The following is a 115,343-nucleotide window of genomic DNA, read 5'->3' on the forward strand; positions in this document are numbered from 1 at the left end:
ATGGTGATATTTGTTTTACCCAATATTGGCAAGACTTGTTATGCTGCATAGCTTGCCAGATGTTGGATGTAATTAGATCAAGGTTAATAAATTTCATGATGGATATGCTGTTGTTGGGAGTCGCTGCTTTTTTTGCTGGTTTTGTCGATGCGATCGTGGGAGGTGGCGGGCTGGTGCAGGTTCCGGCTTTGTTTTCGATCATGCCCGGAACTGTTCCGGCAACTCTGCTGGGAACCAACAAGCTTGCCAGTATATGGGGGACAGCCGTTGCGGCCCGCAATTATATGCAAAAGGTGTCTGTGCGATGGAGCATGTTGTTACCAGCCGCAACGATGTCTTTTGCATTTGCTTTCCTGGGGGCTTATCTGGTTACCCATATTCCGCCAACCCAGTTGCGCAAGGCTTTACCCTTTATCCTGGCGGCGGTGGCGATCTATACGTTCATGAAAAAGGATTTTGGCACGCATGACAGGCCGCTGTTTTCCGGTAATAAAGAGGTCATGCTGGCAATGCTGGTTGCTGCGGCAATCGGATTTTATGATGGTTTTTTTGGCCCTGGCACCGGCAGTTTTTTTATGTTTCTGTTTGTGCGTATTTTCGGATATGACTTTTTACGGGCATCCGTTGTCGCGAAAGTTCTGAATGTCGCCTGCAACGCTGCAGCATTATCCTGGTTTGGTTTCAGCGGACACGTGTTGTGGGTCTTGGGCGGAATCATGGCGGCGTGTCAGATTGGTGGCTCGCTGTTAGGCAGTCATCTCGCGATCAGGCATGGAACAGGGTTTGTCCGGAAGATGTTTTTGCTGGTGGTCGTGGCTTTAATTTGCAAAACAACTTACGACGGATTTTTCCGTGTGTAAATTTTCATCTACATCTACCGGGTCAAATTGTTTCACGTGAAACCTTGGGATGTCAGGTGTCGTTGTGTTAATGATATTTGTTAATGGCTTGGCGCTATGTTTCACGTGAAACATAGCGCTAAATTGTTTGTGGAGTAGCTGGCGGGTGCGGGCAGGGGCTGAAAACAAACTATAATCCTGACTGTCCTTGTTTGTCAGAAGCTAGCCATGTTTTATCCTAAAGAATTCGATGTGATTGTTGTCGGTGGTGGTCACGCCGGCACCGAAGCTGCCCTTGCCGCTGCGCGGATGGGGCAGTCCACTTTATTATTGACTCATAACATCGAGACACTCGGTCAGATGTCCTGCAATCCTTCCATAGGCGGGATTGGTAAGGGCCATCTGGTGAAGGAGGTGGATGCCATGGGCGGGGCGATGGCAATTGCAACCGATGAAGCGGGTATACAGTTCCGTATCCTGAATTCCTCCAAGGGGCCGGCGGTACGTGCTACCCGTGCGCAGGCTGACCGGATTCTATATAAGCAGGCGATACGCAGTCGTCTGGAAAATCAGCCAAATCTGTGGCTGTTTCAGCAGGCCGTCGATGACTTGCTGGTTGAGGGCAATCGTGTGGTTGGTGCGGTGACACAGGTAGGTATTCGTTTCCGCGCGCGCGCAGTGGTGCTGACTGCGGGCACTTTTTTGGATGGAAAAATCCATGTCGGTCTGAATAATTATTCGGCTGGCCGTGCCGGTGATCCGCCTGCGGTGTCACTGTCGGCGCGTCTGAAAGAGCTGGCTTTGCCGCAAGGGCGCTTGAAAACGGGGACTCCACCACGCATAGATGGCCGCAGTATCGATTTCTCTGTGATGCAGGAACAGCCCGGCGATCTGAACCCGGTGCCGGTATTCTCCTACATGGGAACGACTGCCATGCACCCTAAGCAGGTACCTTGCTGGATCACTCATACCAATGAAAAAACCCACGACATTATCCGTGCCGGCCTCGACCGCAGCCCTATGTACACCGGCGTGATCGAGGGGGTTGGGCCGCGTTACTGCCCGTCGATCGAAGACAAGATTCACCGCTTCGCCGGCAAAGAGTCGCATCAGATTTTTCTCGAGCCGGAAGGACTGACCACCAATGAGTTCTATCCTAACGGTATCTCGACCAGCCTGCCATTCGATGTGCAGCTGGATCTGGTGCGTTCTATGCGTGGCATGGAAAATGCCTACATCCTGCGCCCCGGCTATGCGATTGAATACGACTACTTTGATCCGCGTGGCTTGAAGTCTTCGCTGGAAACCCGTCAGATCGAAGGCTTGTTCTTTGCGGGTCAGATCAATGGCACCACCGGATATGAAGAGGCCGCTGCACAAGGTATGCTGGCTGGCCTGAATGCCGCTTTGCAAACGCAGGGCAGGGAAGCCTGGGTGCCGCGTCGTGACGAAGCCTATCTGGGTGTATTGGTCGACGATCTGATCACCAAGGGCGTGCAGGAACCCTATCGTATGTTCACCAGCCGTGCTGAATTCCGCCTCAGCCTGCGTGAAGACAATGCCGATATGCGCCTGACCGGGATCGGGCGTCAGCTTGGCTGTGTCAGTGATGCACAGTGGCAGGCATTTGAAAACAAGCGCGAACAGGTTGCACGTGAAATGGAAAGACTGCGTACTACCTGGGTCAATCCGCGCATACTGGCTGCCACCGAAGCGGAGCGGGTGCTGGGCAAAGCCCTCGAGCGTGAATACTCGCTGGCGGATCTGTTGCGCCGGCCGCAGGTCAATTATGAGAGTCTGATGAGCTTGCGCGGCGTCGAGCAGCAAGACCTGGCCGGCCCGGCAGTCGCCGATCCGGCGGTACGCGAGCAGGTTGAAATCCAGGTCAAATATGCGGGTTATATCGACCGCCAGGCGAAAGAAGTCGAACGTCATGCTCATTATGAAAACCTGAAAATGCCGGTCGGTTTTGACTATATGGAGGTCAGCGGTCTGTCGATCGAAGTGCGCCAGAAACTCAATAAGCACCAGCCCGAAACACTGGGCCAGTGCGGCCGAATCTCCGGTGTGACGCCGGCAGCGATTTCCCTGTTATTGGTACACCTGAAGAAAAAAGGGTTTAAGGAATTTATGGCTGCAACCGGAACAACGCCTGAAACGGAGGGCGCAGAATGACGGTGATGGATACGGCAAGCCTGAAGCAGCGCCTGATTTCAGGTGTGCAAGAATTAGGCCTGTTATTGGATGATCTCCAAATAGAAAAAATGATTGCCTATTTGTCATTATTGTCTAAATGGAATTCTGTTTACAATCTGACGGCAATCCGTGATCCTCAGGAAATGGTCAGGCAGCATCTATTGGACTCTTTATCTGCCGCACCGGCTTTTGAAGGTGCGAAAAATGTTCTGGATGTCGGCGCAGGTGGCGGTTTGCCGGGCATGATGCTGGCGATCGTTTATCCGCACATCAAAATCTCCATGATTGATACGGTCAGTAAGAAGACTGCGTTTCTGACGCAGGTAAAGACGGAGCTTGGTCTGGCCAATGTCACGGTGTACACCGGGCGGGTTGAAAAACTGACCGTCGCTGAAAAATTCGATGTGATTACCTCGCGCGCATTTTCCGAGCTGGCCAATTTCATCAACTGGTCCGGCCATCTGCTGGCCGATGGCGGCCGGTTCATTGCCATGAAAGGCGTGGCACCTGCCCAGGAAATAGAACGCTTGCCGGCAGGCTGGCAGGTCACAGGTGTGCAGGCGCTGCATGTACCGGGACTGGATGCGGAACGTCATCTGGTGTTTGTGAAACGTATCGACAACTGATTATCTACTCACGGAAATCCTCTATGGCAAAAATCTTTTGTATCGCCAATCAAAAAGGTGGCGTGGGAAAAACCACCACCACCGTCAATCTGGCAGCCGGTCTTGCCAAACTGAATCAGCGGGTTTTGCTGGTCGATCTTGATCCGCAGGGAAATGCCACGATGGGGGCGGGGATTAATAAAGCCAAACTCACGGCATCCGTGTACGAAGTTTTACTGGGTTTATCCGATGTGAGCCGCGCCCGGCTAAGGTCGGAATCCGGTCAGTTCGACGTGCTTCCTGCCAACCGTGAACTGGCGGGTGCTGAAGTAGAAATGGTCGAACTGGAAAACCGCGATAAGCGCTTGCGCGATGCGTTAGCACAAGTCGGCGCGGAATATGATTTTGTCCTGATTGATTGCCCACCGGCTTTATCCATGCTGACATTGAATGGTTTGTGCGCCGCGCATGGCGTCATCATTCCGATGCAGTGCGAATATTATGCGCTGGAGGGATTATCGGATCTGGCCAATACGATCAAGAAGGTGTCTGCCAATCTGAATCCCGACCTGAAGATAGTTGGCCTGTTGCGAGTCATGTTTGATCCGCGCATGACATTGTCTCAACAGGTATCAGATCAGCTGGAGCAGCATTTCGGTGACAAGGTGTTTAAAACCCTGATTCCGCGCAATGTCCGTCTGGCAGAGGCGCCGTCATATGGTATTCCCGGCGTGGTATTTGATCCTTCCTCCAAGGGTGCGCAGGCGTACATTGCATTTGGGGCAGAGATGGTCGAAAGAATTAAACAATTAGACAAATAATATGGTTATCAAAAAACAAAAAGGTTTGGGGCGGGGATTAGATGCCTTACTCGGCGGGGCAGGGGATTTTGCTGAGGCGGTGCCGAATGTGGCCGGTTCGCCCAGCAGTCTGTCCGTAACACAGATGCAGGCGGGTAAGTATCAGCCCCGTACCCGCATGGATGAAGGCGCACTGGCGGAGCTGGCTGCATCCATCAAAGCGCAGGGTCTGATGCAGCCGATTCTGGTGCGCCCGATCGGTCAGAGCAACGGAATCACCCGCTATGAAATTATTGCCGGTGAACGCCGCTTCCGTGCCTCCCAGATGGCAGGTCTGGAGGAAGTGCCGGTACTGGTCAAGGATGTGGATGACCAGGCCGCGGCTGCGATGGCCCTGATCGAAAACATCCAGCGCGAAGACTTAAATCCTCTGGAAGAGGCGCAAGGCATACACCGACTGATCACGGATTTTTCGTTCACTCACGAACAGGCGGCAAATGCCGTCGGCCGCTCGCGCAGCGCCGTATCCAATCTGCTGCGCTTGCTGAATCTGGCAAAGCCTGTGCAGACCATGCTGATGGCCGGCGATATCGACATGGGCCATGCCCGTTCCCTGCTGTCTGCCGATGGTGCAACCCAGATTCAGCTGGCAAATCAGATTGTCGCCAAGCGCATGTCTGTGCGTGAAGCGGAAAAACTGGTTGCAAAGACCGCTGCTGAATCTAACGCCACCGGAAAACCACGTGATAAGGTCGAAAAATCACGCGATATCACCCGTCTTGAAGAAGAATTATCCGATTTGCTGGCAACGCAGGTGGTGTTGAAAATGGGAAGCAAAGGACGCGGACAGTTGGTTATTGATTTTGCCGACCTGGATTCGCTGGACGGTGTAATTCTGAAAATTCGCGGTCAATAATATTATGGCAACCATACTGATATGCCCCGGATTGTCTGATTCCGGACCTGCACACTGGCAGAGTTTGTGGGAACAATCCATGACGCAGGCTGTTCGCGTTCAGCAGGCTGACTGGGATAATCCGACAAGAACAGCGTGGATGGCAGGGCTGGCATCGGCAGTCAGTACGGTCAGTGATGAGGTAATTCTGGTTGCGCATAGCCTGGGGTGTGCGCTGGTGGCGCACTGGATGGCTGCAGGAATGCCGGGTCTTACCGGCACACAAAAAATCCAGGGTGCTTTATTAGTGGCGCCGCCGGATGTCGGGCGCGCCGGATTTCCTGCGCCCTGCTTCTCCCCGATGCCAACAGTTCCATTTCCTTTTCCTGTCAAAGTGATTGCTTCGGACAATGACCCCTGGTGTGATATTGCAGTTTCGCGCGCCTGGGCGGAGGCCTGGCAGGCAGAATTTCACAATATTGGTGCAAAGGGACACATCAACAGTGAATCCGGTCTGGGAGACTGGAAGCAAGGAAAAGACTGGCTATCTGAGCTGTTGAGTCAAGCCGGATAAGATGAAAATTTCTGGTGATGTCTCATTCTGGGGCATTGCATCAAACGTTTGACGATGTTACGCACAACCACGTATAATTCCGTGGTTTTGATTGGCGAGGGTTCGCGCTGCCTGATAATATTTTGTGGCAAATGACGCGAAATCAATAATCATTTTGTAGATAAAGTGAGGAAGCAAGATGGCCCGTATCGTCCTGTTGCAGATGGCAACGGCATTGATTGCGGCTGTGCTGGCCGGAGTGTTCGGCAATGCTTCCGTCGCATTTTCTGCCTTGCTGGGTGGAATTTGTTGCGCACTTCCGAATGCTTTTTTTGCGTTGCGCCTGTTCATGAGCGCCCGAAAGCCCGGGGGAGCGAACCCGATGAGTTTTTTCATCGGAGAATTTTTCAAGATTACATTGACGATCGCACTGTTAGCTGCGGTCGTCTACTGGTACCGCGATGTTAACTGGCCGGCCTTTTTGATCGCCTTCATTGTGGTGCTGAAAAGCTATTTCATTTTACTCTTTAGGCACTGATCATGAGCTCAGCTGAACAAGTCACTCCGTCAGAATATATAGCCCACCACCTGGGTCATCTCACCAATTCACACACGCCACAAAGTTCTTTGTGGGATATGTCCTACGTTAATATCGATACTGTGATCTGGTCCGTTTTCTGTGGCCTGCTCGCTCTGGTGGTGATGTACATGGCTGCCCGTAAGGCCACTTCCGGTGTTCCTGGCCGTTTTCAATGCGCGGTTGAAATGCTCATCGAGATGGTGGACAACAACGCAAAAAGCATCGTTCATGGCAATACCAGTTTCATCGCTCCTATGGCGTTGTCGGTATTTGTCTGGGTTGTTCTGATGAACTCTCTCGATTTTTTGCCGGTGGATCTGTTTTCGCAATGGCTTTTCCCATTGCTGGGTCTCGATCCTGAAATGCACCACCGCGTTGTCCCGACCGCCGATCTGAATGGCACACTCGGTATTTCTATCGGTGTTTTTGTCCTGATGATGTATTACAGCTTCAAGATCAAAGGTGTTGGCGGCTTCATTAAAGAATTGCTGAGCGCACCATTTGGCCCTATGCTCTTCCCTTTCAATCTGGCGTTGAATCTGGTTGAGTTTGCCGCGAAAACTTTTTCTCTCGGTATGCGGTTGTTTGGCAATATGTTTGCCGGTGAATTGTTGTTCCTGCTGATTGCGGCATTGCTGGGTGCTTCCGATTCTATCGCAGGAGGTATTGGTCATCTGGTGCTGGGTTCTGCCTGGTCGATTTTCCATATCCTGATTGTGCCTCTGCAAGCGTTTATTTTCATGATGCTGACTCTGGTTTACATGGGACAGGCTCACGAAGCGCATTGATTTAAGTTTTACATTTTTGGTTTTGTATTTGGTTTTGGTATTTTAATTTTAACTTTCAAGGAGTTTTCTCATGACTAACGTCGCTTTGGTTGCATTGGCTTGTGGTTTGATCATCGGTTTGGGCGCTTTGGGTGCTTGTATCGGTATCGCTATGATGGGTGGTAAATATCTGGAAGCTTCTGCACGTCAACCTGAACTGATGGAAAAACTGCAAGGCAAGATGTTGTTGCTGGCTGGTCTGATCGACGCTGCGTTCATTATCGGTGTTGGTATCGCCATGTTCTTTGCAACTGCAAACCCATTCAAAGGCTAATTAGCTTTCCTTTTTCTACCGTGGGCCTCAAAGGCCTGCGGAACGATTAATTTGATAAGGAAACTAACGTGAATCTGAATCTATCTATGTGGTATCAGGCCGGGGTGTTTTTTATCCTGGCGCTGGTAACCGCGAAATTCATCTGGCCACCAGTGATTGGTGCAATTGATGAGCGCATGAAGCGCATTGCAGATGGTTTGGCTGCTGCCGATAAAGGCAAGGCAGAAATGCAGGCCGCTGAAAAGCGTGTGCAGGCGCAACTGGCTGCTGCAAGTGAAGAAGGCAAGACGCATATCAACAACGCGGAAAAACGCGCTGCCCTGATTGTGGATGAAGCCAAAAATACTGCCGCTGCTGAAGCTGCCCGCATTATTGCTGCTGCAAAAGCAGACGCCGATAACCAGGTGACCAAAGCGCGTGAAGAGTTGCGTGACCAGGTTGCCACATTGGCAGTCAAAGGCGCAGAGCAAATTCTGAAACGTGAAATCAATGCATCCGCTCACGCAGATCTGTTGAATCAACTGAAAACCGAGCTGTAATCATGGCCGAACTCGCAACGATCGCTCGTCCTTACGCTGAAGCGCTGTTCCGTGTTGCCCAAACCGGTAACCTGTCCGCCTGGTCGGATCTGGTTGCCGAAATGGCGCAGGCTGGCGCGCATCCCGATGTACAAGCTCTTGCACACAACCCAAAAATCTCGGCTTCTCAAAAAGCTGAGATTTTCCTGTCTGCGCTCAAATCTCCGGTGACTGCTGAAGCAAAAAACTTCATCAACACACTCGCTGACTATGACCGCCTGACTTTGCTGCCGGAAATCGCTTTCCAGTTTCACGCATTGAAAAACGCCCTTGAAGGCGCTGCCGATGCGGAAGTCACAAGCGCATTTGAAATGTCCGCAGCGCAGTTGAGCGAGCTGGCGAGTACATTGGAACAGAAATTTGGCCGCAAACTGCACGCTACTGTCAAAGTCGATCCGGCTCTGATCGGCGGTGTGCGCATCGTGGTTGGTGATCAGGTGCTCGATACGTCGGTACGTGCCAAGCTGCAAAAAATGCATGTCGCCCTGACCGCGTAAGAACGTAATAAATATTAGGAGTTAGTATGCAACTCAACCCATCTGAAATCAGCGAGCTGATCAAGAGCCGGATCCAAGGCCTTGGTGATACCGCTGAGATTCGTAATCAAGGTACGGTCATTTCCGTTACCGACGGTATCTGCCGCATTCACGGTCTGTCTGACGCGATGCAAGGCGAGATGCTGGAATTCCCAGGCAATACTTTCGGTCTGGCGTTGAACCTGGAACGTGATTCCGTAGGTGCCGTTATTCTCGGTGACTACGAGCACATTTCCGAAGGCGACACTGTCAAATGTACCGGCCGTATCCTGGAAGTGCCTATCGGCCCTGAACTGCGCGGCCGCGTGGTTAACGCGCTCGGTCAGCCTATCGACGGCAAAGGCCCGATCAATGCAAAACTGACTGCGCCTATCGAAAAGATTGCGCCAGGCGTTATTGCACGTCAATCCGTTTCGCAGCCTCTGCAAACTGGCCTGAAGTCGATCGACTCCATGGTTCCGGTTGGTCGTGGTCAGCGTGAATTGATCATTGGCGATCGTCAGACAGGTAAAACTGCTGTTGCGATCGACTCCATCATCAATCAAAAAGGCCAGGGCGTTACATGTATTTATGTAGCGATCGGTCAAAAAGCGTCTTCCGTTAAAAACGTGGTGCGCGCTCTCGAAGCCCACGGCGCAATGGAATACACCATCGTTGTTGCAGCAACTGCGTCTGAATCCGCAGCGATGCAATACGTATCCGCTTACTCCGGTTGCGCGATGGGTGAATATTTCCGTGACCGCGGTGAAGATGCGCTGATCGTGTATGACGATCTGTCCAAACAAGCGGTTGCTTACCGTCAGGTTTCCCTGCTGCTGCGCCGCCCGCCAGGCCGTGAAGCTTATCCAGGTGACGTGTTCTACCTGCACTCCCGTTTGCTGGAGCGTGCTGCACGTGTGAACCCTGATTACGTTGAAGCATTCACCAAAGGTGAAGTCAAAGGTAAAACAGGTTCCCTGACTGCATTGCCGATTATCGAAACTCAGGCTGGTGACGTTTCCGCTTTCGTTCCGACTAACGTGATTTCGATTACTGACGGTCAGATCTTCCTGGAAACTTCCCTGTTCAACGCCGGTATCCGCCCAGCGATTAACGCTGGTATCTCGGTTTCCCGCGTTGGTGGTGCAGCTCAGACCAAGGTGATCAAAAACCTGTCCGGCGGTATCCGTACCGACTTGGCGCAGTATCGTGAACTGGCAGCGTTTGCGCAGTTTGCTTCCGATCTGGACGAAGCAACCCGTAAGCAGCTGGACCGTGGTGCCCGTGTGACTGAATTGCTGAAACAGGCTCAGTACGCACCGCTGTCGATTTCCCTGATGGCCGTGACGCTGTTCGCTGTCAACAAGGGTTACCTGGATGACGTACCTGTGAAGAGCGTTCTGGCATTTGAAGCTGGCGTACACAACTTCATGAAAACCAGCCACGCTGCATTGTTGCAGAAGATCGAAGAAACCAAGCAACTGGACAAAGATGGCGAAGCTGCCATGGCTGCCGCAATTGCTGATTTCAAAAAATCCGGCGCCTATTAATTTACTGTAGCTAGAAGGAGTCAATACTCATGGCTGCAGGCAAAGAGATACGTGGCAAGATCAAAAGCGTAGAAAATACGAAGAAGATCACAAAGGCGATGGAAATGGTCGCCGCATCCAAAATGCGTAAAGCGCAGGACCGGATGCGTGCAGCCCGCCCATACAGTGAAAAGATTCGTCATATCGCTGCCAACTTGTCACAGGCCAACCCAGAGTACACGCATCCTTTTATGGTTCAGCAGGATCAGGCCAAGAAGATTGGTCTGATCGTTGTGACGACAGATAAAGGTTTGTGTGGTGGCTTGAATACCAACGTATTACGTCTGGTCACCAACAAATTGCGTGAACTCGAAGGTAAGGGTTCTAAAGTAGAAGCGGTTGCAATTGGTAATAAAGGTCTCGGTTTCCTGAATCGTATCAGTGCTCCGGTCGTTGCGCATGCTGTACAGCTTGGCGACGCCCCGCATCTTGATAAACTGATTGGTCCGGTAAAAGTACTGCTGGATGCTTATCAGGAAGGCAAACTTGATGCGGTTTACCTGAGCTACACAAAATTCATCAACACCATGAAGCAAGAGCCGGTGATGGAGCAGTTACTGCCTCTGACCGCCGACAAACTGGAAACAGATAAATCAGCCCATTCGTGGGACTATATCTACGAACCAGATGCCAATACCGTGATTGATGAATTGCTGATCCGTTATGTTGAAGCGCTGATTTATCAGGCCGTTGCTGAAAACATGGCGTCCGAACAGTCGGCCCGTATGGTGGCGATGAAGGCAGCAAGTGATAACGCGGGTAATGTGATTGGTGAGCTGAAGCTGGTTTATAACAAAACCCGTCAGGCCGCGATTACCAAAGAGCTCTCCGAGATCGTCGCCGGTGCGGCAGCGGTCTAAACTGAATTTAAAATTATTGAAGGAACGAACATGGCTAATGGCAAAATCGTTCAGTGTATCGGCGCTGTGGTGGACGTTGAATTCCCACGTGACGCGATGCCTAAGGTTTACGATGCCTTGAAAATGGAAGGCTCCGATCTGACTCTGGAAGTACAGCAGCAATTGGGTGACGGTATCGTCCGTACGATTGCTCTGGGTTCTTCCGATGGTCTGCGTCGTGGCATGACAATCACTAACACTGGTAAGCCCATCATGGTACCAACCGGCAAAGCAACGCTGGGTCGTATTATGGACGTATTGGGTAACCCTATCGATGAATGCGGTCCGGTCAGCCATGAGCAGACAGCCTCCATTCACCGTAAAGCGCCTGCTTACGACGAACTGTCCCCATCCCAGGAATTGCTGGAAACCGGTATCAAGGTGATTGATCTGGTTTGCCCATTCGCTAAAGGTGGTAAGGTCGGTCTGTTCGGTGGTGCGGGTGTGGGTAAGACCGTGAACATGATGGAACTGATTAACAACATCGCCAAGGCACACAGCGGTTTGTCCGTGTTTGCCGGTGTGGGTGAGCGTACTCGTGAGGGTAATGACTTCTACCACGAAATGGCTGACGCAAAAGTGGTTGATCTGGAAAATCCGGAAAACTCCAAAGTGGCGATGGTGTACGGTCAGATGAATGAACCGCCAGGTAACCGTCTGCGCGTTGCGCTGACTGGCCTGACGATCGCTGAAGGTTTCCGTGACGAAGGTAAAGACGTTCTGTTCTTTGTGGATAACATCTACCGTTATACACTGGCCGGTACCGAAGTATCCGCGTTGCTGGGTCGTATGCCTTCCGCGGTGGGTTATCAGCCTACGCTGGCGGAAGAAATGGGCCGTCTGCAAGAGCGTATTACATCGACTAAAACCGGTTCGATTACTTCGATCCAGGCCGTGTATGTTCCAGCCGATGACTTGACCGATCCATCTCCAGCGACAACTTTCGCTCACCTGGATTCGACAGTTGTTCTGTCCCGTGACATCGCTTCCCTGGGTATTTACCCAGCGGTTGATCCACTGGATTCCACATCCCGTCAGCTGGATCCACAAGTTGTGGGTCAAGAGCACTATGAAACAGCGCGCGCTGTTCAGGGTACTCTGCAACGCTACAAAGAATTGCGTGACATTATCGCGATTCTGGGTATGGACGAACTGGCGCCTGAAGACAAGCTGATCGTTGCACGTGCACGTAAGATGCAACGTTTCCTGTCTCAGCCTTTCCACGTTGCTGAAGTGTTTACCGGTTCTCCGGGTAAATACGTCTCACTGAAAGACACGATCAAGGGCTTTAAAATGATCGCGTCCGGTGAACTCGATCACCTGCCAGAACAAGCGTTCTACATGGTAGGTACTATCGACGAAGCAATCGAAAAAGCGAAAAAACTGGCTGCGTAAATTCAGCACTAGCGCTGCGGTCTGAACCACCGCAGCACAGCTTTTTCAAGCGTATACAAAGGGTCCGACATGGCACACACTATTCACGTTGACGTGGTTTCTGCAGAAGAGTCTATCTTTTCTGGTGAAGCCGAATTCGTCGCGTTGCCAGGTGAGGCTGGTGAATTGGGTATCTATCCAAAGCATACTCCGCTGATTACCCGTATCAAACCGGGTGCAGTACGTATTAAGGTTCCCGGTAAAACCGAAGACGAATTTGTTTTCGTCGCCGGCGGTTTGCTGGAAGTGCAGCCTGATACCGTCACTGTATTGGCAGATACGGCAATTCGTGGTCACGATCTGGACGAAGCCAAGGCCAGCGAAGCTAAGAAGCAAGCGGAAGAGGCACTGGCTAATCGCGATTCCAAGATTGACTATGCGCAAGCACAGGCAGAACTGGCATCGGCAATCGCCCAATTGGCAGCGATACAGAAATTACGTCAGAAGCGTTAATTCGCTTCACGCAGTTTTTGTGACGACAGAAGTACAGAAAAGGCAGCTCTGAGCTGCCTTTTTTATTTTAATTGACGATGTAAAAATGCATCTTTCATCAGAAAATCCGGAACATCTGTCGCAATTGCTGGCTGCGAGTCGCGTTATCGCGGTAGTCGGGTTGTCGCCAAAACCGCATCGGACAAGTTACACCGTGGCTGCATACCTGCAGCAGCAGGGATACCGTATTATTCCTGTGAATCCCCGCGAAGCCGGCAAACGCATTCTCGGTGAGTTGTGTTATGCCAGTCTCACCGAGGCGAGCCAGGAACACAAGATTGATATCGTTGACTGCTTCCGCAATGCAGAGGATATTCCACCTATCGCCGACGAGACGATTGCAGCCGGTATCCCGTGTTTGTGGATGCAGTCCGGCATCATCAATCAAGACGCGGCAGAAAAGGCGCGCCGTGCCGGAATTTACGTGGTCATGGATCAATGTCTGAAAATCGAACTGATGCGCCTGATCTGCCGCTGACCGCTGTTTTTGAAAAGGGGATACATGGATATTGCCGGATTGTGCAGACTCAGATCAGGTCTGGTACTGAAGGAAGCCGATGCCGCGCGAAAGCTGACAGGCGCCGTAGCAGCGGGGATGACGGATGGTAAAGCAATCGATAAATTGCAGACACTGAATCTGGCGGAAAAAATTGCTGAGATCCAGAACGTTTTTGTGGCGGCTAAACAATATAAGCTCCTGATTATTTTGCAGGGCATGGACACCTCCGGCAAAGACGGCACGGTCAAAGGCGTGTTCGGACAAATCAATCCGTTAGGTACCAGAACCGTTGCCTTCAAAGCGCCGGTGCAGGTTGAAAAAGATCACGACTACTTATGGCGGGTGCACCGCGAAGTGCCGGGCAGCGGCGAAATGGTGATTTTTAACCGCAGTCATTATGAAGACGTGCTGATCAGTAAAGTTCACGGCTGGATCAGTGAGGATGTCTGTTTGCAGCGCTATGCGCATATCCGCGACTTTGAGAGAATGCTCAGTGAAACCGGGACGATCATTCTGAAATTCTTTCTGCACCTGTCGAAAGCAGAGCAAAAACGCCGTCTGGAAGAGCGGCTGGCTGATCCGGACAAATACTGGAAATTTGATCCGCAGGATCTGGCGGAACGCACGCACTGGGATGCCTACCAGCGTGCCTATGAACATGCGTTGACGGCAACCGATAGTGACAATGCCCCCTGGTTTGTGATTCCCTCCGACTCCAAGACGCAGCGCAATCTGTTGATTGCAGGCATCGTATTGGAAAAACTGGAAAGCCTGAAATTAAAATATCCGCCGATGAATCCGGCTTACCGCCGGTTTTTGGTGGAGTGACACTGTCCCGGTGTTTTCCCAGACCTGACCGCTGAGTAACCAGACAGGTTTGTGCGGGATGTGCAGATGTTTGCTGCGCCGAAATCCGTACTGTGGAGGAAAATCGTGGGCTGATGGCGGGAGTTGGCCATCATCCTTCATAAAAAGACGTCAGGCAGTGGACAAAACCGGCTTACACCACCCGATTTCACAGGCCGCCGCCGATGGAAGCCTTAGACAGCAACGATTTTCAGAGGTAAACGACAGGGAATGATCTTACTTATTCACAACCCTGAAAAACATTGCCATTGAGAAAAACAGCTAAATAATATAGTCGTGATTAAATAATTTATTAAAATCATATAGTTACGAGATTATTCTATTAACTGTATTTAACAATTGAGCGCAACTGAGAAAAAAGAAAAAGCTATCCACAAAGTTATCCACAATAGCGGGACAGGTTTTTACGGAAACAGCAACTTGCGCAAGATCAGATGCTGATCGCAGCAGCTTAGGCGATAATGTGCGCTATTCAGAAAATTCCCACAGATTCAAACGATCATACAATCCGGAAAGTTAATACATGTCTAATCATTTTGCTCCGCTTCAGAACGATACATTTCTTAAGGCGCTCCTGCGTGAGCCGACGGATTACACCCCGTTATGGTTGATGCGCCAGGCGGGTCGTTATCTGCCGGAGTACCGCGCCACCCGTAAAAATGCGGGATCGTTCATGAGTCTGGCAAAAAATCCGCAGTTTGCCACTGAAGTGACGCTGCAACCGATCGACCGCTATGCGCTGGATGCGGCCATCCTGTTTTCCGATATTCTCACCGTCCCAGACGCAATGGGGCTGGGTTTGTATTTTGAGGAAGGTGAGGGGCCTAAATTTGAGCGGCCACTGAAAGACGAGAAAGACGTCATGGCGCTGAAAAAGCCCGAGGCGGGCAGCTTGCAGTATGTATTTGACGCTGTAACGGAAATTCGCCGTGCATTGAATGGTCGCGTGCCGCTGATCGGGTTTTCCGGCAGCCCGTGGACTCTGGCCTGCTACATGGTCGAGGGGCAGGGTTCCAGAGAGTTTCACAAGGTTAAAACCATGATGTACCAGCGCCCTGATCTGATGCATCATATCTTGCGCACGAATGCCGACGCGGTCGTCGAATACCTGAATGCGCAAATTGAGGCCGGCGCCCAGGCTGTAATGCTATTTGACAGCTGGGGTGGCGCGCTGGCTGATGCGGCCTATCAGGAGTTTTCTCTGTCCTATATGCAGGATATCGTGCAGCGGCTGCACAAAGAGCAGGATGGCCGCCGGGTGCCGTCGATTGTCTTTACCAAGGGCGGTGGCCTGTGGCTGGAACAGATCGCGCAGACCGGTGCTGAGGCGGTTGGGCTGGACTGGACTATGAATCTGGGCCAGGCACGCCGTCTGGTCGGCGACCGGGTTGCGCTGCAAGGCAATCTGGACCCCGCAATCCTGTTTGCCAAGCCGGATCAGATCCATCACCTGGTGAAGGAGACGCTGGACTCTTATGGCACTCCCAAAGCCGGTCATGGCCATGTTTTTAATCTGGGGCATGGAATCTCGCAGTTTACGCCGCCGGAATCGGTGACCGTATTGGTTGAGACTGTGCATGAGTACAGTCGTCAGCAGCGCCAAAATGCGGCATAAACAGGACTTGCATGCCCGGAATTCATGCAAAACCGGGTGTGCAATGCAATATTAAAATGAATAGCAAAGTGCATATTCTTTTTTTAAAAAATCATAATACAAAAATAAGCACGCCGGTGCTGTATGTTGCCATGCAAAAACCTGTATTGATGCGCTTCTCCGGCCATAAATCGATGGAAATGCAAGTCAGATAAGGGGCTGAATTTTATAAAACCAGACAAATCCGGTCTCAGTTATGCACAAATCCGGAGCATGCAAAAAAAGTGAGAAATTTTTTTTTGTAACTTCCGGTGATTTTTATAAGTCATTGATTTTTAATGATAAAAAATGCTGCTGTAAGATTGTGCATTTTGTTGAAACCCGCATGATTATTGGTAATAATCCATGTCAAGAGAGCCTTTTCCACAAAGTTATGCACAGAAATTGTGGATAACTGGAAAACCGCTATGAAATCAATGCTTAACGCAGGTTTTTGAGAAAAAATAACGCTGGTGAATTCTATTTTTGTCCGGGTTGCGCTCGATACCCCACTTGACAGTTTTTTTGATTACCGGTTTTTACCGGCCGATACGGAAACTGGATTACCTCCGGCAGCCGGCTCTCTGGTGCTGGTGCCATTCGGCCGTCAGGAAGTGATTGGCGTTGTTGTTGCGGTCATGGATCAGACCGGGATTGCACCAGACAAAATCCGGGATGTCATCGCTGTGCGTGCTCAGCTGCCACCATTAGGCAGCGCCTGGCTGGCGATGGCGATGTTTGCGGCAGATTACTATCAGCGACCGCCCGGTGAAGTCATGCTGCCTGCCTTGCCCAAAAATCTGCGTGCCGGCAAAACCGTGGCCCTGGACCGCGCACTCAAAAAGATTGCCAGACAGTCCGTAACAGACGAGATGCCGCCCGGTCATGTGACCGCGCTGAACCCGCCACAGCAGGCGGCGGTTACTGCGATCACGCAGCAGGCCGGTTATGCGGCGCATCTGTTATTCGGCGTGACCGGCAGCGGCAAGACCGAGGTATATCTGCAGACTGCCGCCCGTATTCTGGCCGGTTCCCCGCTTGCGCAGATTCTGATTCTGGTGCCGGAAATTAATCTGACACCGCAGCTGGAAATGCACGTCCGGCAGCGTTTTCCGGGAATGCCGGTAGCCAGCTTGCATAGCGGTCTGGCAGAGGGTGAGCGCACGCTTCACTGGCTGTCGGCGCATTTGGGGCAAGCGCGCATCGTGCTCGGAACAAGGCTGGCGATATTTGCCTCCATGCCACATTTACAACTGATTATCGTCGATGAGGAGCATGATCCGTCCTACAAACAGCAGGAAGGCTTGCGCTATTCGGCGCGTGATCTGGCCGTCTGGCGGGCGCATCAGTTGCAGATTCCGGTGGTGCTCGGCTCCGCGACACCTTCGCTGGAAAGCTGGCAGGCTGCGCAGAATGGCCGTTACCGGCAGCTGGTACTGACGGAAAGAGCGGTGCCGGATGCTGTCTTGCCGTTGATTAAAATTATTAATCTGGAGCGTGAAAAACCCAGCGATGGACTAACGCAAAGATTGATCGCCGCGATTCGCCTACGCCTTGAGAAAGGTGAGCAGTCACTGCTGTTTTTGAACAGGCGTGGTTATGCCCCTGTGCTCGCCTGCGATGCCTGCGGCTGGATCAGCCAATGCAGCCGCTGCACTGCCAACCTGGTGTTGCACAAAGGCGACCACCGCCTGCGCTGCCATCACTGCGGACTGGAGCAACGGATTCCGCGTGCTTGTCCTACCTGCGGCAATATTGACCTGCAACCATTAGGACGTGGCACCCAGCGGCTGGAAGAAACCCTGTCGGCGATTTTTCCGGATGCCAGGGTTTTCCGCATTGATGCCGATTCGACCCGTCTCAAAGGCAGCGCAGCCGCCGCGTTTGAACGGGTGCACGAAGGCGGGGTGGATATTCTGATTGGCACGCAGATGGTTGCCAAGGGACATGATTTCAAACGCCTGACGTTGGTGGCGGCGCTGAATCCCGATGCGGCTTTGTTTTCTCAGGACTACCGTGCCAGCGAGCGTTTGTTTGCCCAGCTGATGCAGGTTGCCGGTCGCGCCGGCCGCACCGCGAAAGCGGATGACGGCAATCCTGCCGAGGTGCTGATCCAGACCCGCTATCCAGATCACCCGCTTTACCATGCGCTGATGAAGCATGATTACCCGGAGTTTGCCGCAGATTTGCTGGACGAGCGTCGTCAGGCGCAGTTGCCGCCATTCATGTATCAGGCCCTGCTGCGCGCGGAAGCCCGGGAATTGCAGACCGCACTGGAATTTTTGCAGCAGGCGGCAGGCCGGATCAGCGCGGCCGGCGTGACGGTGCATGATCCGGTGCCGATGACCATGACCCGGGTGGCAAACCGCGAACGGGCGCAATTGCTGATCGAATCCGCCTCGAGACCCGTCCTGCAGGCTTGTATGAAAGCCTGGATGGGCGAGCTGCGCAGCATGAAAACACGCTTGCGCTGGTCGCTGGAAATCGATCCCGTCGATATCTGACGCCAGACCGCAGTGCTTAACGGTGCCAATCAGTATGATCTGCTGGTTGCGCAAACCCGTGGCGACGCGGTGCTGTGGTTTGCCTGTCCCGGACAGGGTTCGCAGCGTTCTCACTGCGAATTCAATCGCGATCGCGGTTGGGGTCAGTGACGCGCAGCCGGTTTCGATAGCGCGCCTCAGGCCGCGATGGATGCCGACGGCCGGCACTGCGTTTCCGGCGCATCGCATACAGCCGGAACCCGGGCAGAAAGACGGGTATCGCGCAAACATAGCGTTCCGGCAAGAAAAAAGGGACTCGGGTATAGTGTCCGCACTGTCGGTGACTACAGGACGGAACGCTTTATGCTCACAACGCCGCAATTGCACAGTTATCTGGATCGTCTTTCCTGTCAGGGAGATCTGCGCCCCGGTCTGCCTTTGTTGACCCGTTTGCATCAGGCGCATCTGCAGCAGATTCCGTTTGAGAATCTGGATATCCGGCTTGGCATTCCGATCAATCTTGCACCGGATGCCTTGTTTCAGAAGATTTTGAACGACCGCCGTGGCGGGTTTTGCTACGAACTGAATTACGCATTCAGTCTGCTGCTGACCCAGCTTGGGTTTCAGGTACGCCTCATTGCTGCGGAGGTATATAACGGACACGGTTATGGCCCCGCATTCGATCATTTACTGCTTGTGGTCGGGCTGGAAGACGGCTGCTGGATTGCCGACGTTGGCTTTGGCGACTGTTTCCGCACCCCGCTACGGATAGGTGGGGAGGGTATCGTTGAACTGAAAACCACTTATTCGTTACAGCAGGATCCGGATAGGCGCTGGGTGCTGTATCAGGCCCGGGAAAGGCAGCCGCTGCAACCACAATACCGGTTTGCGCTGCAAGGCTATGAGCTGACGGCTTTTTTACCCATGTGCCGGTACCAGCAGACCTCACCTGATTCCCACTTCACCCAGAAATCGATTTGTTCTGTTGCCACGCCGCAAGGCCGGATCAGCCTGTCGAACGATAAATGCATCGTGACTACAGACGGCCGCCGGCAGGTATCGGGTCTGCACAATGCGGCAGAGTATCGCACCGCGCTGCAAACTCATTTCAAAATGACGCTTCCTCCGGATGCGCGCATAGACCGCCTGTTATCACATGCCCGCCAGTTACCCCCACTTAACTAAATGCTATATTTTCTCCAAGAAAAAGTGTTGGTATATCAAAAAGCCCAGACAGGTTCCACGTGCAGTAAAGGCATAGCAAATTTAAAACAATTTTACAATCTTGTTTGCTGTTGAAACTTCAGGTACATTGTCATAGATGCCAGTACTTTCTGTAGTATGGCAACAAAAGCCGTGGCAATTAACGACAAGTAGAAACAATTAATTGCATTTCAAAAACATTTTTTTGAAGAAATATTTCTTAAGCAGGTTAAAATTTGTGCAAATCATTTTCACGAATTGACCTCACGGACAATTCATTGCTTTGTTTTCTCATGGGATCTTTGCAGAATTGGTACGTTTTATTCAAAAACTCTATCGAGGGTGGCTGACCCGGGGAATTTATACCCGGTTATTTACTCCCGTTCTGCTGTTGCTACTGGCCGCAGCAGGGCTGCGTTATGAATTACTGATCCGCAACGAGCTGCGCGATGTCCGGCAGCAGATTCAGGTGCAGTCCATTTATCTGGCCCGCATGCTGAGTCCGGAGCTGCTGCAAAAAACCAGAGATCACGACAGCGCAGGCATCACCACGCAACTGCAGCAGGAGCTGCAGGCTGACCAGAACCTGCAGGAATTGGTCTGGCAATATCAGCGCACCCGGCTGAGTGCAGTGCAACCGCAACCGGTCAGCCCGCAGGCGCCGGCCTGGTTCGTGTCAATACTGAAATTTCCGGCGACCCTGGAATACCGCGCCACCATGCCAAAAGATCCGGCGGCCACGCTGGAGGTGACATTTAACACGGCAGAGGCGATCAACCGGATCTGGCGCAAGATCGTGATCCAGCTCGCTATCTCAGGGGTATTGATCTGCCTGATTTATCTGCTCATGGGGTTTGTGCTGCGTGCTAATGTGCAGAGCCTGCGTCGCCTGGTGGAGGTGACAGAACAATTTAAGCATGGCGACTATACCGCCCGCCTTTCTGCCTCAGGGACCATGGAGGCGCGCGCGCTGGCACAGAGTTTCAATGATATGGCAGAAGAAGTGCAGAAACTGCTGTCCACTTTGCAGCAGCGTCAGCGCGAGCAGAGCGAACAATTGCACTTTACCTGGCAGGTGTTGACTGCCTTGCCGATACCGACATTTTTCAGTGATCAGCACGGACGCTGCCGCGGCGTGAACCCGGCCTGGTGCCAGATGTTTGACATGCCGCAAAAAGAGGCGGTTGGCCGGTCAATGCGCGAATTATTATCGTCTGCTGACATCAATGGCGACCTGACCGCGCTGACCGGGCAACCCGAAGGCGTACGCGGTACGGAAGTGCAGATCTCGCGGCAGGGGCAGACGGTCGTTGCGCTGTATTACCAGGCGACATATACCAGCGTCGACGGGGAATACGCCGGTACGATCGGTTCGCTGGTCGATATCAGCGAAAGAAAAAAAGCCCAGGCAGCGCTGGCGGAACAAAAAGACCGGGTCGAAACCACGCTCGATTCGATTGGCGATGGCGTCATCAGCTGCGATGCCAACGGCCAGATACTGACACTGAACCGGGCCGCGCGTCAGCTGACCGGCTGGCATCAGCATGAAGCCGAATCCCGCGCCTTGCATCAGATTTTTGCGCTGGCAGATGCCAAACAGGCGGCAGCCCTGCGCCAGTTCATCACCCAGGTGCCAACGCAGAGCGGATCGTACCAGGCCAGTAACCTGATTCTGCTGACCCGCTCCGGCCGTCAGCTCGATATCGACCTGACCGCTGCGCCAACCAGACAAAAAGACAACGCGGTGCGCGGCTGTGTGCTGGTTTTCCGTGACCTCAGCGAAACCCGGCATCTGCTGCGCCAGATCAGCTGGCAAGCCGGCCATGATTTGCTGACCGGCTTGCCGAACCGCGCTTCTCTCAGTGAGCATTTCCAGCAGGCGATGCAAGCCGCGCAGGAAAAGCAGCAAATGCTCGCTGTGTGCCTGATGGACCTCGATCATTTTCAGGCAGTCAACGAGCGTTATGGACAGGAGTTTGCAGACAAGCTGTTAAAGCAGGTTGCTGAAAGACTCGAACGTTACGTCGGTCAGGACAACCCGGTTGCCCGGCTGGGCGGCGATGAGTTTGTCGTCTTGTTGCAGAATCAGTCCGATACCGGCCAGATTCAGACCAGCCTGTCCGGATTGCTGACAGAACTGGGCAAGCCTTACGAGATTGACCAGCGCCAGACCACGATGACCGCCAGCATCGGCGTTGCCGTGTATCCGCAGGATGAACACAGTCCGGATGTGCTGCTGCGCTATGCCGATCAGGCGATGTACCAGGCCAAGATCAGCGGCCGCAATAAATTCCATCTGTTCGACGCGCAAAAGGATGAAGAAGTCAGAACCCGGCATAACCAGCGCGCGCGCATCCGCGAAGCGTTGCTGAAAGACGAGTTTGAACTGTATTACCAGCCGAAGCTGAACATCCGTGAGGGCAGGATTATCGGCATGGAAGCCCTGATCCGCTGGAATCATCCCGAGCGCGGCGTGGTCGGGCCGATGGAGTTTTTACCGCTGGTTGAGTACAGCAATCTGATTATCGATATCGGCAACTGGGTGATTCATCAGGCCTTGCAGCAACTGAGCGAATGGCTGGCGCGCGGTCACCGCTGGGTGCTGAGTGTCAACATCGCGGCACGGCATTTCCAGCACAGCGATTTTCTGGAAAACCTGCGGGCAGACCTGGCGCGTTTTCCCGATGTGCCGCCGCAATATCTGGAAATTGAAATCCTCGAATCTGCTGCGATTCAGGATATTCAGCATGTGCGGGAAATCATGCTGGCGTGCCAGAATCTGGGTGTGCGTTTTGCGCTGGATGATTTCGGTACCGGGTATTCTTCCTTATCGTATCTCAAACGTTTGCCGGCAGATATCCTCAAAATTGACCAGAGCTTTGTGCGCGACATGCTGGACGATCAGGATGATCTGGCGCTGATTGGCGCTATCGTCGGGCTGGCAAGTGCATTCCGGCGTGAAGTGATTGCCGAAGGCGTCGAATCTGCCGAACACGGCATCGCCCTGATGCATCTGGGCTGCGATCTGTTGCAGGGATACGGCATCGCGCGACCCATGCCGGTGAGTCAGGTGGAAAGCTGGGTGCAGCACTATGTGCCGCCCGTGCTGTGGCAGCAGAGGGCGTAAAAAAAAACGCACCGGACGATGCGCTTTTTTTTTCTGGACGGATAAAACAGCGCTGACCGTGCAGCGCTGCTACCGGTACACGTTTTACTTTGCCGGATAACGGATCTGCATCTCCTTCAGCAGATTATCCGCATGATCGACTTCCTTCATCACCCACAGCATGTAACGGATATCGACATGAATCGCGCGGGTGATGGCGCTGTCGAAATACCAGTCCTTGGTGATGGATTCATAAGTCGAATCAAAATTCAGGCCTGCCAGTTCGCCATTTTTATTCAACACGGCAGAACCCGAGTTGCCGCCGGTGGTATCCGCAGTTGACAGAAAATCTACCGGCACAGTACCCAGCGCAGCGTCTTTGAACACGCCGTAACGTTTTTCGCGGATCGCTGTCAGCAGATTATCCGGTGCGATGAACGGCGCTTTGCCGGTATGTTTTTCAGCGATGCCTTCCACCGTGGTGAACGGGCCTTTGCTGATGCCGTCACGCGGGCTGTAAGGGGCAACAGTGCCATAAGTCACGCGCAAAGTGGAATTCGCATCCGGGTACACCGGCTTGCCCTGCGATTTTTTCCAGTCGATCACGGCCTGCATGTATTGCGGAATCACGCGTTCCAGATTGCCATCGACTTCCTTGCGGCGGTCTTCCAGCGACATGCCGGTGTCATGCAGTTTCACCGCCAGCTGGATGAACGGATCGTCGGATTGCAAAAAGGCGCTTGCATCCTTGTTCAGCCATGCCAGCCGCTTGGCGGTATTTCCGAGTTCGGATTGGCGGTACAGCGCAACAACCGATTCCGGCGTCGGTAACAGCAGGTCCAGACCGCGCGGCCGCAGTCTGGCATCGGTCTGGTTGTAGCGTTGCAGGGAAGCGGTATAACGCGCCTGATCCACATTCGGCAGGAAAGATTGCTCCAGCCGGTTCAGACGGGCAGTGATGAAAGACACGTCGCGCTGCTGGAATCCGGCTTTCCGCTCCGTATCCGGCTTGCTGCTTTCCAGCGCCAGCCGGTACAGCGTGCGCGCGCTTTTCAGCAGATCGCTGTTGGTGGCCACCGACCAGGCAAATTCTTCCTCGGTCAGCGCCATATCGCTGGCGATGACTGCATCCAGCTCTTTCAGCAGCGAAGTGTCGCTCCTGTTTTGCGCATACCACTGGCGGAATTGTGCGTCCTGCGCATCCCTGATGGCGGCAATATCCTTGCGGGCAAAACCTGCCAGCAAGCCCTCGGTCTTTTTCAGCCGGTTATTGATGCTTTTGACCACGCTCGCGTAGCGGACCTCGGCACTCGCATTACCACTGGTGGCGGCCGCAATGACCGACAGATCCGACTGGTAATCAGCGACCCGCGCCGGATAACTGACATCCCGCGCGAAACGGATTTCTGCCGGCAGCTTATAACGGCTGGTCGTGCCCGGATAGCCCGCCAGCAAAATGGCGTCACCATTCTTCAGACCCTGCGCCGACACCACCAGAAAATCCCTGGACTGATAAGGCACGTTATCAGGCGAAGGGTCCGCCGGACGGCCATCCTTGCCGACATACGCGCGCAGGAAAGAAAAATCACCCGTATGGCGCGGCCATTCAAAATTATCCACCTCGCCACCGAAATTACCGATCTTGTCAGACGGCGCATACACCAGCCGCACATCGCGGATCATCATCTGGCGGATGCGGTAATACTCCAGACCGCGGTGAAAGCTGGGGACAGAGCAACGATACGCTTTATCCTGCTCGCACTCTGTAATCAGCGCCTTGATCCTGTCCTCCACATGCTCATGGCGCTGCTTGCCGGACATCGCAGGCGTGATGCCCTGCATCACCCGGGCAGTCACGTTTTCCACCTTGTCGGTGATGTACATGCGCGAATCAGGCCCGGCCGGCAATTCTTCCGCCCGGGTTTTCGCCAGAAAGCCATCGCTGATGTAATTTTTCTCCGCTGTCGAATTGCGCTGCACCGCCCCATAGGCGCAGTGATGATTCGTCACCGCCAGACCCGATGGCGACACAAACGACGCCGAGCAGCCGCCCAGCGAAACGATCGCCGTCATCGGATGCCTGGACAGATCCGCCAGTTTTTCGGCAGGAATGGCAATGCCGATACGTTTTAACTCCGCTTTCAGCTGCGGCAACTGATGCGGCTGCCACTGCCCCTCATCGGCCAGCGCCAGCGGGCTACCGGCCAGACTCAGCCCGGCCAGCGCCAGACTCCATGCATACGATTGTTTCAACATATTCTCCGTGGTTAGTCAAAAGCATCAACCCAAATGGTGGCCGATACATTGCAAATGGGGCGGGTGACAAACGCTGCAAACACAGCCCGGCACCGTGCCAGAAGCCGCATCCGTCAGCGCACAGCCGCGTCGCAACAGCGCTGCACTTGGTTCACTACTCCGCGCATTATGATCGATGGTGATGCCAGAACCAGAGTCACCGGCGCAGGAAAAGTTCCGGCCAGATGTAAAATTTGACAGATATTTTTACGACGGTAAAGAAGCCGGGAAAAATTATTTACACTGATGACGCTGCAACACGACACCGTGCATGACGCACATGTTCCACAGGGACAATACCTGTGGATATAATTGTCAATATTAAAAAATATCGATGCAGAAACAGTATATCGGTCGCTGATATTGCCGCCCTCTGGACGAACCTTTTATGTCAGGTGGAAATGACGCGTCAGACTTACCCCAATCACCACTCAACAGCGTTACTGAAATTTAATCTCACTTAAAGGAAAAATAATGAAACCGATTTATTCTTTCGCATTAGCAGGCATGACCGCCATCGTGATGACGGCGTGCGGGGGGGGGGGGGGAATAATACAGGAATAAATAACACAGGTACAGGTAATACCGGTTCCACAGGCAGCACAGGCGTGACCTGCACCGCACCACAGGTTTTGGTGAACGGTGTCTGCACCACCCCTGCCCCATCGGTCACACCTGCGAATCTGCAAACCAGTGTGCCAACGCCGACGTATGCGGCAAGCTCGGACGAACTGGCGGCTTTCAATGAAATCAATGCGATCCGCAAGCTGATTGGTCTGGGTTTGCTGGCACAGAATACCTTGCTGGATAAATCGGCCAATAATCACATGAAATATGTGGTGGCAAACAATCCAAATAATGCTCACATTGAAGATCCATTGAAGTCCGGTTTCACAGGTGTTGCTCCAATAGATCGTGCTTCTTATATGGGCTATACTGGTTCAGTAGGCGAACTAGTAGGATTTGGTAATGGCCTCGATGCGGTCAAAGGACTGATGAACACGATTTATCACCGGGATATTTTATTGGATCAAACAACAGAGCACGTTGGTATTTCTTTGCTTCCAACAACCACTGTGCCCGTTGCAGATGTTGAAATCGGTTCAATCAAAGGTCAACGCAATGCATCAGATTTTTTGACGACCTATCCGTTTGATGGTCAAAAAAATCTGCCATTGCAAATGGCTCTAGAAACGCCTTCACCGTTTGGAATAGCCTATACCGACTATGCAACGAAAACCAGTTCTCCGGTTGCGTTTTATAGCGCTTCTGGCACAGCGTTGATCGTTTCCAGTTTCACAGTCAGCCAAGGTGCAAATCTTCTGACGGGCAGAGTGCTGACCAGCTCCAATGATACGAACGGATTAACTCGTAAAAACGCAGCATCATGGCTTGGAATCGCACCTTTCCAGCCGAATACGACTTACACCGCCAGCTTTACCGGCACAGTCAATGGCGTTGCGGTCAGCAGGACGTGGACATTTACTACTGGCACATCGGCGCAATTGGGTGGCGGGTCGGCACAGTAAGGAAAACTGCAGTTGAAAAAAAAAGCCGGAAAAAATCCGGCTTTTTTAATCGGAAAAACAGATTTCTGTTAATCCGCCAGCATTTCCCGTTTCACCCGGCGTGCCATTTCCCAGTCGAGTTCCTGATCGCGCTTTTTTTCCAGTGCGTCGATGTGGCGCAGTTTTTTGCCTTCGACAAATTCGCCCGATAAGATCAGACGCGGCTTGCTGTCGGCGGAAATCATGCCTTGCTTGGCCCAGACGGAGCGGGGCAGGTTGGAGCCGGCGAAAATGCCGTAGTCTTTGCCGCAGCTGATGCCTTTTTCGCCGATCACGGATTCACCGGCCTTGATGTATTTGGCGGCATACAGGGTGGCGCCGCTCGCGATCCAGCGACCAGCGTGAATTTCGCCAAACAGGCTGCTGATTTCCCCTTTGGCGCGGATGCTGCCCCAGGCGCTGATGTCGCCTTGGCTGCCGATGCTGCCGGCGGCGAGATTGCCCTGACAGACGATTTCTCCGGCAAACAGGCTGCCGCCGGTCACGATGTCGGTTTCGCTGAAAACTTCGCCCTGACAGTTGCAGTCACCGCTGACATAGACGCTGCTGGCTGCCAGATGACCGCCGACAAACTGCACTTCTGCCGCATCCAGATCATCGTCAAGCTGCAGGTTGCCCTGACAGTCGAGATCGGCGCAGGATAAATAGCCCAGCCCCTGAATATCGCCGGAGCCGCCGGGCAGTTCGCTCTGCGCATGGCGCGCCAGAATCGCCGGGTGCACCAGCAGATCGATGAAGTTGTCTTCCGTCTTCAGTTTGCGCTGATCGAGTTCCAGCACGCGCGCCATCCATTCGGCGCTGCAGCCGGTTTTGACCAGAAACTCGACGTCGATATTGCCACCCGCATCCAGCGTCTGGCCGATGTACAGCGATTGCACCTGGATATCGCCGGTGACGGTGAGTTTGCCGAGGCAAAACACTTCTTCGGCAATCAGGTCGCCGTCAATCAGCAGATCACCCCCGACGATCAGCTGGGTCGTGATGGTGACGTCACCCAGAATGTGCACATCGCCGGTGCTGGAAAACTGCTTGCGTTTGAGCGTTTTTGCCTGAACCGGCTCAGGAGCGGCAGGCAGGCTGGCGGGAGGGGCGGCGCGTCGGGTCATGGCAGGCTTTCATGAAAGAGGGGACGAGGGAATTTGCCCGCCATTATCCCAGACTCAGGGCGGAAATATGCGCCGATCGTGATTTTTCCGCGTTCATGGTGAACGGCTGCGCTGGCACAGGCGCCGCAGTCGGCGCTGCGCCCCACATGGCAGCTTGCAAGAATGCGAAATCAGGGGCCATCAAATTGACGCAGAACAACAGATTTTGCTTTTTTGGGCTGAAAAGCATCAGTCTCAGCAGAAATTTTGACGGAATTGGATTTTTATAACATATAATGACAATCATTCTCATTTGCTTTTATTGGTTTTAATCAGATTAACCCGGTTTCTGGCTGGTTACGGTTGATATCTTGCCTGCCATTTTTTCATGATGACTATGCGCTTTCCATTTCGTTTCACACATCAATCGCAGGCAACTGCCTCTTGCTCTTATCCCCGGCCAGCCGGGCTGGTATTGCAGATCGGCCTGGTTGCCGTGCTGGCAGCCTGTGGCGGCGGCAGCAGTGCCGGGCCAGCCGCGCAGCCAGCCGGGACAGGCATCAGCCCGGCTGCGCAAGTCGGTGAGAAAATTTTTAAGGATGTGAATCTGTCGGCGTCCGGCAAGATGTCGTGCGCAAGCTGCCACGATCCGGCAAATGCCCATGCGCAGAGCAATGATCTGAGCGTTCAGCTGGGTGGTCCGCAGCTGAATGTGCCGGGCTTTCGCGCGGTGCCGTCGTTGCGTTACCTGAATCTGACGCCTGCCTTTGGCTTTGACAGCGAAGGAAAAGCCAAAGGCGGCTTCACGCGGGATGGCCGCGCCGACACGCTGGCGGCCCAGGCTGCGACGCCGTTTCTGGCCGCGCATGAAATGGCAAACAAAGATGCGGCTGACGTCGTCAGTAAAGTACAGCAAGGTAGTTATGCCAATGAATTTAAAGCCGCTTTCGGCAGCACGATTTTCAGTAATACGGACAATGCGTTCGACCGCATTCTGTATGCCTTGCAGCAGTACCAGAAAGAAGATCCGGATTTTCATCCGTATGATTCCAAATACGACCGGTTTTTAGCGGGTCAGGCGGTTCTCAGCGACGCCGAATTGCGTGGTCTGGCCTTGTTCAATAATCCGGTCAAGGGCAATTGTGCGGCCTGCCACACCAGCAAGAAGGGTGCAGACGGTTCGGCACCGCTGTTCACCGATTTTTCTTATGACAATCTTGGTGTGCCGCGCAATGAGCGCATTCCGGCGACTGCCAATCCTGATTATTACGATCTGGGCTTATGCGGTCCTGACCGTACCGACCTCGCCAGCCGCACTGAACTGTGCGGCGCTTTCAAGGTGCCGACGCTGCGCAATGTGGCGACCCGCAAGGTATTTTTCCATAACGGGAAATTCAGCAATCTGCGCGATGTGGTGAATTTTTATGTCCGCCGCGATACCAATCCTGAAGAGTGGTTTCCGCAGATGGCAGACGGTACGGTCTGGAAATTCAATGATCTGCCGGCAGCCTACGTCGCCAACGTGAACACCAAGGAAGTGCCCTATAACCGCCAGCGCGGCATGGCACCGGCTTTAAGCCCGGGCGAGGTGGAGGATGTCTTGAAATTCCTCGGCACCCTGAATGACGGCTACCGGCCCTGAGCGGCTGCCTGACACTGACGCATACCTTTACACAACATTACACAACACCGAAAACCATTACCGAAAGCCCATGATGATGACCAAAAAATACCTTGCCCGCAGCCTTTGCGCTACCTTGATAAGCACCGCTTTCCTCGCGCCTGCACAGGCGGGAGAAGCCGAGTTGCTGCAAAAAATCGAAAAACTGGCAGCAGAGCTTGCCGCGATCAAGGCTGAACTGGCGGCTACCCGGCAAAAAACAGAAGTCGTTGAGAAAAAGCAGGAAGCGATCAGCACGGAAGTCGCCCGGGTAGCGGCGGCGCCGGCAACCCCTGCCGCCGCGCCGGTCACTGAAGCGCAACTGGACGCATTGCGCAAAACCATGCAGCAGACCGTCATCAGCAGCTATGGCGAGATTGGCTACAACCGTCCGCGCAATGCCGCCAGCCAGGCGCAGACCGATGTTGCCCGCGCCGTCATCGGCGTGACGCACCGCTTCAGCGAGAAAACCAAAATGGTTGCGGAATTTGAATGGGAACATGCGATTGCCTCCAAAGGCGACAATGGCGAAGCGGCGGTCGAGCAGCTGTATGTGGAGCATGAACTGAAGCCGGGCCTGCAGGCGAAAGCCGGTCTGTTCCTGATTCCTACCGGGCTCCTGAACACCAGCCATGAACCAACCTCTTACTACGGCGTGCAGCGTAATTTCGTCGAAACCGCGATTATCCCGACCACCTGGCGCGAAGCAGGTATCGGGCTGTCCGGCACGCATGAAAACGGCTTCAGCTGGGATGCCGGCCTGACCACCGGATTTGACCTGACCAAGTGGGATGCCACTTCCGGCGATGGCCGCTCCTCACCGCTGGGTGCGATTCATCAGGAAGGGCAGCTGGCAAAATCCAAAGACCTGAGTCTGCATGGCGCGATCAACTGGCGCGGCATTCCGGGCGTGCTGCTGGGCGGCTCGGCTTTCAGCGGCAAGGCAGGCCACGGCACCAGCGGTTTTGCCGCGAACGATGCACGGGTGACGCTGTGGGAAATGCATGGCCGCTATAACCCCGGCAAGCTCGACCTGACTGCATTGTATGCACGCGGCACCATCAGCAATACCGATGCCCTGAACCTGACATTCGTCGGTCAGCCGACACCGGTGCCGTCAACGTTTGCCGGCTGGTATCTGCAGGGTGCGTATCAGGCATGGAAAAATGAAGATTACAGCCTGACGCCATTCATCCGCTACGAGCAGTTCAACACCGCAAAATCTTATGCGCCGGTACCGCAGGGATTGGGTGTCGCTGCGGCAGAAGATGAAAAAGTCACGACGATCGGCGTCAGCTTCAAGGTCGGCGAAGGTGTGGTATTCAAAACCGACTATCAGAAATTCCGGCTCGACAGCAGCCGTGACCGCTACAATCTCGGCGTTGGCTACTCCTTTTAACATTCTTTGATGCATCCTCTGACTCCTATCACGCTGACGCTGCTGGCTGCTGCCAGCAGCAGCGCATTTGCGACCCAATATCTGACGGCAGAGCAGGCGCAGCAGACGATTTTTCCGGAAGCGAATCGCTTCAAGCCCTTGCCGCTGCAGCTCAGCACTGAGCAGATGAAGCAGGTGGAAACGCTGGCAGGCTTGCCTGCGCGCTCGGTCTCGTGGCGCGTCACCGCTGCCTATCAGGATGAAAAACTGCTGGGCTACGTGGTGCTGGATGAGGTGATTGGCAAGTTTGAACTGATTTCATATGCAGTCGGCCTGCTGCCGGATGCCAGTGTGCGGCAGATCGAAATTCTGGCGTATCGTGAAAGCCATGGATTTGAAATCCGCAACGCCAACTGGCGCCGCCAGTTCACCGGGAAAACCGCCGCACAGGGGATCGTGGTCGGCGAGGGAATTGCGAATATCAGCGGCGCTACCCTGTCCTGCACCCATGTGACTGACGGCGTGCGGCGGATTGCCGCCATTGCCCGGATTGCGCTGAAAAAATGATGCGCCGCGCCCAGCCCTGGTTGGGCACCCTGGTCGAAATCAGCCTGCCCGGCACCCTGCCGCAACCCAGTCTGCATGCGGGCTTTGAGGCAGCCTTTGAGGTCATGGCAGCGGTACACCATGCCATGAGTTTTCATGCGCCCGGCAGCGATATCAGCCGTTTCAACCGCGCGGCGACAGGCGCTGTGCTCCGGCTCAGTCCGCACACGGCGGCGGTATTGCGCGCCGCGCTGGAAATGCAGCAGGCCAGCGGCGGTATTTTTGATATCCGCCTTGCCAGCCGTCTGGCAGCCTGCGCCATGTTGCCCTCGCCGGAGGTGCCGCCGGTGTTTGAGCCGGGTCAGCAGGCCTACCGGTTTCTGGATGCGCTGTGCGTGGAAAAATTGCGCAACGACTGGCTGGATGTCGGCGGCATCGCCAAGGGTTATGCTGTCGATGCAGCGCTGGCTGTTTTGCAGCAGCAGGGCATTTCGGAGGCGGTGGTGAATGCCGGCGGGGATGTGCGCGTCATGGGGCAGCACCGGATTCAGTTGCGCGATCCGCAGCAGCCGTGGCAGGCAGCCGGAGACATCCTGGTATCGGATCAGGCGCTGGCGACTTCGGCCATGTATTTTTCACAGCAGACGGTGCAGGGGCAGGCTGGCAGCGCCTTATTTGACGGGCGTTCCGGCGTGTCGCTGTCGAGCCCGCACAGTTACAGCGTGCTGGCCGATACCTGCATGGTGGCCGATGCGCTGACTAAAATCCTGGCCGCCACCGGTGATGCCGCGCACTCCTGTCTCGCCCGGTTTCAGGCAAAGGCGCTGATCCTGTAAACGGGCTGTGACCGGATGACCAGAGTACGGTCTGTTTTTAAAATTTTTTACCTAGCTATCCGCCATGCGTACCCATAAACACAGTCTGCATCATCCATCCCTGCCTGCCGCTGCCAGGCCGCATTTCCGGCTGGAGCGCTGGCACCGCCGGGGCCTGTATCTGCTGTTTGCCATGCTGTTTGCCAGCGGTATCAGCTGGCTGGTGGCGCATTACTGGCTGCGGGTGCCGGGAGAATTCGGAGAAAGCATCCACCCGCTGGAACACTGGTCCATGCAATGGCATGGCGCGCTGGTGGTGCCGGTCAGCTTCCTGACCGGCAGCATGCTGTTCCAGCATATGCGGCGCGCGCACCGCGCCGCATGCAACCGCGGCAGCGGCTGGAGTATGCTGCTGCTGCTGTTCTGGCTGGCGCTGACGGGTTACGGTCTGTACTATCTGGCGAGTGAAAGCTGGCGGCCTTACTGGTCGTCAGCGCACTGGCTGGTGGGCTGCGCTTTGCCGCTGCTGCTGGTATGGCATATCTGGCTGGGACGCCGGAAAACGGCGCACTGATCGGCGCACTCGGGCGCTGACGCCAGCGCCCCGTGCGGCGTTTTAGCTGGGCAGGGCGTCGAGCCGGCCAGTTTCTGCCAGCTCGCGGATGACCCGGATGGTGTCGATATCCGCTTCCTCATAAGCCGATTTGCGGTAATCGTTATACATTTCATTGACTTCGTCTTCCGCTTCGCTGGCGCCGTCTTCGTACACAAAGCGCACGAACAGGCAGTCTGGCTGCGGTTCCTCGATACGCATGCGCAGCGAAGACTGCGGAATATCGCCCTGTGCCGCAACGTCATAATGCACATGCTCCAGATGCACAAAGCTCACCGTATCGGTGACGCGCAGTTCGCCGTAGCGCAGCGTGCGCTGCATGCTGGCTTCGGTGCGGCCGGTAATCAGCGCCTCATCCAGATACGGGATAAACAGCTTGGGTGATTCCGCCCGCAGCACCAGGCCGCGCCACAGCTGCTCGCGGGTGATGGTGTCGGACAAGGGGTCGAGAATATCGTTGATTTCAACGAGATGTTCAAATTTCATGGCAGTGCCTCAGTAAGATATTTGCCTAGTTTACTCCCGTTGTCGCGGCGCCGGTGAAAACGGCGCTGACCCGGCGACCGGATACAATAGGGGTTGCCCAGCCTTTTTGTCAGCTTCTATGTCCCACGGTCTGAATACCCCGCAACGCAACGCAGTCAACTATATGGACGGCCCCTGTCTGGTGCTGGCCGGGGCCGGTTCGGGCAAAACCCGCGTGATTACCCAGAAAATCGTGAATCTGATCGAAATTCACGGCTACGACCCGAAGCATATTGCCGCACTGACGTTTACCAACAAGGCCGCACATGAAATGCAGGAGCGTATCGGTAAACTGCTGGCCGAGCCGCGCCAGGCCAAGCAGCTGACGGTCTCAACCTTTCACTCGTTGGGCGTGAAAATTTTGCGTCAGGAAGCGCAGGCGCTGGGCTTGAAAGACCGCTTTTCGATCATGGACAGCGACGACTGTTTTTCGCTGGTGCAGGATCTGGCGATCACCACCGACAAGCAGCTGATACGCCGCATCCAGACCGCAATGTCGTTGTGGAAGAATGCGCTGGTCGATCCTGAGCTGGCACTGAAGCAGGCGCGCGATGACGACGAAGCGACGGCGGCGCGCATTTACCGCAGTTATGTCGCCACGCTGTCGGCGTATCAGGCGGTGGATTTCGATGATCTGATCCGGCTGCCGGTCGAGCTGTTCCGCAATAACGAACAGGTGCGCGACAAATGGCAGCGCCGTCTGCGCTATCTGCTGGTGGACGAATATCAGGACACCAATACCTGCCAGTATGAACTGGTGAAATTGCTGGTGACCGGCATCGGTAAAAAACCGATGTTTACCGCCGTGGGCGACGATGATCAGGCGATTTACGCGTGGCGCGGCGCGACCATCGAAAATCTGAAAACGCTGCAGGTCGATTTTCCGGATCTGGAAATCATCAAGCTCGAACAAAATTACCGTTCCAGCACGCGCATTCTGCAGGCGGCCAATGCCGTGATCGGCAATAACCCCAAACTGTTTGAAAAATCGCTGTGGTCCGAGCACGGCCTCGGTGATCCGGTCAAGGTGCTCGGCATGCAGGACGATGAGCAGGAAGCCGAGCAGGTGGCGATCATGTTGTCGGCACACCGTTTTGAGCGGCGCGCCAAGTTTTCCGATTATGCGATCCTGTACCGCGGCAATCACCAGTCACGTGTGATCGAGCAGGCGCTGCGGCGCGAACGGATTCCGTACACCATTTCCGGCGGCCAGAGTTTTTTCGACCGCGCTGAAATCAAAGACATCATCGCTTACCTGCGCCTGATTGCCAATGAAGACGATGATCCGGCGTTCATCCGCGCGATCACCACGCCGAAACGCGGGGTCGGGCAGGCGACGCTGGAAGTGCTGGGCGCATTCGCCGGGCAGTGGCAATGTTCGTTGTTCGCGGCGGTGTTCAAAGGCGGCATCGAAGCCAAGCTGACCGATCGCCAGCTGAGGCCGCTGCGCGAATTCTGCAGCTTCATCAATCAGGTCGAGGCGCATGCGCACCGCGAAGGACATGCCGAGCAATTGCTGGACGACCTGATGAAAGAGATCAATTACGAAGGCTATCTGTACGACAGCTTTGACGACCGCGCGGCGCAAAACAAATGGCAAAACGTGCTCGATTTCACGCAATGGTTAAAGACCAAGGGCAGCGGCGGCAAAGACGGCACCGACGATCACCGCAGCCTGCTTGATCTGACCCAGATGGTCGCGCTGATGAGCATGATGGAAGGCAAGGATGAAGAGCCCGATGCCGTGCGCATGTCGACGCTGCACGCATCGAAAGGGCTGGAATATCCGCATGTATTTCTGGTCGGCGTGGAAGAAGGCATCCTGCCGCACAAGGGCGACCCCGATACGCCGATAGAAGTTCTGGCGGCGCGTATCGAAGAAGAGCGGCGGCTGATGTATGTCGGCATCACGCGCGCGCAGCGCAGCCTGCATATCACCTGGTGCAAGAAGCGCAAGCGGGCAGGCGTTGCCGTGCATTGCGATCCGTCGCGCTTCATCAAGGAAATGAAACTGGATGAAGGCGATGCCGTGCCGAGCGAAGCTGAAGTGCTGACGCCCAAAGAGCGGCTGGCGAATCTGAAAGCCTTGTTATCGACGCCGAAAGCAGAATGATTTATAATGAATTTATTGCATTATTGATAAATTTAAAAAATGAACCTGCCAACACAACTGGTTTCCGAGGCGCATCCTGATCGGCCGCGGACAAGCGGTGCGGAGCCAGCGCCAGTCTCCTGGCACTGGCGGCATGAGCTGCAACAATTTGTCCGCTTTGTGCGCCATCCGTGGCGCGGGCGGCCGGAGGCAGCCCAACCGGCGACGGTGCATGCCCGGCGTTTGTTGCTGATGCTGGCCTTGTGTTATGGATTTATCCTGTGCATCGCCCTGCCGTTCAATGCAGGGTTGAGCTGGCTGGGGCTGGACAGCGATGAGGAGCCATTGTCATTTTTATTTTTTGTTGTGGCAGTAGGAGTGGCCCCGGTCATAGAAGAACTCATTTTCCGCGCCGGTCTGCGTCAGGCAGCGTACACGCTGTTCATCGGCCCGTCGCTGATCGCCAGCATTTTCGGCAGCTGGCCTCTGATGCTGGTGCTGGGCGGCTTCGGCACATGTTGCGCCATCATCGACCGGCTCTGGCAAAACCGTCTGTCTGCCGGCGAACTCCGCTTGCTGAAGCTGCGTCGTGCGCGCCGCTTTCTGCGCCGCTATCCGCTGATATTCTGGATATACTCGATCGGATTTGGTCTGGCGCATATCCATCACTTTTTTGGCGATGGCTGGCTGGTGCTGGCGTTGCCGCTGGCAGTCGGCGCCCAGACATTTGCCGGTGTTGCGCTCGGTTATCTGCGTCTGCGTTACGGGCTGGCGCAGTCGATGCTGCTGCATGCCCTGTACAATCTGACAGCCTGTGTGCTGGCGCTGATGGTGGCCAGAATCTGGGCGTGATTGATGCTGGCATCCGGCAGGATTTCTGTGTGCGGTGGTAAGATGCCTGCCTTGATTCCTGCTCTTGTTCCGGCGCCTATGCACCTGTCTGACTCCGTTGTCCGTTCTGTTTTCCGGCACTTTTTTTGCTGGCTGCTGATCTCGTTTGCCGGTCTGTCCGGGATGCTGCCTGCGGCCGCACAATCGCCCTCCGCACCGGCTCACGGTGTGCTGTGGGAAATCCGTTCTGCTACCAATACGGCATATTTATTCGGCTCGGTTCATCTTGCCAGGGCGGACTTTTATCCTCTGCCGGAATCTGTGCAGCAGGCTTACCGGCAGGCAGACACGCTGGCCGTGGAACTCGACAGTGACGACGCGCAGGCGGTGGCAAAAGCGATGCCTTTATTGACTTACGCCGCACCTGACCGGCTGCAGAATCATTTGCAGAAAGCAACGTGGGCGCAATTGCAGCGTTTTACGGGGGATGCAACGACCGGTCTGCAGCGGTTGAAACCGGCTGTTGTCGCCACCGGCCTGATGATGCAGGTCTTTGCCAGTCAGGGTTACGACCCGCAGCAAGGTGTGGATCTGCACTTTATCCGCCGTGCCAGGGCAGACCGCAAACCGGTCATTGAACTCGAAAGCATGGAGTTCCAGTCGCGGATTCTGGGCGGCCTGTCGGATGCCGACGGAGATGCATTGCTGGCGCAAACGCTCGACAGCCTGAGCAGTGGCGATGCGGTGCAGGAGACCGCCGAGATGGTCGAAGCGTGGAAGCGCGGCGACAATGAAAAGCTGGTGCAAATTCTGCAGCAGACGGCAGCCAAGGATGCCGGTTCGCAAAAAATGATGAAACTGTTGCTGGATGACCGTAATCCGGCGCTGGCGGCGCAGATCAGCACCCTGATGCAGGCAGGAAAAAAACTGCTGATCGTGGTGGGGGCGGGTCATATTGCCGGTCAGCACAGCATCACTGAATTACTGCAACAGCAGGGCATGCAGGTTCGCCAGATACGGTAAGCCGCGCATCATTGCCCTTAATCCGGGTTAACCAATTTTGAATCCGATATGACAGCAGACAATATCAGCGGGTCTTTACTGAAAGAGCATCACTGGGTAGCGCTGGAAAGCAGCAACGACGCGGAAGCCTGGCTCGACCTGCATGACCGTGAATTGCAACAATTGCTGGGACAGCAAAAAAGCCATGCGTTGCAGGGACAGGGCGTCTGTTTTACCCTGGTCCACGGCGGGGAAATTTATCTGCACACCAATAGCGATGGCGATATTTTGCTGGACGTGACGCCGGAAGCGGAATGGGCGCAGCCGGTACTGAGCGCTGTGACCGGCACAGCGCCGCCGCGCGGGCAGATCTGGCTGCTGCAGGGGCATTTGCTGGTTCAGCTGCTGATTGGCTTGAACAGCCTGATTGCTTCCAGCCGGCTGGTGTTGCAGCACGCCTACCGCATGCGCGGCTGACAGCGCCACTCTGCAGATCATCCGTGTCGCGCGAGGATAACAAAGGATAAGGTATGGAATCTCTGATGCGCTCACCCGGCGAGACAGTGGCATGTCAGCTGGATGCTTATAACGCGAAACAGCTGGAGCGTTTCATTTCGTGCTGGGCCGAGGATGCCGAGTATTACGCGCATCCCGCTACCTTGCTGGCGAAGGGCAGGGCAGCGATCCGCGAGCGTCACCGGCAACGTTTTCTGGAGCCGGATTTACACGGACAACTCATCAGCCGGGTGGTGCTGGGGCAGCAGGTGATTGACCATGAAATCGTGATCCGGAATTTTCCGGAAGGAAAAGGCCATGTTGAAGTCGTCTGCATTTACCAGGTCGAGGACGGGCTGATTGCCAGGGCCTGGTTCCTGATGGATGCGCCGGTTCTGGCGTCGCCGTAGCCGCTTGCTGAATTTGTGCTGCGTTCGGGTTGCGTCTGCCGGCAGCAAGCGTCTATGCCTGCCGCCGCGATGCTCACCGTGACCGGCGTGATCGCTGTTTTACTGCACCACGCCATTGCGGTTGATCAGCACAATGCGCGAGCCACCGGCTTTTTTCACATTCACCTCCGCTTCGCTGGAACCGTTGACCTTGATGCTGGCGGTGTCGAGCAACAGTTCTTTGGCGCGCAGGTCGCCGGAGCCATCCACCGTGGCGCTGAGATTTTTTGCATTGCCGCGCAGATGACAGTTGCCCGAGCCGTGCATCTGCAGTGCGATCACGGCCGCATTGTCGAGTGCGACCGAGACGTCGCCGGAGCCGGATAACTCGGCCTTCAGACTTTGCCGGACCGATTCAAAATTCAGATCGGCCGGGCCGTGGTTGGTCAGCACCACCTGATCGGCAAACAGTCTTTTTGCATCCACATCCCCGGAGCCAAACACCTGCAGTTCCAGCAAGGCGACGTCGCCTTCAAGACTGGCATCGCCGGAGCCATGCAGCTGAATCATTGCCTGCTCCATTTTCCCGCCCTGCACCTGAATGTCGCCGGAACCGTTGGCATCGATTTGCAATTGCCGGATCTGGCCTTGCAACTGAATTCCGCCGGAGCCGTTCTGACTGACTTTGACGCTGGTATTGCGCAGGTCTTCGGCGCGCAGATCGCCGCTGCCGTGCAGCTCGATCTGCAGCGCTTCGCTGACCGTCATCATGCTGATATCGCCGGAGCCGCTGATACGGATATCGGCGCGGCCCGTTTGCAGGCGGTGCAGGTCAATGTCGCCGCTGCCAGAGGCTTTGACGGTCAGGGTATCGCTTTTGCCATCGAGCCGCACATCGCCTGAGCTGTTTTGCTGGAGTGTGAACTGAGTGGCCTGCAGGTCATTGACCTCGATATCGCCGCTGCCGTTTTGCTGCAGACTCTGCAGGGCCGGCATGGTGACGTGGACAGTGCCGGGATGGCTGTTCCAGGTGATGTGGTAAGAGCGGCGTTTGCTGCGGATCAGCAGGCGGTGATTTTCCACCACGGTTTCGACTTCCGGCACCAGATTATCGTCACCGCTGACTTCCACCGCCAGCTTGTTGCCGCGATCGATACGGACGTCGAAAAAAGTCTGATTTTCAACACTGTCGAAGTCGGTGACCGGTCTGTTTTCTGTCACGATATGACCGCTGCCGCGGATTTCGTCGCCGTTGATCTGGGCATCGCATCCGGCAAGCAGGAAGGGCAGCAGGCTGACCCAGGCGAATGATCTGAACATAATGGAAGTCGCGTTAAGAAAGGATTGATTAATGAATAATAAACAAAACCGAAGTGTAGTCGGAAATCTGTCCGGTTGCGCAATGCTTTGCGACAGAATGCAAAATCGCTGCCATCAGCGGTAATTCGGCGGTAATTTGGCGCCAATTCGGCAGGAATTTCTGCTGGCAGGCTTCACATCTGCGGCTGGCGCTACTACACTGCCGGATAACGTGTCTGAGCCGACCGGCACCAGACGATGAGAACAGGAATCCAGGGAATCGTTCCGCTTTATGAATACACGCCGCCAACTTCTGAAAAGCAGCCTGATCCTGACGGCTGCTGGTCTGTTCCGCCAGAATGTGTTTGCCGCTGGCACCGACAGCAGTAAATCCGCCCAGCTGGAGCCGCCGCCAGACCTGTTCGATTCGCAGGCGCTGGATATCGATTTCTGGGTCAAGCCGCGCACCCTCGATCTGGTGCGGCCGCAATCGGGAGAGCGCAGCAAATTACTGTACTGGAAAGACGGCGACCTGATCGACAGTGCTTATCAGGAGTTATGCCATCTGCTGCGCGATGTGAACGGCAAGAAAACCATGGCGATGGACCCGAAATTACTCGAAACCCTGTGGGCGACCCAGGCCTATGTCGCCCGTTTCGGCATGAACCGGCCGCTGGAAATTTTGTCCGGCTACCGCACGCCGGAATCAAACCGCCGCCTGATCGAGCAGGGTGTTCCTGCTGCCAGAAAATCCTTGCACATGGATGGCCGGGCGGCAGATATCCGCATCGCGCAACTGCATGAAGAAGTGCTGGGCGGTCTGATCAGCAGTTTCCGTCAGGGCGGCGTCGGATTTTATTACCGCGCCACGGCCAATGGCGGCTGGATTCATACTGATACCGGCTTGCAGCGCAGCTGGAAGGGTTAATGCCAGCGCCGCCGGAGAAAGCTGCAAAACGACTGAAAAAATTGGCTAAAAAAATCCCGGCACTGACCGGGATTTTTTTATGACCAGCAAACATTATTTGGCATGGCTGCCTGCATCGGAGCTGGCAGCCGCACCGGCTTTGGCCTTGGCTTCGTCAAGCGCGATATACACGCTCATCCTGGCAGGATCGATGTAGCGGCGGAATGCCGAATTGACCTGTTCCAGCGTCAGTGCGCGCAGTTTGTCATCCATCGCCTGTGACCATGCCCACTGGCGCTGCAGGTACAGATTGCCGTTCCAGCCGCCAGCCAGCGCGGCATCGCTGGTGCGTCCCTGCACCCGTTGCTGCAGCATGCCGGATTTTGCTTTCGCCAGTTCTTCTGCGGTGAAACCGTCTTTCAGGGCTTTGCTCAGCTCTTCCCGGATCGCCTGTTCCAGTTTGTCCATATTTTGTGGGGCTGCGCTGGCATTGATGCTGAAACTGCCGACCGGGTCGATTTCACCTGCGCTGAGACTGGAGCCGCCGCCGTAAGACAGGCCGTCTTTCTGGCGGATGCGTTCCATCAGGCGCGAATTCATGCCGGCGCCGCCGAAGAGGTAATTGGCCATGCGCAGTGCCGGATAATCGTCATCGTCTTCCCGCAGCGCCAGGGTCAGGGCGCTGGCATAGACCGCATTTTCCTTGTCCGGCGTGTTGAACACGCGGCGTTCGGCAGGCGGGTCGGCGCGCCGGTTCACCATGCGGGCGTAAGGGGCCGGGCTGTTCCAGCCGGCGAAGGCGGTCGCAATCGCGGTGTTGACGGCTTCGGTATCCATGTCACCCACAATCGACAGCTCACCCCTGGATGCACCGTAAAATTCGCGGTGGTAAGCCCGGATATCGTCCAGCGTCACGGCGCGCAGATCGGCAATCGCTTCATCCAGTGTTTTCGGAGCGCGAAAATCGCCTTTCGGATAAACGTTGAAATGCTGCGCCATCTCGCGGCTGATGATGGCGCCAGGTTCCTTGCGGGATGCTTCGAGTCCGGTCAGGCTGCGCTCGCGCAATTGCCGGAATTCGTTTTCCGGGAAGCTGGCTTCCCGCAGCACATGCGCGACCAGAGCCAGCGCTGCCGGCAAATGCTGCCTGGTGGTCTGGAAGGAAAACAGGCCGCCGCTCATTTTCAGTTTCGACATTTCATCGGCCAGCTGGGCGCGGTCGTACTTGCTGGTGCCGGTCGCGAGCAAGGCGCTGGTCAGGCTGGCGACGGTGCTTTTGTTGCGCAGGCTTTGTTCATCGCCCCAGTGCAGACTCAGCGAGACATTCACGGTTTCACCGCGGTTTTTCTTGGGCAGCAGGGCGACCTGCAGATGACCGATGGTGCTGAGCCGGGTGCGGCGGTCGATGTTGGCCGGCGCCGGGTCAAACGCTTCGCCGCTCAGGGTGCCGGCTTTGGGCTGAAAGTCTTTCATGACTTCTGCCATGGCGGGGGCGGCCGGAATGTCTGCCCGCTGCGGTTTGTCTTCGGGAATGAACATGCCGACCGTGCGGTTGTCGCGCACCAGATAGCGTCTGGCCGCCGCGCTGACCTGTTCGGCGGTGATCCGGTCGGTGTCGTCGCGGTCTTTGAACAGATAGCGCCAGTCGCCCATGGCGATGTATTCCGACAGGCTGATGCCGAGGGATTCGTGGTTGTTCAGCATTTTTTCGTAGGAATTGGCAGTATCGCGTTTGATGCGCGCCATTTCCTCTGCGGTCGGCGGATTGTTTTTGAAATCTTCAATGCCGGCCAGCAGCGCATCTCTGGCGGCTTCCGGCGATTCACCTTTTTTCACGATCGCGCCGATGATTGCCAGACCCGGTTCAACATAACCCATGCTGCTGGAAAACACCTGGACCAGCTTGCCGGTTTCGACCAGCTGCTTGTGCAGGCGGCCGTAGGGGGCGGTGGTCAGGATGTTGCGGGCAAAGCCGATGCCGTCGCGGTCGGCATGCAGTCCGGCGGGCACTTTATAGCCGATCATGACGATCTGGATATCGCCGCTGCGGCGTACTGTAAAGCTGCGTTCGCCGTCCTGGGTCGGCTCGGTGGTCCAGAACTGCGGCAGGCTGCGCCTGGGTTTGGGTATCGCGCCGAAGGCATGGTGTATCCATTGCAGCGCCTTGCCGGTATCGAATTGTCCGGCCACCAGCAGTACGGCATTGTCCGGCTGGTAATAGGTGCGGTAAAACGCCTGCAGGTTGCCGATTTTGACGTGTTCGATGTCGCTACGGTTGCCGATCGTGGCTTTGCCGTAGTTATGCCAGTCGTAGGCGACGCTCTGCATGCGTTTCATGAGCACGCTGCCGGGCGAGTTTTCGCCGCGTTCATATTCGTTGCGCACCACGGTCATTTCGGTGTCGAGGTCTTTTTGCGCGATGTATGAATGCACCATGCGGTCGGCTTCCATGTCCAGCGCCCATTTCAGGTTGTCGTCGTCGGCCTGGAACAGTTCGTAGTAATTGGTGCGGTCGGCGGTGGTGGTGCCATTCATGCGCATGCCGCGCTGGTTGAATTCTTCGTCGATTTTCGGATGGGCCGGTGTGCCTTTGAACATCAGATGTTCCAGCAGATGCGCCATGCCGGTTTCGCCGTAGTTTTCCTGCCGCGACCCGACCAGATAGGTCATGTTGACCGTCACGGTCGGTTTGGTATTGTCCGGCATCAGCAGCACCCGCAGGCCGTTCGGCAGGCGGTATTCGGTGATGCCTTCCACGCTGGTGATCTGCTGCACGCCTTGCGGCAGGTTTTCCGCCAGCAGCGCCGGTGTGGTGAACAGCAAAGCCCCGCCCAGCACCAGGGCGCGCAGGACAGGTTTCATGGATAAACGGGTAACAGCAAATGGTTGGGGCATAACGTTTCCGGTGGAAAAGCGTGACAGGTAAAAATATACTGGGGGGAGTATCTGGAAAACCCCTTTATTCATGAAGGCATCAGGTCGGTTTCGCCATAAATGAAGGGGAGTATCCGGATATTCTGGTCAATTTTCCAGCAAATAGTTCAGTAAACAGTTCAGTAAATAGTTCAGCAAGTCTTTCAACATGCCGCAGTTCCGCCTGAGTTCAGCGCGCTAGGCATGGAGCAATCAGGCAGCAGCGATCACAAGGATCTGCATGCCGGGCGGGAGCAGGCAGGCTGGCGCGGAAGTCAGTCCTGCGGCGGTAAGCGCATCAGGCGCTGGCTGCCGTTCCATTGCTGGCCGGGCAGCAGTTGCACCGGATGCAGTACCGCCGCCGCTTCCACGCACAGCATGCGCTGCTCGCCGCCGGGTTCCAGATCAGAAATTTTGACAGCGCCAGTGGCTCCCGGGTTCCATACCACCGCGTCAGGAAAGCCAATGCTCGTGATTTGCAGGCGCTGCTGCGGCTGTGCGAGGGTCAGCGTGGCAGGCACATTGGCGTAGATGCGGTCGGTTTCACCGTTGATTTCCAGCGCGGGCGAAGTTTCAGGGCAATGCTCCTGCCCGCTGACGGTATCGCGGTATTCGGTGCCTTGCAGACCGTGCAGCCGCGCCTGCCGGATGTCGTCGAGCGCCAGATAGGTGTGCAGCGCGCTGGTGAAACTGAACGCGGTATCGCCGGTGTTGCGGACTGAAAACGTCACTTCCAGCGCCTGGCCCAGCACCCGCACGGTCAGCTCGGCTTCAAACACATGCGGCCAGAGCGTCAGGCTGGCAATATTTTCCTTCAGAGAAAAAACCGCCAGCGCTGCGCCGTCGCTGTCCACCCGCTGCTGCCGCAACTGCCAGTCGGCGGTGCGCGCAAAACCGTGTTTCGGCAGCGAGCCGAGACCGGAAAACTGCGGAAAAATCAGCGGAATGCCGCCGCGGATGGCGACACCCTGGCGGAATGCCGACGCCTTACTCATGAACAATTGTTCGGTGCCGCCTGCCGGTATCCAGGAACACACGTGGGCGCCCTGATGGCAGATGGTCGTCGTGGCGCCGTCGGCTGCCGTCAGTTGCAGAAACTCCATGAAATGCAAATCCTCTCGGGTGGCTGAAAAAGGGGGAGCAGCTATTTTATGCCATGCCCAGCCAAGCCGGCGGGAATCCTGCTGCCCGTTTCACTGCGGCAGACCGTTCGCACTGCAGACGGCTGATGGGGTTTCGCCGGCACCGGGGCGAATGCGCAACACCGGACACGGTTGCTGCAAAAATAGCTGGCCGGCACCGGCAGTTTGCTGCGGCTTTTCGGCTAACATGCGGTGACGTATGCGCTGGCAGCGATTGCCGAAGTCTGCCGCGCTGTTTTTTTCCTATCTCCATGTTAGTAAAGGAAGACCGATGACATTGCGCCGACTGACCGTCTATTCCACCCTCAGCCTGGGATGTGCTTTGCTGCCCGCCGCCGCCAGCGCCGCCGATAAAATGGCGCTGGAGCCGGACCACAGCGATGAACTCGCGCTGCAGGCGCAGGCCATCCGCCGCGGGCAGCTCACCGCCACGGCGCTGCTTGAGCGCTACCAGTCCAGAATCGCGGCGCACAACCCTGCGCTGCAGGCCGTCATCGTGACCGACCCGCAGGCCAAAGAAGCCGCCGCCCGTTTCGATGCGCTCAAAAAGCGGCGTGGCGCGCTGGCTGGCCTGCCACTACTGCTGAAAGACAATATCGATGCCCAGGGCATGGTGACCACGGCCGGTTCGCTGGCGCTGGCGGATAATCTGCGGCAAAAAGATGCGCCGCTGGTGACCCGCCTGCGCGATGCCGGCGCCATCATCGTTGGAAAAACCAATCTGTCGGAATGGGCCAATCTACGTTCTTCCAAATCGACCAGCGGCTGGAGCAGCGCCGGCGGGCAGGTGCGCAACCCGTATGCGCCTGAGCGCAGCGCCTGCGGCTCCAGCTCCGGTTCCGGCGCCGCCGTGGCAGCGCGCATGATCCCGGCTGCCATCGGCACCGAGACTGACGGCTCCATCGTCTGTCCGGCAGCGGTGAACGGGCTGGTCGGCCTGAAACCGACCATCGGCCTGGTCAGCCGTACCGGTATCGTGCCGATCAGCCATTCTCAGGATACGGCTGGTCCGATGACGCTGACCGTCCGGGACGCTGCCATGGTGCTCAATGCGCTGGCTGGCAGTGATCCGCAGGACCCGGCAACCGCGCAGGCTGATCGCCGCCGCGCCCGCGACTACAGCGCCGGACTCAGCAGAAATGCCCTGCGCGGCAAGCGCCTCGGGGTGGTCGGCAAGCTCAGCGACGGTTACGATGCCGAAATCAGCGCCTTGTATCAGCACAGCCTGGAATTGTTGCGGGCACAGGGTGCGGTGCTGGTGCCGGTGGAGTTGCCGCATCTCGATGACATCGAAAAAGATGAAATGAAGGTGCTGTTGTATGAATTCAAAAACGATCTGAATGCCTATCTGGCCGGTACGCCGGACAGCGTTAAAACCCGTAACATGGCCGACGTGATTGCGTTTAACCAGCAGCATGCCGGTCAGGTCATGCCGCATTTTGGCCAGGACCTGATGGAGCAGGCACAGGCGACCGCCGGACTGCAGGACCCCGTCTATCAGCAGGCAGCCGCCCGTGCCCGGCAGCAGGCAGGCAAGGACGGTATCGACGCTGTGATGAAAAAATACCGGCTCAACGCATTGGTGGCACCGACGACCGGCGTTGCCTGGCCGATTGATTATCCGGCCGGGGATGCAGTGGCAGGCAGTGCCAGCACACCGGCGGCTGTTGCCGGTTACCCGCATCTGACCGTGCCCATGGGGCTGGTGCGCGGCCTGCCGGCAGGCATTTCCTTTTTTGCCGGTGCCTGGCAGGAAGCGGCGCTGCTGAAGATCGGCTATGCGTTTGAACAGGCCAGACCCGCCTTGCCTGCACCGGTGCTGAACCCCTGAGCCGCAGCATCCGGTGCGAATGCTGTGACGGCAGAGTTACCGTCACAGACAGCTAAACTGCAAAACTCAGCGGTGCCCTGCCAGAATGAGGTCTGCTGCTTTTTCGCCGATCATCATGGTCGGAGCATTGGTATTGCCGCCGATCAGCGTCGGCATGATGGAGGCATCGACCACCCGCAGCCCGTCGATGCCATGCACCTGCAATGCCGGATTCACGACTGCCATCGGGTCGCTGCCCATCTTGCAGGTGCCGACCGGGTGATACACCGTATCGCTGGTGGCGCGGATCACGGCGCGGATTTCGTCATCGGTTGTTACCCCTGCGGTCTGGAAATCGCTGCTGCGCGCATTGCTGAGTGCCGGTGTATCCATTAGCCGGCGCGTCAGTTTAAAAGCCCTGACCATATTCTCGATGTCATCGGGATGCTCCAGAAAGCGCGGATTAATCAGCGGCGCGGCCAGCGGGTCGGGGCTGGCCAGCGTGACTTCGCCCACGCTTTTCGGACGCAGCAGGCAGACGTGGCAGGAATAGCCGTGCCCCAGATGCAGCTTGCGCGCATGGTCGTCCAGCATCGCGGTGACGAAATGCAGCTGGATGTCGGGCGCCGCCAGCGCCGGGTTGGTTTTCAGAAAACCGCCGGCTTCGGCACCGTTGGACGTCAGCATGCCGCGCCGCTCGTTCTGGTAACGGCGGTATTCGCGCCACAGCCGCACGCCGCCGGCAGCGGAGACGCCGAGCAGGTCGAGGCTCTTAGCGCGGTATTTGAAAACGAAATCCGGATGATCCTGCAGATTCTGGCCGACGCCGGGCAGATCATGCACCACGCCGATGCCCATTGCCTGCATCTGGCTGGCATTGCCCACGCCGGACAGCATCAGCAATTGCGGAGTCTGGAATGCGCCGGCGGCCAGCAGCACCTCGCGCCCGGCACGCAGGGTTTTCTGCTGGCCGTTCTGGATCATCTGCACGCCGACTGCGCGTTTGCCTTCAAACAGGATACGGGTGACCTGGCAGCCGGTTTCCACCCGCAGATTCGGACGTTTTCCCATGTGTGGCCGTAGGTAGCCGCGCGCCGCCGTCCAGCGTTCACCCTCATGCTGGGTGACCTGGTAAATGCCGATGCCTTCCTGGTCGGCGCCATTGAAATCCGGATTGATGCGGAATCCCGCCTGTCGGCCCGCTTCCAGAAAAATCTGCTGATAAGGATTATCGGTGCGCAATTCGCTGACCCGCAGCGGGCCGTTCTGGCCGTGCAGCGCATCGTGGTGGGTGGCGTTGTGTTCAGAGCGGATGAAATACGGCAGCACTTCCTGATACGACCAGCCGGGATTGCCGAGCGCCGCCCAGTGATCGTAATCGGACTGGTGGCCGCGGATGTACACCATCGCATTGATGCCGGATGAGCCGCCCAGCATCTTGCCGCGCGGCTGATAACCGCGCCGCCCGTTCAGGCCGGGTTGCGGCACCGTTTCAAAGGCCCAGTTATTGAGCCGGGTCGGCAGCATCGCCACCACCCCGGCAGGCGTGTTGACCACCCAGCTGTCACCGCCGCCGCCTGCTTCCAGCACCGTCACGCTGATCTGCGGATGTTCGCTGAGCCGGCCTGCCACAGCGCAGCCGCCGGCTCCGCCACCAACTACAATGTAATCGCTGATTTGTTCCATCTTGTCTCCTGTCTGGTCCATTGCGGACTGGCCTCGCCGTGCCATTGTTTTCGTTATCGTCATGGTCGTACCGGGGATGGCGCACGCGGCGCGCGCATCCTGTATTCTGATGCTAGCCCCGGCGGCGGCAGAAAGTAAGGACATTTGCTGCCACGTTGCCGCTAAATCACAGTCGCTTGCTGAAAATCGCGGCTGACGGCATGATGCCTGACAGCCGCCCGTCTAGCGGGCGCCAGACCGACCAACCGATTAATCCGGACCACCTGCCACCATGCCTGCCCCTGTCACTGCTGCCACGCCTGTTGCCCCGCTGCTGTCGGTGCGGGACGCCGTGTTTCCGGCGCATCCGTTCAGCGGCGTGCTGGCGATCGGCCATGAGCAGCGCTGGCGCTGGCAGCAGATGTTTCCGGAATTCGCCGCCGACAGGCACAGCCGCATCAGTTATGCACAGGCCCGCGAAGGTCTGCTGCAGGCTTGCCGGTATGGCGGTGCTGATCTGGGACTGCAGTCCGGCCAGCGTAAATCGCTGCCACACCTGGGTCAGATGGCGGCGGGAATGTGCGCACAGGCAACGCTGGAAGATGCCCTGCGTTTCGGGCTCGAATATCAGCTGATTGCCGGAGCCATGATGCACCTGTCGCTGGAGCAGGATGCCGCGTCGCCGCAGAGGGTGGCGCTGGTTGCGCATCCCTTGTTTGATGATCCGGAATTACGCGATTTTCTGGAAGCCGATCACCTGGTGACGGCGGTGAATGCGGCGCGCCAGCTGTGCGGCCAGCCGCTGCCGGTTCAGCAGGTGGAGCTGCGCGGCCAGCAAGGGCGCAGCCGGTCTTTGTATGAGGCATTTTTCGGCTGTCCGGTGCGGCTCGGTGCAGATCAGAGCCGCATCGTGATTGCGCACAGTGTTTTGCAGCAGCGGCTGGCGGCGCCCGACATGGCGCGGGTGCAGGCCGCGCGTCTGGCCTGCGATGCCGAACTCAGCGCTGCCGGGCTGGCAGGGCGGCAGACCTTGCTGCATCAGCTGATGGCATTGCAATGCGAATTCCACAATGTCAGCCACATGGCGGCGGCATTGCAGATGAGCCCGCGTACCTTGCAGCGTCTGCTGGCACGCGAAGGCATGTCGTATTTCGAGATCACGGAACAGGTGCGGACAGGCCGCGCCCGGCGGCTGTTGCAGCAGACCGGAGACCTGGAACAGATTGCGGAGCAGCTCGGCTATTCCGACAGCCGCAGCTTCCGCCGGGCATTCCGGCGCTGGACCGGTTTATCGCCCGCCCAATACCGGCAGGCAGTGCAGACAGGGCTTGCGGACTGTGATCCGGCCAGCACGACAGGCAATGCTTCAGCACTATTGATACACCGGTAATTCAAACCAGAAAGTAGAACCTTCGCCGGGGGTGCTGACAAAGTAAATCTGGCCCTGCATTTTTTCCACCAATGCCTTGGTGATCGCCAGCCCCAGTCCGGTACCGCCCTGCTGGCGGGTATTGGTGCCGTCAGCCTGGGTGAACGGCTCAAACAGCCGCGACTGGAAATCAAGCGGAATACCGGGGCCGTGGTCGCTGACGGCAATGTGGTAATGCCCGCCTTCCTGGAAAATCCGCACCACCACACTTTCGCCTTCAGGAGAAAATTTGGCTGCATTCGACAGCAGATTGGCCATCACCTGCATCAGCCGGTCATAATCGCCCAGACTCCGGGCATGCATCACCTGTTGCTCCAGAATCAGCCCGACCTGCAGGGTGCTGGTATAAGCCGAATTGGCTTCAAGCGCATTTTGCAGCATGGCGATCAGGTCTACCGGTTCATTTCTGATCACCATTTTGCCGTTGGCAAGTTTATCGATATCGAGAATATCGTTGACCAGGCCGATCAGTCGCTTGCTGTTATTGTGCGCAATCCGGATCAGGTGCCGCGCCGATTCCGGCAGCTCGCCGCCGATCCCGGAATCGAGCAGCCCGAGCGCACCGCGGATCGAGGTCAGCGGAGTACGCAGCTCGTGGCTGACGATGGATACGAATTCAGTTTTCAGCTGATTGATGCGCAGTCGGTCGCTGATGTCCATGACGAAGGCAACCCACTCACGCTGCGAATTCTCGATATGACTTAATCCCACCAGTATCGGAATCGCATGGCCGTCGGCCCGCTGCAGCATGATTTCAGACGGCGCGGTGACGCCGTTATCCATCAGTTCGACATAGGCCTGATGCATCAGATACTGATCGGCACCGGACAGCAGTTTGCGCCATACATATTTGCCTGCCAGCAGATCTTCCCGCGAGTAGCCGGACAGCTGACAGAACATGCGGTTTACATCGGTCAGGCGCGGGCTCTGGTTGCCGGTGAGGATGCCGATCAGGCTGGAATTCATCAGTCTCTGCAGGCGGCTTTCGCTGCCGCGCAGGGCGGCCAACGTGCGCTGTTGTTCAGTGATGTCTTCGATCATCCAGACGGTACTGCGGTCATACGTCCCCGATGGCAGGGCGCGGCCAACCACGCGCGCCGTGAAGGGGCTGCCGTCAATCCGTCGCAGCCGCCACTCCAGTTCGACCAGCTTGTCGGCGGTCAGCAGCGGAATGACCCGCTGGCCGAAGGCGGTGTAATCGTCCTCGTCCTGATACAGGAAGGTGGTGCGCTTGCCGATCATGGTCTGCGCATCCGGAAAACGGCACAGCTCGGCCAGCGTGGCATTGGCGCGCACGATCACACCGTTATTCACAAACATGATGCCGACTGGCGCATTGGCGATCAGAATTTCGAGCTCCTGCGCTAGTGCCTTATAGCGGTTTTTATTCGTCTTCAGCAGTTCCTGATTCAGTTGCAGCTGCTCTTCGGTGCGTTTGCGTTCGGTGATGTCGATATGGGTGCCGACCATGCGCACGGCGCGCCGGTTGGCATCCCATTCCACCGCTGCGCCGATCGACATGATCCAGCGCCATTCGCCGGCTTGATTCTTTTGCCGGAATTCGGCGCGGTAATCGGTGGCGCCGCCGGAGGCGAAATGTTTTTGATAAGCCTGCCGGATAACCGGCACATCGTCGGGATGCACGATATGCGTCCAGAAGTGCTGCCAGAAATCGAGCGGATTGGCAAAATCGGCAGGCGAGCACGCCACCATCTGCAGGTACTCAGGGCTGAAGTTGCTTTCCCCGGTACGCAGGTTGATGTCGTATAAACCCTGATTCGATGCCGACAGCACCAGCCTGCGCTGGGCTTCGGCTGCCAGCAGTTTTTGCTCGGTCAGCTTGCGTTCGGTATGGTCGCTGAAAAAGCCGTGCCACAGCACGCTGCCGTCGCTCTGGCGTTCCGGCGTCGATTCCCCGACCAGCCAGCGGGTGCTGCCGTCATTGCGCCGGATCCGGAATTCGTAATGCCAGACCGTCAGCTGTTCAGCAGAAATGCGGATGCTTTGCCGCAAATCTTCCCAGTCCTCAGGATTGATCTTGCGCAGCAGGATGCCGGCATCCTGATACAGCGTTTCAGCGCTGACCTCGAATAGCTGCTCGACGGCGGCGCTGGCATAGGGAAAACAGAATTTTTCGGAGGAATGGCGCTGAAACTGAAAAAACATGCCCGGCAGGCAGCGCGAAAAATTGTGCAGCAGGGCGTGGCTTTTCAGCAGGTCTTCCAGCTGGACGCCGGGAGGCAGGGCAGGGGGAGGCGCGCCGCTCATTGATCTGCCCGGCTGATAATGCGCAGGCAGCGCGGTCCGGCGCTGCCGGTGGCAGACACCGGGTTTTGTTCCGGATTACTGATGCCGGGTGATGATCTGGTTAAAGAAATCATACACACCCTGTTCGCTCATTCTGCGCGCATTCGATAATTCACCGCCCTTGGTGGCATACAGCACGCTGTTGTCGGCCTGCAGCACCACTGCGGCCGGAATGCCTTTCTTGGTCGGATTGCCGTAACCGACGGACAGATCCATGTTTTTGTCGAACTGGCCGACATCGACTTTCACCACCACGAATTTACCGGCGATCAGCGCGGCGCTCTGGCCCTGCATGGATTTATTCAGTTCCAGACAATCCTTGCACCAGTTCGCGCCGAAAATCACCAGCACTTTTTTCTTCTGAGTCTGTGCTTCCTGCAATGCCTGCTGGATAGCGGCATGGGCGTCGGCGCTTTCATCGTAAGGGCGGGCGACATCGGCCCGGGCATGGCCAGTCATCAGCCCCAGGCACAGCGTCAGACCCAGGATGGCACTGGAAAAGGCACTGCGCAAAGTGCCGCGCTGCGGAGAGGAGAGGCGGGTAGTCAATGAAGGCATGATGAAAAATTAGTAAATAAAAACGATTGAATTTTACGTCAAGCCGGAACAATCTGGGGACTCGTTGTGCCGATAGCCTGCACAGAAATTCCGGGTGTTGCCGGTCATAAAATCAGCAGCGGGAGCCGGATTCCATTATACTGATATTGTGTACAGTATTTTCTTGGCGGATGGCTTGACCAACAGGTGCGGTAAACATGGAAAATGCGCCCGGCTGACAGTCAGGGCCGGGCGGAGCGCCTGCTGCAGGCCGCACCATGCCGTCTCGCTGGAATGGAATGCCGGATAGCGACGGTGCTGAGCGGGTGAAGAAGTGACGCTGCCCTTAAAAAAAATCATTCATTGCGATTGCGATTGTTTTTACGCATCCATCGAGATGCGGGACGACCCATCCCTGCGCGGCAGGCCGCTGGCGGTAGGGGGCAGGCCGGACCAGCGCGGTGTCGTGGCGACCTGCAATTACGAAGCCCGGCGTTTTGGCGTGCGCTCCGCCATGCCGATGTCGCAGGCGGTCAGGTGTTGTCCTGAGCTGATCATCCTGCCGCCGTCGATGGAAAAATACCGCACGGCTTCGCGCCAGATTCTGGCGATTTACCGCTACTACACCGATCTGGTGGAGCCGCTGTCGCTGGATGAGGCCTATCTCGACGTGAGCCGCGCCACGCACCACCACGGCAGCGCCACCCTGATTGCGCAGGATATCCGCGCCAGGATTGCGGCAACCGTCGGCATCACCGCATCGGCAGGTGTTGCGCCGAACAAGTTTCTCGCCAAAATCGCCAGCGACTGGAATAAGCCGGATGGCCTGTATGTGGTCCTGCCGGAACAGGTGGCCGGTTTTGTCGCCGCATTACCGGTGAGCCGTTTATTCGGCGTCGGTAAAGTCACGGCCGCCAAACTGCACGGCATGGGCATCCATGATTGCTGCGATTTACTGCCGTGGTCCTTGCCCGACCTGCTGCGCCATTTTGGCAAGCTGGGCAACAGCCTGTACCAGTTATGCCGCGGGATAGACCGGCGCGAGGTGCATGCCAGCAGTGAACGCAAGTCGGTCAGCGTAGAGGAAACCTATGTGCGCGATCTGCCCGATCTCGATACCTGTCTGGCGAAGCTGCCGCCGCTGCTGGACGCGCTGACGCAGCGTACCGCGCGCGCCGGTGCGGGTGAACAGATCCATAAACTGTACGTCAAAATCCGCTTTGCCGATTTCAAGGTCACGACCGCGGAATGCGTGGGCCATGCGCTGGATGCCGGGGTCTACCGGCAATTGCTGGAAACCGCTTTTCAGCGTCGCCAGATGCCGGTGCGCCTGCTTGGGGTCGGTATCCGGCTGGAGGATACGGTTGCCGAGCAGCAGCTGGGTTTGTTCTGAAACCGGTCAGCCTGCGTCACCGGCTTGACTGATCCGTTTTTATACTCCGGGGGAGTATTTTAAATACCCCTTTATTTTCGTCGACATCCAGCCGGTTTTTGAATAAAAATAGGGGAGTATCTGGTTTTGACGGCAAAATTCCCGGCTACTGGTTGCCCGATTTTGTCATGACTGACCTTGTCCGCAGCGGCTGTGTATGCTTCGCCTCAGTTTCAGCGCATGTATTTGAGCCGCAGTTTTTCCAGCAGCCCCGATTGCTGGACTTTGGCGAAAGCACGGCGGATACGCTGCACCAGCGCGGGGTCGCTCTGCTTCTGCATCGCCAGATAATAGCTGTTCGCACCGTCCAGCAGCAGCACCGGCTCCAGCTCGTCCGGCTTGCGCCCTTCCATCTTCATCAGATACGCGGCGCTCCAGTCCTGCGACACAATCAGATCGACCCGCCCCATCAGGAATTTTTTGATATTGGATTCCACCGTCGGCGCATAATCAACCCCGCTTTCCGGGAAGGTGGTCGTGCGCAGGAATTCCTTGGTGGACGCCATTTCCCGCACCAGCCCAACCTTGTAAGCCGCTGCGTCCGCCATGTTCCTGATCTGGATATCTTTACGAGATTTCAGCTTATATAAAAAAATCTGGCGCGAACTGATCGGGCCGATCCACTCAAACAGCGCATCGCGATCCTGCAGACGGGTGATGGAAAAAATCAAGGTGTTCGGCTGGGTCAGCGCCATCTGGTAAGCCCTGGCCCAGGGCATGACCTCAATCGGCGCCTGAATCCTGGCTTCCTTCAATACAGCTTCGACAATCTCCACCGAGTAGCCGGTGGCGTTACCGTTTTCTTTGTAATTCAGCGGTGGCAGGCTTTCCGTGACCACCGTCAGTTCGGCTGCGCAAACAGCCCCCTGTGCCAGAGTCACCAGCACACACAGATACCGGGCAATGCCATATACAGCAGACAGAAAGGAGTTCGCAGGAAAATGCATGCAGAAAATTTTACCTGCTAAATTTGCCGGTTTTGTGACAATCGGGAGACAAAAGCAGCGAATCGGGCTCAACAACCCCTGAAATCAGGCCAAATTAAATATATTTAACAGAAACCGGACAGCGTGACGCGGGAGCGTTGTGCATTCCTCCACGGAGAAGAGACGGGAGTGAACTAGGAGAAATCGGGGAAAGAATGGTGCGCCAGACACGAATCGAACGTGCGACCCCAGCCTTCGGAGGGCTGTACTCTATCCAACTGAGCTACTGGCGCGTGCAAATGACTGCGAAGCGCGACATTCTACCCTAAATTCCTGCCGGACTCATGAAACCCGTATCACTTTTTGTCGCATCGCCAGCGCGCAACTACTGATACTGATCATAGAAACATCACAGAAACACCGCTTTTCGTGCCAAATGTCAGCCTTTCGCTCTATAATCAGAAGCTTTGATGCCAGCTTGATAGCAGCGCTGGATGGCAACCGGAATAACTATTTCATTTGCAACGAGGAAAACATGAGCGACGCGCACGACGAACACGAATCAGCGATCAAGACACCGAAGCAACTCATCGTTGCAGTTCTTGCCGGGTTTTTAGTCCCCATCATTGCGATTGTCTTATTGGTGCAATACGTGACCAATGACAAGAAAGTCGGCGCAGGTTCCACCGCGCAGACACCGGAAGCGATTGCTGCCCGTATTCACCCGGTTGCTGATGAAGGTTTCACGTTTAAAGATGCCAGCGGTCCGAAACAGCTGCAGGCAGGTGAAGCCGTGTACAAAATGGTCTGCTCCGCCTGCCACGATACCGGCGCCGCAGGCGCACCGAAATTCGGCGATGCCGGCGCCTGGGGTCCGCGCATTGCGCAAGGTTACGACAAAGTGGTTGAGCACGCCCTCAAAGGTTTTAACGCCATGCCAGCCAAAGGCGGCAATCCTGACCTGGACGACGTCGAAGTTGCACGCGCTGTAGTCCACATGGCCAATGCCGGCGGCGCAAAGTTTAAAGAGCCGGAAGTCAAAGCGGCTGCACCGGCAGAAGCGGCAAAATAAAACCCCTTCGGGAAGCGGCTGTTTTTGATATTTCCGACAGTTGTTGCCTTTACCTGTTTTGGGAAAAAAATGAAAACCCCGATTCGTTGTTCTGCGGATCGGGGTTTTTGTTTAGAGACTGTTCAATGACCGTCGCATGAATTTACGTCCTGTCCGTTTTTTAAGCCAAATCCAGAATCCCGTCAGGCTGAAGCCAAAGACTGCCAATCCCAGCACGCTGACCAGCACGCGCCCGCCAGTGCCCAGAATACGACCGGAATGCAAAGGGAATTGGGTTTGCATGAATAAATCGCCGGTGCTGCCTTGACCGGCGATTTCCGCACCGACTACCTCACCGCTGAGTGCATCCAGATATAGCCAGCTATTCCCGAATGGTCCCTGACCATGATCCTGACCGGGTGAGAAAAAACCAACGCCGTAAGCTTGTTGCGCCGTCATCCAAAAAATACCGCCTACCGGCAGCGACCAGCCGCGCCGTGCAGCTTCAGCTTGCGCCAACTCGACAGCGCGGCCCATGCTGAGTGGTTGCGCCGTATTGGCAGGAAATGACGGCAATGCTCGTTGCTCAGCAATGCGCGGTGTGAGCGGTGAAAACCAGTTCACCAAAGGGCGCATTACCTGTGCATTCAGATTCATCGACACCGATGTCAATGCCAGCACCAGCAACAGTCCCCATAGCCAGACACCACCGGAACGATGCAGATCAAACACGAGCTTGTAGCTACCGGATTGCCAGCGGAAAGCCAGCGATTTACGCCACTGTCGCCAATGAGGGAAAGCCAGCCATAAAGCGATAAAACAATCCAGACTCCACACTATTCCCGTCAGCCCCATCAGCCAGATACCGGTATCGAAGCCACCCATTTCGGGCAGATGCAGACTGTAATGCAGCCGGTACACAAATGGCAGCAAATGCAGACGATCTATCTGCAACGCACCCCAGATACGTCGCGCCTGTATGTCGCCGCTATACGGATTGACGGCTATCTGGTTGTAGCCCAGCGGCCGCGCCGGATCGGCCGGATCGACGAACATGATGTTGCTGTGTCCGGGTTCGGCCGCCTGCGAGACATAACGCACATGCAGATCCGGATGCCGCTGCATGATTATGTCAGCCAGTTCGGCCCCGCTCAGAATACGCTGATGAGCGACCGCCGCACTCCGGTAAAATCCGGGATTGAGCCAGGCGTCGATTTCATGATCCCAGGCAATGACGGCGCCTGTCAGTCCGGCAATCGCGAGAAACAAGGCGGCACCCAGGCCGAACCAGCGATGCAGCCTGACCAGCCACGGGCGCAACGCCGGCATCTCAGTATCTCCAGTTCAGCGTCACGCTGGCATGACGTGGTGCGCCGTAATACGCCTGGCTCCAGTAAAGGCTGGTCAGGTATTTCTGGTTACCCAGATTACTCAGATTGAAGGTCAGGCTGGTGCGTTCATCCAGATCGTAATGCAGCATCGCATCAACCCGCGCGTATGAAGACTGGCGCGTCACCACGCCGCCACCCTGATCGCGCCAGATGGCACTTTGCCAGTTGATGCCGGCCCCCACGCGCAAACCGGGCACCGCTGACACACGGTAGCTGGCAGCCGCGCGGATCAGCTGGCGCGGCAGATAGGTTTTGGCCTCGCTGCCATCCGGATTTTCCAGCTGCATCCAGGTATAGCCGGCGCTCAGTTGCAGGTTGCTGCTCAGTTGACCATTCAGTTCTAATTCAACACCGCGCGAAAGCGTATCAATCCCGCGGTAGTAAGTGCGGTTGGCGATCATGCCGGCCTGTTCGGCCGCATTGTCCTGACGAATGGAAAATACCGCCGCTGACACTTGCAGACGTTTATCCAACAGTTCGCCCTTGATGCCGGCTTCACCGGCTTTGCCCAGTAATGGTGCCAGCATGCGTCCGCTGATGTCGGTCTGATTTTGCGGCGTGAAGATGCCGGTGTAGCTGGCATAAGCTGACCAATGCGGCGTGAGGTCGTACACCAGCCCGGTGTAAGGTGTGCTGCGCGTCGCTGATTTGTTCTGACTGACGCCATAAGCCATGCCATTGGATTCTGCATGTGTTGTATTCCAGCCGAGTAACCATTTCAGATCGTCTCGCAGATTGAAACGGCTGACGGCGTACAGAGTCTGGCGCTTGTCGAGATAATGGCTGCCGTCGGTGGAAGTATCGAAAGCCGGCATGGGATAGCTGCCGTCCAGCACCGTCTGCAGCGGCATAGGCGTGCCTATGCCGCGACCATAATGTGAGAGATCGTCAAGTACCGAGCGCGACCACGACACGCCTGCAGCAAGATCGTGACGGCGACCTGCCAGCATGAAATTTCCGCTGATCGTCCAGTCCAGCAATTGCTGATGATTATGCGCGTCATACAGCGACGGATAGCTGAACAAACCGCTGCCGCTGCGCCGATCCGGTGTGCCGTACACGTACAACAGGCGGCCGTCGGTGCTCACCGTATTGTCGCTGTATGCGAAACGGGTTTGCCAGTCGCCGGAAAAATCATGCGTGTAATCGATAAAGGTCTGCTGCGTGTCGGTTACCCAGCGCGACCAGCCGGCTGATGTGCTGGCCGACACATCAAAGTTGACCGGACTGCCGTCGCTGAAATACAGCGGCAATGCACCCCACATGCCGCCCTTACCTGCACTGCGCTGATATACATTGCCGATGCTGATGCGATTCTGCGCATCGGGCCGGAATTCCAGGACGCCGTAAGCGACGTCTTTGGAAGGCTGGTAGCGGCTCAGATAAGAATCACCTTCCTGATGCGCCAGCACCACCCGGCCGGCAACGGTGTTGCTGTCGTTCAGACTGGAAGAAATATCGGCATCGATGCGTCGCGTATTCCACGAACCCAGCGTCAGCGCAGCCGATGCGCGCAGTGCATTGGTTGGACGCTTACGGATGAAGTTCACCGTGGCGGACGGATTACCGGTCGGCGACATCAGCCCGTTGGCGCCGCGCACGATGTCGATGCGTCCGTACAGTGCGGTATCCAGATCGCCGTACACATTGCCGAACACGAAGGGAATGCCGAGCCCGTCGTATTGAAAGTTGGTGATGTCGTAACCGCGTGCGGTGTAATAAATGCGATCGCTTTCGACTTTTTCCACCGTCACTCCGGTGGTACCGGCCAGCGCCTCGTTCACGCTGGACAGATGAAAATCGTCGAGCCGTTCGCGCGTCAGCACACTGACCGATTGCGGCGTTTCGCGCAGACTCAGGTCGAGCCGGGTGGCGGAGCCGCTGTTGCGTTCGGCATAGCTGCCTGTTTTTTGCGTGGCACCGGTAATGACCACTTCTACTGGAGACGCTGCATCCATGCTCGTGACGGTCGTGGCGGATGCCGCGCTCCAACTGCCCATACCAAGCAGACACGGCAATAATAAGCGGCCATGCAGGCCGGAAGGAATGCGTGCCTGACGCATTCCGTGATAAGTAAATTTCATTGAGACTCCAGTCAGACGAATACAAAGGTTCTGTTTTCCCGTGGCTGGAACGAGGCTGGCTGAAGTGAACAGAGAAAGGATTGCATGGCGGACAGTCGGCTAAGTCTTTTGCCGCTTACCAGCGAACATGGCCGGTGAAGTTTTCAAACTGCCGCAGATGAATTATAAATGAGAATTGTTATCATTTGTGATGGCCTGGAAATTTTTGAGAATCACTGTCTGTGATACAAAAAGTCACATAAAAATGACTAATACAGACCACAACAATGTCCCATGATATTTGCAGCAAACACGCAACGACCAGAGTATAAAAATAATGATTTATTGACTTGCCTTGTGGAAATATGACTGATTCGCAACAGAAATTCCGTGATTAATCGTGGTTTTTTTACAAAATGATGCAAATATATATTTGCCTCAAAATGGTGCGCAAAGAACTTTTTTTATTAAGAAGTGGATTTTTTGTTGGAAAATAATTTTCATAAAATGAAAATTAAAAGAATCAATCTTTGGTATTTAGATAAACAAAAATAGATTATTTCGCTAAATAGACCGCATCGAAAAATAAAATGCAGCCCTAATAAAAAGAGAATTTTATAAATAGTTTTATATTGCTTTGCACAAAAGAAGGGCGATCTTTAAGAGGCGGAAACGGGGGCAAAAACTTGTGTTGTTTTTTAGGGAAATTTGAAAAAACCTTCATTGACACTACCTCTGTCTGGATGGTTCCATGGCGATTAATATTTTTTGGCGAATAAATTTACATGAATAAGTTCAGTGAGAAGAACTTATTTACATGAATCAAATAATAAGCATTGCATCAATGTCATAGACATTTGCCAAAAATATTTATCGAGGTGTTGGTCTATGTATGACCGCCGGTTGACTGAATGCAAGCTTTACAAAAAATTCAGAAATCAGGCTGTGATACACAAAACAAGCTGCAAAGAACCAGTCGCCGATTGTTTCGATGTTGCATTTTGTTGATTTGGATACTTAGGAACTCACATGTCTAAAAAAAATCTTGTATTTAAAAAGACGCTGGTTGCCCGTGCATTGACACTGGCATTTGGTGTTGGTGTGGTCGGTTTTGGATATACGCCGGAAGTTATGGCGCAGTCCAATGCTGTTGGTACCGTGTATGGTAAAGTTTCTGTCGGTTCTGCAACTTCTGTTGTAATCAAGAATGCAGATACCAACCTGACACGTAATGTTGCTGTAGATGCAACAGGAAAATTCCAGGCGACTGCGTTGCCAGCAGGTCACTACAAAGCAACTCTGATGAAAGATAGTGCCACTCTGGGTACGACAGAGTTCGACGTACTGGCAGGTCAGGGTGTGGAGGCCGATTTCGGCGCCGTGGCTTCTGGCGTTCAATCCGTTGAAGTGTCTGCACGCCGTACCCGTATCGACGTATCGAATGCGTCTAACGGTGCAACATTCACCGCCAAAGAACTGGCAAAAATCCCGGTTGCCCAGTCTGTTGCAGGTATTATTCAGCTGGCACCTAATACAACAAAAGCGGACTCCCGTTATGCTGGCGGCGCCAGTTTCGGCGGCGGTGGCGCATCTGAAAACTCCTATTACATCAACGGCTTCCCAGTCGTGAATCCGCTGACACAGCTTGGCTCTTCCGAATTGCCATTCGGTGCGATCGGCCAGGCGCAGATTCTGACAGGTGGTTTCGGTGCTGAATTCGGCCGTTCCGTTGGTGGTGTGATGAATATCACGACCAAGAGCGGTACCAATAACTGGGAAATGGGTGCGACTTTCAGTATCAACCCGAACGCACTGCGCTCCACTCCGCTGGATATCTATTATCCACGTACTGGCGCTCCGGAAAATGCCTCGACTGATGGCACATTGTATTTGCGCCGCAGCGGCAATACCGTGACTGAAAAGCGTCTGGGTGCATATGTCGGTGGTCCTATCATCCAGGACAAACTGTTCATGTTTGTTGCAGTGGAAGACACAAAAACCGATTCCAATTTTGTTAACAGCAGCACAGCCAGCGCTTCTGTAGGTAAAAACGGTTACACCCAGCAAAGCGATGATGTTCAGCGCTACATGGGTAAATTTGACTGGAATATCACAGACGACCATCGTCTGGAGCTGACACTGATCGGCGACACACCGAAGTCTGACGTCAATCTGTCTGGCTATAACTATGCAACTGGCCAAAACAATGGCGTGGTAGTCAGCCGCGGTCATTATCAGAACGTGGATAACGTGACACCATCGACCGGTGCCAATATCCAGATGCTGAAATATACCGGTAATCTGACTTCCGACCTGACTTTGACAGCATTGGCTGGTAAGAGCACTTCCGAGCACAAAAACAGCTGGGACGGCTATGACGTCAGCCAGGCTTTGTATCAGGTCAGCGCACCTATTTCTGCCCGTGTGCCAGGTCTGACTTACACCAATCCACAAGCGTTGACCGGCTTCGTATTGCCAGCTGGCGCCAAGGATGAAGTGAAGTCCTTCCGTCTGGATCTGGAATACAAGATCGGTCAGCACACAATCCGTGGTGGTCTGGACAGCAATAAGAATACCTCTCTGAATGCTGGTGATATGACAGCCGGTGGCGGTATCTGGACATACTCCAAAACGAAAACACCGACAACCGGTATTACATTGACCGGTCAGCAAGGTGTGATCGTGGCAAACGGCGGTGGCTACGGTACACAGGGTTACTATGTCCGTAAGCAGATTTTCAGCGATGCAACGACTGCTTATTCCGACCAGACAGCGCAATACATCGAAGACCGTTATCAGGTGACTAAAGATATTTTGGTAACCGCAGGTCTGCGTAATGAAGGCTACAAAAACAAAAACGGTGACGGCGAAACCTTCCTGGAAATCAATCGTCAGCTCCAGCCACGTCTGTCTGCAGCATGGGACGTAAACGGCGATTCTTCGACGAAGGTATTCGGTAGCTTGGGTCGTTACAGTGTGCCTATCCCGACTCACCTCGCTGTTCGTGGTGCCAGCCGCTCGACATACATCCGTCAATACTACACCTACACCGGTGTAGATCCAGTGACAGGTACGCCGACTGGTCTGAATCCAATTACAGGTATTCTGTCTCCGGACAACGAGTTTGGTCAGGCCAAGCTGGCAGCAACTGTTGCCGCTCTGGATATGAAGCCAAATATGCAGGATGAAATCACACTGGGTTTTGAAAAGGCATATTCTCCAAGCCTGAACTTCGGTGCGAAATTCACTTATCGTAAACTGCGTTCCACAATCGACGACTTCTGCGATCAGCGTCCGTTTGACAAGTGGGCAGCGGCACACAATGTGGATACATCCAACTGGGGCGGATTTAACTGCGCATCCTTCAATCCGGGTGAAGCCAACTCCTTCATGGTTGACTTTGCAAACACAGGTAAAAACCTGACCCGTGTTGACCTGAGCGCGGCTGATCTGGGCTTCGAAAAAGCTGAACGTAACTACACAGCGTTCGACGTTTTCCTGGAGCATCCATATCGCAATGGCTGGTACGGCAAGATCAACTACACATGGTCCCGCAGCAAAGGTAACACTGAAGGTCAGACATTGTCGGACGTAGCTCAGACTGACGTTTCTGCGACTCAGACATGGGATCACTACGAGATCATGCAATTTGCAAACGGTTTGCTGCCTAACGACCGTACTCATCAGATCAAAGCATTCGGTTTCTATGATCTGAACAAAGAGTGGACAATCGGTGCGAATCTGTTGCTGGCAGCCGGCCGTCCGAAGAACTGCCTGGGTACATACCCACAAGCATTGCAAAACAATGATCCAGGCTTCCCTGACTACGGTTCTGCTTACCACTACTGCAATGAATTGCCATCGCCACGTGGTTCTGTCGGTAATCTGCCATGGGACTTCAAAGTTGACATGAACCTGGCATACAAACCAGAAGCACTGAAAGGTGTAGCGTTCAAGATTGACGTGTTTAACCTGTTTAACAAACAGACTATCCAGACAATCGATGAAACTTACAACTTGGATGCAACAACTGTTTCTCCAACTTATGGCCGCACGATCTCTTACACTGCACCACGCAATGTACGACTGGCTGTGGAATACAACCACAAGTTCTGATCGGTTGTGTAAGGAAAGTCAGGGTATCAAGTGCCCTGACTGGACTGATAAAAAAAGCCCGGAAATTTCCGGGCTTTTTTTATGACTGATTAACCGGTGTTTTTATGCCGGATTACCGGTTTGCCCGCAGCATAAGTCAGGGCAATACACCGGTCATCCCCCAGCATCGCCAGTACGAATAATTGTTCTTCCAGTGAGTTCAGATGCTGGCTGCGGCGCTGGAGTAAAGGTGTTGCCTGCGGGTCGATCACGATGAAGTCGGCTTCGTTGCCGGGAGTGAAACTGCCGATCGTATTTTCCAGCTGCATGGCGCGTGCTGCACCTGAAGTCGCCAGATAGAACATGGATGCAGCGGGCAGGTAATGGCCTCCCATACGGGCGATTTTGTATGTTTCATTCATTGTCTGGAGCATGGAAAAGGATGTGCCGCCGCCGACGTCGGTGGCGATGGACAGCGGGATTTTCGCTGCGATGGTGGGTTCAAAATGAAACAGACCGCTGCCCAGAAACAGATTGGAAGTCGGGCACAGTGCGATGGCGGATTGGGTTTCTGCCATGCGCTGCCGGTCAGTTTCGTCCAGCCAGATGCAATGTGCATACATGGCTCGGGGTCGCATCAGGCCGCACTGGTCGTAGATATCGAGATAGCTGCGCGCTTTGGGAAACAGCGAACGTGCCCAGTGACATTCGTCTTTATTTTCCGCCACGTGGGTCTGGATAAATGTGTCGGGATACTGGTTGGCCAGTTCACCTGCCAGTGCCAGCTGCCGTTCGCTGGAGGTCGGTGCGAAGCGCGGGGTGATCGCATACAGCTGACGGCCGCGTCCGTGCCATTTCCGGATCAGCGCTTCGCTGTCGCGGGCACCGGTTTCTGCCGTATCTTGCAAAAAATCCGGGCAATGCCGGTCCATCATTACCTTGCCTGCCACCATGCGCAGATTTCTTTGTTCGCTCTGGGTAAATAAGGCATCGGCAGATTCCGGATGGACTGTGCCGTACACCATGGCGGTGGTGGTGCCGTTGCGCAGCAGTTCATCCAGAAAAAAGCCGGCCACTTCATGCGCATGCGCGCTGTCCTGAAACCGGCGTTCGGTCGGAAAGGTGTAGGTCTCCAGCCACGGCAGCAGGCCGGGGGCAGGGGAGGCGATCATGTCGGTTTGCGGGTAATGCACATGGGTGTCGATGAACCCCGGACAGAGGATTTTTCCGGGCCAGTGGCTGACGGTCAATTCAGGTGGCAGCTGTGTTTTGAGCAGGTGGTAGTCGCCCGCGGCAGCGATTTTTTCACCGCTGAGCAGTAATAGTCCGTCGCTGTGCCAGCGCATGGCATCGGGATTGCAGGCGGGGTCATCCGTGAAATACAGGATGCTGGCGCGGAAGGCGGCGGTAATGGTCATAAGGCGTGTATTGTTTCAGAGTTCATTCGGCAGTCTGCACGGCATGGATTGCCCGCAGAATGGATTCCGCCGTGGCGGGTGCGGTCAGCGGCGGGCTGCGCCGGTGCGCCGATACGCTGGCGATGGCATCACGGATGGCGAAAAATACCGAAAAGGGTAACAGCAATGGCGGCTCGCCGACGGCTTTTGAGCGGTGAATGCTGTCAGTGACATTGCAATTGGCAAACAGCTTCACACGAAAATCGGCAGGGCAATCGGAGATGGCCGGAATTTTATAGGTTGACGGTGCATGCGTGGTGAGTTTGCCCTGGTTGTTCCACACCAGTTCCTCGGTGGTCAGCCAGCCCATGCCCTGTATGAAGGCGCCCTCGATCTGGCCCTGATCGATCGCCGGATTCAGCGATTGCCCGGCGTCGTACAGAATATCGGCCCGCAGCAGCTTCCACTCGCCGGTCAGCGTGTCGACGATCACTTCGGATACCGCTGCACCGTAAGCATAATAAGAGAAGGGATGTCCGGTCATGGTCTTGCCATCCCAGTGCAGATCCGGGGTGGCGTAAAAGCCGTCGGACCAGAGCTGCACCCGTGCCAGGTAGGCTTGCTGCACCAGTTCCTGAAAGCTGCACCGCTGCTCATTGCACACAACTGTGCCGGCATGAAAACGGACCTGATCCGGCATGCCGCCAAACCGGTTCGCCGCCAGCTGCGCCAGTCTTTGCCTGATCTGGCGCGCGGCATCCTGCGCTGCCTTGCCATTCAGGTCCGCACCGGTCGAGGCGGCGGTGGCCGAGGTGTTGGCGATCTTGCCGGTGTCGGTGGCGCTGACGCGCACCGCAGACAAAGGGATGCCCAGCTCATGTGCCACCACCTGCGCAACTTTGGTATGCAGTCCCTGTCCCATTTCCGTACCGCCGTGGTTCACGCTGACCGAGCCATCCAGATACACATGCACCAGTGCGCCAGCCTGATTCAGATGCGTGACGTTAAACGCGATACCGAACTTGTGCGGTGTCAGCGCCAGACCTTTTTTGAGAACCGGGCTGGTCGCATTAAATGCCGCAATCGCCGTGCGCCGCTGCCGGTAATCGCTGCTGCTTTCCAGTTCGGCGACCAGTTCGTGGATCACGTTATCTGTCACTTTCTGGCCATAATGCGTGATGTTGCGGCCTTCTTCATCATGACGGCCGTAGAAATTATGTTTGCGCACATCCAGCGGATCCATGCCAAGCTGACGGGCGATTTCATCCATCACATATTCAATCAGAATCGCACCCTGTGGTCCGCCGAAGCCGCGGAATGCGGTATTCGACTGCGTATTGGTTCTGGCGCAAACTGCACGGATATCGACATCGGACAAGTAATACGCATTGTCCACGTGGCACACCGCCCGCGTTGCAACCGGGCCGGATAAGTCGGCGGAGAAACCCGCCCGCGCAATCATGCCGATACGGGCCGCAAGAATGCGCCCGCCGGCATTGAAACCGACATCGTAATCGTAATGGAAGTCATGCCGCTTGCCGGTGACCAGCATGTCGTCATCCCGGTCTGCCCGCAGTTTGACCGGACGGCGCAAATGATGTGCGCACAGAGCGGCAACCCCGGCCCACAGGGCGGATTGCGATTCCTTGCCGCCAAAACCGCCGCCCATGCGCCGGCATTCAACCCGCACCGCATGCGAAGCCAGTCCAAGCGCATGGGCGATCACATGCTGCATTTCGCTGGGATGCTGGGTCGAGCAGACAACATGCATCCCTTCGCCTTCTGCCGGCATGGCATAGGCAATCTGTCCTTCCAGATAGAACTGTTCCTGACCGCCGACCTGCCACTGACCGCGCAGGCGTAATGGCGCCTGTTCAAGTGCCGCCTCCGGGTCGCCACGTTGCAAGTGCATTGGCGGCAGCACATAGCTGCCGGCAGCATCGGCCTCCCGCGCATGTAACAGGGCGGGCAAAGGATGATAGGTGATGTCTGCCAGACGCGCCGCCCGGCGCGCCTGCTCGTGCGAGTGTGCAACCACCGCAAACACGGGTTGTCCTGCGTAATGCACTTTTTCCGTTGCCAGAATCGGATCGTCCCTGATGATGGGACCACACTGATTATCGCCGGGAAAATCAGCGGCGGTGAATACGGCAACCACGCCCGGAGCCTGCCGCACACGCTCCAGATTCATAGTGCCGATTACCGCATGCGCCTGGGCAGACAGCCCCAGTGCAGCGTGCAGCGTGCCTTGCAGTTCTGGCAGATCATCGGTGTAGTTGGCGCTGCCGCAGACGTGCAGCACGGCGGATTCATGGGGATGCGGGCGGCCCGCTTCTGCCCATTCCTGCTCTGTTGCCGAGGAGAGCTTGGTTGTCTGGCTCATACCGGTTGCTCCCTGCTTTCTGTGGCCGATACCTGCAGGGCATGTGCTGACAACGGATTCTCCGGCCTGGTTTCCAGCCAGAAGCGGCGCAGCAGGTTTTGCGCTGCCTGCAGGCGGTATTCTGCAGAAGCACGCATATCCGACAACGGTGTGTAATCTGCGGCCAGTGCCTGCATTGCCTGAAGCACGCTGTCCTCATTCCAGAGCGCCTGATTCAGGACGGCTTCGGTTTTTGCGGCCCGCTTTGGTGTGGCTGCCATGCCGCCGAATGCAATCCGCACCTGATGCAGCCTGCCGTCTTCCAGCGTTGCGCAGAACGCGGCGCAGACGGCAGAGATATCCTGATCAAACCGCTTCGTCAGTTTATAGGTGCGGAAAATCTGCTTGCTGACAGGCAAAGGTACCCGGATTGCCGTCACCACTTCGTCTGGCCGCAGGTCTTTCTGCTGATACCCCAGATAAAAATCTTCCAGCGCCAGTGCACGTTCGCCCTGCTGACCGTGCAGGATTACCTGACTGCCGAGTGCAATCAGCCAGGGCATGGAATCCCCGATCGGCGAACCGTTGGCAACATTGCCGCCCAGCGTTCCGGCATGACGGATCGGCAGCGAGGCAAAGCGCTGCTGCAGCTCGCCGAGTTCTGCCGGGTAATAGTTGCACAGCGCGCGGTATGCGTCATCCAGCGTGACGGCGGCGCCAATGCTCAGCCAGTGTGTATCCGCTTTGAGCGACCGGAGTTCGGCGACTTGCCCCAGATAAATCAGATGTCCGAGCTGGCGGAATTGCTTGGTGACCCACAAGCCGATATCGGTGCCACCGGCCAGCAGGCAGGCATCAGGATATTGCTGACGCAGCGCGAGCAGCGCTTCCAGTGAGCGCGGGGCAAAAAAATGCTGGTCCTGATGGGTATAGCAAAAGGTGTCGCCGTGTTCCAGCTGGTGCAGCGCGGTCGTGACGGGTTGTGCATCAAAATGCTGATGCGGTAATTCTTCCATGCGGTAAGCCGCATCAATGATCGGCCGGTAGCCCGTGCAGCGGCACAGGTTGCCTGACAGTGCCTGATTGATGTCCTGCCGCTGCAAGGGCGCACTGTCTTCAGTTCGCCGCAAATACAGATCCCATAAGGACATCACGAACCCCGGCGTGCAGAAACCGCATTGTGACGCATGGCATTCGACCATCGCCTGCTGCACCGGATGCAGGGACTGACCCTGCTGCAGATCTTCAACGGTAAAAATGGCCTTGCCATCCAACGACGATAATAACTGCAGGCAGGCGTTGACCGATTTCATGCGGACCTGACCCTGATGCAATTCCGCCGTCACGACGGTGCAGGCCCCGCAATCTCCTTCCGCGCAGCCTTCCTTGGTGCCGGTGCAATGCAGGTCTTCGCGCAGGTGTTGCAGCAGGGTGCGGGTGACCGGCAAATCCCGGATTTCGTGGATTTGATGCTTAAAAAAATAACGGATCGGGTCAGACATGGAAATTCCGAATGAAAATAATCGTGAAATACCGTTGTGAAATCGCAGATGACGCGGATTCCCGGCGATTTTTAAGGTTAGCATCCAGATAAGCGCAATCTATATCAAAACCATGATGCCGGACATCAAAAGAAAAATGAAAGCCTGATGCGCGCTGAAAAACACAGCGAAAAACAAAGAAAGTTCAGTGGACGGGAAAGATCGCAGGGGATAATTTATTTGCTTAAAAAACAGGCATTTATTTTTGAATACGACGCGAGACAATGATTACCTGCTCTCATTGGAAAAACAGGGTTCGTGAGAGTGAAATTCCATAAAAAAGCCATTGCTATGAAGCAAAATTACAGTATATTTGTCACTTGCAGTTACAAATTGATCGATTGCTCCGTCACGGTGTGATGTTAAAGCCGGGCAGGGGGCTCAGGTAAAAGTGCAGCAGCATCGCCGCTTTTTTGTTTTAACTCTTTTTTCAGACCCGACACGTAAATGAATTTATCCAAAATGACCGTCAGCAAACGTCTGGGGCTGGGTTTTGCTCTGGTTCTGGTATTCCTGATTGCACTGACTGCCGTCGGTGTTGTGCGCATGGCGCAGATTCAGGGGCGACTCGACAACATCGTCAGTGTCAGCAATGTGGAAACCCGCCTGGTGCTGGATATGCGGGCGATCGTGTATGACCGCATGGTTTCGCTGCGTAACCTGACTTTGCTCAATGACGCCGCCGATATGGAAAAGGACCTGGCGAAAATTGCCGACCAGTCCAAGAAATATGCCGAAGCCAACGACAAGCTGCAGAAACTGGCCCTGACCGAAGCGGCTTCCTCCAACGGTAAAAAAGCATTGCTCGACAAGCTGAAAGAGCGTGAGGTCGCTGCTGCTTCACTGCCGGCGAAAGCCCAGGAACTGGGGCTGGCGAATAATCCGGAAGTCGCGACCATCACGCTGATTAAAAAAGTCCGTCCGGTGCAGCAAAGCTGGCTGGATGCGCTCGATGAGCTGGTCACTCTGGAAGACAAACTCAATGCGCAGGTCGCCGAAGAAGCGAATTCTGCGTTCAAGGCCGCCACCACGATGATGCTGATCCTGGGTGGGCTGGCGCTGGCAGGCGGTATTACCGCGGCGTTTTACATCAGCCGCAGCTTGCTGAAACAACTGGGCGGCGAGCCGGATTATGCGGCACAGATCGCTGGCCAGATTGCTGCCGGTGAACTGACTGCGCCGATCGATGTCACTTCCGGTGATCAGTCCAGCCTGATTTATGAAATGAAAAACATGCGTGACAGTCTGGTGAATATCGTTTCTCAGGTTCGCTCCGGCACCGACACGATTGCAACAGCATCCAGCGAAATTGCGACCGGCAATCTGGATTTGTCTTCCCGCACTGAGCAACAGGCCAGCTCGCTGGAAAAAACCACTTCGTCCATGCGTGAACTGACTACGACGGTCAAGCAGAACGCAGATAACGCACGCGAAGCAAACCAGCTGGCAGCATCTGCCTCGGAAGTCGCCCGTCAGGGTGGTGTGGTTGTGGCGCAGGTGGTTGATACGATGGGTGCGATCAACGAATCCTCGAAAAAGATCGTGGATATCATCAGCGTGATTGACGGCATCGCGTTCCAGACCAATATTCTTGCACTGAATGCCGCGGTGGAAGCCGCACGTGCCGGTGAGCAGGGCCGAGGTTTTGCGGTGGTGGCAGCAGAGGTGCGCAATCTGGCGCAGCGCAGCGCAGCCGCCGCGAAGGAAATCAAAACACTGATCGATACTTCTGTTGAAAAAGTCGAGATCGGCACTAAACTGGTCGGGCAGGCCGGTGTGACGATTGATCAGGTGGTCAGCAGCGTCAAGCATGTCACCGATATCATTGCTGAAATCACTGCGGCCAGCCAGGAGCAGAGTGTCGGGATTGAGCAGGTCAACCATGCAATCATTGAAATGGATGGCGTGACCCAGCAAAATGCGGCGCTGGTGGAACAGGCAGCAGCAGCGGCACAGAGTTTGCAGGATCAGGCGGCAGAGCTGGCGAATGTGGTCAGCGTATTCAGACTGGACGCGAATGAGCACCATCTGTTCAAACCGGCAGCGCCTGCTGCGCAGACCGCACCTGTTGCCCCGCCGCTCAGGATCGAACCGGTGGCAAAGGTCGTGAAACCAAAATCCAGAGTGAGCCCGGCAAAGTCTTTACCTGCAGCGAAACCGGCGAGCAAAAAAGCGGCGCCGCAGCCGACTGCTTCCGACGATGGCTGGGAAGAGTTCTGACAGACGTGATACTCCTGCCACAGGCCATACAGCGGGATTCACCGGTATGGATGGTTACTGATCTGAATACGATTAATCGAAACTAATTTATTTTCACCAGAAAAGACATGATGATGAAATTTTCACCTTCTTTATTAATATCCACATTACTCATGACTGCAGCGGTATCCGTCATGGCGGCAGAAACCGCTCCGGTCATGGACAATAAGTCCTGCGATCCGCCTAAGTACCCGAAAGCGGCGCTGATGAACGAAGAAACCGGTACAGTGACGATGGGATTTCTGGTCGGAACGGACGGTAAAGTGATGGATTCCAAGGTCGAGAAATCCAGCGGCTCCAAGAGTCTGGATAAGGCGGCACTCACAGCCCTGAGTCAGTGCAAATTCAAACCCGGCACCAAAGACGGTAAGCCGGATCAGGTATGGGCCAAAGTGGATTTCGTCTGGAAACTGGAATAATTCGTTTCAGATCGCATCAATAAAAACAGGGAGGGCGCTGTTATGGCGTCCTCCCTGTTTGTTTTTTGGAGCCTGCGTGAGCAGGCTCTTGTCATCGAACTCAGTGTGTCACGGTGACTGGCATCAGGCCACGCCGCTTCAGCAGCGGGGTGATTTGCGGATCACGGCCACGGAACTGGCGGAAAGAATCCATCGGATCGATACTGCCGCCGCGGGACAGCAATTGCTGGCGGAACCAGTCGCCATTCTGGCGCGTCAGCCCGCCGTGCTCGCGGAACCATTCCACCGACTCGGCATCCAGCACTTCGCTCCACAGATAAGCGTAGTAACCGGCCGCATAACCGCCACCGAAAATATGGGAGAAATAAGTGCTGCGATAACGTGGCGGCACCGGCGCAAAATCGACACCAGCTTCCTGCAGCGCCGTTTTTTCAAACGCTAAGGCATCTGCCGGAATCTGTTCCGGTGTCAGTTGATGCCAGCGTTGATCAAGCAGGGAAGCCGCCAGATATTCAGTGGTGGTGAAGCCCTGGTTGAACTGATGGCTGGCCGTGATTTTGTCGACCAGTTCCTGCGGAATCACCTGACCGGTCTGGTAGTGTTTCGCATAATTTTTCAGGACTTCAGGCCAGGTGGCCCACATCTCGTTGACCTGGGATGGGTATTCGACAAAATCGCGCGGCACATTGGTGCCGGAAAAACGCGGGTAGCGGACATGGGAAAACAGGCCATGCAATGCGTGACCGAATTCATGGAAAGCGGTTTTCACTTCATCCGGCGTCAGCAGTGTCGGCTCGCCGGCCGGTGGCTGCGGGATATTGAGATGATTCGCGATCACCGGTTTTTTACCCAGCAGGGCGGATTGTTCCACATAAGAATTCATCCATGCGCCGCCGCGCTTGTTGTCGCGCGCATACATATCGGCGATGAACAGCGCCATGGACTGGCCGTCGGCATCGAAAATTTCAAAGATGCGCACGCTGGGGTGATATACCGGCAGGTCTTTACGCTCCTTGAACTGAATGCCGTACAGCTTGCTGGCCGCAAAGAACACACCCTGCTGCAACACGTTATTCAGCTCAAAATACGGGCGCAGCTGGTTGTCGTCAAACGCGTATTTCGCCGTGCGCAATTGCTCGGTGTAATACGCCCAGTCCCAGGCGGCAAGCTGGAAACCACCGTTTTCCGCATCAATCATTTTTTGCAGTTCAGCTGCTTCGTTTCTGGCATTCGCAACGGCTGCCGGTGCCAGCTCTTTCAGCATCTGATTGACTGCGCCGGTGGTTTTGGCGGTTTCGTCTTCCAGCCCGTAAGCCGCGTAATTGGGATAGCCCAGCAGTCTGGCGCGTTCTGCGCGCAGCTTTGCCAGCTGGATTGCGACGGCACGGTTATCCGATGCGCCACCCTGGCTGCCGCGCCGGATGGAGGCCTCATACAGACGTTGCCGCAGGGCGCGGTTTTTCAGGCTCGCCAGATAAGGCTGGCCGGTGGTGTTCATCAGCGGAATCAGGTATTTACCGTCCATCCCCTTGGCTTTGGCCGCTGCGGCAGCGGTATTGATTTCGCCTTCCGACAATCCGGCCAGCTGTTGCGCATCATCCACCACCACGGCTCCGGCATTGGTTTCTTTCAGCACATTCTGGCTGAAACGTGTGCCGAGGCTGGCCAGCTCCGCATTCATGGCTTTCAGTTTCTGCTTGTCTGCGTCCGGCAGTTTTGCACCGGCACGGACGAAATCGGTGTAATAACGATCCAGCAGACGTGCTGATTCAGGATCGAGGGACAGCTTCTGTTTTTGCGCCATGACGCTGCTGATGCGTTTGAATAAACGGGCATTGAGCGAAATGAAGTCCTGATGCGCAGCCAGTTGCGGCGCCAGCGTGGCGGACAGCGCTTCGAGCGCCGGGTTGGTGTTGGTGCCGATCTGGTTGAAGAACAGGGCGCTGACACGCGCCAGAACCTGACCGGAGCGCTCCAGCGCTACCAGCGTATTGTCAAAGGTTGCCGGTGCCGGATTGTGAGCGATCGCGTTGATTTCACTGACATGCAGCCGGATGGCTTCGGTAAAGGCCGGCGCATAGTCTTCGTTATGAATTTTGTCGAAGGGCGGCAGTTCGTAAGGCAGAGTGCTGGCCGCCAGCACCGGATTGACTGCCAGCGCGGTTTTGAGCCGGGATGGTGAAGCGGTAGCGGAATTGGCGGAGACAGGAGAAGCGGCCTGATCTGCAGCGGAACTGGATTGTATTGCCAGTGCCGAACACAGCAGCATGAGCAGTGGTTTGTTCATGAGGATCACGGGTAGAGTCGATGAGACTGAAAAGAATAGCATCAGACTTTATTTTATGAAAAAAATTTTTCATAAAATATCGATGATTTACCACATTGCGATTGGATACACCGCTTATTTCAGGTGATCCGGCAGCGATAGCGCGGCCGGCCGAGTCTGCATCAGCACAGCACAAAGCGGTTGGCGAGATCGAGGATGAAAGCAGGTTGTTGGTAGGCCAGGAACGTGATGACCAGCACTGCAGCCAGCAGTGCCAGCAGCAGCGCGGATCGCAGTTTCTGGCGTAATGGCGTCATATCAGGCTGCCAGCGCCTGCTTGCGCGTGATCGGGTTTTCATTGATCGGCAGATTGATCAGCGCGGCAAAAATACCGAGTGCCAGCGTAATGCCCCAGACGAAATCATAGTTGCCCATGCGGGTATAGATGTAGCCGCCCAGCCATACACCGAGAAAGCTGCCGACCTGATGTGAGAAAAAAACGAAACCGGACAACATCGACAGGTATTTGAGACCAAAAATCCCGGCAATCACGCCATTGGTCAGCGGCACGGTGGACAGCCACAGTACGCCCATGGCGGCGGCAAATACATAGACCGAATACGACGACAGCGGCGCCAGCAAGAACAGGCCGATCACCACGCTGCGGCTGATGTAGATCGATGACAGCAGATAACGTTTCGGCAGCAGGCCGCCGAGTTTGCCTGCATAGTAAGAGCCGAAAATATTGAACAGGCCGATCAGCGCCAGCGCAGAAACTGCCACGTTCGGGTCCATGATGCCTTTGTCTTTCAGGTAGGCCGGCATGTGGACGCCGATGAACACCACCTGGAATCCGCATACAAAATAACCGGCGACCAGCAACAGAAACGGCCGGTGGGAAAAGGCTTCGTGAATGGCTTCACGGATGCTTTGCTGGGGGCCGTGATGATGGGTGATGTCCGGCTCGCGCAGCTTCCAAGCCATCGGCAGCATGACCAGCAACAGCAACGCCGCCAGCAGATAAAACGCCGTTTGCCAGCCGGAATGCGTGATCAGCTGCTGTTCTACCGGCATCATGACAAATTGCCCGAACGAGCTGGCCGCAGAAGAAATGCCGAATGCCCAGGAACGTTTTTCCGCCGGCGCGGTGCGGCCGATAATGCCGCTGACTGCGCCGAATGCAGTACAGGCCAGCGCAGCGCCAAGCAGAACGCCGGAGCCGATGACAAACAGCACCGGATCGTTAATCAGCGCCATCCAGAGCAGGCCCGCTGCATACATGATGGCGCCAAAAATAACGATGCGGCTGGTGCCGAATTTATCAACGGCAATGCCGGCAAACGGTCCGAACGCACCCCACAGCAGATTTTGCAGAGCCTGTGCCATCGAATAGGTTTCGCGGGTCCAGCCGTGCGCCTGGGAAATCGGCTGCAGCCAGAAACCGAAACCGTGCCGCACCCCCATGGCCAGTGTCAGCACCAGGCCGCTGGCAATTAAGACGGTTTTCAGATCGGGGGCTTGTCTGGCGGTCATGACGGTCTGCTTTCTGTCAGAGACGGTGTAGGGTAGCGGGAGCTTGTTATTGTAATGGATGGGTGGATAGTCTGCCGGAAGGGGGCAAGACCTCAGACTTCCTGCGGCAGGTGCAGCGGCAGCACCAGCGTAAAACTGGTGCCGTGGCCGGGAGTGCTTTGCACGGTGATGCTGCCGCGCATGATGCTGCTGACCAGATTGTGCACGATACTGAGTCCGAGGCCGCTGCCTCCCTGACCGAGTTTGGTGGTGAAGAATGGATCAAAAATCCGCCGCAGATGATCTGCCGGTATGCCGCACCCGTCGTCCGCAAACAGGATCGTGACTTCGTCGGCACCGCTCTGGCAGGCCTGCAGCCGCATCTGCCCTGAGCTGCGGCCTTCAAAGGCGTGCAGCAAGGCATTGTGAATCAGATTTGTGATGATCTGGCCGTAAGGGCCCGGATAGCTGTCGAGCGTGATCTGGGGCGGGATATCGAGCACGATATGGTGTCCCTGTTTCTGAATCTGGTTCTGCACCGTGCGCAGGATTTCTGTGCTGGTCTGTAACAGATTGAACGAGCGCCGCTGCTGGCTGGCCTGATCGGCGGATACCTGCTTGAAGCTGCTGACCAGTTCGCTGGCGTTCATCAGATTGCGCAACAACAATTCCTGCGCATCGGCCAGCATGTCTAAAAAGTTTTCCAGGCCGGAACGCCGCAACTGATTGGCGTTGAAGATTTTTTTCAGTTCCTGGGTTTCTTCCTGCAGTGTGCTGGCGGTCAGCAGGCTGTTGCCGATCGGCGTATTGAGCTCGTGGGCGACGCCGGCTACCAGCGCGCCGAGTGCCGCGAGCCGTTCCTGCGACACGAGAATCTGCTGTGCCTGTGCCAGCTGCTGATAGGTATCGGCATTGTCAAGCGCGATAGCCGTGTAGGCGGCCAGGGTTTTGGCCATGTCCAGATGCATTTCCTGAAACGCATTGGCGTGCATGCACTGAATCGCGATCAGGCCGGTGGTTTTTCCCTTCAGCACCATTGGTACATAAATGTGCGAGGTCGGCAGGACTTCATGCATGCCTTCCGGATAAGCTTCAAAAACGGTGAGCTTGCGCAAGCCGTCGGCGCCGATATAGCGCGCATATTCCCGGTGAATATCGTTGATGAAGACCTCTTTCTGATGCTGTATGCACCAGACGGATAATAAGTCCGTGTCGTTGGCATCGCGCACATAGGGCAGCATGCGCCGTCCGCGCAGGAGATTGCAGGGAAATTCGATCAGGGATTTTTCCGGGCGGTACAGGCCGACGGCAAACACTTCGGCACCGATCAGCTCGTGCACATGCCGGTACACGATGTTCATGATGGTATCGCGGTCCAGGCTGGATGTGATTTCCCTGCCGATTTCACTCAGGCGGTGAATGGTATTGTGCGCCCGTTCCAGTTCGCGCAAGGCTTCTGCCGGTGGCAGTGCCGCCGGCGCTTTGCCGACCCTGATCGCATATTGTCTGAACAAATGCAGTGCCAGCTCCGGATGGCGGCTGGCGATCCGGTTAATTCTCTGCAAAGTGTGCGACACATTCTTCACGGCAGGCGGCTTTACTTGTTTGTCCGAAAATGGCTAGAGCAAATGCGTTGGGGCGCGTATAAAGAGAACTGCAAAGATCACTGCGTAAGCAATCATGCCGGCAACAGTGACAACCACAACATGATGAACGGTGATGACCGGAACCGTATTGATCCATAGTAAAACAGATTGTCGGCGGATAACCAGCCCATTCAACAATCATTGACATGAAAGATATTTGTCCGGCTGTTGCAGCCAGGCATGACTGAGCAAAATGAAAACTTCCGCGTCACACCTGCCGCACCCCGGCAGCAACGGATCCGGCGACGAGGCCGGGCGCCAGCACTATTACCGGGCGCTGACAGCGAAAGACAGCCGCTTTGACGGTGTGTTTTTTACCGGTGTCAGCACGACCGGCATTTACTGCCGCCCGATCTGCACGGTCAAAACCCCGCGCCTCAGTTCCTGTACCTTTTTCAAGTCCGCTGCGGCCGCCGAAGCCGCCGGTTACCGGCCCTGCCTGCGCTGCCGTCCCGAGCTGGCGCCTTACGCCCTGCAGCAAAATCTGGCGCATGCAATCTGGCGACAGATCGCGGCAGGCGCATTGAATGAAGACGGGCTGGAATCTTTTTCTGCCCGCATCGGCCTGTCTTCGCGCCAGGTGCGGCGGGTGCTATTGCAGGAATTCGGGGTGAGTCCGGTTGAGCTGGCGCAGACCCAGCGTTTGCTGTTTGCCAAGAAACTGCTGCAGGAAACCCGGCTGGGCATGGCGGAGCTGGCGTTTGCCGCCGGCTTTGGCAGCGTGCGGCGCTTCAATGCGCTGTTCCAGAGTCGCTATCAGCTGGCACCAGGGGAAATCCGGCGTGCTGCCGGACAACGCGGCGATGGCATCCTGCTGCGTCTGGCATACCGTCCGCCGTACGACTGGGACGCCGTTGCCGCTTATCTGCAAGGCAGAGCGATGCCGGGGCTGGAGTGCGTGACCGGCCAGGGCGGGCAGCGCAGTTACATCCGCAGCGTCCGGCTCGATGGTTATCAGGGCTGGCTGCAGGTCAGCCATTGTCCGGAAAAAAATCAGCTCCAGTTGCAGGTGGCGCCGGAACTCACGCCGGTACTGATGCCCCTGCTGGCCAGGGTTCGCCAGCAATTTGATCTGGAAGCGAATCCATCGGTGATCCGCCAGCATCTGGCTGCCGACAGCCTGCTGGCGCCGGTGGTGCAGCGTTATCCCGGGCTGCGGGTGCCGGGTGCATTTGACAGCTTTGAGCTGGCGATCCGTGCCGTGCTCGGTCAGCAGGTCAGCGTCGCTGGCGCCACCACAGTCGCCGGACGGCTGGTGCAGCGCTTCGGCACGCCCTGCACGACACCGTTTCCCGGCATTACGCACCACTTCCCGGAGCCGGCGACGCTGGCGGCATTAGCACCCGAAGTACTGGCCGGTATCGGCATTCCGGGAGCGCGTGCCGCCAGTCTGCAGCAGGTCGCCCGGTTTGCGCTGGAACGCGGTTTCGAGCTGGCACCGGGCAGCACGCTGGAACAGGTACTGGCGAAACTGAAAGCCATCCGGGGCGTCGGTGAATGGACGGCGCAGTACATCGCCATGCGGGCGTTGCGCTTTCCGGATGCATTTCCGGCGGGTGACCTGGGCTTGCAAAAAGCGGCAGCGGCATTGCATCCCGGTCATCCGCGCTGTACTGAAAAGCAGCTGCTGGCGCGGGCCGGCGACTGGTCGCCATGGCGTTCTTATGCCGCACTGTGGCTGTGGCAATCTCTTTCTATGTAGGTGACGATGATGAAATATATGCAATGGATGAGTCCCTTAGGACAACTTTACCTCGCTGCCAGCGGACGCGGACTGGCCGGCGTCTATTTTGAACAGCACCGGCATTTCAAAGGTTTGCAGGACTGGCAGCAGACGACGGCGGACTCCCTGTTGCTGGATACGGCAGCGCAGTTACAGGACTATTTTGCTGGCAGCCTGCAGGAATTTACGATTCCACTCGATTTATCGGCGGGCACACCGTTTCAGCAGGCAGTCTGGTATGAGCTGCTGCGTATTCCCTATGGCCGGACCTGCAGTTATGGCGAGCTGGCCAATGCGCTCGGCAAGCCGCAGGCAGTACGGGCGGTCGGGGCGGCGAATGGCAGGAATCCGGTATCGGTTATCGTGCCCTGCCACCGCGTGATCGCTGCCAGCGGAGCATTGACCGGTTATGCCGGTGGCTTAAAAAATAAGCAGGCATTGCTGAAATTAGAGGCAGAAAAAGACGGTTTTTCAGAAAATTTCCTGATCTGAAAAAATGCTTGAAATCATCCGGAAAGCCGCATGAATAAAGGGTTGTTGCACTAATGAAAAGCCGGTGCCGGGAAATTATTTTAAAATATTTGTTGCAATGCACAAAAAATGCTTGACCGGTGGGAAAAGACGTGTAGAATCGTAATTGTTGCGGTGCACCATAAGTTGAAATCATGGAAGGCGCTGCCAATTTTAATCCCCCCACACCGGAGCATAGCCATGACAACGACACCTGAACAATTTATCGCTACAACCAAAGCCAACCTGGAAGCCCAGTTTGCCTCCCTGACTGCATTGAACAAAAAAGCATTCGAAGGCCTGGAGCAACTGGTTGCCCTGAACGTCAACGCAGCAAAAGCCAGCTTTGAAGAAGGCACGGCCACTGCCAAGCAACTGCTGAGCGCAAAAGACCCACAGGAATTCTTTAACCTGAGCGCAGCACAGGTACAGCCAAGCGCAGAAAAAGCGCTGGCATACGGCCGTCACCTGGCAAGCATCACTTCCGCCACCCAGCAAGAGTTCACCAAGGCAGTTGAAGCGCATATCGCTGAAACCAACACCAAAGTGATCACGCTGATCGACGAAGTCACCAAGAATGCACCGGCAGGTTCCGAGCAGGCTGTGACTGCACTGAAAACCGTGGTCGGCAATATCAATGCCGGTTACGAGCAACTGTCCAAGACAACCAAGCAGGCTGTGCAGACAATGGAAGAAAACCTGACCAAGGCCACTCAGCAATTTACACAGGCTGCTGAAAAAGCGACTGCCAAGAAGAAATAAGCCGGATCAATACACCGATCTGGTCTTGACCGAAAGCTCCCGTCTTCCCCGGGAGCTTTTTTTTCGTCCGGAATTCCGGCGCGGCAGCAGAGCAGGGTCAAGCTGGTGTAATCTTTGGCGGGTATAGTCCAAGCTGGCGTTCCACATCAATTATTATTGCAATTACCGTGTCATTTGATAAAAACAGGAGAATGAATATGCAAGACGTCGTTATCGTAGCTGCCGGCCGCACTGCCGTCGGTAAATTTGGTGGCTCACTGGCAAAAATTCCGGCATCCGAACTGGGCGCCATCGTCATCAAAGGATTGCTGGCGAAAACCGGCCTCTCCGGTGACCTGATCAATGAAGTCTTGCTCGGTCAGGTGCTGACTGCGGGTGTCGGGCAGAATGCCGCCCGCCAGGCGGTGATTAAAGCCGGTTTGCCGGACATGGTGCCTGCCATGACGATTAACAAAGTCTGCGGCAGCGGCCTGAAAGCCACACATCTGGCGGCACAGGCCATCAAGGCTGGCGACGCCGACATCATCATTGCCGGTGGTCAGGAAAATATGAGCGCTTCGCCGCACGTGCTGAACGGCTCGCGCGACGGCTTCCGCATGGGTGACACCAAGCTGGTTGATACCATGATCGTGGACGGTCTGTGGGATGTGTATAACCAGTACCACATGGGCATTACTGCTGAAAACGTCGCGAAAAAATACAGCATCAGCCGTGAAGAGCAGGATTTATTTGCGCTGGCTTCACAAAACAAGGCGGAAGCCGCGCAAAAGGCCGGCAAGTTCAAGGACGAAATCATTCCGGTCGAGCTGGTGTCCAAAAAAGGCACGACTGTTTTCGATACCGACGAATTCATCAAGCACGGCGCCACGCTGGAATCGCTGGCTGGCCTGCGTCCGGCTTTCGATAAAAACGGTACCGTTACCGCCGGTAACGCTTCCGGTCTGAACGACGGTGCCGCTGCCGTCATCATGATGTCTGCCCAGAAAGCGGCAGAACTCGGCCTGCCGGTGCTGGCGCGCATCAAGGCCTATTCTTCTGCCGGTATCGATCCGACCATCATGGGCATGGGGCCGGTGCCTGCAGCGCAGTTGTGCCTGAAAAAAGCAGGCTGGACGCATCAGGAAATCGACCTGATGGAAATCAACGAAGCGTTCGCAGCGCAGGCAATTGGTGTGAACAAGGAAATGGGCTGGGATACCAGCAAGATCAATGTGAACGGCGGTGCGATTGCGATTGGTCACCCGATCGGTGCATCCGGTTGCCGTATCCTGGTCAGCCTGATCCACGAAATGATTCGTCGCGATGCCAAAAAAGGTCTCGCCAGCCTGTGTATCGGCGGCGGCATGGGCGTCGCGCTGGCGATTGAGCGTTGATGTCAGCCTGCATTCAGCAGGCGCCTGATTCCGGGATTTTTCCAATAAAAAACCCCGCCACGGATAATGGCGGGGTTTTTTTTAATACACGTATTTGTGAATGCGAATTTTAGTGGATGCCGTGCATTTTTTTAGCCATCCATTTGTTCAACAGCATCATCACAATCCCTGCTGTGATCGGGATGACCGTAAAGATCAGGAAGAAGGTGGACAGCGAATAAGCTTCTGAGATTTTGTCGATATAACTACCGCTCAGACCCGCGAGTTTATTGGCGATTGCCGTGTTCAGGAACCAGACGCCGAACATCAGGCCCAGCAGGCGCGGCGGTGCCAGCTTACTGATATATGACAGACCGACCGGCGACAGGCACAGCTCGCCCATGGTGTGGAAGAAGTAGGCCAGGATCAGAAAAATCATGCTGACCGATGCGGTTTTGGCACCCGCCGGAATACCGGCAGCACCGTAAGACAACGCCGCAAAGCCCAGGCCCAGCAGAACCAGACCGGTACCGAACTTGACCGGGCCGCTTGGGCTCCAGTATTTGTCCCACATTTTCGAGAACATCGGTGCCAGAATCACCAGGAAGAACGAGTTCAGCACACCGAACCAGGTAGCCGGTACGCTCGATTGCGACAGTGAGAATTCACGGTCCAGCATCCACAGCACCAGCGCCCAGATCAGGCCCAGGCACACCACCAGCAGCAGATTGGACAGCAGATAGCGCTTGGCTGTGCCGGAGGCCAGTTTTACCAGCAGCCAGCTCAGGATTATGGTTGGAATCACCGTCATCAGGCTGTTGATGATTTTGAAGGTCATGCCCGCTGTGCCAACCAGCGTGCGGTCGGTATAGTCCGCGGCGAAGATCGTCATTGAGCCGCCAGCCTGTTCAAAAGCAAACCAGAAGAAAATCGTGAAGAAAGAAAATACCCCAATTGCCTTGATGCGGTCAGCAACGATGTGTGCTTCGGGCTCCGCTTCAGCCGGTGCACTAACCTGCGTGGTTTGCTGTGCGCGGGATAAGCCGATATTGCCGAAAATGCCCTGGCCCAGATAGAACTGGATCGCTCCCAGAATCATGAACGCACCGGCCAGACCGAAGCCATACGACCAGGAGATTTTTTCGCCGATATAGCCGCACAGCAGAATGCCGAAGAAAGCACCGGAATTCACACCCATGTAGAACAGGGTGTAGCCGGAATCCCGCGCATGTTCATTGTCCTTGTTATACAGCTGGCCGACGATGGCGGAAATATTCGGTTTGAACAGACCGGTGCCAGCCACGACCAGCGACAGGCCGGTATAAAACATGGTTGGCGTATCAAACAGCAGCGAAGCATGTCCGGCCGCGATGATAAAGCCGCCCAGCACCACGGAGCGCCGGCTGCCGAGGAAGCGGTCGGCGATATAGCCGCCGAGGATCGGGGTCAGGTAAACCAGACCGGTGTACCAGCCGTACAGTGAAGTGGCATCAGCGCGGGTCCAGCCCCAGCCGCCTTTGGCGGTTTCTGTGACCAGGAACAGCACCAGCAGCGCGCGCATCCCGTAGTAAGAAAAACGTTCCCACATTTCTGTGAAGAACAGGACGAATAAGCTGTCGGGATGCCCTAAGATAGTGTGCGTCCCGTTGTTTTGAATTGTGTTCAAACTGCGCTCCGTTTTTGGTTTTAATTAGATAATGACTCGTTAGCAAATATATTTTCAGTGCCAACGCCAGAATGGTGTGAATTGAGTCAATTCGGCGCGTAGCTTACCACGATGGAAAACGTATAAAGAAAGACATATGCTGCGACGCAGCAAAATGTATGCCAGGAGCGCTGAAATCAAGCGTCATCAGGACTTTGAAGCCAGTTTGCCCTGCAACCGGACTGTTGTATGGCGTGCACGGTCGGCCGGAAAACCAGCAAACCGGACGGCTGCCTGAGCGGTGCGGTCTGACTGAAAGATTTTGGTGCAGCCAGGGACGGTGCTATGCTCCGCTGTGGGCGGCAGGCGACTGCCACGCGATATGATTCAAATTTCCATCATTTTCATCTTCCGGAGACGCATTTGCTGTTAACCCGAAAAACGTCCGTGCTGCTGATGGCAGCGCTGGCGCTGATATTTGTTTCACCAATCTCCAGCCTGGCGACCAATGCCGCCGGCACGGCGCAGACGGCAGAGCCCGGCGGATACCGACTGCCGCCGCCGGAATTGCAGGCGATTGTGGATGCGCCGCGCGGACCGCAATTCAAGCTGGGGCCGCAGAAGAAAAACGCGCTGCTGATCAGTCTGCCGGGTTTGCCCGGGATTGCCGAAGTCGCACAGCCGGAACTGAAGCTGGCCGGCCTGCGCATCAATCCGCGCACCCGCGCCGCCAGCCAGTTTGATTTCGGCACCGGCTTAAGCCTGCTGGATATCCAGAACGGCCAGATCCGTGAAGTCAGTGGTTTGCCAGCCAGGGCACGGATTGCCGAAACCTTGTGGTCACCGGATGAGCGCTGGGTGGCGTTCAGCCGCTGGGCCGACGACGGCGTGGAACTGTGGTTGCTGGATGTCCGCAAGGCAGTGGCGCACCGCCTGATTGCGGAGCGGCTCAATGCCATCACCAGTGCCGGATTTTCCTGGAGCAACGGTTCCGAACAATTATTTGTGCGCCTGTTACCGCAGCATCAGAAACCCTTGCCGCTGGCACCGTCGATTCCGTCAGGACCGAATGCGCTGGAAAGCAAAGGCGGCAAACTGACGCAGAACCGGACTTATCCCGATATGCTGAAAACGCCTGCCGATGCGGACCTGCTGGACTGGCAATTACAGACCCAGCTGGCTTTCGTGAACCTGCAGGGGCAGATACGGCGCACCGGTCCGGTCATGACGCTGAGCAAGGCGCTGGTGTCGCCGGATGGACGGCTGATCCTGACGACCCAGTTGCGCCGGCCGTATTCCACCACCTTGCCGATTGACCGGTTCGGTCAGCTGATTGAGGTATGGAGCGATACCGGAAAGAAAGTCAGGACAGTCGCGGAACGCCCCATGCGTGAGCGCTTGCCAGCAGGGAATGACGCGGTCCAGGCCGGGCCGCGTGATGTTGGCTGGCGGCATGATAAACCGGCGACGCTCTACTGGCTGGAAGCGCAGGCTGGCGGCGATCCCGAAGCGCATGTCAAAGTCCATGATGTGATCTGGCAGCAGGCCGCGCCATTTGACAGTCCGCCGCAAAAAATCATGGAACTGGGCTGGCGTTTCGGCAGCATCCAGTGGGGCAGCGATCAGCTCGCGCTGGTGACCGAAAACTGGTGGAAGTCGCGCGATACGCGCACCTGGCGTATCCGTCCCGGCGTGCCGGATGCAAAGCCGGAATTATTATTCAGCCGCAAATCGGAAGACCAGTATGCGCATCCCGGCACACCGGTCATGGTGCTGAACCCAGCCGGCCGCCAGGTGCTGCGCACCAGCGCTGACGGTAAGGCGATTTTCCTGACCGGCACCGGCGCCAGCCCGGAAGGCGACCGGCCGTTTCTGGACCGTTATGATCTCGTGAACCGGCAGGCGGTGCGGCTGTTCCGTTCCCAGGCGCCCTATTACGAAGAAGTGATTGCTGTGCTCAACGACAAAGGCAGCTGCGTGATCACCAGCCGCGAATCGAATGAGGAAAGACCGAATTTTTATGTCCGCGATCTGGCTGGCGGCGAAGCGCCGCGTGCGCTGACCCAGTTTGCGCATCCGCTGCCGCAATTGCGTGGTGTGAAAAAGCAGCAGATCCGCTACGAGCGGGAAGACGGAGTGGATTTGAGCGCCACCCTGTATCTGCCGCCCGGCTACGATCCGAAACGGGACGGTCCGCGTCCGGTGCTGATGTGGGCGTATCCGCGCGAGTTCAAGACCGCTGAAGCCGCCGGACAGGTAGCCGGCTCACCGTATAAATTCAACCGTATTTCGTATAACGGGCCGCAGGTGATGCTGGCGCGCGGTTACGTGGTGCTGGACGGTCCGACGATGCCGATCATCGGCGAAGGCAAAAAAGAGCCGAACGATACTTATCTCGAACAGCTGAAGATGAGCGCCGAGGCAGCGATCGAGGAAGTGGTGCGGCTGGGTGTGGCCGACCGCAACCGGATTGCGATCGGCGGTCACAGCTATGGCGCTTTCATGACCGTCAACCTGCTGACGCATACCCGCCTGTTCCGGGCCGGTATTGCGCGTTCCGGCGCGTATAACCGCACCCTGACACCGTTTGGCTTCCAGTCGGAAGACCGCAATTTCTGGCAGGCGCGCAAGACGTATCAGGACATGTCGCCATTTAACTTTGCCAACCAGATCAAAGACCCGATCCTGTTGATTCATGGCGAACAGGACAACAACAGCGGCACGTTTCCTATCCAGAGCGAACGCATGTATCAGGCATTGCAGGGGCTGGGCGCTGTCACCCGGCTGGTGATGCTGCCCAACGAAAGTCACAGCTACCGCGCCCGCGAGTCGATCCTGCACATGCTGTGGGAGCAGGATCGCTGGCTGGATCTGTATGTGAAAAACGCAAAAGGCGAGGCGGGGAACTGAGGCTGCGCACCGGGTCTGCGGCAAGGATGCGGCAGATCAGGCATCTTGCCGGCAAAGAAAATGCCGGCAAGATGTTGCTTTCTTTGTCTTTTTTCACCTTTCCGGAAAATTTGCATTAAGATGCAAAAAGCTTTTCTTTCTACAGGTTCCCTATGCTCAAAGCGGTCATTCTGGATGCCAATGCCGTCGCCCGTAACCTGCTGACCTCTGTTTTGAACAATGGCGGGCATGAAGTGGTGGGCGACGCCAATCTGGCGCCCGCCAGTCTGGCGCGGGTCATCAAACTCAAACCGCAGATCATCTGTATTGACATCGGCGAGGCGAACGAAGAAGGCATGCTGCTGATCGACCAGCTGCGTGCAGACCTGCCGAAATCCCTGGTGTTCATGGTGTCGGCAACCATTGATGCGCCGACGCTGCAGGCAGCGCACCGGCGCGGTGTGCATGGTTTCATCGTCAAACCGTTCAATTCCGTTGCCGTGCTGGCGTCCATTCGCAACACCATCCTGCGCATCGCCCGTCAGCAAAAGGCGGCCGCGCAGCCTGCCATACCGGAATCAGATGCGTCTTTACCGCCAGCCGGACGTCAGTCCAGTTCCTGACTGATCCGGTGAAAACAGGCGTTTATCTCCTGAAGCGCTGTTTCGTCGCGTCGCTCACCCGATGCCGGTGATCGTTGCGTAGACTGAGCGCTTCTGAGGGAAATCATCATGACTGACAGCACTATTTCAGCGTTACAAACATCGGAACACGATCAGCCTTTGCCGACGGAAGTGGCGGCAAAGAGCGAATTCTGGCTGACCCGTGCCCGCAACTATCCTGTATTTTCACGAACCTGGTATCGCTACCGCGCCATTGCCTGGCTCGGCACCCTGGTTCCGGTCATGCTCTATTTGCTTTCGGTGCCCCTGGTGCGCGGCAGCGACTGGCGACCGATGTTTATTTCATGGGTGCCGCTGGCAATTGCTGGCACCAGTTTTCATCTGGTCGGGCCGGCATTGGCAGTCTGGGTCAGGCAGCGCGCCTATCCGGAGAAGAAGGAATGGCGCGGTCTGGTGCTGGCAATCGTGACAGGCATGATATTTAGTCTGGGCATATTTAGCCTGTCCCGCGAGCTGACCCAGAATATGCTGCATCATCATGTTCCGGTATTAACTGCCTTGAAAATGAACAGCAGAGGCATTTCCATTGAAAAGCAGGCCGATGTTATCGCAGAGGAAAAACAAACGCATGTGATCAGCGATGCCTTCCGCGATTTCTGGAAAGGATTTCAGGATGGCTATCACGGCCATTCGTCCGGTATGCCGGAAACCGCGATACCGGATGATTTCTGGCAAGGGTTTTACATTGGATTACTGATTTCAGGACTCAGTATTTTTATTGGCGGCGGCTATGATTTATGGCTGTTCTCCAGACAGCGAAATATGCTCAAGGCCGCCAACAGCCAGCGAGAAGCCGAACGGGCAAAGGCAATTCAGCGCGAAGCCGAGCTGCGGCTGTCGGTGCTGGTGGCACAGGTGGAGCCGCATTTTCTGTTCAATACGCTGGCGGGCGTGCGTTCTGCGATAGCGACGGAACCGGAACGGGCGGTGAGCATTGTCGATCATCTGGTGGATTATCTGCGCGCCACCATTCCGCAATTACGCGATGATGGCAGCTCGGTGCAGGCGCGCCTCAAAAAGCAGCTCGATGCAGCCAGGTCTTACCTGAGCCTGATGCAGGCCCGCATTCCGCGCCTGAGTTTCAGTGTCGAGAGCGATCTGGATGATGCCGCGGTGCCGCCGCTGATGCTGATCTCGCTGGTGGAAAATGCCGTCAAACATGGGGTTGAACCCAAGGTCGGCGCGGCGCATATCCGCATCACGGCGCGCCGCAGCGTGGAGCAGGGCGCGCCGGTGCTGGAGCTGCGGGTTGAAGACGACGGTGTCGGTTTCGGCGGCAGCAGCAGCGGCAGCGGTATCGGGCTGGCAAATATCCACGAACGGCTGGCTTCGATGTACGGCAACCGGGCGGCGCTGGTGTTGAAAGCACGTCCGGCAGGCGGTGTCGCAGCGATCATCACACTGCCGCTGGAAGCGTGAGTTCTGACACGAAAGAAAAATAAGGAAAACAAAGCATGATGACCGCCGTGATTGCAGAAGATGAAGATTTGCCGCGCAAGGAATTGCGCCGCATGCTGGAAGCATTGTGGCCGGAACTGCAGATTGTGGCCGAATGCGAACACGGCGCCGATGCGCTGGAGGCGATTCACCGCCATCAGCCCGATGTGGCGTTTCTCGATATCCGCATGCCGGGCATGTCCGGGCTGGACGTGGCGCATGCGGTCAAAGGCCGTTGCCATGCGGTGTTCACCACCGCCTACGACAGCTATGCGATGGATGCCTTTGCCGCCGGAGCGATTGATTATCTGCTGAAACCGGTTGCCCAGCCGCGGCTGGCGGAAGCGATTGAACGGCTCCAGGCGCGGCTTGCCAGTAAACAGGCTGCACCGGATATCAGCCAGCTGATGGCCGAGCTGGACAAACGTATCCGCGGACAGGCGGCAGAGCGCATCCGCTGGATCAGCGCGAGTGTCGGCGACACCATCAAGATGTTCCCGGTGGAGAAAATCCTGTTTTTCAGTTCGGATGAAAAATACACCCGCGTCGTCAGCGCGCAGGACGAAGCGCATGTCCGCAAGCCGTTAAAGGAGTTGCTGGATGGTCTCGATCACGATCAGTTCTGGCAGATCCACCGCGGCACTGTGGTACGCGCCGATGCGATTGCACGCGCCCAGCGCGACGACATGGGACGCTATACCGTGGAGCTGCATGGCAGCCCGGAAAAGCTGCGCGTCAGTCAGGCATACGCCTGGCGTTTCAAACCGATGTAAGCCACGACCGGCCAGCGTCACCCTGTGAGTGTGGGCCGCATCATCTGTCCGGAAGCGGCCAGCGGCGACGGCGCTTCTTTGTTAAGCTGATGCCCGGTTTTCAATTTCAGGGGATGGTATGCGCGGTAGCGATCTGATGCGCCTGTTGGCGCTGGCGGCAATCTGGGGGGCATCATTTTTATTCATGCGGGTGGTGGCGCCGGTGCTGGGGGCGCTGTGGACGGCAGAAATCCGCGTCACGCTGGCAACGCTGGCGCTGATGCTGTATATGCTGGTCATCCGCAAACCCTTGCAGGCGGGACAAAACTGGCGCGCTTATCTGGTGCTGGGCACCGTCAATTCGGCGCTGCCGTTTGTCCTGTATTCCTTCGCTGCGATTCATATGCCAGCCGGCTATTCCGCCATTGTGAATGCCACCAGTCCCTTGTGGGGCGCGGTGATGGGCGCGCTGTTACTCGGGGAGCGCTTCACCCCGCGCAAGGTGCTGGGCATGGCGGCTGGCGTGACGGGCGTTGCCCTGCTGGTGCGGCTGGGGCCGGTGGAATGGAGCGGCACGCTGCTGCTGGCCGTGCTGGCGTGCGTCGGCGCCACGGTCTGCTATGCGCTGGCGGGAATTTATTCCAAAAAAGTATCGGGCCAGATCAGCGCCATGCAGATGGCAACCGGCTCGCAGCTCGGGGCGGCAATAGTATTAATGCCTTTCATGGCAATGACGCCGCTGCAGGCGGTGCCGCCCATGCCGGTCGTGCTGGCGGCAGCGGCGCTGGCACTGCTGTGCAGCGCGGTGGCGTATCTGATTTATTTCCGGCTGATGAGCGATGTCGGGCCGACCAAGGCGCTGACCGTGACTTTCCTGATCCCGCTGTTTGCGCTGTTGTGGGGCTATCTGTTCCTGGGAGAGGCCATTACTCTCAGCACGCTGGCCGGTTGCGCAGGTGTGGTGCTGGCGACCTGGCTGGTGGTGTATGCGCCGAAAAGTGTGGCCTGAGCACCATGTGAATCGTTTTTGATGGCGAATATACTCGAGGGGAGTATGTATAAATCCCCTTGTTTCATAAGGGCATCAGCCTGTTTTTGGCAGATACTCCCCTGTAAAATAAAAAATGCCCGGGCTGGCCGGGCAGGATGGGGCAGACTGGCATATTGCGGCGGGAGCCGTAAGGCACACCCACCGCATCCGCCGCAGCACCGGAGTGCCGCGCGGTGATTACGGTGCCGCAACGGCATCCAGTGACGGCAGCACCCGCACCTTCAGGGCGCTGGCCTGTCCGCTGCTGTGATACACGCGCTGCGTCGCTTTCACGAAGTCGCTGTCTTTGGCTTCAAAAATATTCGGTACAAACGTCTGCGGATTCCGGTCGATGAACGGGAACCAGCTCGACTGCACCTGCACCATGATGCGGTGGCCGCGCTGGAAAGTGTGGAACACGTCGTTGATGCCAAAATTCACCGGCGTCACCGCACCCGGCACGAAGGCTTTGGGCTGGTCAAAACCTTCGCGGTAGCGCGCACGGAACGGTTCGCCGCGCACCAGCGTCTGCTGATTGCCGCGGTTGACGTTGCCGTCTTTCAGATCCGGCGGATTGACGTCAATCAGCTTCACCACGAAGTCGGCATCGGTGCCGCTGGTGCTGACGAACAGGCTCGCTTGCAGCGGACCCGCCAGCGTCACATCCTTGTCCAGCACCTCGCTCTGCCAGCTCAGCACATCGGGCCGGCGGCTGGCAAAACGCTGGTCGGCGGCGATGTATTCCTTGCTCCAGCGGGTCATGATCTCGGTGGTGTACGGCACCGGTTTTTGCGGATCGCTGATGTATTCATCGAATCCGCTGTCTTCACCGGCACCCGGCGGTGTGAAGCTCAGACGGCCGTTGGCGTGAAAATACAGTGCCTGCTCGCGGCTGTCTTTCGGCGGCCAGTTGTCAAAGCTGCGCCAGCGGTTGGCGCCGGTTTCAAACATCCATGCTTCCGGCAGCACGGGTTGCTCGCCGTCTTTCAGATAATGCCGGAAAAAAGCCAGCTCGACCGGCTGGTAATTTTTCACCGTCTTGTAGCCGAAACCGGCATCGCCCACCCGTTCGCCATCGGTACGGGTCCAGCCGCCGTGCGTCCACGGGCCGACCACCAGCGTGTTGCGGATGCCGGGGTTTTGTTTTTCGATGGCGCGGTAGGTTTGCAGCGGGCCGTACAGGTCTTCGGTGTCATACCAGCCGCCAACGGTCAGCACCGCGGCCTTGATGTTTTTCAGATGCGGCAGCAGGTTGCGGCTTTGCCAGAACTGGTCGTAATCCGGATGCGCGATGAAATCGTTCCAGAACGAAATACCGTTTTTAAAATGCAGCCGGTTCACGTTTGACAGCGGCCCCAGGTCGAGGAAAAACTGATAACCATCCGGCGTGCCGAAAGGAAAATCCTTCCAGCCGCGCTGATCGGTCGGCTGCGGCCGCGGCTGGCCGAAATTGTAAAAAAATCCGAAGCCCATCTGCAGATTGAAAGCGCCATTGCGATGCATGTCGTCGCCGCGGAACCAGTCGGCAATCGGCGCCTGCGGCGATACCGCTTTCAGTGCCGGATGCGAATCAATCGCGCCGGCAGACGTGTAAAAGCCGGGATAAGAAATCCCCCATTGCCCGACCTTGCCGTTGTTGTGCGGAATATGTTTGACCAGCCAGTCGATACTGTCGTACGTGTCCGAGCTTTCATCAATATCGGCGCTGGATTTCTTGACGTCGATATGCGGCCGCATATTCACAAATTCACCTTCCGACATATTGGTGCCGCGCACATCCTGAAACACGAAGATATAGCCTTCTTTTTCATATTCGGCTGTCGGGCCGAGCTGTGCTTTGTAATTCTCGGCGCCATATGGTGCGACTGAATACGGGGTGCGCACCAGCAGCATCGGATAGGTTTTTCTGGCGCTGGCATCCAGTGGCATGTATACCGCAGTAAACAGGGTTTTACCGTCCCGCACCGGAATGCGGTATTCAAATTTGCTGTAATGCTCGCGGATGAATTCGGCACGCTGTTTGAGCGCACTGGTCAGATCGTCGCTGCTGTTTCCCTGGCCCTGCACGGCAATGCCGGCTGATGTTGCGGTGGTGGTGTTCGCCGCACCGGCCTGCGCGGCGATGCCGGTTGCGCACAGCGCTGCCAGCAGCGACGCCAGTATGCTTGGTCTGATCATAGTATTCCCCGTAATGTGATGGATGTTGTGCGTGCCGGGCCGGTCGCGGGTGTGGCGCTGCTTTATCTGACGGGATGGCCGGTACAGCAGACTTGGGCAAGCACCGGCACGATAAGTTCCGCTGCCAGTCCGGCACCGGTTTCTGCGCCGGTGCGGCGGCATGCCAGAGAGCCGTCACCGTGTTTATTCATGCGCATTCGGATCAAAATCCGGCAAGGGCAGCTCGGCTTCTGCGAGGCTGTCCGGGCCTTTTGCTTTGGCCTGCATCAGCGCTGTTGTGGCACGCCGCAGCATGCTGTCGGCGCTGTCTTTGATGGCATTGGTGGTCACGCCGGCCGAAAAGCTGACCTGCAACCCGGCCGCCAGCGTGTTCCAGTCACGCTCTGTCAGCCGCTTCCGGACGCGGGCAAGCGCTTTCAGACTCTGATCGAGCCAGGTGGTCGGCATCACGACCGCAAATTCATTGGCGGCGACCCGGCCAAACGAATCGAGTGTGCGCAGGATCTTCAGCGCATCCTGCGCCATCAGCTGCAGGACTTGTTTGGCGATAGCTTGTCCATGCTGTTCCAGAATCTGCTCCAGCCCGTCGATGCTGATGACGGCCAGCGTGAAAGTGTGGCCGGTGCGGTAAGAGCGCGCCAGTTCGGCTTCCAGCGCTGCCAGCAGCGCGCGCCGGTTCAGCGCCCCGGTCAGATGGTCGTGCTGCGTCATTCCTTCGAGCTGGGTCAGCACGGTTTCCAGCGTCGGCAGCAGATTATCCTGCTGGCCGGTTTCTTTAATCTGCTGTATCAGTTGCGATAACTGTTGTCTGGCTTTCGTCAGGGGCTGATTCAAATCGGCAGGCATGTCCTCTCCAGGAAAAATCCGGGTTGCGGGAATTCGGGTGAATGCCCGCGGCAGTGCGTTCCCGCAGCGCGCATTGTCTGCCGGTGCCGGAACGGGTTGCCGGCAGCGGACGTGCAATGTCAGCGTACAATGCCACTTTACCATTGAGTGACTTCCTTTCGCATCGTGTTTTCAGCCGCCGCCTCACCCTGCCAGCGTATCGACAGCAAGCTGTTTCCCGGATTGCAGGTATGGGTCAAACGCGATGACCTGCTGCATCCGCTGGTGTCCGGCAATAAATTCCGCAAACTCAAATATCCCTTGCTGGCGCTGAATGGACGCCGCGCGCATCTGGTCAGCATGGGCGGCATCTGGTCGAATCATCTGCATGCGCTGGCGCACGCTGCCGTGTTGCACGGCCACAGCGCGACCCTGCTGGTCAGGGCGGCGCCGGGCATGGACAGCGCCATGCTGGAGGATTGCCGGGCGCTGGGCATGCAGGTGCAGTATGTCAGCCGCGACGATTACCGCCGCTTGCGCGAGGAACCCGACGCATGGCGGCATCATGTGACACAGTCCGGCCCGCAACATGTCTGGCTGCCGGAGGGCGGCAGCGCGGCGGCGGCATTGCATGGCGTGGCGGAGCTGGCGGACGAGGCCATCGCGCAACTGGGGTTTGTGCCTGATCAGGTGGCGCTTGCCTGCGGTACCGGCGCGACGCTGGCCGGCGTGCTGGCAGGGCTGGCGGGACGCAGCCAGGTGCTGGGCGTTGCTGTCCTGCGCCAGGCAGAGTATCTGCACCGGGATATCGCCAGGCTGCAACGTGAAGCCGGTTACCCGGTACAGCAGAATTATCAATTGTTAACCCAGTTCCACCACGGCGGCTACGCTAAAATCAGCCCTGCACTGAGCGCATTCTGTCAGCGCTTTGCAGAAGAGACCGGTATTCTGCCGGAACCGGTCTATACCGGAAAAATGTTTTATGCCTTACATCAGCTGGCGTTGGAAAACGTACTTCCGGCTGGCAGTCGGGTGCTGGCGGTGCACACCGGCGGCTTGCAGGGCTTGCGCGGCTGGGCTACATCACATCAACACCCATCACCTGCGGGCAGTAACGTGCAGACAGTGCGGCGTTTGTGGTGATGACGGTCTCCGTCCGCTGCCTACGCAAAGCCGCGGTGCTGCCAGTGCGTGCTACTCGGCCGTTGTCTGACCGTCCCGGCTTTGTTAAAACCGGGCAGTATCGTCAGTAAACAGGAAAACCGATGCAATATCCGGTGTGTTCCTGACATTTAAACCGGTTTTCAGTGCATTTCGGCAGCAGATTGCCGCTGTTTTCGCCCTGATTGCATGACAAGGGAGTAAACTGCGGGTTTGTCTGTCGCATTCTTGTCGCATCCCGCGATTCGAGCGAACTTGCGAGTATCGCCATGTCTGAATCCACTTCTCCCATCTCTTTTTCCGATCTGCAACTGAGTGACGCGATTTTGCGCGCTTTGCAGGATGTCGGTTACGAAACCCCGTCGCCAATCCAGGCGGCCACCATCCCTTATTTGCTGGCTAACCGCGATGTACTCGGTCAGGCCCAGACCGGTACCGGTAAAACGGCATCGTTTGCCTTGCCGGTGCTGTCGCGCATCGACACCCGCCAGACCATACCGCAGGCGCTGGTGCTGGCGCCGACCCGCGAACTGGCAATCCAGGTGGCCGAAGCATTCCAGACGTATGCCCGCTATATCCCGGGCTTTCATGTGCTGCCGATTTACGGCGGCCAGAGTTACGGACCGCAATTATCGGCGCTGCGCCGTGGCGTGCATGTCGTGGTCGGCACGCCGGGTCGGGTTATTGATCATCTCGACAAAGGATCGCTCGATCTGTCGGCACTGAAAACTCTGGTGCTGGACGAAGCCGATGAAATGCTGCGCATGGGTTTCATCGACGATGTGGAACGCATCCTGCAGGAAACGCCGGAAACCCGGCAGACCGCCCTGTTTTCCGCCACCATGCCATCCGCCATCAAGCGCATTGCCCAGACCTATCTGAACCAGCCGGCGGAAGTCACGATCGCAGCCAAAACCGGCACGGCCGACAATATCCGCCAGCGTTACTGGCTGGTGTCCGGCATGCACAAGCTCGATGCCCTGACCCGCATCCTGGAAGCCGAAACATTTGACGGCATGATTATTTTCACCCGCACCAAGCAAGGTACCGAGGAGCTGGCGGAAAAGCTGGATGCGCGCGGGTTTTCTGCCGCTGCGATCAACGGTGACATCAACCAGCAGCAGCGCGAACGCACCATCCAGCAACTGAAGGACGGCAAGATCGATATCCTGGTAGCGACCGACGTGGCAGCACGCGGGCTGGATGTGGAGCGCATCAGTCATGTCATCAACTATGACGTGCCGTATGATCCCGAAAGCTATACCCACCGTATCGGCCGCACTGGCCGCGCCGGGCGCAGCGGCGAGGCGATCCTGTTCATCGCGCCGCGCGAAAAAAATCTGCTGAAAGCGATTGAGCGCGCCACCCGTCAGCCGGTGGCACCGCTGGAGCTACCGACTATCCAGACCGTCAACAATGTGCGCATCGCCCGTTTCAAGGAACAGATCACCACCACACTGGCGCAAGGCGGGCTGGAAGAATTTGCCGCAGTGATCGAAAGCTACGAACAGGAACACAATATTCCGGCAATGGAAATTGCTGCGGCGCTGGCAAAAATGGCGCGTGGCGATGAACCGCTGCTGCTCGATAAAAGCCGGCGTGATCCGAAACCCGATGAGAGCTGGCGCGATGAACGTCCGGCCCGCGGCGAGCGCCCTTCGCGCGACCGCGCTGACCGTTTTGAGCATGGCGAACGTGCCGAACGCGCGCCGCGCCGCGAACACAGCCCGCGCGTGGCGGAACCCGGCATGCGGACTTACCGCATCGCGGTCGGCCATGAGCATGGCGTCAAGCCGGGTAATATCGTCGGCGCGATTGCGAACGAGGCCAACATTGAATCGAAGTACATCGGCCGTATCGATATCTACGACGATTACACCGTACTCGACCTGCCGGACGATCTGTCAGCCGACATGCTCGACCATCTGAAATCGGTGCGCGTGGCGGGCCAGTCCTTGCGGATCCAGGCAGTCAGCGGGCAGGGCGCAAAAGCCGCCGCAGTAGCACCGGCCCGCAGCCCGTCATCAGCATCAGCACCGGCGGCAGTCAGAAGTCCGGTCGCGGAAAGCCGCCTGAATCAGGTCGTGGAGCGCGCTGCCCGCCATGTTCCGGCACCGTCGGAAGCCGAGCGCGCCGCCAAGCCACGCAAGGAAAAAACGCCGAAAGCGGATTTTCCGATGCAGACTTACCGCATCGAAGTCGGCAGCGCCGATGGCGCAACGCCTTCCAATATCGTTGGCGCGATTGCGAATGAAGCCGGATTAGAAGCGCGTTACATCGGCCGGATCGAGATTGCCGATCATCACAGCACGATCGATCTGCCGGATGGCATGCCAAAGGATTTGCTGAATTATCTGAAAGGCGTCTGGGTTGCAGGCAAGCAGATACGCATCAGTCCGGCAGGTGCCGGCGGGCATGAAAAGCCAGATTTCCCTGTCAAGCCGCGGGTGGCCGGGGGCGATCGCCGCGTGATGGAAAAACAGCAGGGCAAGCCTGCCGTCAAAGCAAAGCGTCCGCCGAAAAAATAAACGGACGACGTTGTCCGGCGCAGACCGCGCAACCGGCAGGGAAGGGTGCATCAGCCCCCGGCCCTGTCGGTTTTTTTATTAGCATATACATAAAAATATGTAATCAAACTACAAAATCAATAATTGTTTTTGGTAAGTGAATTAAATTTTGAGATGAATATTTTGCTGATTTAAAAGGTTTCCTTGTTTTTGTTTCAGTGTTAATGTACCTTTACTACAAAAATGACTGCGCTGGTCTGCGATATCCGGCAGTCGTCTGATGCAGTCGGTATTTCCCTATCAACACCGGAGACAAACCATGAAAACCCGCTTCATCCTGGGCTTGCTGAGCGCCCTGTATCTGCCTGCACAGGCGCAAACCGTTTCAGCCGTGCACCATCCCGACTGGGCCGGTAACGCCAGCATTTATGAGGCCAATATCCGCCAGCATTCGCCTCAGGGCAGCTTCCGTGAATTTGAGAAATACCTGCCGGAGCTGAAGAAAATGGGCATCGGTATTATCTGGGTGATGCCGATTAATCCTATCGGTGAAAAAAACCGCAAAGGCCCGCTCGGCAGCTACTACGCGGTGCGCGACTACAAAGCGGTGAATCCCGAGTTCGGCAGCGCTGAAGATTTCCGTCATCTGGTGCAGGCGGCGCATGCGCTCGGCATGAAAGTCATTATCGACTGGGTCGCCAACCATACGGCCTGGGACCATGACTGGGTCAGGACGCATCCTGAGTATTATCTGAAAGACGACAAAGGCAATTTCGTACCGCCGGTGGCGGACTGGCATGATGTCATCAAGCTGGATTACCGCCAGCCTGGCTTGCGGCACGACATGATTGATGCCATGCGTTTCTGGGTGACGGATTTTGATGTCGATGGCTTCCGCTGCGATGTTGCCGAAATGGTGCCGACGGATTTCTGGAACGAGGCGCGGGCGGCGCTGGAGCAGATCCGCCCGGTGTTCATGCTGGCCGAAGGCGAAGCACCCGATCTGCAGGAAAAAGCGTTTGACATGACTTATGCGTGGCAGCTCAAGGATGTGTTCGGCGACATCGCACAGGGTAAAAAAAATGCGAATGATCTGGCCGCTTATTACGCCGGACCGGAACAGCGCTTTCACCCGAATTCCTACCGCATGGTGCAGACCTCCAACCATGACCTGAACTCCTGGGAAGGCACGGAATACGAGCGTCTGGGCGATGCGACGGAGAGTTTTCTGGTGCTGTCGGCTCTGTTGCCGGGCATGCCTTTGCTGTATTCCGGTCAGGAAGCGGGCAACCATAAACGGCTGGAATTTTTCGAGCGCGATCCGATTGTCTGGAAGCCGCATCCTTTCCGCGATTTATACACCCGCCTATTCCATCTGAAACAGCAGAATCACGCGCTGTGGAACGGCACGGCAGGCGGTGCGCTGGTGCGTATCCCTAGTTCGGCGGACAAGGCTGTGTATGCCTTCCGGCGTGAGCAGGGCAAGGACCGGGTGGTGGCCATTTTCAATCTGAGCGCGCAGCCGCAGCAGGTCAGTTTTGCCGGCAATCTGCCTGCCGGCCAGTACCGCTCGCCATTCAGCCAGGGCAGCGTCAGTCTGAAAGCTTCGCAGCAGATGACGTTAAAGCCGTGGGAATACCGGGTGTTTGTGCAATAAGAACGACCTGCCGGTCAGCCTTATGGCCGCGCCAGCAAGGCTTTTCTGCCGCGCAGGCGCTGCAGCAGGGTGCCGAGCAGATCCAGATCGAGCGCCAGTGCCGCGTGGCTGACCGGCTGTTCGCCAGACAACGTGCGCAGCGTGCGGCGGCTGACCAGATGCAGACGCTGTTGCTGCGCCGCTGTCAGCACGGTGCTGCCGTGGCTTCCGGCGACAGCCGCGATCGGCATATTCTTGCCCCAGAACTGTTGCTGCCATTGCTTCAGCGCGGGCAGGCAGGCCGGATTCCAGCGGTTGCAGGAATTATCCCTGTGTTCCTGATCCGCTGCGAAAAAACTGTCCGCCAGACCGATCAGCGGCGTCTGGCAACGGTCTTCCAGTGCGTTTGAAATCAGCGTCAGCAGTGAGCGGTGGTAAGTCCCGGAAAACGCATCCTGCTGCTCGCGCTGCGCATCCAGCACGTCGATATGCAGTTGCGCAGGGCGTAGCTGGCCGCGCCGTATCGCTTCGCCGAAATACCGGCTGGCATCCTCCGTATTACAGGCCGGCGCAAGCAGGGAACAGCTGGCCACCGGCATATCGCGCAGGCCGTTCAGCAGCTGACCGCACAGCAGGGCGCCTGCCGAGTGACCGATCAGATGCAGCTGCGGACGGTTTGCCGGTGATGCGGCATCTGACAGCGTTTGCAGCGCGCGGATCAGCACATGCAATGCGCGCGGCGGATCGTCCGCTGCCGTTGCCTGCTGCGCCTGATGCCGGCACTGTGTCCAGCTTGCTTTGAGTCCGGCGGCATCGGCCCCGGCTTCCAGACGGCGGTCCGATGCCGCCTGTTCCTGCGCTGACAGATGCGCTGCGGTACCAGTGCCGATACCGGCTCCAGCCCCGGTTCCGGTTCCGGCCATTTGCTGCAGGCGTTCCGGCAGCGTGTCCATGCCATTATTCCAGTTCAGAAAAACCGGGTAGATCTGATTGGCCAGAAACCACGGTGCGAGCGCTGCAATTTGCTGTGCCTGCTGCTCTTCGCCGGCCAGACCGCTCATGGCGTAGATCGCCAGTTGCAAACGCGAGCGCAATCCTTGCGTGCGATGCCAGTCTTGTGCCGCCTGCACCACGTGGGCAATGCTGTCGGCAGCGCTGGCGAACGCCACCAGTCGCTGGATTCCGCGGGTGCCGCTGTCCATGACCACGCTCAGGTTATAGGCCTGATCGGTGGTCAGCGGGCTTAAGGCATGCTGACCGCGCTGCATGGTGCGGGCAGCTGGTGTGTAGCGGTAGGCGGGCAATGCCGGCAATCCGGCGTCGATGGCGACGGCGGTGTGCGCCGCCGGTTGCCGGTTGCCGTCTGCCGGTGGTACGCCGGTTCGCGCCGGAACGCCGATGGCAACGGTCCAGGCATCGCTGCCATGACTCAGCCAGTCGTCGTAGTCCAGAACCGCAAAACCCTGCTGTCCCCAGTCCGTTCCCCAGGAATTCTGCACCACAAAACCGTCCTCTGTATAACCGGTCAGCGCAAACGCATGACCGCCGGTATGCAGGCTGTGCGCGGGAATTCGCGGCAGCTGCGACAGTGTTGTGAATGACTGCTTCAGGTTGCGTACCTGGTTCCAGCCCGCATGGATGGTGGCCGAGACATAGATCGCGCCGGTCTGGGCAATCGCCGCCTGCATTGCCGTGATATCGCTTTTTTCAATCCGGTAATACACGCCCAGCGTGTGTTGCAAGGCGTCTTCCGCCCAGCCCGCATGCGGTGCTTCAAAGGCGGGCACACTGCCGTCTTTTCTGACTGTGTAAGGCCATAAACTGCGGCGGCAGACGCCATGCTTGTGCCAGCCTTTGAGCGCGCCGCGGCAGCTTGAGCCGCTGTAATCCTCGCCCGGCCATTCATCGTAAAACTGCGCCAGATGGTAAATCATGCGCGGGCTGACCTGGCGGTGCTCCGCGTCGCGCTGCCAGGTCAGATAATTGATGACTGCCGCCAGTCCAAAGCCGGTGCAGGCGCCATCGCTGCCCTGATCCAGCACCATGCCGGCTTTGACATAGGCGGCAAGCCGTCCGGCAAACCAGGCATCGTCCGGATACTGCGGCGGCAGATGCAGCACCGCCGGCGTGAACCCGCGGTCGCGGATATCGAGCCGGTCGGCACGGGCATCGAGCCGGACGGGAGTGCGGGCGGGTAAACGGAGGGATCTGGCAGCAGGCATCGGGCTTCTCCGGAACAGACGGCGGCCAATCAGGATCGGGTAAGGGTAATCCGGGCCGCGGTCAGGTTGCACTTAAAAAAATGCCCCGTGCTGAAAAACAAAGCAACGGGGCAGTGATGCATAGGCACGCGGGACACTGGTGTCTGCCGCGCCGCCGGATGCTTATTTCTTGGCAGCTTCTGCCGCAGCCGATGCCGGGGCAGGTGTCGCAGCAGCGGCGCTGGCAGGTGCTGCAGCAGGTGCCGGTGTGATCTCGATCTTCGCTTTCGCTTTCAGATCATCCAGCAGTTTTTTCAGATTCTGCTGCTGCAACTGCTGGCTCAGACCCGGCTTCACATCTTCAAGCGCAGGCACGGTGACCGGACGGCTGTCTTCCAGCAGGATGACGTGATAACCGAACTGGGATTTGACAGGCTCCAGCGTGAATTTACCTTTTTCCAGCTTGGCAACGGCATCGCCAAATTCCGGCACCATGCTGTGCGGATTGAACCAGCCCAGCTCGCCGCCTTTGTCTTTCGAGCCAGGGTCCTTGGATTTGACTTTGGCCAGCGCATCGAAAGATTTGATGTCTTTCTTGATTTTTTCGATGATGTCTTTGGCTTCGGCTTCAGTGGCTACCAGGATGTGGCGTGCCTTGAATTCATTGCCGCCGGCGGAGGTCTTGAATTTTTCGTATTCCGCTTTCAGCGCGTCGTCGCTGACAGTCGCGGTCTTCATGTAGTCCTTGACATAGGAATTCGCCAGAATCGACAGGCGCGCCATTTCGAGCTGTTCCTTGATTTCCGGTGCCTTGTCCAGACCTTTATTGGCGGCTTCCTGTGCGACCACGATCTGCATGGCCAGATTGTCGATCACCATCTTGCGGGTTTCCGGCGTGTCCGGCATGCCTTGCGCTGCCTGCTGCTGCATGATCTGGTCGAGCTGCTTCTTGCTGATCGGCGTGCCGTTGACGGTTGCTGCAACCGCTTCCTTGCTGTCGCTGGCGGCAACGGAAGCGCTGGAGGCGCTGGCAGATGCGGCCTGGTTTTTATCGTTGCAGCCGGAGAGTGCAAGCAGCGCAATCGCGCTGCCCAGAATGACACGGGATTTGATCGACATGAATTTTTCCTTCAGGTTGTACTGCTTTGCAGCGTAAATAAGGTGATTTGTCCCGGACCGGCCATCGTCACCGGCATCCGGTTGCATACCGGTTGCGGCCGGCAGACAAAATAAAAATGACGCTGAATTCTACCCGTATCACTGCCGGCTTGCCAGATTTTCACTTTTCGTTACTTTTCAGTCAGCACAGATGCCCGGTGCGGCATCGGCCCGCGATGGATTGTTCTACAATGCCGCTATACGCTGCACCGCCTGCAGCAAGCGGAAAGCTGCGCTGCCGGTGCCAGCGGAACAGGGATCAGCGCCAATATCAGAAACAGATCAGGAACAGATCAAAAACAGATCAGAAACGGGGTTTGACGATGGACGATCACGATACGCTGCCAGCCAGTCTGGCCGGGATGTTGCCGGTCGGCATGATCAGCGCGGGCGGCACGGCAGCAGCGGCCATGGCGCAGGTCGCGCAACGCAAGCGCGGCGTGCCGGGCTGGGAGGCGTTTCACTACGAGCGCCTGGCGAGCGGGGAATATGAAGTGACCGGCGGGCTGGCGGTGAATATCGGCGGCGTGAAAAAATTTCAGGGCGCGCACGATGTCATTTTCGTCAGCGAAGAAGAAATTCTGGCTGAAATGCGCGCCGCGCTGGAGCCGGTGATGGCCAGACCGGCGCCGCCGCCGGGCTTGTTGCAAACCGTTGCCACGCAGACCGTGTCGCCGCTGGCAGCCACCCTGCTGGAACAGAATCTGCTCGCCGCCGACATCGGCAGTCAGCGCGGTGCATACCATGCGCCTTACCTGAAAGTGGTGCTCAGCCTGCCGGAAGACGAGGCGGGCCGCCAGCGCGTGCTGCAGGCTTTTCACCTGCAGGCCAATCTGTTCGGCGCCCGGGTGCAGGCCTGTGCTTTGCAGGATAAACCTGACTAAAGCCAGCGGACGCTTCATCGCCACAATTCGCGGGTACAGTCCGCACACTTCCCATCATGCAGTGCAGCAAGCCGCCAGCGACTTGCGCCAGCGCAAATGCGTGGCATTTTCCGCTCTGCGCCCCGTCCTGCGCAATGCAAAGGCATTTGTGAGCGTACCGATATTGGAGGATACTGGCGCCTGATGCTGCAATGATCTTGCCATTCTTTTTTCGTCTCTGCCCATCCTTAGGAGAACGTATGTCCACATCGCATTTCGCAGAGCTGCTGGCTTATGCGCAAACCCACGCCGGTCCTGCCACCGTGCGCCAGGGGCCATTCATCAGTGTGTATTTTGAAAATACCGATCCCGACGAAATCATTGCCCGCGGCCCGGCCACGCTGTTTGCCCAGGCCAATGCGCACTGGCGTCTGCTGGAGCGTCCGCGCACGGAACGTGCGCCGGTTATCCGGGTCTTTAATCCGACTCTGGCGGAAGACGGTTTTGTCAGCGAGCACACGGTGGTGCAGATCGTGAACGACAACATGCCTTTTCTGGTCGATTCGGTCACGATGGCGATCAACCGCAGCGGCCGCACCGCGCACTGGATTGTGCATCCGCTGATGCATGTGCAGCGCGACGCGCAGGGCGGTGTCAGCGCAGTTGCCAGCGTCGCGGCAGATCTGGCGGCGGACCGCGATACGCCGGTCGAATCGCTGATCATGGTCGAATGCGACCGCATCGTCAGCGCGGCAGATCAGCAATTGCTGGCGCAGGAATTGCAGCAGGTGCTGGCCGATGTGCGCAGTGCCGTCGATGACTGGCGGGCGATGCTGGAGAGGGTGCGCGCCGCCAGCGACAGTTGCGAGCGTTATGCCGTCGTGGACAATGCGGACGAGGGCGTGGCGTTTTTACGCTGGCTGGAAGACCGCCATTTCACCTTTCTCGGCGCGCGCGATTATGCCCTGCAGCGCGACGGCGACCAGCTGACGCTGGTGGCGATACCGGAATCCGGGCTGGGAATTTTGCGCGGCAAAGTGCAGACCAGCCTGGCGCAGCTGCCGCCGGAAGTGGTCGCCATCATGGATTCGCAGGAAACCGTGCTGGTCACCAAGGCCATGACGCGCGCCACGATTCATCGTCCTGCATGGCTCGATTATGTGGCGATCAAACGCTATGACGAACAGGGTAAGGTCATCGGTGAATCGCGCTTCCTCGGGTTGTACACGTCCACCGCGTATTCGGTGCCGGTCAGCGACATTCCGCGTGTGCGGCAGCGGGTTGCCGCCGTGATGCAAAGTGCCGGTGTCGTGCCGGAAAGCCATGCCGCCAAGGCACTGCAGGCGATCCTGGACGATTATCCGCGCGATGAATTGTTCCAGATCGACACCGCCACCCTGACCGAACACGCGCTTGGCATCCTGCGTTTGCAGGAACGGCAGCGTACCCGGCTGTTCCTGCGGCGCGATCCGTTTGGCCGCTTTACCTCGGCGCAGGTATTTGTGCCGCGCGACCGCTACAACACCGAGCTGCGTGTCAAGATCAGCAATGAGCTGATGATTGCGCTCAATGGTCAGTCGATCGAATTCACCCCCATGCTGACCGACAGTCCGCTGGCCCGGATTCACTATCAGATCCGCGCCAGAGACCGGGCGCCGCAGAGCGTCAATCTTGGTGCGCTCGAAGCGCGCATTGCCCGGCTGGCGCAGCGCTGGGAAGACGACTGCACCGCCGAACTGCTGCGCACCCACGGCGAAGGCAATGGCCTGACGCTGGCGCACCGTTTTGCCAATGCGTATCCGACAGCTTACCGCGAGGATTTTTCGGCGCTGGTCGGTGCCGAAGACGCCGAAATGCTGGCCAGCCTGAGCCCGGCGCAGCCGATGGTGGTCAAGCTGTATCGTCCGCTGGATGCCGAATCCGGCCTGCTGCGCTTTAAGATTTACAACACCAGCAAAGTCGCTTTGTCGGATTCCCTGCCCGTGCTGGAACACATGGGCGCGCGCGTGCTGGATGAGCATCCTTACCAGATCGTGAACGGCGAGGCGCATCTGTGGATTCATGACCTCGGGCTGCAACTGCCGCCGGACACCGACCTGGCAGTGATCAAAACCCGTTTTGAAACCCTGTTTTCGCAGGCATGGAAAGGCGAAGTCGAAAGCGACGACCTGAACCGGCTGGTGCTGGTCACGACCCTCGACGCCCGTTCGATAGCCGTGCTGCGCGCCTGCTCCCGCTATTTCAAACAGCTTGGTTTTGCCTACAGCCAGAGTTATATCGAAGCTGCGCTGAACAAAAACGCCGCTATCACGCAGTTGATCGCCGAGTATTTCGGCGCCCGTTTCAAGCCGGATTTTGCCGGTGACCGCGCCAGCGCGCAGCAGCAGCTGGGCAGCCGGATCGAGGCCGAACTGGCACAGGTGGCGAGTCTGGATGAAGACCGGATTCTGCGTCAGTTCTTTGCCACCGTGCAGGCGACGCTGCGCACCAATCTGTGGCAGACCACGGCAGATGGCAGCTTCAAATCTTATATGAGTTTCAAGCTCAATCCGCGCGAAGTGCCCGGCGTGCCGGAACCCAAGCCGCTGTTTGAAATCTGGGTTTATTCTCCGCGTGTCGAAGGTGTGCATCTGCGCGGCGGCAAGGTCGCGCGCGGCGGTCTGCGCTGGTCGGACCGGCGCGAAGATTTCCGCACTGAGATACTGGGTCTGGTCAAAGCGCAGCAGGTCAAGAATACCGTCATCGTGCCGGTCGGCTCGAAGGGCGGTTTCGTACTGAAAAATGCCCCGCCGGCCACCGAGCGCGAGGCGTATCAGGCAGAAGGTGTGGCCTGCTACAAAATCTTCCTGTCCGGTCTGCTCGATATCACCGACAACATCGTGAAAGGTGCGGTGGTGCCGCCGGCGCAGGTGGTGCGGCATGATCCGGATGATCCGTATCTGGTAGTCGCCGCCGACAAAGGCACCGCGACTTTCTCCGATATCGCCAACGGTGTGTCGGCCGACTATGGTTTCTGGCTGGGCGACGCGTTTGCATCCGGCGGCTCGGTCGGCTATGACCATAAGAAAATGGGCATCACCGCACGCGGTGCCTGGGAATCGGTGAAGCGCCATTTCCGTTCCATGGGCATCAATACCCAGACCACGCCGTTCACTGTGGCCGGCATCGGCGATATGTCAGGTGACGTATTTGGCAACGGCATGCTGTTATCGGAACAGATCAAGCTGGTTGCAGCTTTCGATCATCGTCATATTTTCATCGATCCGTCGCCGGATGTTGCCGCGTCGTTCAAAGAGCGCCAGCGCCTGTTCAATTTGCCGCGCTCCAGCTGGGATGATTACGACAAGAGCCTGATTTCGGCTGGCGGCGGCGTGTATCCGCGCAGCGCCAAATCGATCCGGCTGAGTGCCGAAGCGCGCGCCGTGCTCGGTATTGATACCGAAGAGCTGGCGCCGGTGGAATTGCTGCGCGCAGTGCTGCAGGCGCCGGTCGATCTGCTCTACAACGGTGGTATCGGCACCTATGTCAAGGCCACGTTTGAAACCCATGCGCAGGTCGGCGACAAGGCGGGCGATGCATTCCGCGTGAATGGCAGCGAGCTGCGCTGCAAGGTGCTGGCCGAAGGCGGCAATCTCGGTTGCACCCAGAACGGCCGCATCGAATTTGCGCAAAAAGGCGGCCGCATTTATACCGATGCGATTGATAATTCCGCCGGTGTGGATTGCTCCGACCACGAGGTGAATATCAAGATCCTGCTCGGCGCGATCGTGGAAGCCGGCGACCTGACGCTCAAGCAGCGCAACGATCTGCTGGCATCGATGACGGATGAAGTCGGCCATCTGGTGCTGACCGACAATTACTACCAGACGCAGGCGCTCGACATCGCCGCGCATCGCCCCTTGTATGTGCTGGATGGTCAGCAGCGGCTGATGCAGACGCTGGAAAAACAGGGCAGGCTGAACCGTGCGATTGAATACCTGCCCAACGATGAGGAAATTTTCCACCGCAAGGCGCGCCGCCAGGGGCTGACCGCGCCGGAAGGCGCCGTGGTGCTGGCCTATGCCAAGATGTCGGTGTTTGATGAACTGGTCGCTTCTAATCTGCCGGATGACCCGTTCTTCAGCCGCGCGCTGAAAGCGTATTTCCCGCAGGTGCTGTCAGAACGCTTCGCCGCCGAAATTGCCGCGCATCCGCTGAAACGCGAAATCATTGCGACTTACATCACCAATACCGTGGTGAACCGCGCCGGTGCCACCTTCGTCAACTTCATCGCTGCCGAATCCGGCGCCAGCGCAGCCGATGTGATCCGCGCATTCACGCTGGCACGGGAGATTTTTGATCTCGAACCTTTGTGGGATCAGATCGACGTGCTCGATTACAAGGTCGAGGCCCAGCTCCAGCTCGATCAGTTGTCGAAACTGATTGCAATCACCCAGCGCGCTTCACGCTGGATGCTGCGCATCCGTTCCCAGAGCAGCGATCTGCCGACGCTGATCCAGCGCTACCAGCCTGCAGCCCGTGAATTGCGCTGGCAGCTCGACAACTGGCTGCCCGTCAGCGCACACGCCGCCTGGCAGCAGGAAGCACAGGCATTGGTGCAGGCCGGTGTCGAATCCACCCTGGCGCAAAATCTGACGGCGCTGGAATACATCTTCCCGGCGCTCGATCTGCTGGATTTGTCGGTGCATACCGGTAACGATATCGAGACCGTGGCGAGAGCGTATTTCGGGGTCGATGCCGAACTCGGTCTGTCCGGCTGGCGTGCGCAGATCAACCGGCTGCCGACGGATACCCTGTGGCAGACTCAGGCACGCGGCAGCGCGCGCGATGATGTGTATTCGATCGCCAGCCAGATCACACGTGGCCTGCTGTCACGCGAGGAAGCGTTGCCAGTCTGGCGCGAACGGCATGCCGCCGCGATTGAACGCCTGACACTGCTGCTGACCACCATCAGCGCCCAGAGCCCTGATCTGGCGCCGGTGTCGGTGGCGTTGCGCGAATTGCGGCATCTGGCGTGAACTCCCGCTCATGCCCCGCTGGCACGGGGCATGACGGGCAGGCTGGCTGATTCGTTCTGCGGCAATGTCAGTTCAAAAGCGTAACTGGCTCTTTGTCGCAGAAAACCGCGATTTTCGTAAAAACGGTGCGCCGGTTCACGCTGCACACCGGAACGTAGCCGTACCCGTTCGTAACGCCGGTCCTGCGCCCAGCTGAGCGCCTGTTCGAGCAGTCTGGTGCCGATACCCCGGCGATGACAGTCGCTGTGCACCACCAGCGTCGCGATTTCGGCGTAACCATTGCTGGCGATCAGCCTGACTCCGTGTATCTGGCACAGCCCGGCGATTTTTTCCTCCTGCTCGGCGACAAAGACCGCATTGTCCGGCCAGGCCAGCAGCGCCTGCAGGCGTGCCACGATGTCCGCCTCCGTTGACGGATAACCCAGATGCGGCATCAGTGCTGCCACCCCGGCACTGTCGGCAGCGTTCATTGCCCGTACCCTGAGGGCAGACGCTGGCGGGCCAGCGAGATCAGGATCATTGAAGAAGGTCATGTCTTTTTTTGCAAAATGTATCTGTTCATCCGAATATACTCGGGGGGAGTATTAATTTTCAGCCTTATTTTATATGGAGGATAAGGCATATTTTGCAGATACTCCCTGTTTCTTGAGTAACCCCTGAAATCCGGTTGCATGCAGGTTTGCTCAGCGCTAAATCCGATCAAAAATCGCCCGTCCGGTGCAGATAATTGACCGCAGCGGTATGCCGTTGCCGCTGCTGCTGCCGATATGGCACACTGCGGGATGTTGTAACAATAACAGACGCAGCCGGAAGCGCTCGCGCCGCAACAAGACCAGAATAACAATTCTCCTGGAGAAAATCATGCAGATATTCCGTTCATCCCATTTCCGCCTGCGCGCCGGCTGGCTGTTGCCGCTGTTGCTGGCCATGCCGGTGCAGGCAATCCGGGCGCAGGAACTCAGCGCCGCTGAAATCGCCGCCGTCCGCGGCGATGGCATTGACCACAACACCGCGCCGGGCAACGATTTTAACCGTTACGCCAATGGCGGCTGGGCGGACAAGGCGGTGATTCCCGCCAGCAAAACCAGTGTCGGTGTGTTTGATATGCTGGCGGATGAATCCGATGCCAGCGTGCTGGCCATCATGCGGCGCGCAACGCAGGCAGCGGACGGCAGCGCGGAGCGCAAAATCGGTGATTTTTTTCAGGCCTACCTGAACACCGAACGCATCCAGCAGCGCGGGCTGGCGCCGTTGCAGCCGCGGCTGGACGCGATTGCCGCAATCAACAATAAAACGGAACTGGCACGCTATCTGGGGCAGAATCTGCGCGCCGATGTCGATCCGATCAACAACACCCATGTCGAGACGGAAAACCTGTTCGGCCTGTGGGTGTCGCAGGGCTTGCACGATCATAAAAAATACCTGCCGTATCTGCTGCAGGGCGGGCTGGGACTGCCTGACCGTGAATATTACGTGTCGCTGAATCCCAAAATGACCGCTTTGCGCGTGCAGTACCAGCACTACATCGCCGCCATGCTGGCGCTGGCAAATGTGCCGCATGCCGAGCTGGCAGCGCGGCGGGTGTTTGATCTGGAAATGAAAATAGCCAAAGGCCATGCCTCGCGTGAAGCGACTTCCGATGTCCTGAAAGCGGACAACAGCTGGCGCAGAACCGAGTTTTCCAAAAAAGCGCCGGGGCTGGACTGGAATACTTATTTCGCCGCTGCCGGGCTGGAGGCGCAGCCGGTGCTGACGATCTGGCATCCCGGTGCGGTCAGAAATTCGGCAGCGCTGGCTGGCAGCGTATCGCTGGAAACCTGGAAAGAATATCTGGTTTTTCACGCCGTCAATCAGCGTGCCGGCGTGTTGCCGCAGGCGTTTTTTGAGCAAAAATTTGCGTTTTACAGTGCGCTGACCGGCGTTAAAGAGCCGCTGCCGCGCTGGAAATATGCGGTCAGTGCAACGAATGAAGCGCTGGGTGAAGAGGTGGGCAAACTCTATGTGCAGGATCATTTCTCCCCTGCTGCCAAAGAGCATATCCGTGGCATGGTGGATAATCTGCTGCAGGCATTTGCGCGCCGGGTGCAGGCGCTGGGCTGGATGTCGCCGCGCACCAAGGCCGAAGCGCTGGCAAAGATTCAGAATACCTATGTCGGCGTTGGTTATCCCGACCAGTGGCGCGATTACTCAGGACTGGTTGTCGAGGCCGACGATGCTTACGGTAACCGCGAACGGGCCGAGCTGTTCCAGTATCAGCAGGCGCTGGCAAAATTCGGCAAGCCGGTGGATGTGCGCGAATGGTGCATGAATCCGCAGCTGGTGAATGCGGTCAACATGCCGCTGCAGAATGCGATTAACTTCCCGGCGGCCTATCTGCAGTCGCCGAATTTTGACCTGCATGCCAGCGATGCCACCAATTACGGCGCAATTGGCGCCACCATCGGCCATGAGATCAGCCACAGTTTCGACAATTCCGGCGCCATGTTCGATGCCAGGGGCGAGTTGCGCAACTGGTGGAGCAAAGCCGATCTACAGCATTTCATGCAGTCGTCTAAAGCGCTGGCGGCGCAATTCAGTAGCTACCGTCCTTTCCCCGATCTGGCGGTGAACGGCCAGCAGACGCTGGGGGAAAATATTGCCGATCTGGCGGGCCTGACGGCAGCGTATGACGCCTATCACGCTTCGATGGCGAAAAAAGGGCAGGCGGTGACGGCTGACACCGAGCGCGAATTTTTCCTGTCTTATGCCCGTTCTTTCCGCAGCAAGGTCAGGGACGAAATCCTGCGCACGATAGTCATCACCAATGAACATGCGCCGGAACAATACCGGGTGCAGACGGTGAGGAATCTGGATGCCTGGTATCAGGCGTTTGATGTGCAGCCGGGGCAGGCTTTGTATCTGGCACCGGCAGACCGGGTTCGCATCTGGTAAATGCCGGTGCGGGATGACCCGCCGCAGGCAATCCGCCATCGGCAGGCTGTCCGGACTGGTTCCGCACAGTCTGGCCGTGCGTCAGCAGAAGCGGCCAATGTCGCTCATAATGTCAGCCAGTGAACTGTTCCGGTTGGTCCGGCAGCATGAATGACAAGGTGGCAGCATGGCGCGTTTATCCATACTCGATTTATCTCCGATTGCGCAGGGCAGCGATGCGGCGCAGTCGTTTAAAAATTCCCTCAATCTGGCGCAACATGCCGAACGCTGGGGATATCAGCGTTTCTGGCTGGCAGAGCACCACGGCATGCCCGGCATTGCGAGTGCCGCGACGGCAGTCCTGATGGCGCATGTGGCCGGCGGCACCTCGCGCATCCGGGTTGGCGCAGGCGGCATCATGCTGCCCAATCATTCGCCGCTGGTGATTGCCGAGCAATTCGGCACGCTGGAATCGCTGTTTCCGGGCCGCATTGACCTGGGGCTGGGGCGGGCGCCGGGCTCCGACCAGCGCACGGCGCGGGCATTGCGCCGCAATTTGCTCAGTGATGCCGATGCGTTCCCGCAGGATGTGGCGGAGCTGATGGACTACTTCGCCGATGCCCCGCATGCGGCGGTGCGTGCCGTGCCGGGAGCCGGGTTACAGATTCCGGTATGGATACTCGGCTCCAGCCTGTACGGCGCGCAGCTGGCGGCAGCGCTGGGGCTGCCCTATGCATTTGCCTCGCACTTTGCGCCGCAGCAGATGATGCAGGCGATTGCACTGTACCGTGCGCAGTTCCGCCCTTCGCAACATCTGGCCCAACCGTATGTGATGCTGGGTTTCAATGTGTTTGCGGCAGACAGCGATGAACATGCGCATTTCCTGGCGAGTTCGGCGCAGCAGGCGTTTCTGAATCTGCGCAGTGGCCGGCCAGCGAAAATTCCGTCGCCGGTGCGGGATTTTCTGCAACAGACTGGCGAAGCCGAACGTTATCTGCTGCAACAGATTCTTGCCTGCTCCGCGATCGGCTCACCAGAGACCGTCCGCACCCAGATACAGGCGTTTATCGCGGAGACCGGAGCGGATGAGCTGATGATTGCATCGAATATTTTTGATCACGATCAGCGTCTGCATTCGTATGAAATCGCTGCCAGCGCGATGGCCGCCGTTGCAGCCTGAAACCAGCCGGATGTTGCCGTAGCGGCTGGCGGATAATCCAGCGCCATCGCTCCAGAAAAAAAAGCCTGCCAACTTCTGGTTGGCAGGCTGAAAAATGCTGGAGGATACTTAGGAATAGACACCAGCACGAGGGTAACTTATCCGGCGATGTGATCTGAAGCGGTATCCGGCAGCGCGCTGATTTTGCCACCGGCACTGCGGCGGCCGCGCAGCAGCGACCACAGTTTCCCGAGACTGCGATAAATCAGTCGCATGAAGGTCAGCGTCAGCAGTGCTTCGGTCATCGTCACGACAAAGCCATACGCGGCATTGACACGGGCGCTGCGGGCGCGCATTTTTGCCATCATGCGGTCATGGGCAATTTCAATGCTGTCGTAGAAGGTCGGCACCACCAGCAGTGTCAGCAGTGTGGAGGTGATGGTGCCGCCGATGATGGCAATCGCCAGCGGACGGTAAAATTCACCACCTTCTCCCAGCCCCAGTGCGACTGGCGTCATGCCTGCGATCAGCGCGAAAGTGGTCATCAGGATCGGTCGCAGACGGATGCGGCCGGCCTGCATCAGCGCTTCTTCGCGGTCCATGCCTTCGGCTTCGTTTTTACGCGCCGCATCCAGTAGCAGGATCGCGTTCTTCGCCACCAGCCCCATCAGCATGATGACACCGATCAGGCTCATCAGATTGATCGTGCTGCTGGTCACCAGCAAAGCCAGAACGACGCCGATCAGCGACAGCGGCAGCGACAGCATGACCGCCAGCGGCGCCGTGAAGGAGCTGAACTGGATCACCAGAATCAGATACATCAGACCGATGCCCGACACCAGCGCAATCATCATGGCACCGAACACTTCTTCCTGATCCTGTCCGGAACCGGCGATCGACAAGCCATAACCCGGCGGATAGTTAAATGACTCCGCCAGCTTTTTCGCATCGGCAATCACTTCGCCATTGGAGCGGCCCTGGGCATTGGCAGAGACGGTGATGGTGCGCTTGCCGTTGCTGTGTTCAATGCCGGACGGTCCTTTACCCATGGTGATCGTGGCGATCTGGTCCAGCGGCACCATCTGGTTGGTGCCGGACACGGCAATCGGCAGACGCTCGATATTTTCCTTGCTGACCCGGTCATCCGGATGCAGGCGCACTGCCACGTCGCGGGTTTCGCCGGTCGGGTCCACCCAGTCACCAACCTCAATCCCGGCAAACGCGACCCGCAATGCCTGCGCCGCGTCACTCGACGAGATACCCATGGAATTGGCCAGACCGCGGTTCAGTTCGATTTTCAGCTCTTTTTTCGGATCCTGCTGTGACAGGCCGATATCCACCGCGCCGGGCACGTTCTGCAGTTTTTCCATGTAGGCATTGGTGATTTCCAGCAGCTTGCGCGAATCCGGACCGGTGAATTCAATCTGCACCGGCTTGTTGGCGCCGTTGTTCAGGTCGTCCAGCACGGTGTATTCCGCGCCGACTAACGGCTTGATCTTCTCACGCAATTCCACCGCAATCTCTTTCGCGCTGCGCTTGCGTTCGGTACGCTTGCCGATATCGACATAAATCCGGCCGCCAGCAGCATTGATATTGCTGTTGGTGTCCTTGGTTTCCGGAATGCTGCGGGCGATGGCAGCGGCCCGCTCCATTTTCAGTCGCGCATATTCCAGTGAGGACGAAGCCGGTGTGCGCACCTGTATCATCAGGTTGCCGGAATCGGCAGTCGGCAGAAAGCTGGTGCCGCCCCATTTCGCCTGCAGGAACAACGCGGTGATCAGGCTAACCAGAGCGATGGTGCCCATCCAGCGCCGATGATGCAGCGCCCACGCTATCACCTGGCTGTAACGGTCGGACTGATGGTCGAACCAGTCGTTAAAGCGGGCCAGGATTTTTCCCACGCCTTTTTTCGGCGCGGTATGGTGGTCCGGCGGATCGCCCCAGTAAGCCGACAGCATCGGGTCGAGCGTGAAAGAAATGCCGAGGCTGACCAGCACCGAGCAGGTCACGGTCAGCGCAAACGGACGGAACCATTCTCCCGGCATGCCCGGCATAAACGCCACCGGAATAAACACCGCGATAATCGAAAACGTGGTGGCAGCGACCGCCAGCCCGATTTCTGCCGTGCCTTCCAGCGCTGCCTTGCGGCGGTCAGAACCCATTTGCATGTGGCGGACAATATTTTCACGCACCACAATTGCGTCGTCGATCAGCACACCGATCGCGAGCGACAGGCCGAGCAGAGTCATGAAATTCAGCGTGAAACCACACAGCCAGACCGCGATGAACGCTGCGATGACCGAGGTCGGCAGGCTTAATGCGGTAATCATGGTGGAGCGCCAGGAATTGAGGAAGGCATACACCACAAAAATTGTCAGGCCTGCTCCCAGCACCAGCGATTCAATCACGTTGTTCAGGCTGTTCTGCGCATCCTTGCCGCCATCCCGGGTGATTTCGAGTTTGGTGCCGGGATGCTCTTTGTCAAAGTTCTCGTTGATCTCCTTGACCATATCCCGCACCTGTTTGGCAACGGTGACTGTGCTGGCATCGCGTGATTTAGTGATCTGTAACCCGACATTCGGTTTGCCGCTGCGGATGCTGAGACCGTCCACATCCGCAAAATTATCGTCAATCGATGCTACCTGCGCCAGACGCACAATCTGTTCGCCATTGCGCTTGACCACGACTTTCTGGAACTCTTCCGGCGACTCGATGCGGCCAACGAGGCGAATGCTTTCTTCATCCAGATTGCCGCGTACTTTACCGACCGGCGCATTGGTATTCTGGTTGCGCAATGCGGTCACCACTTCACCGACGGAAACGTTATATTCGCGCAGTTTTTCCGCGTGCAACAGGACAGACAGTTCCCGTTTCAGCGAGCCGTTCACCACCACCGTGGCGACACCGGGAACGGCGCGGAATTTGTCTGCCAGCTTGTCTTCGGCCAGCCGCGAAATTTCTGCATGCGTCATGCTGCTGGAAGATAAAGCCATGTTCAGGATAGGCTGGGCAGACGGGTCCCAGCGATAGATCACCGGCTCGCGCATTTCAGTCGGCATCTTGTAGCGCACATTGGAAACGACATTGCGCACATCATCGCTGGCCTCGATCATGTTCTTTTTAAACACAAACATGATGTCGAAACGCGCCACGCCCTCATTGGCGGAGGAGCTCAGTTCCTTCACGCCCTGTATGCTCTGCAGCGATTTTTCCAGCCGGTTGATAATGTCGCGTTCCACCGTGTCCGGCGAAGCGCCGGGGTAGTTAATCACCAGTGACAGACCGGGCACTTCGACGTCGGGATTCTGATTGACCCGCAGCTTGCTGAGTGCCAGCAGGCCCATCGCCATCAGCGCAATGATCAGCACGATGGTGGCGATCGGTCGCTTGATACTAAAGTCGGATAAGAACATGCTCAGTTTCCTCCTGCATCCTGGCCTTTGGCCGTGTCTGAGGCGCCGGCAGCACTGGCGACCGCCAGTTTGGCGGCGGCCATTTCAATCGCTTGTCCATCCTTGAAGCTGGAGTTCGGACTGCGCATCACGATATCGCCTTCGGTCAGGCCGCTGCGGACTTCGTAATTGCCGGTACGCTGATCGCGTTTGCCGATATTCAGGCTGACCCGCTTCAGGGTTTTTTCCGTTACGCGCCAGGCGTAAGACTGGTCGCCGGATTTGACGACGGCGGCTTCCGGCAGGGTCAGTGCATTCACTGTGGTGGATTCGATATTGCCTTCGGCATACAGGCCGGATACCCGCGGCTGGCTGCTGTCGGCAAAAGCCACCAGCACCTCTACCTGACGTGTGACGTCATTGGCGGCGGGATCGACCCGGGTGATCTTGCCGCGGAATTCCTGATTGCCATAGCCGTTAATCCGGAAGCTGACCGGCTGACCTGTCCTGACCTGCGCGATTTTGTCGGTCGAGACATGACCGGCGAAACGCATGCTGGCCGGGTCGATCACTTTTACCAGCTCTTTGCCGACGGCAGCCGTATCGCCGGCTGACACCTTGCGTTCGCTGACCACGCCGTCAAACGGCGCACGCACCACGGTGCGCTGCAATTGCTGACGGGCGGTGACGGCGCGCGCTTTGGCGGCAGATAATTCACTGCGGGCTGCATTCACTTTGACTTCGGCATCGTCCAGCGCCTGCAGGGAGGTCATGCCCGATGCACGCAGGGTTTTCAGCCGTTGCAGCGAACGGTCAGACTGATCCAGCGCCAGCGCCGCACTGCGTGCCGCATCGTCTGCCGAATTGAGGTTGTCGCGGATCGCGGTTTCATCCAGCCGCACCAGCACATCGCCTTTTTTGACTGCATCGCCGTTTTCTTTCAGAACCTGCAGCACAATGGTGGAGACTTCGGCACGCAGGTCTGCCTTGCGCTCCGGCTGGATCGAACCGGTAATGACCGG

The 115,343-nt window shown here is 56.8% G+C and carries 86 protein-coding genes and 1 tRNA gene (1 of these 87 cut by a window edge); 56 read left to right on the forward strand and 31 right to left on the reverse strand.

From position 1 onward, the window contains the following. Nucleotides 1–95: 95 nt before the first annotated feature. From H8K27_RS00475 to H8K27_RS00575, 21 genes are all read left to right on the forward strand, one after another. Nucleotides 96–860 (forward strand): TSUP family transporter, encoded by a 765-nt coding sequence (locus tag H8K27_RS00475; protein WP_186861976.1) that lies wholly within the window; start codon nucleotides 96–98, stop codon nucleotides 858–860. A gap of 207 nt (nucleotides 861–1,067) precedes the next feature. Next, a complete protein-coding gene (mnmG, locus tag H8K27_RS00480) occupies nucleotides 1,068–3,014 on the forward strand; it encodes a tRNA uridine-5-carboxymethylaminomethyl(34) synthesis enzyme MnmG (RefSeq protein ID WP_186861286.1) in 1,947 nt (648 codons plus the stop codon). Next, complete coding sequence (gene rsmG / locus H8K27_RS00485; protein ID WP_186861287.1) at nucleotides 3,011–3,661, forward strand: 16S rRNA (guanine(527)-N(7))-methyltransferase RsmG; 651 nt, start codon at nucleotides 3,011–3,013, stop codon at nucleotides 3,659–3,661. Before mnmG ends, rsmG begins: the two co-directional genes overlap by 4 nt. Nucleotides 3,662–3,684: 23 nt before the next feature. Next, on the forward strand, nucleotides 3,685–4,461 hold the full coding sequence (locus H8K27_RS00490) for a ParA family protein (protein ID WP_186861288.1): 777 nt from the start codon (nucleotides 3,685–3,687) through the stop codon (nucleotides 4,459–4,461). Nucleotide 4,462: 1 nt separating this feature from the next. Then, nucleotides 4,463–5,356: a ParB/RepB/Spo0J family partition protein gene (locus H8K27_RS00495; protein WP_186861289.1), complete on the forward strand. Its 894-nt coding sequence runs from the start codon at nucleotides 4,463–4,465 to the stop codon at nucleotides 5,354–5,356. A 4-nt stretch (nucleotides 5,357–5,360) separates the two neighbouring features. Beyond that, a complete protein-coding gene (locus tag H8K27_RS00500; RefSeq protein ID WP_186861290.1) occupies nucleotides 5,361–5,909 on the forward strand; it encodes an RBBP9/YdeN family alpha/beta hydrolase in 549 nt (182 codons plus the stop codon). Nucleotides 5,910–6,087: 178 nt separating this feature from the next. Continuing rightward, the gene (locus tag H8K27_RS00505; protein WP_186861291.1) at nucleotides 6,088–6,426 is read left to right on the forward strand and encodes an ATP synthase subunit I; all 339 of its coding nucleotides are present in this window, start codon (nucleotides 6,088–6,090) and stop codon (nucleotides 6,424–6,426) included. Nucleotides 6,427–6,428: 2 nt separating this feature from the next. Continuing rightward, complete coding sequence (gene atpB, locus H8K27_RS00510; protein WP_186861292.1) at nucleotides 6,429–7,256, forward strand: F0F1 ATP synthase subunit A; 828 nt, start codon at nucleotides 6,429–6,431, stop codon at nucleotides 7,254–7,256. A 70-nt stretch (nucleotides 7,257–7,326) separates the two neighbouring features. Next, nucleotides 7,327–7,569: a F0F1 ATP synthase subunit C gene (atpE, locus tag H8K27_RS00515; protein ID WP_176803029.1), complete on the forward strand. Its 243-nt coding sequence runs from the start codon at nucleotides 7,327–7,329 to the stop codon at nucleotides 7,567–7,569. 68 nt (nucleotides 7,570–7,637) lie between these two features. Then, nucleotides 7,638–8,108 carry a F0F1 ATP synthase subunit B gene (locus H8K27_RS00520; protein WP_186861293.1) on the forward strand — a complete coding sequence of 157 codons (471 nt, stop codon included), beginning with the start codon at nucleotides 7,638–7,640 and terminating at the stop codon, nucleotides 8,106–8,108. Between the two features lie 2 nt (nucleotides 8,109–8,110). After that, on the forward strand, nucleotides 8,111–8,644 hold the full coding sequence (locus H8K27_RS00525; protein WP_186861294.1) for a F0F1 ATP synthase subunit delta: 534 nt from the start codon (nucleotides 8,111–8,113) through the stop codon (nucleotides 8,642–8,644). A 26-nt stretch (nucleotides 8,645–8,670) separates the two neighbouring features. Then, entirely contained in the window at nucleotides 8,671–10,212 is a 1,542-nt protein-coding gene (gene atpA / locus H8K27_RS00530) for a F0F1 ATP synthase subunit alpha (protein WP_186861295.1), read from the forward strand. Nucleotides 10,213–10,241: 29 nt separating this feature from the next. Beyond that, on the forward strand, nucleotides 10,242–11,111 hold the full coding sequence (gene atpG, locus H8K27_RS00535; RefSeq protein WP_186861296.1) for a F0F1 ATP synthase subunit gamma: 870 nt from the start codon (nucleotides 10,242–10,244) through the stop codon (nucleotides 11,109–11,111). Nucleotides 11,112–11,141: 30 nt separating this feature from the next. Continuing rightward, a complete protein-coding gene (gene atpD, locus H8K27_RS00540; protein ID WP_176803034.1) occupies nucleotides 11,142–12,545 on the forward strand; it encodes a F0F1 ATP synthase subunit beta in 1,404 nt (467 codons plus the stop codon). Nucleotides 12,546–12,614: 69 nt separating this feature from the next. Next, nucleotides 12,615–13,037 (forward strand): F0F1 ATP synthase subunit epsilon, encoded by a 423-nt coding sequence (locus tag H8K27_RS00545; RefSeq protein ID WP_176803035.1) that lies wholly within the window; start codon nucleotides 12,615–12,617, stop codon nucleotides 13,035–13,037. Between the two features lie 85 nt (nucleotides 13,038–13,122). Beyond that, nucleotides 13,123–13,554, forward strand: coding sequence for a CoA-binding protein (locus H8K27_RS00550; protein WP_186861297.1), 432 nt, complete (start codon nucleotides 13,123–13,125; stop codon nucleotides 13,552–13,554). Between the two features lie 24 nt (nucleotides 13,555–13,578). Beyond that, on the forward strand, nucleotides 13,579–14,403 hold the full coding sequence (locus H8K27_RS00555; RefSeq protein ID WP_186861298.1) for a PPK2 family polyphosphate kinase: 825 nt from the start codon (nucleotides 13,579–13,581) through the stop codon (nucleotides 14,401–14,403). A gap of 562 nt (nucleotides 14,404–14,965) precedes the next feature. Next, nucleotides 14,966–16,057, forward strand: a complete 1,092-nt coding sequence (gene hemE / locus H8K27_RS00560) for a uroporphyrinogen decarboxylase (RefSeq protein ID WP_186861299.1) — start codon at nucleotides 14,966–14,968, stop codon at nucleotides 16,055–16,057. A gap of 491 nt (nucleotides 16,058–16,548) precedes the next feature. Beyond that, nucleotides 16,549–18,579, forward strand: coding sequence for a primosomal protein N' (locus H8K27_RS00565; protein WP_186861300.1), 2,031 nt, complete (start codon nucleotides 16,549–16,551; stop codon nucleotides 18,577–18,579). Nucleotides 18,580–18,921: 342 nt separating this feature from the next. Continuing rightward, complete coding sequence (locus H8K27_RS00570; RefSeq protein ID WP_186861301.1) at nucleotides 18,922–19,743, forward strand: arylamine N-acetyltransferase family protein; 822 nt, start codon at nucleotides 18,922–18,924, stop codon at nucleotides 19,741–19,743. A 328-nt stretch (nucleotides 19,744–20,071) separates the two neighbouring features. Next, nucleotides 20,072–22,888 carry an EAL domain-containing protein gene (locus H8K27_RS00575; protein ID WP_186861302.1) on the forward strand — a complete coding sequence of 939 codons (2,817 nt, stop codon included), beginning with the start codon at nucleotides 20,072–20,074 and terminating at the stop codon, nucleotides 22,886–22,888. Nucleotides 22,889–22,972: 84 nt separating this feature from the next. Here H8K27_RS00575 and H8K27_RS00580 read toward each other — a convergent pair whose 3' ends face one another. Beyond that, nucleotides 22,973–25,123: a S46 family peptidase gene (locus tag H8K27_RS00580; RefSeq protein ID WP_186861303.1), complete on the reverse strand. Its 2,151-nt coding sequence runs from the start codon at nucleotides 25,121–25,123 to the stop codon at nucleotides 22,973–22,975. 647 nt (nucleotides 25,124–25,770) lie between these two features. Here H8K27_RS00580 and H8K27_RS00585 point away from each other — a divergent pair. Further along, nucleotides 25,771–26,691: a CAP domain-containing protein gene (locus tag H8K27_RS00585; protein ID WP_186861304.1), complete on the forward strand. Its 921-nt coding sequence runs from the start codon at nucleotides 25,771–25,773 to the stop codon at nucleotides 26,689–26,691. A gap of 68 nt (nucleotides 26,692–26,759) precedes the next feature. Here H8K27_RS00585 and H8K27_RS00590 read toward each other — a convergent pair whose 3' ends face one another. Both H8K27_RS00590 and H8K27_RS00595 read right to left on the reverse strand, forming a co-directional pair. Continuing rightward, nucleotides 26,760–27,836: a polymer-forming cytoskeletal protein gene (locus H8K27_RS00590; RefSeq protein WP_186861305.1), complete on the reverse strand. Its 1,077-nt coding sequence runs from the start codon at nucleotides 27,834–27,836 to the stop codon at nucleotides 26,760–26,762. 43 nt (nucleotides 27,837–27,879) lie between these two features. Then, the gene (locus H8K27_RS00595) at nucleotides 27,880–28,128 is read right to left on the reverse strand and encodes a hypothetical protein (protein WP_186861306.1); all 249 of its coding nucleotides are present in this window, start codon (nucleotides 28,126–28,128) and stop codon (nucleotides 27,880–27,882) included. An 84-nt stretch (nucleotides 28,129–28,212) separates the two neighbouring features. Here H8K27_RS00595 and H8K27_RS00600 point away from each other — a divergent pair, with 84 nt between their 5' ends. The 5 genes from H8K27_RS00600 (at nucleotide 28,213) to H8K27_RS00620 (ending at nucleotide 32,788) form a co-directional block, all read left to right on the forward strand. Then, entirely contained in the window at nucleotides 28,213–29,457 is a 1,245-nt protein-coding gene (locus H8K27_RS00600; protein ID WP_186861307.1) for a cytochrome-c peroxidase, read from the forward strand. A gap of 70 nt (nucleotides 29,458–29,527) precedes the next feature. Further along, complete coding sequence (locus tag H8K27_RS00605) at nucleotides 29,528–30,874, forward strand: hypothetical protein (RefSeq protein WP_230418776.1); 1,347 nt, start codon at nucleotides 29,528–29,530, stop codon at nucleotides 30,872–30,874. Between the two features lie 9 nt (nucleotides 30,875–30,883). Continuing rightward, on the forward strand, nucleotides 30,884–31,420 hold the full coding sequence (locus H8K27_RS00610; RefSeq protein WP_186861308.1) for an FMN-binding protein: 537 nt from the start codon (nucleotides 30,884–30,886) through the stop codon (nucleotides 31,418–31,420). Further along, a complete protein-coding gene (locus H8K27_RS00615) occupies nucleotides 31,417–32,235 on the forward strand; it encodes an FAD:protein FMN transferase (protein ID WP_230418779.1) in 819 nt (272 codons plus the stop codon). Before H8K27_RS00610 ends, H8K27_RS00615 begins: the two co-directional genes overlap by 4 nt. 64 nt (nucleotides 32,236–32,299) lie before the next feature. Continuing rightward, the gene (locus H8K27_RS00620) at nucleotides 32,300–32,788 is read left to right on the forward strand and encodes a DUF4405 domain-containing protein (RefSeq protein ID WP_186861309.1); all 489 of its coding nucleotides are present in this window, start codon (nucleotides 32,300–32,302) and stop codon (nucleotides 32,786–32,788) included. A gap of 42 nt (nucleotides 32,789–32,830) precedes the next feature. Here H8K27_RS00620 and H8K27_RS00625 read toward each other — a convergent pair whose 3' ends face one another. Next, the gene (locus H8K27_RS00625) at nucleotides 32,831–33,313 is read right to left on the reverse strand and encodes an SRPBCC family protein (RefSeq protein ID WP_186861310.1); all 483 of its coding nucleotides are present in this window, start codon (nucleotides 33,311–33,313) and stop codon (nucleotides 32,831–32,833) included. 118 nt (nucleotides 33,314–33,431) lie between these two features. Between H8K27_RS00625 and H8K27_RS00630 the strand changes: the two genes are divergently transcribed. From H8K27_RS00630 to H8K27_RS00650, 5 genes are read left to right on the forward strand one after another with little or no spacing between them, the layout of a single operon-like run. Beyond that, complete coding sequence (locus tag H8K27_RS00630) at nucleotides 33,432–35,465, forward strand: UvrD-helicase domain-containing protein (RefSeq protein WP_186861311.1); 2,034 nt, start codon at nucleotides 33,432–33,434, stop codon at nucleotides 35,463–35,465. Between the two features lie 39 nt (nucleotides 35,466–35,504). Next, the gene (locus H8K27_RS00635; RefSeq protein ID WP_186861312.1) at nucleotides 35,505–36,296 is read left to right on the forward strand and encodes a CPBP family glutamic-type intramembrane protease; all 792 of its coding nucleotides are present in this window, start codon (nucleotides 35,505–35,507) and stop codon (nucleotides 36,294–36,296) included. 42 nt (nucleotides 36,297–36,338) lie between these two features. Next, nucleotides 36,339–37,298, forward strand: a complete 960-nt coding sequence (locus tag H8K27_RS00640) for a TraB/GumN family protein (RefSeq protein WP_186861313.1) — start codon at nucleotides 36,339–36,341, stop codon at nucleotides 37,296–37,298. Between the two features lie 48 nt (nucleotides 37,299–37,346). Beyond that, nucleotides 37,347–37,754, forward strand: coding sequence for a hypothetical protein (locus tag H8K27_RS00645; protein WP_186861314.1), 408 nt, complete (start codon nucleotides 37,347–37,349; stop codon nucleotides 37,752–37,754). 53 nt (nucleotides 37,755–37,807) lie between these two features. Beyond that, nucleotides 37,808–38,182: a nuclear transport factor 2 family protein gene (locus H8K27_RS00650; protein ID WP_186861315.1), complete on the forward strand. Its 375-nt coding sequence runs from the start codon at nucleotides 37,808–37,810 to the stop codon at nucleotides 38,180–38,182. A 99-nt stretch (nucleotides 38,183–38,281) separates the two neighbouring features. Here H8K27_RS00650 and H8K27_RS00655 read toward each other — a convergent pair whose 3' ends face one another. Further along, the gene (locus H8K27_RS00655) at nucleotides 38,282–39,481 is read right to left on the reverse strand and encodes a head GIN domain-containing protein (protein ID WP_186861316.1); all 1,200 of its coding nucleotides are present in this window, start codon (nucleotides 39,479–39,481) and stop codon (nucleotides 38,282–38,284) included. Between the two features lie 271 nt (nucleotides 39,482–39,752). On the opposite strand from H8K27_RS00655, the gene H8K27_RS00660 reads away from it, so the two are divergent. Next, nucleotides 39,753–40,388 (forward strand): YcbK family protein, encoded by a 636-nt coding sequence (locus H8K27_RS00660; protein WP_186861317.1) that lies wholly within the window; start codon nucleotides 39,753–39,755, stop codon nucleotides 40,386–40,388. A gap of 93 nt (nucleotides 40,389–40,481) precedes the next feature. Here the strand turns inward: H8K27_RS00660 and H8K27_RS00665 are convergent, their stop codons facing one another. Together H8K27_RS00665 and H8K27_RS00670 are read right to left on the reverse strand one after the other, a co-directional pair. Further along, nucleotides 40,482–43,262, reverse strand: coding sequence for a M16 family metallopeptidase (locus tag H8K27_RS00665; protein ID WP_230418780.1), 2,781 nt, complete (start codon nucleotides 43,260–43,262; stop codon nucleotides 40,482–40,484). A gap of 293 nt (nucleotides 43,263–43,555) precedes the next feature. Then, nucleotides 43,556–44,383: a D-hexose-6-phosphate mutarotase gene (locus H8K27_RS00670; protein WP_186861318.1), complete on the reverse strand. Its 828-nt coding sequence runs from the start codon at nucleotides 44,381–44,383 to the stop codon at nucleotides 43,556–43,558. Between the two features lie 310 nt (nucleotides 44,384–44,693). On the opposite strand from H8K27_RS00670, the gene H8K27_RS00675 reads away from it, so the two are divergent. Beyond that, a complete protein-coding gene (locus H8K27_RS00675) occupies nucleotides 44,694–46,253 on the forward strand; it encodes an amidase (protein WP_186861319.1) in 1,560 nt (519 codons plus the stop codon). A 66-nt stretch (nucleotides 46,254–46,319) separates the two neighbouring features. Here H8K27_RS00675 and H8K27_RS00680 read toward each other — a convergent pair whose 3' ends face one another. Continuing rightward, nucleotides 46,320–47,918 carry a GMC family oxidoreductase gene (locus tag H8K27_RS00680; protein ID WP_186861320.1) on the reverse strand — a complete coding sequence of 533 codons (1,599 nt, stop codon included), beginning with the start codon at nucleotides 47,916–47,918 and terminating at the stop codon, nucleotides 46,320–46,322. A 271-nt stretch (nucleotides 47,919–48,189) separates the two neighbouring features. On the opposite strand from H8K27_RS00680, the gene H8K27_RS00685 reads away from it, so the two are divergent. After that, nucleotides 48,190–49,287 (forward strand): AraC family transcriptional regulator, encoded by a 1,098-nt coding sequence (locus H8K27_RS00685; protein ID WP_186861321.1) that lies wholly within the window; start codon nucleotides 48,190–48,192, stop codon nucleotides 49,285–49,287. Here the strand turns inward: H8K27_RS00685 and H8K27_RS00690 are convergent. After that, nucleotides 49,270–51,594: a PAS domain S-box protein gene (locus H8K27_RS00690; RefSeq protein ID WP_186861322.1), complete on the reverse strand. Its 2,325-nt coding sequence runs from the start codon at nucleotides 51,592–51,594 to the stop codon at nucleotides 49,270–49,272. The genes H8K27_RS00685 and H8K27_RS00690 overlap by 18 nt on opposite strands. Before the next feature lie 75 nt (nucleotides 51,595–51,669). Beyond that, a complete protein-coding gene (locus H8K27_RS00695; protein ID WP_230418782.1) occupies nucleotides 51,670–52,191 on the reverse strand; it encodes a thioredoxin family protein in 522 nt (173 codons plus the stop codon). Nucleotides 52,192–52,504: 313 nt separating this feature from the next. On the opposite strand from H8K27_RS00695, the gene dinB reads away from it, so the two are divergent. Beyond that, nucleotides 52,505–53,563, forward strand: coding sequence for a DNA polymerase IV (gene dinB, locus H8K27_RS00700; protein ID WP_186861323.1), 1,059 nt, complete (start codon nucleotides 52,505–52,507; stop codon nucleotides 53,561–53,563). A gap of 212 nt (nucleotides 53,564–53,775) precedes the next feature. Here dinB and H8K27_RS00705 read toward each other — a convergent pair whose 3' ends face one another. Both H8K27_RS00705 and H8K27_RS00710 read right to left on the reverse strand, forming a co-directional pair. After that, nucleotides 53,776–54,549, reverse strand: a complete 774-nt coding sequence (locus H8K27_RS00705) for a substrate-binding periplasmic protein (protein ID WP_186861324.1) — start codon at nucleotides 54,547–54,549, stop codon at nucleotides 53,776–53,778. Nucleotides 54,550–54,744: 195 nt separating this feature from the next. Then, nucleotides 54,745–54,821: transfer RNA gene (locus H8K27_RS00710), tRNA-Arg, on the reverse strand. A gap of 242 nt (nucleotides 54,822–55,063) precedes the next feature. On the opposite strand from H8K27_RS00710, the gene H8K27_RS00715 reads away from it, so the two are divergent. Further along, nucleotides 55,064–55,600: a c-type cytochrome gene (locus H8K27_RS00715; RefSeq protein WP_186861325.1), complete on the forward strand. Its 537-nt coding sequence runs from the start codon at nucleotides 55,064–55,066 to the stop codon at nucleotides 55,598–55,600. A gap of 111 nt (nucleotides 55,601–55,711) precedes the next feature. On the opposite strand, the gene H8K27_RS00720 is transcribed toward H8K27_RS00715, so the two are convergent. Next, nucleotides 55,712–56,908: a PepSY-associated TM helix domain-containing protein gene (locus H8K27_RS00720; protein WP_186861326.1), complete on the reverse strand. Its 1,197-nt coding sequence runs from the start codon at nucleotides 56,906–56,908 to the stop codon at nucleotides 55,712–55,714. Nucleotide 56,909: 1 nt separating this feature from the next. Continuing rightward, nucleotides 56,910–59,054 (reverse strand): TonB-dependent siderophore receptor, encoded by a 2,145-nt coding sequence (locus H8K27_RS00725; RefSeq protein ID WP_186861327.1) that lies wholly within the window; start codon nucleotides 59,052–59,054, stop codon nucleotides 56,910–56,912. Nucleotides 59,055–60,062: 1,008 nt separating this feature from the next. Here H8K27_RS00725 and H8K27_RS00730 point away from each other — a divergent pair. Further along, the gene (locus H8K27_RS00730; protein WP_186861328.1) at nucleotides 60,063–63,149 is read left to right on the forward strand and encodes a TonB-dependent receptor; all 3,087 of its coding nucleotides are present in this window, start codon (nucleotides 60,063–60,065) and stop codon (nucleotides 63,147–63,149) included. 89 nt (nucleotides 63,150–63,238) lie between these two features. On the opposite strand, the gene guaD is transcribed toward H8K27_RS00730, so the two are convergent. The 3 genes from guaD to xdhA are packed head-to-tail and all read right to left on the reverse strand — an operon-like array spanning nucleotide 63,239 to nucleotide 68,389. After that, nucleotides 63,239–64,546, reverse strand: coding sequence for a guanine deaminase (gene guaD / locus H8K27_RS00735; protein ID WP_186861329.1), 1,308 nt, complete (start codon nucleotides 64,544–64,546; stop codon nucleotides 63,239–63,241). Between the two features lie 22 nt (nucleotides 64,547–64,568). Beyond that, the gene (gene xdhB / locus H8K27_RS00740) at nucleotides 64,569–66,908 is read right to left on the reverse strand and encodes a xanthine dehydrogenase molybdopterin binding subunit (RefSeq protein WP_186861330.1); all 2,340 of its coding nucleotides are present in this window, start codon (nucleotides 66,906–66,908) and stop codon (nucleotides 64,569–64,571) included. Next, nucleotides 66,905–68,389: a xanthine dehydrogenase small subunit gene (gene xdhA / locus H8K27_RS00745; RefSeq protein ID WP_186861331.1), complete on the reverse strand. Its 1,485-nt coding sequence runs from the start codon at nucleotides 68,387–68,389 to the stop codon at nucleotides 66,905–66,907. Before xdhA ends, xdhB begins: the two co-directional genes overlap by 4 nt. Nucleotides 68,390–68,875: 486 nt before the next feature. On the opposite strand from xdhA, the gene H8K27_RS00750 reads away from it, so the two are divergent. Continuing rightward, complete coding sequence (locus H8K27_RS00750; protein ID WP_230418790.1) at nucleotides 68,876–70,648, forward strand: methyl-accepting chemotaxis protein; 1,773 nt, start codon at nucleotides 68,876–68,878, stop codon at nucleotides 70,646–70,648. 110 nt (nucleotides 70,649–70,758) lie between these two features. Beyond that, a complete protein-coding gene (locus tag H8K27_RS00755; protein ID WP_186861982.1) occupies nucleotides 70,759–71,106 on the forward strand; it encodes an energy transducer TonB in 348 nt (115 codons plus the stop codon). A 100-nt stretch (nucleotides 71,107–71,206) separates the two neighbouring features. On the opposite strand, the gene H8K27_RS00760 is transcribed toward H8K27_RS00755, so the two are convergent. From H8K27_RS00760 to H8K27_RS00770, 4 genes are all read right to left on the reverse strand, one after another. Beyond that, on the reverse strand, nucleotides 71,207–73,393 hold the full coding sequence (locus H8K27_RS00760; RefSeq protein WP_186861332.1) for a M3 family metallopeptidase: 2,187 nt from the start codon (nucleotides 73,391–73,393) through the stop codon (nucleotides 71,207–71,209). Between the two features lie 161 nt (nucleotides 73,394–73,554). After that, on the reverse strand, nucleotides 73,555–73,689 hold the full coding sequence (locus H8K27_RS16600; protein ID WP_268976610.1) for a hypothetical protein: 135 nt from the start codon (nucleotides 73,687–73,689) through the stop codon (nucleotides 73,555–73,557). 1 nt (nucleotide 73,690) lies between these two features. Then, the gene (locus H8K27_RS00765; RefSeq protein ID WP_186861333.1) at nucleotides 73,691–74,905 is read right to left on the reverse strand and encodes an MFS transporter; all 1,215 of its coding nucleotides are present in this window, start codon (nucleotides 74,903–74,905) and stop codon (nucleotides 73,691–73,693) included. Nucleotides 74,906–74,997: 92 nt separating this feature from the next. Further along, nucleotides 74,998–76,461 carry an ATP-binding protein gene (locus H8K27_RS00770; RefSeq protein ID WP_186861334.1) on the reverse strand — a complete coding sequence of 488 codons (1,464 nt, stop codon included), beginning with the start codon at nucleotides 76,459–76,461 and terminating at the stop codon, nucleotides 74,998–75,000. Nucleotides 76,462–76,723: 262 nt separating this feature from the next. Between H8K27_RS00770 and H8K27_RS00775 the strand changes: the two genes are divergently transcribed. From H8K27_RS00775 to H8K27_RS00790, 4 genes are all read left to right on the forward strand, one after another. Then, complete coding sequence (locus H8K27_RS00775; protein ID WP_186861335.1) at nucleotides 76,724–78,232, forward strand: DNA-3-methyladenine glycosylase 2 family protein; 1,509 nt, start codon at nucleotides 76,724–76,726, stop codon at nucleotides 78,230–78,232. A gap of 6 nt (nucleotides 78,233–78,238) precedes the next feature. Continuing rightward, nucleotides 78,239–78,745: a methylated-DNA--[protein]-cysteine S-methyltransferase gene (locus H8K27_RS00780; protein ID WP_186861336.1), complete on the forward strand. Its 507-nt coding sequence runs from the start codon at nucleotides 78,239–78,241 to the stop codon at nucleotides 78,743–78,745. Between the two features lie 219 nt (nucleotides 78,746–78,964). Then, nucleotides 78,965–79,525, forward strand: a complete 561-nt coding sequence (locus tag H8K27_RS00785; protein ID WP_186861337.1) for a phasin family protein — start codon at nucleotides 78,965–78,967, stop codon at nucleotides 79,523–79,525. Between the two features lie 197 nt (nucleotides 79,526–79,722). Beyond that, complete coding sequence (locus H8K27_RS00790) at nucleotides 79,723–80,898, forward strand: acetyl-CoA C-acetyltransferase (protein ID WP_186861338.1); 1,176 nt, start codon at nucleotides 79,723–79,725, stop codon at nucleotides 80,896–80,898. Nucleotides 80,899–81,007: 109 nt separating this feature from the next. Here H8K27_RS00790 and H8K27_RS00795 read toward each other — a convergent pair whose 3' ends face one another. Then, nucleotides 81,008–82,543: a peptide MFS transporter gene (locus tag H8K27_RS00795; protein WP_222610558.1), complete on the reverse strand. Its 1,536-nt coding sequence runs from the start codon at nucleotides 82,541–82,543 to the stop codon at nucleotides 81,008–81,010. A gap of 402 nt (nucleotides 82,544–82,945) precedes the next feature. On the opposite strand from H8K27_RS00795, the gene H8K27_RS00800 reads away from it, so the two are divergent. The 5 genes from H8K27_RS00800 (at nucleotide 82,946) to H8K27_RS00820 (ending at nucleotide 89,292) form a co-directional block, all read left to right on the forward strand. Then, on the forward strand, nucleotides 82,946–85,432 hold the full coding sequence (locus H8K27_RS00800; RefSeq protein WP_230418792.1) for an alpha/beta hydrolase family protein: 2,487 nt from the start codon (nucleotides 82,946–82,948) through the stop codon (nucleotides 85,430–85,432). Between the two features lie 152 nt (nucleotides 85,433–85,584). Continuing rightward, nucleotides 85,585–86,034 carry an ANTAR domain-containing response regulator gene (locus tag H8K27_RS00805; protein WP_186861340.1) on the forward strand — a complete coding sequence of 150 codons (450 nt, stop codon included), beginning with the start codon at nucleotides 85,585–85,587 and terminating at the stop codon, nucleotides 86,032–86,034. Nucleotides 86,035–86,142: 108 nt separating this feature from the next. Then, complete coding sequence (locus H8K27_RS00810) at nucleotides 86,143–87,513, forward strand: sensor histidine kinase (protein WP_230418797.1); 1,371 nt, start codon at nucleotides 86,143–86,145, stop codon at nucleotides 87,511–87,513. A gap of 35 nt (nucleotides 87,514–87,548) precedes the next feature. After that, nucleotides 87,549–88,304, forward strand: a complete 756-nt coding sequence (locus tag H8K27_RS00815; protein ID WP_186861341.1) for a LytR/AlgR family response regulator transcription factor — start codon at nucleotides 87,549–87,551, stop codon at nucleotides 88,302–88,304. A 118-nt stretch (nucleotides 88,305–88,422) separates the two neighbouring features. After that, nucleotides 88,423–89,292 carry a DMT family transporter gene (locus H8K27_RS00820; protein WP_186861342.1) on the forward strand — a complete coding sequence of 290 codons (870 nt, stop codon included), beginning with the start codon at nucleotides 88,423–88,425 and terminating at the stop codon, nucleotides 89,290–89,292. Between the two features lie 219 nt (nucleotides 89,293–89,511). On the opposite strand, the gene H8K27_RS00825 is transcribed toward H8K27_RS00820, so the two are convergent. The 3 genes from H8K27_RS00825 to H8K27_RS00830 form a co-directional block, all read right to left on the reverse strand. Next, on the reverse strand, nucleotides 89,512–91,491 hold the full coding sequence (locus H8K27_RS00825; protein WP_186861343.1) for a CocE/NonD family hydrolase: 1,980 nt from the start codon (nucleotides 91,489–91,491) through the stop codon (nucleotides 89,512–89,514). 62 nt (nucleotides 91,492–91,553) lie between these two features. After that, nucleotides 91,554–91,682 (reverse strand): hypothetical protein, encoded by a 129-nt coding sequence (locus H8K27_RS16605; RefSeq protein WP_268976618.1) that lies wholly within the window; start codon nucleotides 91,680–91,682, stop codon nucleotides 91,554–91,556. Further along, nucleotides 91,675–92,337: a GGDEF domain-containing protein gene (locus H8K27_RS00830; protein WP_186861344.1), complete on the reverse strand. Its 663-nt coding sequence runs from the start codon at nucleotides 92,335–92,337 to the stop codon at nucleotides 91,675–91,677. The genes H8K27_RS16605 and H8K27_RS00830 overlap by 8 nt, the downstream gene beginning before the upstream one ends. Before the next feature lie 147 nt (nucleotides 92,338–92,484). Here H8K27_RS00830 and H8K27_RS00835 point away from each other — a divergent pair, with 147 nt between their 5' ends. The 3 genes from H8K27_RS00835 (at nucleotide 92,485) to H8K27_RS00845 (ending at nucleotide 97,641) form a co-directional block, all read left to right on the forward strand. Continuing rightward, entirely contained in the window at nucleotides 92,485–93,459 is a 975-nt protein-coding gene (locus H8K27_RS00835) for a 1-aminocyclopropane-1-carboxylate deaminase/D-cysteine desulfhydrase (RefSeq protein ID WP_186861345.1), read from the forward strand. Nucleotides 93,460–93,746: 287 nt separating this feature from the next. Then, the gene (locus H8K27_RS00840; protein WP_186861346.1) at nucleotides 93,747–96,005 is read left to right on the forward strand and encodes a DEAD/DEAH box helicase; all 2,259 of its coding nucleotides are present in this window, start codon (nucleotides 93,747–93,749) and stop codon (nucleotides 96,003–96,005) included. 298 nt (nucleotides 96,006–96,303) lie between these two features. Then, complete coding sequence (locus H8K27_RS00845) at nucleotides 96,304–97,641, forward strand: alpha-amylase family glycosyl hydrolase (RefSeq protein ID WP_186861347.1); 1,338 nt, start codon at nucleotides 96,304–96,306, stop codon at nucleotides 97,639–97,641. Nucleotides 97,642–97,661: 20 nt separating this feature from the next. Here the strand turns inward: H8K27_RS00845 and H8K27_RS00850 are convergent, their stop codons facing one another. After that, on the reverse strand, nucleotides 97,662–99,842 hold the full coding sequence (locus H8K27_RS00850) for a C1 family peptidase (protein ID WP_186861348.1): 2,181 nt from the start codon (nucleotides 99,840–99,842) through the stop codon (nucleotides 97,662–97,664). Nucleotides 99,843–100,004: 162 nt separating this feature from the next. Continuing rightward, entirely contained in the window at nucleotides 100,005–100,940 is a 936-nt protein-coding gene (locus H8K27_RS00855; protein WP_186861349.1) for a peptidylprolyl isomerase, read from the reverse strand. Nucleotides 100,941–101,302: 362 nt separating this feature from the next. On the opposite strand from H8K27_RS00855, the gene H8K27_RS00860 reads away from it, so the two are divergent. Next, nucleotides 101,303–101,863: a hypothetical protein gene (locus H8K27_RS00860; protein WP_186861350.1), complete on the forward strand. Its 561-nt coding sequence runs from the start codon at nucleotides 101,303–101,305 to the stop codon at nucleotides 101,861–101,863. 54 nt (nucleotides 101,864–101,917) lie between these two features. Here H8K27_RS00860 and H8K27_RS00865 read toward each other — a convergent pair whose 3' ends face one another. Continuing rightward, a complete protein-coding gene (locus H8K27_RS00865) occupies nucleotides 101,918–102,067 on the reverse strand; it encodes a hypothetical protein (RefSeq protein WP_186861351.1) in 150 nt (49 codons plus the stop codon). 35 nt (nucleotides 102,068–102,102) lie between these two features. On the opposite strand from H8K27_RS00865, the gene H8K27_RS00870 reads away from it, so the two are divergent. Further along, nucleotides 102,103–106,860 (forward strand): NAD-glutamate dehydrogenase, encoded by a 4,758-nt coding sequence (locus H8K27_RS00870; protein WP_186861352.1) that lies wholly within the window; start codon nucleotides 102,103–102,105, stop codon nucleotides 106,858–106,860. Nucleotides 106,861–106,868: 8 nt separating this feature from the next. Here H8K27_RS00870 and H8K27_RS00875 read toward each other — a convergent pair whose 3' ends face one another. Beyond that, nucleotides 106,869–107,393, reverse strand: a complete 525-nt coding sequence (locus tag H8K27_RS00875; protein WP_186861353.1) for a GNAT family N-acetyltransferase — start codon at nucleotides 107,391–107,393, stop codon at nucleotides 106,869–106,871. A gap of 328 nt (nucleotides 107,394–107,721) precedes the next feature. Between H8K27_RS00875 and H8K27_RS00880 the strand changes: the two genes are divergently transcribed. Then, nucleotides 107,722–109,791, forward strand: a complete 2,070-nt coding sequence (locus tag H8K27_RS00880) for a M13 family metallopeptidase (protein ID WP_186861354.1) — start codon at nucleotides 107,722–107,724, stop codon at nucleotides 109,789–109,791. Nucleotides 109,792–109,957: 166 nt separating this feature from the next. Beyond that, nucleotides 109,958–110,950 carry an LLM class flavin-dependent oxidoreductase gene (locus H8K27_RS00885; protein WP_186861355.1) on the forward strand — a complete coding sequence of 331 codons (993 nt, stop codon included), beginning with the start codon at nucleotides 109,958–109,960 and terminating at the stop codon, nucleotides 110,948–110,950. A gap of 137 nt (nucleotides 110,951–111,087) precedes the next feature. Here the strand turns inward: H8K27_RS00885 and H8K27_RS00890 are convergent, their stop codons facing one another. Both H8K27_RS00890 and H8K27_RS00895 read right to left on the reverse strand, forming a co-directional pair. Beyond that, nucleotides 111,088–114,342 (reverse strand): efflux RND transporter permease subunit, encoded by a 3,255-nt coding sequence (locus H8K27_RS00890; RefSeq protein WP_186861356.1) that lies wholly within the window; start codon nucleotides 114,340–114,342, stop codon nucleotides 111,088–111,090. Between the two features lie 2 nt (nucleotides 114,343–114,344). Then, a protein-coding gene (locus tag H8K27_RS00895; protein ID WP_186861357.1) for an efflux RND transporter periplasmic adaptor subunit crosses the window boundary here: on the reverse strand, nucleotides 114,345–115,343 show its 3' portion. The gene runs 231 nt beyond the window's last position; the window shows 999 of its 1,230 coding nt (coding positions 232–1,230); its start codon lies off the right edge, out of view; its stop codon occupies nucleotides 114,345–114,347.

The sequence above is a fragment of the Cognatundibacterium griseum genome, assembly GCF_014284195.1.
GTDB classification, from domain to species: Bacteria; Pseudomonadota; Gammaproteobacteria; order Burkholderiales; family Burkholderiaceae_D; genus Undibacterium; species Undibacterium griseum.

What these genes read in the sequence shown, in the direction of transcription:
- H8K27_RS00475 (WP_186861976.1), top strand. Translation starts at nt 96, where the DNA reads ATGATGGATATGCTGTTGTTGGGAGTCGCTGCTTTTTTTGCTGGTTTT.
- mnmG (WP_186861286.1), top strand. Translation starts at nt 1,068, where the DNA reads ATGTTTTATCCTAAAGAATTCGATGTGATTGTTGTCGGTGGTGGTCAC.
- rsmG (WP_186861287.1), top strand. Translation starts at nt 3,011, where the DNA reads ATGACGGTGATGGATACGGCAAGCCTGAAGCAGCGCCTGATTTCAGGT.
- H8K27_RS00490 (WP_186861288.1), top strand. Translation starts at nt 3,685, where the DNA reads ATGGCAAAAATCTTTTGTATCGCCAATCAAAAAGGTGGCGTGGGAAAA.
- H8K27_RS00495 (WP_186861289.1), top strand. Translation starts at nt 4,463, where the DNA reads ATGGTTATCAAAAAACAAAAAGGTTTGGGGCGGGGATTAGATGCCTTA.
- H8K27_RS00500 (WP_186861290.1), top strand. Translation starts at nt 5,361, where the DNA reads ATGGCAACCATACTGATATGCCCCGGATTGTCTGATTCCGGACCTGCA.
- H8K27_RS00505 (WP_186861291.1), top strand. Translation starts at nt 6,088, where the DNA reads ATGGCCCGTATCGTCCTGTTGCAGATGGCAACGGCATTGATTGCGGCT.
- atpB (WP_186861292.1), top strand. Translation starts at nt 6,429, where the DNA reads ATGAGCTCAGCTGAACAAGTCACTCCGTCAGAATATATAGCCCACCAC.
- atpE (WP_176803029.1), top strand. Translation starts at nt 7,327, where the DNA reads ATGACTAACGTCGCTTTGGTTGCATTGGCTTGTGGTTTGATCATCGGT.
- H8K27_RS00525 (WP_186861294.1), top strand. Translation starts at nt 8,111, where the DNA reads ATGGCCGAACTCGCAACGATCGCTCGTCCTTACGCTGAAGCGCTGTTC.
- atpA (WP_186861295.1), top strand. Translation starts at nt 8,671, where the DNA reads ATGCAACTCAACCCATCTGAAATCAGCGAGCTGATCAAGAGCCGGATC.
- atpG (WP_186861296.1), top strand. Translation starts at nt 10,242, where the DNA reads ATGGCTGCAGGCAAAGAGATACGTGGCAAGATCAAAAGCGTAGAAAAT.
- atpD (WP_176803034.1), top strand. Translation starts at nt 11,142, where the DNA reads ATGGCTAATGGCAAAATCGTTCAGTGTATCGGCGCTGTGGTGGACGTT.
- H8K27_RS00545 (WP_176803035.1), top strand. Translation starts at nt 12,615, where the DNA reads ATGGCACACACTATTCACGTTGACGTGGTTTCTGCAGAAGAGTCTATC.
- H8K27_RS00550 (WP_186861297.1), top strand. Translation starts at nt 13,123, where the DNA reads ATGCATCTTTCATCAGAAAATCCGGAACATCTGTCGCAATTGCTGGCT.
- H8K27_RS00555 (WP_186861298.1), top strand. Translation starts at nt 13,579, where the DNA reads ATGGATATTGCCGGATTGTGCAGACTCAGATCAGGTCTGGTACTGAAG.
- hemE (WP_186861299.1), top strand. Translation starts at nt 14,966, where the DNA reads ATGTCTAATCATTTTGCTCCGCTTCAGAACGATACATTTCTTAAGGCG.
- H8K27_RS00570 (WP_186861301.1), top strand. Translation starts at nt 18,922, where the DNA reads ATGCTCACAACGCCGCAATTGCACAGTTATCTGGATCGTCTTTCCTGT.
- H8K27_RS00580 (WP_186861303.1), bottom strand. Translation starts at nt 25,123, where the DNA reads ATGTTGAAACAATCGTATGCATGGAGTCTGGCGCTGGCCGGGCTGAGT.
- H8K27_RS00590 (WP_186861305.1), bottom strand. Translation starts at nt 27,836, where the DNA reads ATGACCCGACGCGCCGCCCCTCCCGCCAGCCTGCCTGCCGCTCCTGAG.
- H8K27_RS00595 (WP_186861306.1), bottom strand. Translation starts at nt 28,128, where the DNA reads ATGAGAATGATTGTCATTATATGTTATAAAAATCCAATTCCGTCAAAA.
- H8K27_RS00600 (WP_186861307.1), top strand. Translation starts at nt 28,213, where the DNA reads ATGCGCTTTCCATTTCGTTTCACACATCAATCGCAGGCAACTGCCTCT.
- H8K27_RS00605 (WP_230418776.1), top strand. Translation starts at nt 29,528, where the DNA reads ATGATGATGACCAAAAAATACCTTGCCCGCAGCCTTTGCGCTACCTTG.
- H8K27_RS00610 (WP_186861308.1), top strand. Translation starts at nt 30,884, where the DNA reads ATGCATCCTCTGACTCCTATCACGCTGACGCTGCTGGCTGCTGCCAGC.
- H8K27_RS00615 (WP_230418779.1), top strand. Translation starts at nt 31,417, where the DNA reads ATGATGCGCCGCGCCCAGCCCTGGTTGGGCACCCTGGTCGAAATCAGC.
- H8K27_RS00620 (WP_186861309.1), top strand. Translation starts at nt 32,300, where the DNA reads ATGCGTACCCATAAACACAGTCTGCATCATCCATCCCTGCCTGCCGCT.
- H8K27_RS00625 (WP_186861310.1), bottom strand. Translation starts at nt 33,313, where the DNA reads ATGAAATTTGAACATCTCGTTGAAATCAACGATATTCTCGACCCCTTG.
- H8K27_RS00630 (WP_186861311.1), top strand. Translation starts at nt 33,432, where the DNA reads ATGTCCCACGGTCTGAATACCCCGCAACGCAACGCAGTCAACTATATG.
- H8K27_RS00635 (WP_186861312.1), top strand. Translation starts at nt 35,505, where the DNA reads ATGAACCTGCCAACACAACTGGTTTCCGAGGCGCATCCTGATCGGCCG.
- H8K27_RS00640 (WP_186861313.1), top strand. Translation starts at nt 36,339, where the DNA reads ATGCCTGCCTTGATTCCTGCTCTTGTTCCGGCGCCTATGCACCTGTCT.
- H8K27_RS00645 (WP_186861314.1), top strand. Translation starts at nt 37,347, where the DNA reads ATGACAGCAGACAATATCAGCGGGTCTTTACTGAAAGAGCATCACTGG.
- H8K27_RS00650 (WP_186861315.1), top strand. Translation starts at nt 37,808, where the DNA reads ATGGAATCTCTGATGCGCTCACCCGGCGAGACAGTGGCATGTCAGCTG.
- H8K27_RS00655 (WP_186861316.1), bottom strand. Translation starts at nt 39,481, where the DNA reads ATGTTCAGATCATTCGCCTGGGTCAGCCTGCTGCCCTTCCTGCTTGCC.
- H8K27_RS00660 (WP_186861317.1), top strand. Translation starts at nt 39,753, where the DNA reads ATGAATACACGCCGCCAACTTCTGAAAAGCAGCCTGATCCTGACGGCT.
- H8K27_RS00665 (WP_230418780.1), bottom strand. Translation starts at nt 43,262, where the DNA reads ATGCCCCAACCATTTGCTGTTACCCGTTTATCCATGAAACCTGTCCTG.
- H8K27_RS00670 (WP_186861318.1), bottom strand. Translation starts at nt 44,383, where the DNA reads ATGGAGTTTCTGCAACTGACGGCAGCCGACGGCGCCACGACGACCATC.
- H8K27_RS00675 (WP_186861319.1), top strand. Translation starts at nt 44,694, where the DNA reads ATGACATTGCGCCGACTGACCGTCTATTCCACCCTCAGCCTGGGATGT.
- H8K27_RS00680 (WP_186861320.1), bottom strand. Translation starts at nt 47,918, where the DNA reads ATGGAACAAATCAGCGATTACATTGTAGTTGGTGGCGGAGCCGGCGGC.
- H8K27_RS00685 (WP_186861321.1), top strand. Translation starts at nt 48,190, where the DNA reads ATGCCTGCCCCTGTCACTGCTGCCACGCCTGTTGCCCCGCTGCTGTCG.
- H8K27_RS00690 (WP_186861322.1), bottom strand. Translation starts at nt 51,594, where the DNA reads ATGAGCGGCGCGCCTCCCCCTGCCCTGCCTCCCGGCGTCCAGCTGGAA.
- H8K27_RS00695 (WP_230418782.1), bottom strand. Translation starts at nt 52,191, where the DNA reads ATGCCTTCATTGACTACCCGCCTCTCCTCTCCGCAGCGCGGCACTTTG.
- H8K27_RS00705 (WP_186861324.1), bottom strand. Translation starts at nt 54,549, where the DNA reads ATGCATTTTCCTGCGAACTCCTTTCTGTCTGCTGTATATGGCATTGCC.
- H8K27_RS00715 (WP_186861325.1), top strand. Translation starts at nt 55,064, where the DNA reads ATGAGCGACGCGCACGACGAACACGAATCAGCGATCAAGACACCGAAG.
- H8K27_RS00720 (WP_186861326.1), bottom strand. Translation starts at nt 56,908, where the DNA reads ATGCCGGCGTTGCGCCCGTGGCTGGTCAGGCTGCATCGCTGGTTCGGC.
- H8K27_RS00725 (WP_186861327.1), bottom strand. Translation starts at nt 59,054, where the DNA reads ATGAAATTTACTTATCACGGAATGCGTCAGGCACGCATTCCTTCCGGC.
- H8K27_RS00730 (WP_186861328.1), top strand. Translation starts at nt 60,063, where the DNA reads ATGTCTAAAAAAAATCTTGTATTTAAAAAGACGCTGGTTGCCCGTGCA.
- guaD (WP_186861329.1), bottom strand. Translation starts at nt 64,546, where the DNA reads ATGACCATTACCGCCGCCTTCCGCGCCAGCATCCTGTATTTCACGGAT.
- xdhB (WP_186861330.1), bottom strand. Translation starts at nt 66,908, where the DNA reads ATGAGCCAGACAACCAAGCTCTCCTCGGCAACAGAGCAGGAATGGGCA.
- xdhA (WP_186861331.1), bottom strand. Translation starts at nt 68,389, where the DNA reads ATGTCTGACCCGATCCGTTATTTTTTTAAGCATCAAATCCACGAAATC.
- H8K27_RS00750 (WP_230418790.1), top strand. Translation starts at nt 68,876, where the DNA reads ATGAATTTATCCAAAATGACCGTCAGCAAACGTCTGGGGCTGGGTTTT.
- H8K27_RS00755 (WP_186861982.1), top strand. Translation starts at nt 70,759, where the DNA reads ATGATGAAATTTTCACCTTCTTTATTAATATCCACATTACTCATGACT.
- H8K27_RS00760 (WP_186861332.1), bottom strand. Translation starts at nt 73,393, where the DNA reads ATGAACAAACCACTGCTCATGCTGCTGTGTTCGGCACTGGCAATACAA.
- H8K27_RS16600 (WP_268976610.1), bottom strand. Translation starts at nt 73,689, where the DNA reads ATGACGCCATTACGCCAGAAACTGCGATCCGCGCTGCTGCTGGCACTG.
- H8K27_RS00765 (WP_186861333.1), bottom strand. Translation starts at nt 74,905, where the DNA reads ATGACCGCCAGACAAGCCCCCGATCTGAAAACCGTCTTAATTGCCAGC.
- H8K27_RS00775 (WP_186861335.1), top strand. Translation starts at nt 76,724, where the DNA reads ATGAAAACTTCCGCGTCACACCTGCCGCACCCCGGCAGCAACGGATCC.
- H8K27_RS00780 (WP_186861336.1), top strand. Translation starts at nt 78,239, where the DNA reads ATGATGAAATATATGCAATGGATGAGTCCCTTAGGACAACTTTACCTC.
- H8K27_RS00785 (WP_186861337.1), top strand. Translation starts at nt 78,965, where the DNA reads ATGACAACGACACCTGAACAATTTATCGCTACAACCAAAGCCAACCTG.
- H8K27_RS00790 (WP_186861338.1), top strand. Translation starts at nt 79,723, where the DNA reads ATGCAAGACGTCGTTATCGTAGCTGCCGGCCGCACTGCCGTCGGTAAA.
- H8K27_RS00805 (WP_186861340.1), top strand. Translation starts at nt 85,585, where the DNA reads ATGCTCAAAGCGGTCATTCTGGATGCCAATGCCGTCGCCCGTAACCTG.
- H8K27_RS00810 (WP_230418797.1), top strand. Translation starts at nt 86,143, where the DNA reads ATGACTGACAGCACTATTTCAGCGTTACAAACATCGGAACACGATCAG.
- H8K27_RS00815 (WP_186861341.1), top strand. Translation starts at nt 87,549, where the DNA reads ATGATGACCGCCGTGATTGCAGAAGATGAAGATTTGCCGCGCAAGGAA.
- H8K27_RS00820 (WP_186861342.1), top strand. Translation starts at nt 88,423, where the DNA reads ATGCGCGGTAGCGATCTGATGCGCCTGTTGGCGCTGGCGGCAATCTGG.
- H8K27_RS00825 (WP_186861343.1), bottom strand. Translation starts at nt 91,491, where the DNA reads ATGATCAGACCAAGCATACTGGCGTCGCTGCTGGCAGCGCTGTGCGCA.
- H8K27_RS16605 (WP_268976618.1), bottom strand. Translation starts at nt 91,682, where the DNA reads ATGAATAAACACGGTGACGGCTCTCTGGCATGCCGCCGCACCGGCGCA.
- H8K27_RS00830 (WP_186861344.1), bottom strand. Translation starts at nt 92,337, where the DNA reads ATGCCTGCCGATTTGAATCAGCCCCTGACGAAAGCCAGACAACAGTTA.
- H8K27_RS00840 (WP_186861346.1), top strand. Translation starts at nt 93,747, where the DNA reads ATGTCTGAATCCACTTCTCCCATCTCTTTTTCCGATCTGCAACTGAGT.
- H8K27_RS00845 (WP_186861347.1), top strand. Translation starts at nt 96,304, where the DNA reads ATGAAAACCCGCTTCATCCTGGGCTTGCTGAGCGCCCTGTATCTGCCT.
- H8K27_RS00850 (WP_186861348.1), bottom strand. Translation starts at nt 99,842, where the DNA reads ATGCCTGCTGCCAGATCCCTCCGTTTACCCGCCCGCACTCCCGTCCGG.
- H8K27_RS00855 (WP_186861349.1), bottom strand. Translation starts at nt 100,940, where the DNA reads ATGTCGATCAAATCCCGTGTCATTCTGGGCAGCGCGATTGCGCTGCTT.
- H8K27_RS00860 (WP_186861350.1), top strand. Translation starts at nt 101,303, where the DNA reads ATGGACGATCACGATACGCTGCCAGCCAGTCTGGCCGGGATGTTGCCG.
- H8K27_RS00865 (WP_186861351.1), bottom strand. Translation starts at nt 102,067, where the DNA reads ATGGCAAGATCATTGCAGCATCAGGCGCCAGTATCCTCCAATATCGGT.
- H8K27_RS00870 (WP_186861352.1), top strand. Translation starts at nt 102,103, where the DNA reads ATGTCCACATCGCATTTCGCAGAGCTGCTGGCTTATGCGCAAACCCAC.
- H8K27_RS00875 (WP_186861353.1), bottom strand. Translation starts at nt 107,393, where the DNA reads ATGACCTTCTTCAATGATCCTGATCTCGCTGGCCCGCCAGCGTCTGCC.
- H8K27_RS00880 (WP_186861354.1), top strand. Translation starts at nt 107,722, where the DNA reads ATGCAGATATTCCGTTCATCCCATTTCCGCCTGCGCGCCGGCTGGCTG.
- H8K27_RS00885 (WP_186861355.1), top strand. Translation starts at nt 109,958, where the DNA reads ATGGCGCGTTTATCCATACTCGATTTATCTCCGATTGCGCAGGGCAGC.
- H8K27_RS00890 (WP_186861356.1), bottom strand. Translation starts at nt 114,342, where the DNA reads ATGTTCTTATCCGACTTTAGTATCAAGCGACCGATCGCCACCATCGTG.